The organism is Streptomyces atratus (assembly GCF_040655115.1).
Classification (GTDB): Bacteria; Actinomycetota; Actinomycetes; order Streptomycetales; family Streptomycetaceae; genus Streptomyces; species Streptomyces atratus_D.
This window is the reverse complement of the sequence record NZ_JBFAJH010000021.1, coordinates 1-106,087: the sequence shown is the minus strand read 5'-3', so window position 1 is coordinate 106,087 and position 106,087 is coordinate 1. Positions and strand designations below refer to the sequence as shown.

97 protein-coding genes, 7 pseudogenes and 1 riboswitch are annotated in these 106,087 nt (G+C 69.9%); of the genes and pseudogenes, 47 read left to right on the top strand and 57 right to left on the bottom strand.

Going from position 1 to position 106,087, the window contains the following annotated elements:
* Window positions 1-113: 113 nt before the first annotated feature.
* The 3 genes from AB0I23_RS22905 to AB0I23_RS22895 all read left to right on the top strand — a co-directional run bounded on the left by AB0I23_RS22905 (window position 114) and on the right by AB0I23_RS22895 (window position 5,819).
* The gene (locus AB0I23_RS22905) at window positions 114-1,487 is read left to right on the top strand and encodes an SWIM zinc finger family protein (protein WP_359111783.1); all 1,374 of its coding nucleotides are present in this window, start codon (window positions 114-116) and stop codon (window positions 1,485-1,487) included.
* Window positions 1,484-4,183 (top strand): DUF6493 family protein, encoded by a 2,700-nt coding sequence (locus tag AB0I23_RS22900; RefSeq protein WP_359111781.1) that lies wholly within the window; start codon window positions 1,484-1,486, stop codon window positions 4,181-4,183. Before AB0I23_RS22905 ends, AB0I23_RS22900 begins: the two co-directional genes overlap by 4 nt.
* A 202-nt stretch (window positions 4,184-4,385) precedes the next feature.
* Window positions 4,386-5,819, top strand: a complete 1,434-nt coding sequence (locus AB0I23_RS22895) for a GNAT family N-acetyltransferase (RefSeq protein ID WP_359111791.1) — start codon at window positions 4,386-4,388, stop codon at window positions 5,817-5,819.
* Here the strand turns inward: AB0I23_RS22895 and AB0I23_RS22890 are convergent.
* Window positions 5,755-6,966: a trans-sulfuration enzyme family protein gene (locus AB0I23_RS22890; protein ID WP_359111779.1), complete on the bottom strand. Its 1,212-nt coding sequence runs from the start codon at window positions 6,964-6,966 to the stop codon at window positions 5,755-5,757. The two genes, AB0I23_RS22895 and AB0I23_RS22890, sit on opposite strands and share 65 nt — an antisense overlap.
* A 59-nt stretch (window positions 6,967-7,025) precedes the next feature.
* Between AB0I23_RS22890 and AB0I23_RS22885 the strand changes: the two genes are divergently transcribed.
* Together AB0I23_RS22885 and AB0I23_RS22880 are read left to right on the top strand one after the other, a co-directional pair.
* Window positions 7,026-7,532 (top strand): Lrp/AsnC family transcriptional regulator, encoded by a 507-nt coding sequence (locus AB0I23_RS22885; RefSeq protein WP_359111777.1) that lies wholly within the window; start codon window positions 7,026-7,028, stop codon window positions 7,530-7,532.
* A 121-nt stretch (window positions 7,533-7,653) separates the two neighbouring features.
* The gene (locus AB0I23_RS22880) at window positions 7,654-9,339 is read left to right on the top strand and encodes a DUF885 domain-containing protein (protein WP_359111775.1); all 1,686 of its coding nucleotides are present in this window, start codon (window positions 7,654-7,656) and stop codon (window positions 9,337-9,339) included.
* Window positions 9,340-9,946: 607 nt separating this feature from the next.
* Here AB0I23_RS22880 and AB0I23_RS22875 read toward each other — a convergent pair.
* The gene (locus AB0I23_RS22875) at window positions 9,947-10,441 is read right to left on the bottom strand and encodes a rhodanese-like domain-containing protein (RefSeq protein WP_359111774.1); all 495 of its coding nucleotides are present in this window, start codon (window positions 10,439-10,441) and stop codon (window positions 9,947-9,949) included.
* Between the two features lie 88 nt (window positions 10,442-10,529).
* Here AB0I23_RS22875 and AB0I23_RS22870 point away from each other — a divergent pair, with 88 nt between their 5' ends.
* A complete protein-coding gene (locus AB0I23_RS22870; protein ID WP_359111772.1) occupies window positions 10,530-10,976 on the top strand; it encodes an Lrp/AsnC family transcriptional regulator in 447 nt (148 codons plus the stop codon).
* Here AB0I23_RS22870 and AB0I23_RS22865 read toward each other — a convergent pair.
* From AB0I23_RS22865 to AB0I23_RS22850, 4 genes are all read right to left on the bottom strand, one after another.
* The gene (locus AB0I23_RS22865) at window positions 10,966-14,052 is read right to left on the bottom strand and encodes an SMC family ATPase (RefSeq protein ID WP_359111770.1); all 3,087 of its coding nucleotides are present in this window, start codon (window positions 14,050-14,052) and stop codon (window positions 10,966-10,968) included. The two genes, AB0I23_RS22870 and AB0I23_RS22865, sit on opposite strands and share 11 nt — an antisense overlap.
* Window positions 14,049-15,215 carry an exonuclease SbcCD subunit D gene (locus AB0I23_RS22860; protein WP_359111768.1) on the bottom strand — a complete coding sequence of 389 codons (1,167 nt, stop codon included), beginning with the start codon at window positions 15,213-15,215 and terminating at the stop codon, window positions 14,049-14,051. Before AB0I23_RS22860 ends, AB0I23_RS22865 begins: the two co-directional genes overlap by 4 nt.
* Before the next feature lie 197 nt (window positions 15,216-15,412).
* The gene (locus AB0I23_RS22855; RefSeq protein WP_436846984.1) at window positions 15,413-15,676 is read right to left on the bottom strand and encodes a hypothetical protein; all 264 of its coding nucleotides are present in this window, start codon (window positions 15,674-15,676) and stop codon (window positions 15,413-15,415) included.
* 14 nt (window positions 15,677-15,690) lie between these two features.
* A complete protein-coding gene (locus tag AB0I23_RS22850; RefSeq protein ID WP_359111767.1) occupies window positions 15,691-16,317 on the bottom strand; it encodes a YigZ family protein in 627 nt (208 codons plus the stop codon).
* 59 nt (window positions 16,318-16,376) lie between these two features.
* On the opposite strand from AB0I23_RS22850, the gene AB0I23_RS22845 reads away from it, so the two are divergent.
* The 3 genes from AB0I23_RS22845 to AB0I23_RS22835 all read left to right on the top strand — a co-directional run bounded on the left by AB0I23_RS22845 (window position 16,377) and on the right by AB0I23_RS22835 (window position 18,676).
* A complete protein-coding gene (locus AB0I23_RS22845; protein WP_359111765.1) occupies window positions 16,377-16,802 on the top strand; it encodes a CoA-binding protein in 426 nt (141 codons plus the stop codon).
* Between the two features lie 70 nt (window positions 16,803-16,872).
* Window positions 16,873-17,706 (top strand): aminoglycoside N(3)-acetyltransferase, encoded by an 834-nt coding sequence (locus AB0I23_RS22840; RefSeq protein WP_436846983.1) that lies wholly within the window; start codon window positions 16,873-16,875, stop codon window positions 17,704-17,706.
* Window positions 17,707-17,812: 106 nt separating this feature from the next.
* Complete coding sequence (locus AB0I23_RS22835; RefSeq protein WP_359111764.1) at window positions 17,813-18,676, top strand: alpha/beta fold hydrolase; 864 nt, start codon at window positions 17,813-17,815, stop codon at window positions 18,674-18,676.
* Window positions 18,677-18,763: 87 nt separating this feature from the next.
* On the opposite strand, the gene fxsT is transcribed toward AB0I23_RS22835, so the two are convergent.
* The 7 genes from fxsT to AB0I23_RS22800 all read right to left on the bottom strand — a co-directional run bounded on the left by fxsT (window position 18,764) and on the right by AB0I23_RS22800 (window position 30,019).
* The gene (gene fxsT, locus AB0I23_RS22830; RefSeq protein ID WP_359111763.1) at window positions 18,764-22,723 is read right to left on the bottom strand and encodes an FxSxx-COOH system tetratricopeptide repeat protein; all 3,960 of its coding nucleotides are present in this window, start codon (window positions 22,721-22,723) and stop codon (window positions 18,764-18,766) included.
* Complete coding sequence (locus AB0I23_RS22825; protein WP_359111762.1) at window positions 22,720-24,057, bottom strand: TIR-like protein FxsC; 1,338 nt, start codon at window positions 24,055-24,057, stop codon at window positions 22,720-22,722. The genes fxsT and AB0I23_RS22825 overlap by 4 nt, the downstream gene beginning before the upstream one ends.
* An 840-nt stretch (window positions 24,058-24,897) precedes the next feature.
* Window positions 24,898-27,327 carry an FxsB family cyclophane-forming radical SAM/SPASM peptide maturase gene (locus tag AB0I23_RS22820; RefSeq protein ID WP_359111761.1) on the bottom strand — a complete coding sequence of 810 codons (2,430 nt, stop codon included), beginning with the start codon at window positions 27,325-27,327 and terminating at the stop codon, window positions 24,898-24,900.
* Between the two features lie 22 nt (window positions 27,328-27,349).
* Entirely contained in the window at window positions 27,350-27,544 is a 195-nt protein-coding gene (locus AB0I23_RS22815) for a hypothetical protein (RefSeq protein ID WP_359111760.1), read from the bottom strand.
* Between the two features lie 315 nt (window positions 27,545-27,859).
* Window positions 27,860-28,441: a YbaK/EbsC family protein gene (locus tag AB0I23_RS22810; protein WP_359111759.1), complete on the bottom strand. Its 582-nt coding sequence runs from the start codon at window positions 28,439-28,441 to the stop codon at window positions 27,860-27,862.
* 56 nt (window positions 28,442-28,497) lie between these two features.
* Window positions 28,498-29,070, bottom strand: a complete 573-nt coding sequence (locus AB0I23_RS22805; protein ID WP_037690470.1) for a helix-turn-helix domain-containing protein — start codon at window positions 29,068-29,070, stop codon at window positions 28,498-28,500.
* Between the two features lie 211 nt (window positions 29,071-29,281).
* Window positions 29,282-30,019 (bottom strand): acyltransferase, encoded by a 738-nt coding sequence (locus AB0I23_RS22800; RefSeq protein ID WP_359111758.1) that lies wholly within the window; start codon window positions 30,017-30,019, stop codon window positions 29,282-29,284.
* A gap of 158 nt (window positions 30,020-30,177) precedes the next feature.
* On the opposite strand from AB0I23_RS22800, the gene AB0I23_RS22795 reads away from it, so the two are divergent.
* Complete coding sequence (locus AB0I23_RS22795; protein WP_359111757.1) at window positions 30,178-30,708, top strand: gamma carbonic anhydrase family protein; 531 nt, start codon at window positions 30,178-30,180, stop codon at window positions 30,706-30,708.
* A gap of 43 nt (window positions 30,709-30,751) precedes the next feature.
* Here the strand turns inward: AB0I23_RS22795 and AB0I23_RS22790 are convergent, their stop codons facing one another.
* Complete coding sequence (locus AB0I23_RS22790) at window positions 30,752-31,411, bottom strand: DedA family protein (RefSeq protein ID WP_359111756.1); 660 nt, start codon at window positions 31,409-31,411, stop codon at window positions 30,752-30,754.
* 155 nt (window positions 31,412-31,566) lie between these two features.
* Window positions 31,567-32,004: a DUF4442 domain-containing protein gene (locus tag AB0I23_RS22785; protein ID WP_359111788.1), complete on the bottom strand. Its 438-nt coding sequence runs from the start codon at window positions 32,002-32,004 to the stop codon at window positions 31,567-31,569.
* 167 nt (window positions 32,005-32,171) lie between these two features.
* On the opposite strand from AB0I23_RS22785, the gene AB0I23_RS22780 reads away from it, so the two are divergent.
* Together AB0I23_RS22780 and AB0I23_RS22775 are read left to right on the top strand one after the other, a co-directional pair.
* Complete coding sequence (locus tag AB0I23_RS22780) at window positions 32,172-33,209, top strand: hypothetical protein (RefSeq protein ID WP_359111755.1); 1,038 nt, start codon at window positions 32,172-32,174, stop codon at window positions 33,207-33,209.
* Between the two features lie 63 nt (window positions 33,210-33,272).
* Window positions 33,273-34,577: an MFS transporter gene (locus AB0I23_RS22775; protein ID WP_359111754.1), complete on the top strand. Its 1,305-nt coding sequence runs from the start codon at window positions 33,273-33,275 to the stop codon at window positions 34,575-34,577.
* Here the strand turns inward: AB0I23_RS22775 and AB0I23_RS22770 are convergent.
* The 5 genes from AB0I23_RS22770 to AB0I23_RS22750 all read right to left on the bottom strand — a co-directional run bounded on the left by AB0I23_RS22770 (window position 34,539) and on the right by AB0I23_RS22750 (window position 38,230).
* Window positions 34,539-35,384 (bottom strand): spermidine synthase, encoded by an 846-nt coding sequence (locus tag AB0I23_RS22770; RefSeq protein ID WP_359111753.1) that lies wholly within the window; start codon window positions 35,382-35,384, stop codon window positions 34,539-34,541. The genes AB0I23_RS22775 and AB0I23_RS22770 overlap by 39 nt on opposite strands.
* A 22-nt stretch (window positions 35,385-35,406) precedes the next feature.
* Window positions 35,407-36,252 (bottom strand): patatin-like phospholipase family protein, encoded by an 846-nt coding sequence (locus AB0I23_RS22765; protein ID WP_359111752.1) that lies wholly within the window; start codon window positions 36,250-36,252, stop codon window positions 35,407-35,409.
* Between the two features lie 68 nt (window positions 36,253-36,320).
* Entirely contained in the window at window positions 36,321-37,490 is a 1,170-nt protein-coding gene (gene tuf, locus AB0I23_RS22760) for an elongation factor Tu (RefSeq protein ID WP_359111751.1), read from the bottom strand.
* Between the two features lie 93 nt (window positions 37,491-37,583).
* Window positions 37,584-37,751, bottom strand: coding sequence for a hypothetical protein (locus AB0I23_RS22755; RefSeq protein ID WP_359111749.1), 168 nt, complete (start codon window positions 37,749-37,751; stop codon window positions 37,584-37,586).
* A gap of 83 nt (window positions 37,752-37,834) precedes the next feature.
* Window positions 37,835-38,230, bottom strand: coding sequence for a DNA alkylation repair protein (locus AB0I23_RS22750; protein ID WP_359111748.1), 396 nt, complete (start codon window positions 38,228-38,230; stop codon window positions 37,835-37,837).
* A 49-nt stretch (window positions 38,231-38,279) separates the two neighbouring features.
* Here AB0I23_RS22750 and AB0I23_RS22745 point away from each other — a divergent pair, with 49 nt between their 5' ends.
* On the top strand, window positions 38,280-38,993 hold the full coding sequence (locus AB0I23_RS22745) for a TVP38/TMEM64 family protein (protein WP_359111746.1): 714 nt from the start codon (window positions 38,280-38,282) through the stop codon (window positions 38,991-38,993).
* A 223-nt stretch (window positions 38,994-39,216) separates the two neighbouring features.
* On the top strand, window positions 39,217-40,089 hold the full coding sequence (locus tag AB0I23_RS22740; protein WP_359111745.1) for an undecaprenyl-diphosphate phosphatase: 873 nt from the start codon (window positions 39,217-39,219) through the stop codon (window positions 40,087-40,089).
* Window positions 40,090-40,230: 141 nt separating this feature from the next.
* Here the strand turns inward: AB0I23_RS22740 and AB0I23_RS22735 are convergent, their stop codons facing one another.
* From AB0I23_RS22735 to AB0I23_RS22725, 3 genes are all read right to left on the bottom strand, one after another.
* Window positions 40,231-40,869 (bottom strand): HAD family hydrolase, encoded by a 639-nt coding sequence (locus AB0I23_RS22735; protein ID WP_436846985.1) that lies wholly within the window; start codon window positions 40,867-40,869, stop codon window positions 40,231-40,233.
* 882 nt (window positions 40,870-41,751) lie between these two features.
* Entirely contained in the window at window positions 41,752-42,582 is an 831-nt protein-coding gene (locus tag AB0I23_RS22730; protein ID WP_359111741.1) for an SDR family oxidoreductase, read from the bottom strand.
* Window positions 42,583-42,684: 102 nt separating this feature from the next.
* Entirely contained in the window at window positions 42,685-43,509 is an 825-nt protein-coding gene (locus AB0I23_RS22725; protein ID WP_359111740.1) for a hypothetical protein, read from the bottom strand.
* Between the two features lie 501 nt (window positions 43,510-44,010).
* Here AB0I23_RS22725 and AB0I23_RS22720 point away from each other — a divergent pair.
* From AB0I23_RS22720 to lnt, 3 genes are all read left to right on the top strand, one after another.
* Window positions 44,011-44,874 (top strand): universal stress protein, encoded by an 864-nt coding sequence (locus AB0I23_RS22720; protein ID WP_359111738.1) that lies wholly within the window; start codon window positions 44,011-44,013, stop codon window positions 44,872-44,874.
* Between the two features lie 102 nt (window positions 44,875-44,976).
* On the top strand, window positions 44,977-45,477 hold the full coding sequence (locus AB0I23_RS22715) for a nuclear transport factor 2 family protein (protein WP_359111736.1): 501 nt from the start codon (window positions 44,977-44,979) through the stop codon (window positions 45,475-45,477).
* Between the two features lie 108 nt (window positions 45,478-45,585).
* Window positions 45,586-47,211: an apolipoprotein N-acyltransferase gene (lnt, locus tag AB0I23_RS22710; protein ID WP_359111735.1), complete on the top strand. Its 1,626-nt coding sequence runs from the start codon at window positions 45,586-45,588 to the stop codon at window positions 47,209-47,211.
* Here lnt and AB0I23_RS22705 read toward each other — a convergent pair.
* The 3 genes from AB0I23_RS22705 to AB0I23_RS22695 form a co-directional block, all read right to left on the bottom strand.
* Window positions 47,206-47,553: a hypothetical protein gene (locus AB0I23_RS22705; protein WP_359111733.1), complete on the bottom strand. Its 348-nt coding sequence runs from the start codon at window positions 47,551-47,553 to the stop codon at window positions 47,206-47,208. The two genes, lnt and AB0I23_RS22705, sit on opposite strands and share 6 nt — an antisense overlap.
* Before the next feature lie 93 nt (window positions 47,554-47,646).
* A complete protein-coding gene (locus AB0I23_RS22700; protein WP_359111731.1) occupies window positions 47,647-48,546 on the bottom strand; it encodes a Gfo/Idh/MocA family protein in 900 nt (299 codons plus the stop codon).
* A gap of 179 nt (window positions 48,547-48,725) precedes the next feature.
* Entirely contained in the window at window positions 48,726-49,937 is a 1,212-nt protein-coding gene (locus AB0I23_RS22695; protein ID WP_359111729.1) for an FAD-dependent monooxygenase, read from the bottom strand.
* A gap of 76 nt (window positions 49,938-50,013) precedes the next feature.
* On the opposite strand from AB0I23_RS22695, the gene AB0I23_RS22690 reads away from it, so the two are divergent.
* The 3 genes from AB0I23_RS22690 (at window position 50,014) to AB0I23_RS22680 (ending at window position 51,806) form a co-directional block, all read left to right on the top strand.
* Window positions 50,014-50,712: a TetR/AcrR family transcriptional regulator gene (locus AB0I23_RS22690; protein WP_359111726.1), complete on the top strand. Its 699-nt coding sequence runs from the start codon at window positions 50,014-50,016 to the stop codon at window positions 50,710-50,712.
* Between the two features lie 5 nt (window positions 50,713-50,717).
* A complete protein-coding gene (locus AB0I23_RS22685; RefSeq protein ID WP_359111724.1) occupies window positions 50,718-51,230 on the top strand; it encodes a DinB family protein in 513 nt (170 codons plus the stop codon).
* Between the two features lie 129 nt (window positions 51,231-51,359).
* The gene (locus AB0I23_RS22680; RefSeq protein WP_359111723.1) at window positions 51,360-51,806 is read left to right on the top strand and encodes a hypothetical protein; all 447 of its coding nucleotides are present in this window, start codon (window positions 51,360-51,362) and stop codon (window positions 51,804-51,806) included.
* A 103-nt stretch (window positions 51,807-51,909) separates the two neighbouring features.
* On the opposite strand, the gene AB0I23_RS22675 is transcribed toward AB0I23_RS22680, so the two are convergent.
* The 7 genes from AB0I23_RS22675 to AB0I23_RS22645 all read right to left on the bottom strand — a co-directional run bounded on the left by AB0I23_RS22675 (window position 51,910) and on the right by AB0I23_RS22645 (window position 58,093).
* Window positions 51,910-52,395, bottom strand: coding sequence for a hypothetical protein (locus AB0I23_RS22675; RefSeq protein ID WP_359111722.1), 486 nt, complete (start codon window positions 52,393-52,395; stop codon window positions 51,910-51,912).
* A 222-nt stretch (window positions 52,396-52,617) separates the two neighbouring features.
* Window positions 52,618-53,301, bottom strand: coding sequence for a uracil-DNA glycosylase (locus AB0I23_RS22670; protein ID WP_359111720.1), 684 nt, complete (start codon window positions 53,299-53,301; stop codon window positions 52,618-52,620).
* 77 nt (window positions 53,302-53,378) lie between these two features.
* The gene (locus AB0I23_RS22665; RefSeq protein WP_359111718.1) at window positions 53,379-54,959 is read right to left on the bottom strand and encodes an ABC transporter substrate-binding protein; all 1,581 of its coding nucleotides are present in this window, start codon (window positions 54,957-54,959) and stop codon (window positions 53,379-53,381) included.
* 118 nt (window positions 54,960-55,077) lie between these two features.
* Complete coding sequence (locus tag AB0I23_RS22660) at window positions 55,078-55,833, bottom strand: SDR family oxidoreductase (RefSeq protein ID WP_359111716.1); 756 nt, start codon at window positions 55,831-55,833, stop codon at window positions 55,078-55,080.
* A 20-nt stretch (window positions 55,834-55,853) separates the two neighbouring features.
* Window positions 55,854-56,615 carry a 3-oxoacyl-ACP reductase FabG gene (fabG, locus tag AB0I23_RS22655; protein WP_359111715.1) on the bottom strand — a complete coding sequence of 254 codons (762 nt, stop codon included), beginning with the start codon at window positions 56,613-56,615 and terminating at the stop codon, window positions 55,854-55,856.
* 201 nt (window positions 56,616-56,816) lie between these two features.
* On the bottom strand, window positions 56,817-57,200 hold the full coding sequence (locus AB0I23_RS22650) for a DUF3037 domain-containing protein (RefSeq protein ID WP_359111713.1): 384 nt from the start codon (window positions 57,198-57,200) through the stop codon (window positions 56,817-56,819).
* Window positions 57,197-58,093: a HipA family kinase gene (locus AB0I23_RS22645; RefSeq protein WP_359111711.1), complete on the bottom strand. Its 897-nt coding sequence runs from the start codon at window positions 58,091-58,093 to the stop codon at window positions 57,197-57,199. The genes AB0I23_RS22650 and AB0I23_RS22645 overlap by 4 nt, the downstream gene beginning before the upstream one ends.
* Before the next feature lie 288 nt (window positions 58,094-58,381).
* Here AB0I23_RS22645 and AB0I23_RS22640 point away from each other — a divergent pair, with 288 nt between their 5' ends.
* A complete protein-coding gene (locus AB0I23_RS22640) occupies window positions 58,382-58,624 on the top strand; it encodes a universal stress protein (RefSeq protein ID WP_359111710.1) in 243 nt (80 codons plus the stop codon).
* Window positions 58,564-58,872 (top strand): universal stress protein, encoded by a 309-nt coding sequence (locus AB0I23_RS22635; protein ID WP_359111708.1) that lies wholly within the window; start codon window positions 58,564-58,566, stop codon window positions 58,870-58,872. The genes AB0I23_RS22640 and AB0I23_RS22635 overlap by 61 nt, the downstream gene beginning before the upstream one ends.
* Window positions 58,873-58,988: 116 nt before the next feature.
* Here AB0I23_RS22635 and AB0I23_RS22630 read toward each other — a convergent pair whose 3' ends face one another.
* Entirely contained in the window at window positions 58,989-59,387 is a 399-nt protein-coding gene (locus AB0I23_RS22630; protein ID WP_359111706.1) for a hypothetical protein, read from the bottom strand.
* A gap of 238 nt (window positions 59,388-59,625) precedes the next feature.
* Between AB0I23_RS22630 and AB0I23_RS22625 the strand changes: the two genes are divergently transcribed.
* The 5 genes from AB0I23_RS22625 (at window position 59,626) to AB0I23_RS22605 (ending at window position 62,796) form a co-directional block, all read left to right on the top strand.
* Entirely contained in the window at window positions 59,626-59,763 is a 138-nt protein-coding gene (locus AB0I23_RS22625) for a universal stress protein (RefSeq protein WP_359111704.1), read from the top strand.
* Window positions 59,764-59,767: 4 nt separating this feature from the next.
* Window positions 59,768-59,986 carry a universal stress protein gene (locus AB0I23_RS22620; RefSeq protein WP_359111702.1) on the top strand — a complete coding sequence of 73 codons (219 nt, stop codon included), beginning with the start codon at window positions 59,768-59,770 and terminating at the stop codon, window positions 59,984-59,986.
* Between the two features lie 382 nt (window positions 59,987-60,368).
* Window positions 60,369-61,763: a glucose-6-phosphate dehydrogenase gene (locus AB0I23_RS22615; protein ID WP_359111700.1), complete on the top strand. Its 1,395-nt coding sequence runs from the start codon at window positions 60,369-60,371 to the stop codon at window positions 61,761-61,763.
* A gap of 30 nt (window positions 61,764-61,793) precedes the next feature.
* The gene (locus AB0I23_RS22610; protein ID WP_359111698.1) at window positions 61,794-62,075 is read left to right on the top strand and encodes a hypothetical protein; all 282 of its coding nucleotides are present in this window, start codon (window positions 61,794-61,796) and stop codon (window positions 62,073-62,075) included.
* A 43-nt stretch (window positions 62,076-62,118) separates the two neighbouring features.
* Entirely contained in the window at window positions 62,119-62,796 is a 678-nt protein-coding gene (locus AB0I23_RS22605) for an HAD family hydrolase (RefSeq protein ID WP_359111696.1), read from the top strand.
* Window positions 62,797-62,829: 33 nt separating this feature from the next.
* Here AB0I23_RS22605 and AB0I23_RS22600 read toward each other — a convergent pair.
* A pseudogene (locus tag AB0I23_RS22600) lies at window positions 62,830-63,051 on the bottom strand (uracil-DNA glycosylase); the annotation flags it as partial.
* Between the two features lie 685 nt (window positions 63,052-63,736).
* Between AB0I23_RS22600 and AB0I23_RS22595 the strand changes: the two are divergent.
* The 5 genes from AB0I23_RS22595 (at window position 63,737) to AB0I23_RS22575 (ending at window position 69,658) form a co-directional block, all read left to right on the top strand.
* A complete protein-coding gene (locus tag AB0I23_RS22595; protein ID WP_359111694.1) occupies window positions 63,737-65,539 on the top strand; it encodes a molybdopterin-dependent oxidoreductase in 1,803 nt (600 codons plus the stop codon).
* 229 nt (window positions 65,540-65,768) lie between these two features.
* Complete coding sequence (locus AB0I23_RS22590; protein WP_359111692.1) at window positions 65,769-66,101, top strand: cupin domain-containing protein; 333 nt, start codon at window positions 65,769-65,771, stop codon at window positions 66,099-66,101.
* A 155-nt stretch (window positions 66,102-66,256) separates the two neighbouring features.
* Window positions 66,257-66,946, top strand: coding sequence for a succinate dehydrogenase cytochrome b subunit (locus AB0I23_RS22585; RefSeq protein WP_359111690.1), 690 nt, complete (start codon window positions 66,257-66,259; stop codon window positions 66,944-66,946).
* A gap of 1 nt (window position 66,947) precedes the next feature.
* Window positions 66,948-68,912 (top strand): fumarate reductase/succinate dehydrogenase flavoprotein subunit, encoded by a 1,965-nt coding sequence (locus AB0I23_RS22580; RefSeq protein ID WP_359111687.1) that lies wholly within the window; start codon window positions 66,948-66,950, stop codon window positions 68,910-68,912.
* Entirely contained in the window at window positions 68,909-69,658 is a 750-nt protein-coding gene (locus tag AB0I23_RS22575; RefSeq protein ID WP_359111685.1) for a succinate dehydrogenase/fumarate reductase iron-sulfur subunit, read from the top strand. The genes AB0I23_RS22580 and AB0I23_RS22575 overlap by 4 nt, the downstream gene beginning before the upstream one ends.
* Window positions 69,659-69,779: 121 nt before the next feature.
* Here the strand turns inward: AB0I23_RS22575 and AB0I23_RS22570 are convergent.
* Window positions 69,780-69,959, bottom strand: a pseudogene (locus AB0I23_RS22570) (DUF488 domain-containing protein); the annotation flags it as partial.
* A gap of 188 nt (window positions 69,960-70,147) precedes the next feature.
* Between AB0I23_RS22570 and AB0I23_RS22565 the strand changes: the two are divergent.
* Both AB0I23_RS22565 and AB0I23_RS22560 read left to right on the top strand, forming a co-directional pair.
* Window positions 70,148-70,930 (top strand): uracil-DNA glycosylase, encoded by a 783-nt coding sequence (locus tag AB0I23_RS22565; RefSeq protein WP_359111786.1) that lies wholly within the window; start codon window positions 70,148-70,150, stop codon window positions 70,928-70,930.
* A 154-nt stretch (window positions 70,931-71,084) separates the two neighbouring features.
* Complete coding sequence (locus tag AB0I23_RS22560; RefSeq protein WP_359111683.1) at window positions 71,085-71,909, top strand: SAM-dependent methyltransferase; 825 nt, start codon at window positions 71,085-71,087, stop codon at window positions 71,907-71,909.
* Window positions 71,910-72,481: 572 nt separating this feature from the next.
* Here AB0I23_RS22560 and wrbA read toward each other — a convergent pair.
* Complete coding sequence (wrbA, locus tag AB0I23_RS22555; RefSeq protein WP_436846982.1) at window positions 72,482-73,090, bottom strand: NAD(P)H:quinone oxidoreductase; 609 nt, start codon at window positions 73,088-73,090, stop codon at window positions 72,482-72,484.
* 140 nt (window positions 73,091-73,230) lie between these two features.
* Here wrbA and sigJ point away from each other — a divergent pair.
* The 3 genes and pseudogenes from sigJ to AB0I23_RS22540 form a co-directional block, all read left to right on the top strand.
* Window positions 73,231-74,156 (top strand): annotated as a pseudogene (gene sigJ / locus AB0I23_RS22550) (RNA polymerase sigma factor SigJ); the annotation flags it as partial.
* A 317-nt stretch (window positions 74,157-74,473) separates the two neighbouring features.
* Window positions 74,474-74,542 (top strand): annotated as a pseudogene (locus AB0I23_RS22545) (hypothetical protein); the annotation flags it as partial.
* A 231-nt stretch (window positions 74,543-74,773) separates the two neighbouring features.
* Window positions 74,774-75,220, top strand: a complete 447-nt coding sequence (locus AB0I23_RS22540) for a Rieske (2Fe-2S) protein (protein WP_359111682.1) — start codon at window positions 74,774-74,776, stop codon at window positions 75,218-75,220.
* Window position 75,221: 1 nt separating this feature from the next.
* Here AB0I23_RS22540 and AB0I23_RS22535 read toward each other — a convergent pair.
* Window positions 75,222-75,852: pseudogene (locus tag AB0I23_RS22535) on the bottom strand (cysteine hydrolase family protein).
* Between the two features lie 145 nt (window positions 75,853-75,997).
* Here AB0I23_RS22535 and AB0I23_RS22530 point away from each other — a divergent pair.
* Window positions 75,998-76,468 carry a pyridoxamine 5'-phosphate oxidase family protein gene (locus AB0I23_RS22530; RefSeq protein ID WP_359111681.1) on the top strand — a complete coding sequence of 157 codons (471 nt, stop codon included), beginning with the start codon at window positions 75,998-76,000 and terminating at the stop codon, window positions 76,466-76,468.
* A gap of 46 nt (window positions 76,469-76,514) precedes the next feature.
* Here the strand turns inward: AB0I23_RS22530 and AB0I23_RS22525 are convergent, their stop codons facing one another.
* Window positions 76,515-77,444: a LysR family transcriptional regulator gene (locus AB0I23_RS22525; protein ID WP_359111679.1), complete on the bottom strand. Its 930-nt coding sequence runs from the start codon at window positions 77,442-77,444 to the stop codon at window positions 76,515-76,517.
* Between the two features lie 74 nt (window positions 77,445-77,518).
* Here AB0I23_RS22525 and AB0I23_RS22520 point away from each other — a divergent pair, with 74 nt between their 5' ends.
* Window positions 77,519-78,541: a DMT family transporter gene (locus AB0I23_RS22520; protein ID WP_359111676.1), complete on the top strand. Its 1,023-nt coding sequence runs from the start codon at window positions 77,519-77,521 to the stop codon at window positions 78,539-78,541.
* A 12-nt stretch (window positions 78,542-78,553) separates the two neighbouring features.
* On the opposite strand, the gene AB0I23_RS22515 is transcribed toward AB0I23_RS22520, so the two are convergent.
* Window positions 78,554-79,885, bottom strand: a complete 1,332-nt coding sequence (locus AB0I23_RS22515) for an aminotransferase class I/II-fold pyridoxal phosphate-dependent enzyme (protein WP_359111673.1) — start codon at window positions 79,883-79,885, stop codon at window positions 78,554-78,556.
* A 35-nt stretch (window positions 79,886-79,920) separates the two neighbouring features.
* Here AB0I23_RS22515 and AB0I23_RS22510 point away from each other — a divergent pair, with 35 nt between their 5' ends.
* Complete coding sequence (locus AB0I23_RS22510; RefSeq protein ID WP_359111670.1) at window positions 79,921-80,616, top strand: pyridoxamine 5'-phosphate oxidase family protein; 696 nt, start codon at window positions 79,921-79,923, stop codon at window positions 80,614-80,616.
* Between the two features lie 53 nt (window positions 80,617-80,669).
* On the opposite strand, the gene AB0I23_RS22505 is transcribed toward AB0I23_RS22510, so the two are convergent.
* From AB0I23_RS22505 to AB0I23_RS22495, 3 genes are all read right to left on the bottom strand, one after another.
* The gene (locus tag AB0I23_RS22505) at window positions 80,670-81,626 is read right to left on the bottom strand and encodes a DMT family transporter (RefSeq protein WP_359111668.1); all 957 of its coding nucleotides are present in this window, start codon (window positions 81,624-81,626) and stop codon (window positions 80,670-80,672) included.
* Window positions 81,627-81,786: 160 nt separating this feature from the next.
* Window positions 81,787-82,797 (bottom strand): EamA family transporter, encoded by a 1,011-nt coding sequence (locus AB0I23_RS22500; RefSeq protein WP_359111665.1) that lies wholly within the window; start codon window positions 82,795-82,797, stop codon window positions 81,787-81,789.
* Between the two features lie 141 nt (window positions 82,798-82,938).
* The gene (locus tag AB0I23_RS22495) at window positions 82,939-83,490 is read right to left on the bottom strand and encodes a Clp protease N-terminal domain-containing protein (RefSeq protein WP_359111662.1); all 552 of its coding nucleotides are present in this window, start codon (window positions 83,488-83,490) and stop codon (window positions 82,939-82,941) included.
* A 514-nt stretch (window positions 83,491-84,004) separates the two neighbouring features.
* Here AB0I23_RS22495 and AB0I23_RS22490 point away from each other — a divergent pair.
* Window positions 84,005-84,435 (top strand): annotated as a pseudogene (locus AB0I23_RS22490) (type II toxin-antitoxin system Rv0910 family toxin).
* A gap of 78 nt (window positions 84,436-84,513) precedes the next feature.
* Here AB0I23_RS22490 and AB0I23_RS22485 read toward each other — a convergent pair.
* Window positions 84,514-85,140, bottom strand: coding sequence for a PadR family transcriptional regulator (locus tag AB0I23_RS22485; protein WP_359111660.1), 627 nt, complete (start codon window positions 85,138-85,140; stop codon window positions 84,514-84,516).
* 129 nt (window positions 85,141-85,269) lie between these two features.
* Between AB0I23_RS22485 and AB0I23_RS22480 the strand changes: the two genes are divergently transcribed.
* Both AB0I23_RS22480 and AB0I23_RS22475 read left to right on the top strand, forming a co-directional pair.
* Window positions 85,270-86,091, top strand: coding sequence for a class I SAM-dependent methyltransferase (locus AB0I23_RS22480; protein WP_359111659.1), 822 nt, complete (start codon window positions 85,270-85,272; stop codon window positions 86,089-86,091).
* Window positions 86,092-86,179: 88 nt separating this feature from the next.
* The gene (locus AB0I23_RS22475; protein WP_359111658.1) at window positions 86,180-87,001 is read left to right on the top strand and encodes a PhzF family phenazine biosynthesis protein; all 822 of its coding nucleotides are present in this window, start codon (window positions 86,180-86,182) and stop codon (window positions 86,999-87,001) included.
* A 65-nt stretch (window positions 87,002-87,066) separates the two neighbouring features.
* Here AB0I23_RS22475 and AB0I23_RS22470 read toward each other — a convergent pair whose 3' ends face one another.
* Window positions 87,067-87,846: a CPBP family intramembrane glutamic endopeptidase gene (locus tag AB0I23_RS22470; RefSeq protein WP_359111656.1), complete on the bottom strand. Its 780-nt coding sequence runs from the start codon at window positions 87,844-87,846 to the stop codon at window positions 87,067-87,069.
* A gap of 199 nt (window positions 87,847-88,045) precedes the next feature.
* Between AB0I23_RS22470 and AB0I23_RS22465 the strand changes: the two are divergent.
* Window positions 88,046-89,129: pseudogene (locus AB0I23_RS22465) on the top strand (hypothetical protein).
* A 69-nt stretch (window positions 89,130-89,198) separates the two neighbouring features.
* Here the strand turns inward: AB0I23_RS22465 and AB0I23_RS22460 are convergent.
* Window positions 89,199-90,704, bottom strand: coding sequence for a glutamate-cysteine ligase family protein (locus AB0I23_RS22460; RefSeq protein ID WP_359111654.1), 1,506 nt, complete (start codon window positions 90,702-90,704; stop codon window positions 89,199-89,201).
* A gap of 482 nt (window positions 90,705-91,186) precedes the next feature.
* Between AB0I23_RS22460 and AB0I23_RS22455 the strand changes: the two genes are divergently transcribed.
* Window positions 91,187-91,780 carry a hypothetical protein gene (locus tag AB0I23_RS22455; RefSeq protein ID WP_359111652.1) on the top strand — a complete coding sequence of 198 codons (594 nt, stop codon included), beginning with the start codon at window positions 91,187-91,189 and terminating at the stop codon, window positions 91,778-91,780.
* Between the two features lie 343 nt (window positions 91,781-92,123).
* Window positions 92,124-92,330, top strand: a complete 207-nt coding sequence (locus tag AB0I23_RS22450) for a DUF5999 family protein (protein WP_359111650.1) — start codon at window positions 92,124-92,126, stop codon at window positions 92,328-92,330.
* 87 nt (window positions 92,331-92,417) lie between these two features.
* Here the strand turns inward: AB0I23_RS22450 and gcvP are convergent, their stop codons facing one another.
* A complete protein-coding gene (gene gcvP, locus AB0I23_RS22445) occupies window positions 92,418-95,303 on the bottom strand; it encodes an aminomethyl-transferring glycine dehydrogenase (RefSeq protein ID WP_359111648.1) in 2,886 nt (961 codons plus the stop codon).
* Between the two features lie 194 nt (window positions 95,304-95,497).
* A riboswitch (glycine riboswitch) is annotated at window positions 95,498-95,595 on the bottom strand.
* 101 nt (window positions 95,596-95,696) lie between these two features.
* On the opposite strand from gcvP, the gene AB0I23_RS22440 reads away from it, so the two are divergent.
* On the top strand, window positions 95,697-96,077 hold the full coding sequence (locus AB0I23_RS22440) for a PRC-barrel domain-containing protein (RefSeq protein WP_208857479.1): 381 nt from the start codon (window positions 95,697-95,699) through the stop codon (window positions 96,075-96,077).
* Here AB0I23_RS22440 and AB0I23_RS22435 read toward each other — a convergent pair.
* The 10 genes from AB0I23_RS22435 to AB0I23_RS22390 all read right to left on the bottom strand — a co-directional run bounded on the left by AB0I23_RS22435 (window position 96,002) and on the right by AB0I23_RS22390 (window position 105,903).
* Window positions 96,002-97,453, bottom strand: a complete 1,452-nt coding sequence (locus tag AB0I23_RS22435) for a DNA polymerase IV (protein WP_359111646.1) — start codon at window positions 97,451-97,453, stop codon at window positions 96,002-96,004. The two genes, AB0I23_RS22440 and AB0I23_RS22435, sit on opposite strands and share 76 nt — an antisense overlap.
* Window positions 97,454-97,510: 57 nt before the next feature.
* Window positions 97,511-98,122: a MerR family transcriptional regulator gene (locus tag AB0I23_RS22430; RefSeq protein WP_359111645.1), complete on the bottom strand. Its 612-nt coding sequence runs from the start codon at window positions 98,120-98,122 to the stop codon at window positions 97,511-97,513.
* 168 nt (window positions 98,123-98,290) lie between these two features.
* A complete protein-coding gene (locus tag AB0I23_RS22425) occupies window positions 98,291-98,764 on the bottom strand; it encodes a bifunctional nuclease family protein (protein ID WP_359111644.1) in 474 nt (157 codons plus the stop codon).
* Between the two features lie 53 nt (window positions 98,765-98,817).
* Entirely contained in the window at window positions 98,818-99,561 is a 744-nt protein-coding gene (gene ftsR / locus AB0I23_RS22420; protein ID WP_359111642.1) for a transcriptional regulator FtsR, read from the bottom strand.
* A 17-nt stretch (window positions 99,562-99,578) separates the two neighbouring features.
* The gene (locus AB0I23_RS22415; protein WP_359111640.1) at window positions 99,579-100,352 is read right to left on the bottom strand and encodes an FHA domain-containing protein; all 774 of its coding nucleotides are present in this window, start codon (window positions 100,350-100,352) and stop codon (window positions 99,579-99,581) included.
* Between the two features lie 190 nt (window positions 100,353-100,542).
* Entirely contained in the window at window positions 100,543-101,331 is a 789-nt protein-coding gene (locus AB0I23_RS22410; protein WP_359111638.1) for a DUF881 domain-containing protein, read from the bottom strand.
* Between the two features lie 5 nt (window positions 101,332-101,336).
* Window positions 101,337-101,669: a small basic family protein gene (locus AB0I23_RS22405; RefSeq protein WP_023543062.1), complete on the bottom strand. Its 333-nt coding sequence runs from the start codon at window positions 101,667-101,669 to the stop codon at window positions 101,337-101,339.
* A complete protein-coding gene (locus AB0I23_RS22400; RefSeq protein ID WP_359111636.1) occupies window positions 101,666-102,586 on the bottom strand; it encodes a DUF881 domain-containing protein in 921 nt (306 codons plus the stop codon). Before AB0I23_RS22400 ends, AB0I23_RS22405 begins: the two co-directional genes overlap by 4 nt.
* A gap of 98 nt (window positions 102,587-102,684) precedes the next feature.
* A complete protein-coding gene (locus AB0I23_RS22395) occupies window positions 102,685-105,180 on the bottom strand; it encodes a mannose-1-phosphate guanyltransferase (protein WP_359111634.1) in 2,496 nt (831 codons plus the stop codon).
* 114 nt (window positions 105,181-105,294) lie between these two features.
* A complete protein-coding gene (locus tag AB0I23_RS22390) occupies window positions 105,295-105,903 on the bottom strand; it encodes a CDP-alcohol phosphatidyltransferase family protein (RefSeq protein ID WP_359111632.1) in 609 nt (202 codons plus the stop codon).
* Window positions 105,904-106,087 lie beyond the last annotated feature (184 nt).

Genomic DNA, 106,087 nt, shown 5'->3' with positions numbered 1-106,087 from the left:
CCGGACAGAACAACCGGAGGACAGCCCAGCAGGGCGTCAGTCAGTGGTGGAGCCACGACCACCGGAACCCACTTACGAGTATCAATGTCAGTGGTGGGTTCTACGGTTTTTGCATGACCCGATCCGTACAGGCCTTGGCCTACTCCCGCCCTTCCGTTCTGAAGTCCTCCCAGGCCGGACAGTTGCTCGGCCTGGAGACCGCGGGCGGTCTGACGCCCCGGGGCGCAGAGCCCCATCCTCGGTTCTTCGCCGGCTTTCTCGCCTCGCCGAGGATCGCCGCCCGCGGGCTGCTGGCCGTGGCGGACGTGGCGTCCGCCCGTTACTACCAGCGGACGCTGCCCTCCTCCCTCGACCCGGTGGTGACGGGGAACGGCGACCGGCTGCGCTTCGAGTCGTTCTCCGGCTGCTGCGGGGTCTATGCGCGCCTCGATGTGCTGCAGGACGGTCTGGACGGCGCGGAAACGGGTCACGGCACGACGAACGTAGATGTCAACAACCCCCTGCGGGAGGCGCTTTCGCGGATGGCTGGGGACGATCCGCTGCATCTCCGGGTCGGCCCGGAGGAGATGGCGGTCACCACACTGGACGGTCCGGTCGTGGAGAAGAAGGTGCCGCTGCCCGACCGTTGGCTGCGCGGGTTCGCCGAGGCGCAGGTGGTCTCCGCCGGTTTCGATCTGCGGGCGGAGCTGTCCGCGACGGAGACGGTCCGGTTCCTGCGCGCGCTGCCGCGCTCGTCGGGGAACGCGTCGCGCGGGGCGCAGTGGGTCGTCCCCGCCGGAAAGACGCTGCGGCCGACCACCCGGCCGGTGGCCGGCGCGGTGTGCCTGCCCGGGCCCGAGCGACTGGTGACGCTTCAGCGCGTACTGCGTCACGCGACGGCGTTGCGGGTGTACGGGCCGGTGGCGGACGGCGCCGCGGCCGCGAGTGCCTGGGAGTTGGTGCTTCCGGGAATGCGTCTCACGCTGACGCTGTCGCCCGACGTCTCGCGCGGCTTCTCCGGTGAGGGCGGCGTGCTCGACGCACTGGCCACCGACGATGCGGCGGCCGACGCCGAGCTGGTGTCCGTACTGCTCGCCTGGGAGCCGCGGATCGAACCGGGTGACCTCGCCGAGCAGTCCGGGCTGTCGGTGGAGCGGGTACGCTCCGCCCTTACCCGACTGGGCACAGCGGGCCGGGTCGGTTACGACCTCGCGGACGCCGCGTACTTCCACCGCGAGCTGCCGTACGACGCCGACCGGGCCGAGCGGCACAACCCGCGTCTGGTCGCCGCCCGGCAGCTGGCCGGCTCGGGCGCGGTCGCGCTGGACGGGCAGCTGGCCGCCGTCGCCTCGGGGGAACACCGCTACCAGGTGAGGGAGAAGGACGGAGTGCTGAGCTGTACCTGCCAGTGGTGGGCGGACTACCGGGGGCGGCGGGGCCCGTGCAAGCACGCTCTCGCCGTCCGGATGGTCCGCCGCGGAGCACCGGTTGCCGGGGGTGTGCGATGAAGGAACTGCTCAGCGCCGTGCGTGCAGGGCGCAAGGAAGACGTACCCGGACTGCTCCTGCCGCTGGACCGGGCCGAACGCCGATCGGCGCTGGTGGAGTTGACCGCACTGCGCAAGGAGGCGCGGAGCTGGGAATGGCGCGAACGGGACAAGATCCAGAAGGCCCTGCTGATCGCCGGAGCGGGCTGTCAGTCCGGGGCCGCCGGCTGCGCCACCTGGATCGGTGGCCGGGAACTGCGCGACTGGACCCGCTCCCCCTACCCGCTGGTCCTCGACGTGCTCGCGGACCGTGACCCTGCCTGGCTCGCCGACCTCGCCCATCGGCTGGCCGCGCGGCCCACCGCCACCCGGATCGACCACGAGTTCGTCTCCGAGCTGGTGAAGAGGGCACAGTGCCCCGTGCCCACCACGGAGGGTTTCGTCATCGGTTGGGCGGAGAACGTCTCCACCACGCAGTGGTGGCGGAACGACGCGCGGCCGCTGGTCGACGTACTTCGTGCGGATCCGCATCTCACGGTGATGGTGCCACGGCTCTTCGAGACGACCGAGCTTCCCCCTCAGGTCGTCTGGTACGGCGATCAGGACGCCGAATCCGCCGACAACTGGCCCTCGGTGCTGACCACTCTGGTGGAGGAGGGGCTGCTGCAGCGGTCCGTGCTCGTCAATTGCTGCGTGACCCGGTTGCTCCGCGGCGGAAAGCCCGGCGATCTGCGGTTCTTCCTGGTCGTGCTGCGCCGGCTGGCGCTGACGGAGCAGGAGGAGGCCGAGCGGGTCGCCGACTGGATCGGGATGGCTGCGGACGGCATCTCGACCGTCGCGGGCCATGCGCAGGAGGCGCTGGCCCGGCTGGACGAGCGCGGCAGGCTGACCACGCGTGAGCTCGCCGAGGTCTCGGGTGCGCTGCTGTTCCGGACCGAGAAGAAGCTCGTCAGGGCGCAGCTCGTGCTGCTCGGCAAGGCACTGCGTCGCGACGTGTCGGCGGCCGAGGACCTGCTGCCGGTCGTCGCCGAGGCATTCGGTCACGAGGACATCGGTATCCAGGAGCGGGCGCTGAAGCTGGTGGCGCGATACCTGCCCCCTGTCGGCGACCCCCTGCGCGAGGAACTCGCCATGTCCGCTGAGCTGTTGGGGCCGGCACACCGGGAGGCGGCGGCCGAGGTGTTCGGAGATCTGCTGGACGTCCGGCCACCGGGGGAGCCGTACGAGGAAATGCTGCCGCCGGTTCCCGCTCCACGTCGGGTCGAACCTGCGCCGGAGACGATCGCCGAGCTCGTCGAGGAGGTGGTGGCACTGGTGCGATCCGGATCGAAGGAGCTCACCGCCTTCGAGCGGGCCCTGGACGGCCTGGTCCGCCACGCTCATACGGACCGCTCCGCGCTGGCGGATGCGCTGCGCGACGCGCTGGCGGGTCAGTGGTGGCTCGACGACACGTCGTCCCGTGTCGGGGAAATACTCGGCTCGGACGCGGGCATCGAACTCGTCGTGGCCGTCCTGCTCGAACGGGTGTCGGTGCGGGCCGTTCACGACGGGCGTGCCGGCTGGACCGGGACCGGCACCTGCGTCCATGCCGCGCTCGACGGAGTGCTCCGGGCACGACTGTGGGAGGCCGCCTACTCGGTACTGATCGGCAGGTCGCCGTTCCTTCTGGCCACTCCGACGTGGCACACCGGCTCGCTTGACCCGGCGGCGCTGGTCGACCGGCTGCGTACGTATCGGCGGCTCGGAGTCGAACCCGGGGAGGCCGATTTCGCCCAGGCGCTGCTGCGGGTGCGACGCAGCGGTCGGCGCGAGGCGACGGAGGCGGCGGAGGCGGCCGTCCGGCTCGGCACCGAGCAGGGTGACCGGCTGGCCGCGTGGCTGAAAGCGGACGCACCGGTCGCACCTGTGCGGCAGCACCATCTGGAGAACGAACAGCCGCCTGCGCGCGGCTGGTTGCAGCGATCGACTGCCGGGACGCGACGCGTCCTGTTGGCCACCGCGGAAAACCCGGCCATCCAGCAGGAGTTCCCGCGATCCTTCCACTGGCTGGGCCGCCCGCACTTCCCGGACGGGCGCCTGTGCTACCACTGGGGCGAGGAGCCCGGGTCCTGGCTCGCCACCCTGCCCGAGGACAGCGAGACACTGGCCGCCTGGATGCTGCCCGCCGTCGCCACGTGCACGACAGAGGAGCTACGGGGTGCGGCCTGGCCGCTGCCCCGGCTCGTCGAGCTCGGCGGCCCGGCCGCCGGGGCCATCCATCTGGCCGTGGCGTACGGGCTGGGAGCCCGCCATCCGGAGGACCGGTTGTCGGCGGTCGACGCCCTGCTGGTGCTAGCGGCCCAGGGCAGGCTCGACGCGGCGCGGCTCGGCCGGGAGCTGGCGAATCTCGTCGACCGCGACCTGGTGAAACCCAACCGCGTCGCGGAGTCCGCCCGTACGGCCGCCGCCACAGGCGCATACCGGACGGTGCTCACCGTGCTGGCCGCCGCCCTCCCCCCGCTGCTGGCGTACGAGCAGGCCCCGCGCGGGCTGAGCGACCTGCTGTCCGTGGCCGCCGAATGCGCGGAACGCTGCGGTGCGGTGGCGGCCGAGCCGATACCCGGGCTGGCGGCTCTGGCTGCGCGCGGCGGCTCGTCACAGGTGGTACGTCATGCGGCACGGCTGCAGGCGGCCTGGAGAAAGGGGGCGGAGAGGATGGCCGACGACACCGCGCCGTAACCCACAGCGACGGGTCACGCCCCACCGTGACTCGTCCCGCCCCGCCTTCGAAACGCGCCCGCGCCCGCCGCAGCGACCGCAATCGTCCAAGGCAGCAACCGGCAAACCGGTTGATAAAGGACTAGATCCACACTTAACCGTTCGGTCACAAGGCGTTCGTGATCAGGCAACACCACTCCGTCACAGTGAGCTCATGGCTGATATGACATCCGCGAAGAGTGCCCGCCGCCCGCACCACTGGCGGCGGGACCTGATCGAGCTGGCCGCCCTGTTCACCGCCGTCGCGGTGGCCGACGCGATCGCCAACATGATCGGGCACCAGCCCGACGGACCGTATCTGCTGATCGCCTCGGCCCTGGCCCTCGTGGCGACAGCCGCGTTCCACACCTGGTGGGCACGGCGGCACAGTCACGCCCCGCCACCGACCACCGGCGACCACAGCGTGGACCCGTCCCACCACACGGTCACCGACAACGCGGCGGCCACCGCTGCCGCCGCACTCGTGACCACGCCGACCGCCGCGGGTCCGCCCCTGTCCGACGAGGACACGGTGCTGTGGCGGATGCGTACCACGGTCCGGGACACCCCCGGAAGCCTCGCCGCGCTCTGCATCGCGCTCGCCCGGCACCGGATCGACATCCTCACCCTGCAGACGCACCCGCTGGCACAGGGCACGGTCGACGAGTTCCTGCTGCGCGCCCCCGCCTCGCTCCAGGTCCGGCAGCTGAGCCGGGCGATCTCCGCCGCGGGCGGCAGCTCCACCTGGATCGAGCGGGCCGACGCGCACGACCTGGTGGACGCCCCGACGCGGATCCTGGGCCTCGCCACCCGCACCGCCCTGGACGCCGCTGAACTCCCGCTCGCCCTGCGCCAGTTGCTCGGACGCTGCACCATCCACTCGCTGCCCGCCGTCTCGATCACCAGCCGTGCGACCGGCGACAGCGCACCGGTCGAAGGGATGCTCGAGGAGACAGTGATGCGACTGCGCGACCCATCCGGCGGCGCGATCACCATCGAGCGGCCCTATCTGCCCTTCACCCCGACCGAATTCGCCCGGGCCCGCGCCCTGGTCGAGCTCGACGCCCGGCTGGGCCCCCGCGTCCCGCACAGCGAGCACGTGCTCACGCTCCCCGAGGGCAACGAGATCACCGTCCGCCGCGCGGACCGGAGGGACCTGGCCGCCGCCCGCGCCATGCACGATCGCTGCTCCGAGCAGACACTGCGGCTGCGCTACCACGGTCCGGTCCGCGACGCCGACCGCTACCTGGACCACCTGCTGAGCCCCAGGTTCGGCCGCACCCTGGCCGTCCAGACGGCCTCCGGCCGCCTGGTCGCCCTGGGACACCTCCTCTGGGACGGCGACGAGACCGAGGTGGCCCTTCTCGTCGAGGACGACTGGCAGCGCCGAGGCATCGGCTCGGAGCTCCTCGGCCGTCTGGTGACGCTCGCCATCGAGGCAGGCTGCGAGAGCGTCTACGCCGTCACCCAGGCGTCCAACACCGGCATGGTCGCCGCCATGCGAGCCCTGGAACTCCCCCTCGACTACCAGATCGAGGAGGGCACGCTCGTCATCACCGCCCGGCTGGACGCGACTCCGGTACGTTCCCTGCCGCCGTACGAGCAGGCGGGTCGCTGAGCGCCTGACAGAGGTCGGTCCACAGGTCCTCGACGTCCTCCAGGCCGACCGACATACGCAGCAGCCGGTCCCCGACACCGGAGGCCTGCCGGTCTTCCTCATCCACGATGCGGTGGCTGATGGAGGCCGGATGCTGGATCAGGCTGTCCACACTGCCGAGACTCACCGCGGGAGTGATGAGGCGCACGGCGGAAATCACCCGGTGCGGATCCCCGTACACCTCGAAGGAGACCATCGCTCCGCCCACCGCCGGGTAGTGGACCCTGGCGACGCGCGGGTCGGAGGTCAGCCGACGGGACAGCTCGGCGGCGCTCGCAGAAGCGGCACGCACCCGCACCGGCAGGGTGGACAGACCCCGCAGCAGCAGGTATCCGGCCATCGGATGCAGTACCCCGCCGGTGGCGAAGCGCACCTGCCGCAGCCGGGCCGCGAACTCCTCGTCGCAGGCCACGACCCCGCCCATCACATCGCCATGCCCGCCCAGGTACTTGGTGGCGCTGTGCAGGACGATCCGGGCGCCGTGCTCGGCGGGCCGCTGGAGGACCGGGGTGGCAAAGGTGTTGTCGACGAGCAGCGGCACCGAGCCGCAGGAGTGCGCGAGCGCCCGGATGTCGACCTCGGCGAGCGTCGGATTGGCCGGCGTCTCGACCATCACCAGACCCGTGTCCGGACGGATCGCCTCCGCGATGCCCGCCGGATCGGTCCAGGTGACTTCGGTGCCCAGCAGCCCGGCGCCGAGAAGGTGGTCGCTGCAGCCGTAGAGCGGTCGGACAGCGACCACATGGCGCAGCCCCATGCTCGCGCGAGCCAGCAGAACCGCGGTGAGCGCCGCCATTCCGCTGGCGAACGACACAGCGCTGTCGGTCCCTTCGAGCCGGGCCAGAGCCGTCTCGAACCGGGCCGTGGTCGGGTTGTCGAGCCGGGCGTAGACGGGTGGCCCGTCGAGCCTGGCGCCGGTGGTGGCGAAGGTGTCGATCCGTTCCGCCTCTGCCCTGGAGTCGTACGAGGGGTAGGTGGTGGACAGATCGATCGGCGGGGCGTGCAGACCGAGGGCAGCGAGGTCGTCGCGTCCGGCGTGCACGGCTTCGGTGGCCAGCGCCCTGGACCGGGGTGTCGTCGAGGGCCGCATCATGGCTTCGGTGTCCATGACACCACTCTGAACAGGTGCCGGGCCGTGGCGTCGAAGCACCGTGCTACGTTCGGCGAATGGCCGATTCTGTCGTTCTGGACCCGGTGGACCTGCACATTCTGCGGCTGTTGCAGAACGATGCCCGGACCACGTACCGCGAGCTCGCCGCCGAGGTCGGGGTCGCACCGTCGACCTGTCTGGACCGGGTGACCCGGCTGCGCCGCTCGGGCGTGATTCTCGGCCACCGGCTGCGTCTCGACCCGGCCAGGATCGGCCGCGGCCTGGAGGCGCTGCTCTCGGTGCAGGTCCGACCGCATCGCAGGGAGCTCATCGGCCCGTTCGTCGAACGGATCAGGGTGTTGCCGGAGTCCCGTGCGCTCTTCCATCTGACCGGCCCCGACGACTACCTGGTCCACGTGGCCGTTGCCGACACCGCGGATCTGCAGCGGCTGGTGCTCGACGAGTTCACCTCGCGGCGCGAAGTGGCCCGGGTGGAGACGCGGCTGATATTCCAGCAGTGGGAGTGCGGGCCGCTCCTGCCGCCGGCCACCTCCGTGCCCGGAAGGAGCACGGAGACCGTATGACCCTTTCCAGCCCCGAGCTCGGTGATCTGCGCCCCACCGCGTCGAACCGGAATGGACTGTGTCAGGTCCCTGGGACCTATTGATGGTGACGGGGACCCCCTGGCCGTACGAAGATGTCCGCATGTCAGACACTTCGAGCAGCGCGCTGCCCCGTCAGGTCGCCGACGCCTACGTCGACGCATTCATCGAACTCGACCCCATCTCAGGCACCTACCTCGGTGTCGCGGAAAGCTCGCGGCGACTTCCCGACTTCTCCCCCGCCGGGCAGGACGCTCTTGCCGAGCTCGCCCGCGCCACCCTGGTGAAGCTCGACGCCGCCGAGCAGCTCCCGGGCGCGGACAGCGACGCAGAGCGCCGCTGCGGCCGCCTGCTGCGCGAGCGGCTGAACGCGGAAATCGCTGTCCATGAGGCCGATGAGAGCCTGCGGGCCGTCTCCAACCTGCACTCGCCGGCACACAGCGTCCGTGAGGTGCTGACGGTGACCCCGACCGAGACCGATGAGGACTGGTCGGCGATCGTGGCGCGGCTGGTCGAGGTCCCCGCAGCTCTGGAGGGGTACCGCGCCTCGCTCGCGCTCGGCCTGGAACGGAAGCTCTACGGGGGTCCGCGCGCGACCGCCACCTTCATCGGTCAGCTGACCGAATGGGTCGGACAGGACGGGACAGGGTTCTACCAGGACTTCGTCGCCGCGGGCCCGGACGCGCTGCGCGCGGATCTGGACGACGCGGCCCGGCAGGCCACGGACGCCACGGAGGCGCTGCGCGACTGGATGCGTGATGTGTACGCCCCCGCGGTCGAGGGTGCACCCGACACGGTGGGCCGCGAGCGGTACGCCCGCTGGTCACGCTACTTCAACGGCACCGACCTGGATCTCGACGAGGCGTACGCGTACGGCTGGTCCGAGTATCACCGGCTGCTCGGCGAGATGAAGACCGAGGCCGAGAAGGTGCTGCCCGGGGCCGGCCCCTGGGAGGCGCTGGCCCATCTCGATGTACACGGCAAGCACATCGAGGGTGTCGACGAGGTCCAGGCCTGGCTGCAGGGCCTGATGGACGAGGCGATAGAAGCCCTCGACGGCACACACTTCGAACTCGCCGAGCGCGTACGGAAGGTGGAGTCCCGGATCGCACCGCCCGGCGGCGCCGCGGCCCCGTACTACACGGGTCCGTCCGAGGACTTCTCGCGCCCCGGCCGCACCTGGCTGCCCACCATGGGCGAGACCCGCTTCCCGGTGTACGACCTGGTCTCCACCTGGTACCACGAGGGTGTCCCGGGCCACCACCTGCAGATCGCCCAGTGGGCCCATGTCGCCGACAGCCTCTCCCGCTACCAGGCGACGATCGGCATCGTCAGCGCCAATGCCGAGGGCTGGGCGCTGTACGCGGAGCGGCTCATGGACGAACTGGGCTTCCTGCCCGACGCGGAGCGCCGCCTCGGCTACCTGGACGCGCAGATGATGCGTGCCTGCAGGGTGATCGTGGACATCGGCATGCACGCGGAGATGGAGATCCCGACGGACTCCCCCTTCCACCCCGGTGAGCGGTGGACGCCCGAGCTGGCGCAGGAGTTCTTCGGCAACCACAGCGGCCGGCCCGCGGACTTCGTGGAGAGCGAGCTGACCCGCTACCTGTCCATGCCGGGGCAGGCCATCGGTTACAAGCTGGGCGAGCGTGCCTGGCTGCTGGGCCGGGAGAACGCGCGCAAGGCGCACGGCGACGCCTTCGATGCGAAGGCCTGGCACATGGCCGCCCTGTCGCAGGGGCCGCTGGGCCTGGACGATCTGGTCGACGAGCTGTCGAAGCTCTGACCGGGACGGTTCTCAACACGACGGCGGTCGGGCCCGGTTCGGCACGGTGGGCCCGGCCGCTCCCCCCGCCGCCGGGAGAGAACGGCGCAATGATCACGACAACCAGGTTCCTGTTCTGCTCCGACCCGGTGCGTTCCACGCGCCCCGACACACAGTTCGCCGGGGAAGCGGCAGCGGTACGGGAGTGCGGCGGCCCAGTCGCGCTGCTGGACCATGACGCGCTGCTCGCCGGGGACATCGGGGCGGCCCTCGCCCGGGTGGAACGCGGTTCCGGACCGTACTGCTACCGGGGCTGGATGATTCCGGCGAGCGGTTCGAGGAGCTGGAGCGGGCGCGCCGCCCGGGGTTGCTCGCACGCGGTGACAGTTCCGCGAACAACTCGTACCAGCTCGGCAGTTCATACGCGCGGCGGAAGCATCCGTGACCGAGCGTCTGGCGCCCCGTCGCGGTGAACGGCAGCGCGCCCCGGCGACGTGGCGCTGCCGGCGCTCACGGCGCCGGTGGCCTTGACCGCGTCGGCACCATACTCGTGCCTCACCGCCCGGTATGAACGGCTCGTACGGGCGGAGAACCCCTCGCGGGCACGATGGCCCGCCGCGCTCGCCGGTCAGCAGCCGCAGTCGTCGGAGTCGACCGGCGCGGTGAGCGCGTCCGCGGTGCGCCGCACGCGTCCCTCCCAGGTCTCGAACTCGAAGCCCTCACGGGCCCAGTACTCGAACCCGCCGAGCATCTCCTTGACCCGGTAGCCGAGTCCGGCGAGTGCCAGCGCGGCGCGGGTGGCGCCGTTGCAGCCGGGGCCCCAGCAGTACGTGACCACGGGGACGGCCGGGTCGAGGAGGTCCCGGGCCTGCGCGGCGATGAGCGCGGTGGGCAGGTGAATCGCACCGGGGACGTGCCCCTGCTCCCAGGAGGCAGTGGACCGGGAGTCGAGGACGACGAAGCCGGGGTCTTCGTCGGCCGCGAGCGCGGCGGCGACATCGGAGACGTCGGCATGGAAGGCGAGCGAGGCGCCGAAGTACGCGGCGGCCGCGGCCGGTGAGGCCGGCGGGACGCGGAGGACGGGGTTGGCTGCCGGGGCGGTGAGCTCTGAGGTCATGACCAAAAATCTACGACCAGTGATCCTTTACCGGAAGAAGAGATCCCCGGCACAACTCTTGATCTGCCGGGGATTTCCCTGTTGTCTGCGAGACATGACCGACTATTCCCCGGACGCCATCGACTGGCGCATCCTCGATGTCCTGCAGCGCGAGGGACGGGCGACCTTCGCCGAGCTGGCCCGAGCCGTCGCGATGTCCCCCAGCGCGGTGACGGAGCGGGTTCGCCGCCTCGAGGAGGCGGGAATCATCAGTGGTTACGCCGCCGTGGTGGACCCGGAGGCGCTCGGACTGCCGATTCTCGCCCTCGTGCGGCTGCGTTATCCGAACGGCAACTACAAGCCGTTCCACGATCTTCTCGACGCGACGCCCGAAATCGTGGAAGCCCACCACGTCACCGGCGACGACTGCTTCGTACTGAAGGTCACCACTCGCTCGATGGGCCACCTGGAGGAGGTCGCGGGGAAGATCGGCACGCTCGGGTCCGTCACCACCAGCGTCGTCTACTCCTCACCCCTCCCCCGGCGGCCGATCAGCCGCTGACCCCGCCGGCCGCGCGGTGGAACACCGCCGAACCGTGCCGCTCCTTCACCACTTCGAGCTGGGCGGGAATCCGGCGGCGCAGATCGCCGACGTGACTGACGATGCCGACGCTGCGGTCCCTCTCACGCAGCGAGTCCAGGACATCGAGGACCTCGTCCAGCGTCTGGTCGTCGAGGCTGCCGAACCCCTCGTCGATGAAAAGTGTGTCCAGCCGGACACCTCCCGCCTCGTCGGTGACGACGTCGGCGAGACCCAGGGCCAGAGCGAGGGAGGCAAAGAACGTCTCGCCGCCGGAAAGTGTCGCCGTATCGCGCTCACGCCCGGTCCAGGAGTCGACGACATGCAACCCGAGGCCGGACCGGCGGCCCCCGGTGCGGGCGTCGGAGTGGACGAGCGTGTAGCGGCCCGACGACATCCGCTGCAGCCGTGCGGTGGCGGCGACGGCGACCTGTTCGAGCCGGGCGGCGAGGACGTACGACTCCAGCCGCATCTTCCGCTCGTTGTCCGCGGAGGTGCCTGCGGTGAGCCCGGCCAGCCGGGCCACCCGGTCGTACTCGTCGCGCAGCGGCCCCAAAGTGCGCACGTCCTCCGCCGCGCGGCGGGACAGCCGGCCGAGTTCGGCGCAGCGCTCCCGGGCGGCGGCGAGGGTGGCGGCGGCGTTGCGCAGTCGTCGCTCTGCCGCGTCGTACGCGGCCTGCGCGGCGTCGGGGTCCGCCTCCGGGCGCTCGGCGGCGGCGCGGGTCTCGGACTCGGCGAGCCGTTCGGCGACGGCTGCGGCCTCGGCCTGCCAGACATCGATCCGGTGCTGGATGTCGCGGTGCTCGGCGTCCGTGAGCAGGGTGGCCGCGGCGGCCTCAGGGGTGTCGAACCCGGCCCGGAACGCGGCGTCCGCGAGCCGGCCGTCGGCCGCCTTGCTGCGCTGCGCCGCAAGCTCCTCGGCGCGCACCGCCTCGGCGGCGTCGGCGAGCAGAGCCACCCGGCGCTCCAACAGGGCGGCGTGCGCGGCGACACTGCCGGATTCGCCGCGAGCGTTCGCCAACTCGGCTTGCAGACCTACCTGTTCCCGATCGAGCCCTTCCCGCCGGGAGATCCGGGCGGCGGAGCGACGCTCGGCCTGCTGCCGCGCTTCGAGCCGCCCGGCCTGCTCCCGTTCGGCGGCCGCGAGTGCCTCGCGCGCGGCGTGCATTCCGGAGGCGGTACGGTGCGCAAGGGCATGCCCGGCCGCCAACTCGGCGACGAGCGACTCGAGTTCGACAACGGCGGGATCAGCGGAATGGGGCCCGTCATCGGCGGTCCCGGCGGCTCCACCGTCCGAGGCATCATCGGCAGCGGTCCCCACCACGGGCAGCGCCGCGGCACGCGCCGCCGCGTGCTTCTCCCGTACGACTCCGAGCTCTCGATCCGCCTCCGTACGCGCCTGCTCGGCCCGCCGGTACAGGGCGAGGGCCGTCTCCTCGGTGGCCCGGTCGACATGCCCGTCCGCTGCCCGCGCGGGCTCCGGGTGATCCTCCGACCCGCAGACCGTGCAGGCCTCGCCGTCGACGAGTTCCGCCGCGAGCTCGGCGGCGATGTCGCGCAGCCGCTGCTCGCGCAGCTCGAGCCACCTTTCGTGTGCACCCAGGGCGCACTCGCGGGCCACGGCCAGCCGATCGGCCGCAGCCGTCGCCTCGGCCGCGAGCGCGTCGCGGCGGCGGGCCGCGTCCAGCCGGCGGCGGGCAGGCTCCAGCCGCCCCGCGAGGTGTTCCGCGCGGGTCGCGGACGCCTGTGCCGCCTCGATGCGTTCCCGCAGGTCGCGGCGGGTGGACTCCCAGACCCCCAGCCAGGCTTCCGTTTCCTGGATCAGCTCGTCGTCGGCGCGGGCCTGGCGTTCCAGTTCGGCCCGCTCCATGTCGATCTCTGCGCTGCGTCGCTCGGCGCGACGCGCGGCGTCGAGACCGCCGAGTTCCTGCCGGAGCTTGCGTTCCAGCGTCGCCAACTGCTCGGCACCCGCGTCGACAAGGGTGTCGGGCAGCTGGGCACGGGCGCGCTCACGGGCCAGGTCGGCAGTCCGGTGGGCCCGCTCGGCGTCGTCGCGCACCTCCAGTGCGGGGGCGACGAGTTCAGCCTTGCGCGCCCGTTCGAGCCGCTCGCGCTGCCGGTCGTGGTCGGGGCGGCGGGCTTCGAGTCCGGTGGCGCGGCGGCGCGTCTCCTCGTACCGCTGCTGAAGTCTCGCGAGTTCGCGTGCGGTGTCGAGGTCGCGGCGGGCGAAGGCCTGCCCACTCTCGGCAGCGGAGAGTACGGACCCGGCGATGTCGAGCCGTTCCCGGGCGTTGCTGCGGGCCACCGCAGCCCACTCCAGTACGCCGTCCGCGAGTCCCGGATCACCGGGCCGGGCGTCCGGCAGGGGCAGTTCGCCGGCAGCAGGTCCGGCGGCCTGGGCGATCCGCTGGGCGATCCCGAGGATCTGCTCGTCCCCGGCCTTGACCTGCGTCTCGGTGGTACGGCGCAGTTCGGTGAGCCGTTCCTCGACGGCCGCGAAGCGGCGGGTGTCGAAGAGTCTGCCGAGCAGTTTGCCGCGGGCTTCGGCATCGGCGCGCAGGAAGCGTGCGAAGTCGCCCTGCGGCAGCAGCACCACCTGGCAGAACTGGTCCCGGCTCATCCCGATGAGCTGGGTGATCTCCTCGCCGATCTCCTGGTGCGAGCGGCTGAGCGCCCGCCAGCCGTGCGCGGGATCGTACTCGCGCAGCCAGCTCTGCGCCTTCTCGGTGGTGAAGCCCTCGCCCTTCTTCTTGGGGCGGGGCTGGGCCGGGCGCCGGGTGATCTCCAGGTGTCGTCCGCCGACGGTCAGTTCCAGCCGGACCTCGGTGGGGAGGCCGGCCGGGGCGTGATCGCTGCGCAGTGAGGTGCCGGGGCTCTGGCGGGCTCCGGGCACCGCGCCGTACAGCCCGTAGCAGACGGCGTCGAGGACGGAGGTCTTCCCCGCTCCGGTGGGTCCGTGGAGCAGAAAGAGTCCGGCGGCGGAGAGGGCGTCGAAGTCGACTTCCTGGGTGGCGCCGAACGGGCCGAAGGCGGTGAGGGTGAGCCGGTGGAGTCTCAACGGTTCACCTCGCGCACGCCGTCGTCCACCCGTACGTGGTCGAAGGCGCCGCGCAGCACCGTGCGCTCCTGGTCGTCCGCCCCGTTCCCGCCCCGGACATGCGCCACGAAGTCCTCGGCGATCTGCTGGTCGTCGCGCCCCCGGAGGCGCTGCGCGTACGAGGCGAGCGGGTCCTCAGGGGCTCGCTCGGGTTCGAAGACGAGGCTCAGGGTGTGCGGAAACCTGTCCAGGAGCCGGGCCATCGGCTCGTCCGGACGGACCGGGTCGGTGAGGGTCGCCTCCACCCATGCCTCCTCGTGCCGGGTCAGCGCGGGATCTACGAGCAGGGTGTCGAGGCGGCCGCGGAGGCGGGCGAGCGGGCGGGGCACCGGGCAGTCGATCCGCTCGGCGGTGATCGTCCCGGTGGCTCCGAGATCGATCAGCCACATGGTCTTGCGGTGGGCGACCTCGGAGAAGGAGTACGCGAGGGGTGAGCCGGAGTAGCGCACCCGGTCGGTGACGGCCTGGGAGCCGTGCAGATGGCCGAGCGCCGTGTAGTCGACGCCGTCGAAGACGCCGGCGGGGACGGCGGCCACACCGCCGATGGTGATGTCTCGCTCGCTGTCGCTGGGTTCGCCGCCCGCGACGAAGGCATGGGCGAGCACCACGGAGCGGGTGGATTCCGGCCGGGTGGCGAGGTCGGTGCGGACCCGGTCCATGGCGGCGGTCAGCACCGCTTCGTGTCCGGCCCGCTCCGCCTTGAACACATCCTTGACGAGGGCCGGTTCCAGGTAGGGCAGTCCGTAGAACGCCACATCGCCGTGCTCGTCGCGCAGGACGACGGGGGTGGCGCACTCCGCCGGGTCGGTACGCAGGTGGATGCCGGCCCGTCCGATCAGTCCCGCGCCGACGCCGAGCCGGCGGGCCGAGTCATGGTTCCCGGAGATCATCACCGTGGGTACGCCCGCGGCGGCGAGCCGGTGCAGGGCCCGGTCGAAGAGCTCGACGGCGGAGAGCGGGGGCACGGCTCTGTCGTAGACATCACCCGCGACGACGACGGCATCGACCTCACGCTCACGGACGGTCGCCACCAGATGATCGAGGTAGGCGGCCTGTGCCTCCAGCAGCGAGACCCGGTGGAACGACCGCCCCAGGTGCCAGTCCGATGTGTGCAGAATCCTCAAGACCTGGCTCCGACCTGCATGTATCTCTTCCTTCGCACCCAGCGTCCGCGCCTGCCGTGCCCGGGAGCCGCACCGGACCGGCGCGGGACCGCTCGGTCGGCACCGACCACGCTAACGCCGCTGCGCCCCTGAGCCCTCACGAACCGGCTTCCTCACAGCTCACAGTCTCCCATCGTCGCGCCCCGCCTCCGACGTGTTCAGCGAAGAAGATCGATCCGCGTTCCGACGCCGAGCCGTTCCGCCTGCCGGTACGCGGCCCAGGCGACGGCGAGATCCTGCCGGGGAAGCCCGACGGGGGCGTACACGGATCGCTCCGAGTCAGTGGTACGCCCGGGACGTTCGCCGCGCAGCACCTCCCCGAGGGTGGCATCGGCGGCGTCGGCCGGACGTACTCCGAGAGGCTGAGGGGCGTGGCTCGTTCTCCCCCACCGGATTCCGACGGCGCAGCCCGGCCGTCCCACCTCGCCGAGCGCGTTCAGGCGTCCCCGTACGCCTCGCCGCCCAGCTCCAGCAGCGCCTCGCCCGCCGTCGTATCGGCCAGCCAGCTCCGGAAGTCCTCGACGTCCGCGTCGGGCAGTCCGATCTCGATGATCACCGATTCCTCGTACCGGACCTTCCGCACGGCCCGTCCGGTGGCGCGCAGGTCGTTCTGGAGCTTGCCCGCCCGCTGATGGTCGACAGTGACCGTGGCCAGCCGGAACCGCTGCCGGGTGATCGTGCCGAGTTCGTCGAGCGCCTCGCCGACCGCTCCTCCGTACGCCCGGATGAGCCCTCCGGCGCCGAGCTTCACCCCGCCGTAGTAGCGGGTGACGACGGCGGCGACGTACCGCATCTCCCGGCGCATCAGCATCTGCAGCATGGGGACGCCCGCGGTGCCGCCGGGCTCCCCGTCGTCGCTGGCCTTCTGCACGGAGGCGTCGGCGCCGATCACGTACGCGAAGCAGTTGTGGGTGGCGGTCGGGTGTTCCCTGCGGACGCGTGCGACGAAGTCCTGCGCCTCCTGCTCGGTGGCGGCGGGGGCGAGCGCGCAGATGAAGCGCGATCGGTTGATCTCGGTCTCGTGCACGCCCGCTCGGGCGACTGTCCGGTACTGCTCCTGCATCCGGCCACCCTATGCGCAGGAGCGGGAATGGTCCGCGGTCGCAGTCCGTTGTCCGGATCATGTACGCAGACGCAGCAGAGGCCGAGGCAGAGACGACCCGCAGGATTCTCCGGGACAGGGGTGACACGTGGGCCGTGGTCGGACTGTCCAACAACGAGTCGCGCGCGGCCTATCGCGTCGCCGCGGTCCTCCAGCAATTCGGCAAGCGCGTGGTCCCGGTGCACCCCAAGGCGGAACGGGTGCACGGCGAGAAGGGCTACGCGTCGCTGGCCGACATTCCTTTCCCGGTCGATGTCGTGGACGTCTTCGTCAACGGCGGAGTGGCGGGCGCCGTCGCGGACGAGGCCGTCACGATCGGCGCGAAGGCGGTCTGGTTCCAGCTCGGCGTGATCGACGACGATGCGTACGAACGCACCCGGGCGGCCGGACTCGACATGGTGATGGACCACTGCCCGGCGATTGAAATACCCCTCCTGGACCGATAAGCGGCATATCACTCCTCGGCCGAATGTGCGGGGTATCACACATACCGCTCCACTGGGAGAATGCCCCCTTGTGACTGTCATCAGTGCGCCGAGTGCCGTGAACGTCTCCCACCGCCGAAGCCGGCTGGCCGATCAGCTGTCCCGGCTCGGCGTGGAGCGGAGCGGCGTTCTCCTGGTACATGCGTCGATGCGTGCGGTGGGGGCGGTCAGCGGTGGGGCCGGCGCCGTGATCGGCGCGCTGCGGGACGCGCTCGGCGACGACGGCACCCTGGTCGTCCCGTCGTTCACACCGGAGAACTCCGACACCTCCCCGCAGTACCGCAATCGGGTCCGCGGCCTCACCGGCCACGCCCGGGAGGCGGTCCGCGCGAGCATGCCGCCTTTCGACCCAGCCACCACGGCCGCGCCGTCGATGGGCCGTCTCGCGGAGACCGTACGACTGGCCCCGGGTGCGGCACGCAGCTGCCACCCCCAGACCTCCTTCGCCGCCCTCGGCCCCCTCGCCGGCAAGCTGGTCGCACACCACCGCCCCGACTGCCACCTCGGGGAGGACTCGCCGCTGGCCTGCCTCTACGACGTACGGGCTCAAGTGCTGCTGCTGGGCACCGGTTTCGACTCCTGCACCGCGTTCCACCTCGGCGAGTACCGCGTCCCCACCCCGCCGCGCCGCACCTACCGCTGCGTGGTGACGACCCGGGGCAGACGCCACTGGTGGGAGTACGAGGACGTGGCACTGGACGACAGCGACTTCGCCGCGCTGGGGGCGGAGTTCGAGGGCACGGACAACGGCGCGGCGGTACGCACCGGCCCGGTGGGATCGGCGACCGCCCACCTCTTCCGCTTCGCCGACGCCGCCGATTTCGCGGCCTGCCGGCTTCCGTCGCTGCGGGGGGCGCGGGCGTAGCGGCGCGTCGGCACGGCCGCCAATGGGCAGAAGGACTATGCGCGTATATACCAACGCGCCAGCCTGCGCTCATGCTTGCCGCGTATCGGCCTTACGGGGGCACCGGATGGAGCAACTGATCCACACCGAGGACGGTCGCGCTTTGGCCGTGGAGCACTACGGAAATCCGCACGGCAGGCCGGTCTTCCTGCTCCACGGCACGCCGGGCAGCAGACTCGGTCCGGCCCCGCGCGGCTCCGTGCTGTACCGGCTGGGCATCCATCTCATCACCTACGACCGTCCCGGGTACGGTGCCTCGCACCGATTACCGAGCCGGTCGGTGGCCCATGTTGCCGCAGATGTCACCGCAATCGCGGACGCCCTCGGCATCGGCCGGTTCGCGGTGGTCGGCCGATCCGGTGGGGCACCGCACGCGCTCGCCTGTGCCGCGCTGTTGCCGGAGCGCACGGCGCGCACCGCAGCGCTGGTGGGCCTGGCGCCGCGTGACGCCCAGGGCCTCGACTGGTTCGACGGAATGACCGAATCCAACGTGCGTGAATACATCAACGCCGCAGCGGGCCACCACCAGCTGACAGCCGCCCTGGAGCACCGTTCCGCGTCGATCCGGGCGGACCCGATGGGTTCGGTCGCCGATATGCACCGCGGGCTGCCCGATTCGGACCGCGGGATCGTGTCGGACACCGGGATCAGAGCCATGCTGGTCCGTAACTTCGCCGAGGGTCTGAGAAACTCCGCCGACGGCTGGGTCGACGATGTCATGTCGTTCAGCAAGGACTGGGAGTTCCGTCCTGAGGACATCACTTCACCCGTGCTGCTCTGGCACGGCGAGGACGATGTCTTCGCCCCGGTGCAGCACACCCGGTGGCTGGCGGAGCGCATCCCGGGTGCGGAGCTGGTGGTGGAGCGCGGTGCGGCGCACTTCGGCGCGTTGCGGGTGCTGACGCGCGTGCTCAGCTGGGCCACCGGGTGACCTCGACGGCCGCACCGGCTCCCGGGACGAGCCGGTCCGTACCGTACGGACCGGTCGTCCTCGCGGCTCCTGCCTCCCGCCCCACGCTCACACCGGCTGCGGTTCCAGATCCCGGTTGATGCGCCGCCAGGTGCGGGCTGCCACCGCGATGGGATGGTCCACGCCCAGGTGTTCGACGGCCAGGGACACAACTGCGGCGCGCAACTGCTCGGCCTCGCTCTCCCTGTCCAGCGCGCGCAGAGTGTTCGCCAGGTTGGAGCGGCAGGCCAGCACGTCCGGGTGGTTCGGCCCGTAACGGTCCGACAGCCCTTCGAGGGCCGCCCGTTCCCACCTCTCGGCCAGTTCGGGCCGGTTCAGGTCGCCATAGGCGTTGGCCAGGTTGATCGCGGCGCAGAGGGTGAACGGATGCTGCGCGCCCAAGCTCTCCTCCAGAGCGGCCCGGACCTCCTCGCCCCATTCCGCAGCCTCCCCGGCCGCGCCCATGCCGCGCAGGTAGATGGCGACGTTATTGCGGCAGGCCAGAGTGAACGGGTGCTCGTCCCCGAGCGTGTTGCGGTAACCGTCGAGCGCCTGATGGGCGAGATCGAGCGCCGCCTGCTTGTCACCGAGGGCGGAGAAGTCGGCCGCAAGATTCAGCCCGCAGGCCAGAGCGTCCGGAACCTTCGTTCCGTACCGCTCGCGATAGCGGTTGTACGTCTCCTCCGTCAGCCGCTTCGCCTCGTGCGGCTGGCCGGCCTTGCGGAGCGAGACGGCAAGGCTCTTCGCGGTACGCAGCGCCTCCGGCACATCCGCGTTGATGACCCGCTCGAATGCGGCTTTGACCTCACGCAGGATCTGTACCGAGGACATGTACTCCCCGGTCTCCCGCAGGTCCCGGCCCAGGTGTCCCTTGGTGGTCAGGGTGTAGGGATGGTCCACCCCGAGCAGCGTGCTGCGGCGCTCGACCGTGAGTTCGTCCAGCCTGCGCGCCGCTTCGCTGTCGCCGGTCAGGCGGTAGTCGATGGCCAGGTTGTGGGCGGCGACGAGGGTACGCGGGTGAATGTCCCCGAACGTCTCGCCCATGACGTGATGGATCTTCCGGTCCCGGGCCAGTGCCTCGTCGAACCGGCCGAGTGCCCGGAGGTCGGCGGCCAGGCTGCCGGTGGTGATCAGCAGGCTGGGGTGGTCCTCGCGCAGCAGCCGGGTCTGCCGGGCGAGGGTGTCCTCGTCCATCGTCCGCGCTTCCTGGTAGCGGCCCTGGGCACGGAGGGCGTTGGCCAGTTCGAAGCGGAGATTCAGGGTCTGCAGGTCGTCCTCGCCCAGCTCCTGGGTCCAGGCGGTGTTGAGCTGGGTGCCCAGCACCCGGGCGCTCTCCAGATCCCCTCGCTTGAGGAGGTAGCGGATCCGGTCGACCATGAGCTGCCGGGCCTCCGCCTCGTCACAGTCGGCGATCCCCGACGGGCCGAGGTGCGGCCAGATCAGCTCGAAGGCCGGCCAGCTCTGCGGATCGTTGACCGGGTTGTCCTGGTCCGCTCCCTGCGCGGGGCGGGCCTCCGCCAGGATGCGGTGCACCTCGTGCGCGGCCGTGTCGCGCTCCTCGGCGCTCAGCCCGGCCCGGACGGCGGCCTGGACGAGGCGGTGGATCTGAATGCTGCTGTCCGCCGGGTCGACCTTGGCCAGGGCGAAGCGGTTGAGCGCCTGGATGACCCTGCCCAGCATGTACCGCTCCCGGAGGTCGGGGTCGTACGGCAGCAGGGACCGGAACATCGAGTCGCTGCCGATGAGCGTCATCGAGATCGGCTCGGCGGAGAAGAACGAGCACAGTTCAAGCAGGCGCGCCGCCGCTCGGGACTCCTTGCGCAGCCGGGCGATCGAGATGTTCCAGGTCGCGCCGATCTTCTGCGCGTAGTCCTCGGGCCTGCCGAGCGAGAGCACTTTGGTGCTCTGCTCCTTGAGCTGTTCGACGTAGGCGTCGACCGGGGTCGCTGTCTCGGCGAGCCAGGCTGCAGCCACCTCCACCGCCAGGGGCAGGTCGCCGACTGCTTCGGCCACCCGGTCCGCGTCGCGGGCGGGCAGCTTGCGGACCCTTCGGCAGAGGTGTTCCACGGACTCGGCGCGGGTGAAGACCTCGACCTCCACCGCCTCCACCCGGCTGGATATCGGCTTGTTGCGGCAGGTGGCGAGAATATGACCGTAGAGACCCGAGGAGAGCGGACCGGTCTCGTCCGGAAAGAGTGCGAGCGCCTGATCGAGATCCTCGACATTGTCGAAGACCAGCAGCCAGCGGGCGTACGGCGCTCCACTGCGCAGGGCGTTCAGCGCCGCCCTGGCCGCTTCGGCGACCACTTCACCGGCCCGCAGGTCCATCCGCTCGGCCAGTTCCGCCAGTGACGACACCACCCGGTCGGGCTGCTCGGCCTCGACCCACCACACCAGGTCGTAGTCGGCCCGGAAACGGTGCGCGTACTCCCGCGCCACCTGCGTCTTGCCGACGCCGCCGAGCCCGTACAGGACCTGCGGCAGATGCTGGTTCGAGCGGCCGCCGCCGCGTAATTGGTCGCGCAGCCGTTCCAGGACCGAGCCGCGTCCGGTGAACCAGGCGTGCCGGGGCCGCACGTTCCACACCCCGGGGACGGCTCCGGGAAACCGTGGCCCGCCGGGCGCGACCGGGAGGCCGTCGGCGGATTCGGCCCGGTCCAGGGCGGTGAGCACCGCAGTGGCCGCTTCGCGTTCGTCCAGCCGGGCCACATCGACGATGCCCCGGCTGTTGAGCGGAAGCGTCAGCCGTACGTCACTGATCCGGACCGGGACGAGCTGGCGTCGGCTGTCCGAGGGGTCGAAGCCCAGGACCGACTCCCACAGGCTCCGGGCAAGGCTCGAACTCTGGTACGCCTGGGAGACGACCGGGACGATCCGGTAGGCGCCGGCCGACGCCCACTCCGCTTCGGTCCACGCCGTATGGGGGGTACGGACGTCGACGGGCATGACATTGAACCCGGCGCGGAGCAGGACGGCTTCCAGCCAGTCCGCCCACATCTGGTCCTCCGCCGCATAGGTGAGGACGATGTTCGACGGCGGCACCGGCCTGCGGCGGGTGTAGGCCGACACATAGGCCAGCCGTTCCGCCTCGTCGATGGGCGGCAATGTGTTCACCCGCCCCTCGGTGAGCACCGAGGTGAGCCGCTCGCAGGCGGTGAGCATGGAGCTGGTGACGTTGGGGGCGTCCCCGAAGGTGGCCAGGATCTCCTCGTACGCGTAGAAGGGCCGGTAGGGGATCTCCACCGTTCCCCAGTAGTTGGCGAGTTCCTCTTTGCCGAGTCCGCTGGGGAAGCCGGGAAAACTGTCCTTCGCCAGTGCCCGTCCGGCGTCGGCCTTCTCCTTCTCCCCGTCGTCGATCCGCATCGGCACGGGAAGGATGCGGATGTGCTTGTCGTGGAATCGTTCCTCGATGTCGCGGGCCACGGCGGACGCGCCCTCGATGCTCTGGTCGCTCAGGGTGAAACAGACCACGAGCACCCGAGGCATCTGAACGGTGCAGATGTCGGCGATATCACTGAGGCCGGTCCGACTGTCGATCAAGGTGAAGTCGTAGTGCTTCTGCATGTCGGCGCGCATGGCATCGAAGAACTGGCCACCACCGTAACGCTCGTAGAAATCATCCCAGTCCATCCTGCCGACGGTCGACGAATAGTCCCGGTTGCGACGGCCGGCGGAAAGGAAGTCAAGACTTCCACCGTGCTGGAATGCCCAGTTGAGCGAGGTCGCGTGCGGTCTGACCCGGGCGTATTCACGGTGCCAGTCCGGATCACGCGGCGCGGGCCTGCGGGCCTCCTCCTGGTATTCGGTGATCAGATTGATCAGCCCGGGCGTGGCGGCCAGCTCGGAAAGATCGAGAAAGGGGTGGAAGAACCGGTGCAGCCCGGGCGCTTCGAGATCCCAGTCGACAGCCAGGACACGACAGCCGTTCGCCGCGAGGATCCAGGCGGTATTGGCAAGTGCCATGGTGCGGCCGGTACCGCCCTTGTACGAGTAGAAGGTGACGACGGTCCCTTCACGGTTCTCGGTCATTCGATGGTTTCCTCCCCCTCGGAGGCTTCGCCGTCGTCGGCGCCGCCCTTGTCATGGACCTTGCCGTGAACAGGTGGAACGGAATCACTCGAGCCATAACCGACGCCCTCCACCAGGAGCCTGGGGATCCGGCCGCCCTCACCCGGCGGAGGGAAGGTCTCCGCGTGGGCCGCGTAATGCCGTTCGGCGGCCTTCACCGCGCCGGGCAGTTCCTGGCTGAACGCCTCAAGCGTGGGAACACCTCCGCTGTGGGAGCGGTGGCCGCTCTCCTGTTCGGAACGCGGTTCAAGCACCTCTTCGGTCACGGCACGCAGTGCGGATTCGCGACGGCCGGAGTCGGGATCGTCACGGTTCCAGGGCACCATGACGCTGATCCAGGGGCGCCCGGCCTCACCCAACCGCCGCACCAGCTCCCTGCGGCGGGGCGCGTCGAGGGCCCAGCGATCCAGGAGGAGCAGCCCGGGAGCCGTCGGGCGGTCGCTCCCCAGCAGCCGTTCCGCCTCGGTCTCGAAGTCCCCCACCCTTACCTGGTAGTCGAGATTGCGAACGAGGTCGACGACGTGGTCGGCCAGCGGCCTCGACGACTTGGGATGGTAGGGGTTCCAGTCACGCTGGGCCGACCCGTAGCAGTCGGGGGCGCGGTCCGCCGGCAGATCGGAATGGGAGCAGGCAAGGACCGAGATCTCCATCTGCCGTGCCCGCCCCGGTGGCCCGAATGCACTGGGCACGGAGGCGTAGTCCTGGTGGGGATCACCCTCGGGCATCCGGGTCTGTTCCGCCACCTTGACTATGCGTTTGGCCAGGAGATAGACGGCGCGTTCGTACTGGTCGCGCAGATAGCGCAGCTTGATCAGTCCGTAGAACCCCTCGTCGGCGTAATCGTCACCGAAGGTCGCATGGTTGAACTGGAGCCGCTCGGCAGGTTGCGGCAGTTGGCGCGGCGGTACGGGGACCCAGAGCGCCGGTACGATTCCGGACATCTGACTGCCATTGCTCCGCGCCGCCTGGTTATGGACCGCACGGCTGGAGAATGCGTACCACTCACGTCCGCACTGTTCACTCAGGAAATAGCGTGGCGAGTAGAGCGGCACGAAGACCCTGCAGTACGCAAGGGATTCGGAGAGCCGCTCCTGCCATCCTTCGCCCGGCTGCATCTGTTGATCCAGAAAACCTGCGGGCACCCCGGCGGGCAGCGACGTCAGTTGCAGAACATGGGCGCACAGGTCCCGGTAGAACCGCTCGACCCAGAGATTCGGGTCCTTGTCCTTTGGATCGTTCCTGGGCGTATGGGCGTAACTGAGAAAGAAGTACGGTCTTGGCTCAGCTCCCCTCACCCCCGCTCCCTCAAGATCCAACGTCTCCCCCGGTCCGCTTGTAGGACCTCAGTCTAGGAAGTATCGAATCATCGGCGGAACAGCACTGACCCTGGATATTCAGCGGGAATTGGATGATCTGACGCCCCGATAGCAAAAAGGTGCCGTTGACCTGCAAGGATGCGGCCGTCCAGGACGTATCCGCTGCGGAAGTCAATGCGCCTTTCTGGTGGTTGCGCGTACAGGGTGGGACCGTCGGCTGTCGGTGGCGACTGATGGGAAGAGGCTGATCGGGCATGCCGGGGGGTGCTGCTGCGCCGGTGCGCGGATCGTACGGGGCTCACGCAGGCGCTGGCGGAGTGTTCCCGTCCAGCGGCAGTTCGCCCAGGAGCTGAACAACAGCAGCGAGGTCACAAACCCCGACCCCAGAAAGACTATCCACCCGATCAACCAGGCACCAGCGCTGTACTGCTCCCTCTTGTCTACTGGGGAAGGTCGCACTTCTTCTGTCTCCACGGATTCACCTTCCGCCGAGAACGGCGCGTCACAGGGGCGGCCGGCCGCCCCTGTGACGCATGACGTTGCGTCGGACTCATTGCTCGTCGACCAGGCCTGCTGGCCTTGCAGGGAGCCGAAGTCGCCGCCTGGTGCTGTCCAGTTGGTCGTGGCGTTCGCCTTCGTCCAGGTGGCGGTCGCCTCGTCGAAGTCCTTGTTCAGACCGTGGATGTCGAAGGCGGCACCGTTTCGTGGCGCTGGTCGTGGTGGCACTCCAGAGCCTGACGTCCGCGCCCAGCAGCCGGGCGCTCGACGGCAGGGCCGGGACCGGGAACTTCAGCAGCGCACGCGTGACGCCGGGTGCGGTCAGGGGTGCGTGGCATGCGCCGGATTGCGCGCCTCCCAGTCGGCGCGGTGTCGTGCGGCGGAAAGTCTCGCCTCCGCCGAAGCGGCGGGCGAGACGTACTCCGCCGACCACTTCTCGACCGTGCGGGCCATCCCGGCGACGAAGCGGTCGCCGAGCGGTGTCAGGAGGCCGGACCCGGCAAGCACCTCGACGGCGCCGACGGTCTGCTCCCGCCACCGGGCGAACCGGGCGTCGGCCGTGCGCGCCGCCTGTCCCTGCGTGGTCAGTCTCCTTACGCGCCAGAAGTCCGTCACCGCAATATGCGCGTACGCCCCCTGGAGCAGACCGTCCAGCGGTCGAGGATCGTCGCGCCAGGGGGCGTAGAACAACCGACGGTCGCCAACGGGCTCATACAGGTCGAAGCTGTCCAGGACCGCTCCCAGCTTGACGTGCTGGAACTCGTGGACGATCAGCAGGGCCAGCAGATCGGGCGTACCGGGCCGCGCCGCCGCAACCGCTCCGAACGCCTCCTTGGAGGCGGCACTGACATCGCTGCCGTCCGGCGCGTGCAGAGGGGTGAGGACCCGGAGTCCTGCGGACACGCCTGGTGCGTAACCAGGCAGTTCGCGCTGGATCAGTGACCAGGCCTCGGCCAGGTCCTCCGCCCACATCTTCGCCTCGCCCACGGAGAGCCGATCGGAGACCGGCCATTGGTGGCTGTCGCGCAAGGGGTCCGTGTCCTCCAGAGCGACGGACCAGCCGGGCCGTTCCACGATCCGGACGGGCTGCCAGTGCGGGGTGAGGCCGTCCATGCCTTCGTCCCAGCCGACGCGCATCTCGCGGCCGACCGCCCGGACCGTGAAGCCCTCCGGGTCCGCCGTCACCTCGGCGACGGATGCCTCGTGGGGGAGGATCACCGAACCGAGGCTCGGAAGCCGAAGCAGCCCGCCCCGTACGGGCACCGCGACCGTGTCGCCCTGGCGCGCCCGCATCGCACCGACCGCTGCGATCTCCGCGAGGCCGGACGCGACGGTCTGCGGAGCCCGGCCCTCCAGAATGCGCAGGGCCCAGGGCCGCGTGTACGGGTGAGCCACCACCGCGTCCAGCGCCTCGGGCGCTCTGACGTCCAGGTCGACCATCAGCTGCCATGCTGCCCTGGCTGTCCGGTCGGTCCGCGGGGCGCGCTCGCTCACCGCGGCCAGCAGGTCCCAGTTGAGCTCCAACTGGGCGGCGGCCAGCCGACTCACCGTCTCCGCGCTACCGAAACCAGAGGCCAGTTCGTCCAGTTGGACGGAATCGAGGGGCTCGGCACGACTCCCCGACGAGGTGGAAGCCGAGGCCTCCCGGTCGCGGATGTTCGTGATCAGTTCCATCAGATCGGGGCAGAACACGGATGGGTTGTCGAAGCCGCTGCCGGTCCGGTAGCGGTGGGCATAGAGGCCGCCGCCACAGGAGTTGACGACCGGACAGGCGCGGCACTCCTTGCTCAGCTGCTGGAGGCCTTGTTGCCTGGCGAGCATGCCGGGATGGCGGAGCACGTCGTCGAGCGTGTTGGCGACGACATCCATGCCTGTGGCGGGCGCGGTGTCGTAGGCCGTCTTCAGGCTGTCCGCCTGCTCGAACGTGCCGTCGGTCTCGATGACGACGAGATCAGCCGGTGCCAGGCCGAGGGACTCGGTGAGGCTGCTCTCGCCCCGCAGGGTGCGCAGAACGGAGTCGAAGATCCGTACAGGGACCGGCCGGCCTGCTGCGTCCCAGCGTCGGTGGACGGCGAGCAGCCAGTCCGCGTAGGGCGTTGCCGAGTCCCCGGGGCGGAGCGGTGGCACGTCCCACGTCGCGTGTGGCAGAAGGAAGTCGATCCGTGGCGGGCCGAGGGCGACCAGTGCGTCGTAGACGGCGATCGGGTCGTTGCGCACATCGATGGTGCAGAGCAGGCCGGCGAATAACCGCCGGTAGGCGGGCCGGTTGAGCAGTTCGACGGCACGCAGCACCTGGGGGTGACTGCTGCGACCGTCGGCGTAGCGGCGGTGGCGGTCGTTGGAGGCCTTGTCGCCGTCCAGCGACACACCGACCTTGATGCCGAGCTCGGCGAACAGCTCGCAGAAGTTCTCGTCGAGCAACACACCGTTGGTGTGGATGCGCAGATCGAGTGCGCTGACGCCGTCCAGTGCGCGGGAGAGCTCGTCGGCCGCGCGGCGCAGTCGGTCCGGGCCGGCCAGCAGCGGCTCCCCGCCGTGCAGTACCACGTGGACGGTCGGCAGTCGGTGGGCCCGGGCGTGCTCGGCGATCCGGTCCGCCACCCTGACCAAGGTGTCCTCGGACACCACCTTGGGCCGGCCGCGCCAACTCGTGTCCGCATGTTCGTACACATAGCAGTGGTCGCACGCGAGATCACAGCGACTGTGCATCTTGAGTACGAATTGGCTCAGTGAGGGCGACGGCCGGTCCATGGCGAAATTCTGTCCCGGCTACTCAGACCGACGACTGAAAGGCCGCGATCACCAATGGGCTCGCCCCGGCGTCGGTCGACAGCAGCCGACTGAGCGATGCGGGCAGGGTCCCGCCGCTCTGGACGGCCGCCCGCTTGGCGAGCGGCACCCGAGGCACGGCCGGAAGCCGCGGGGTGAGTCCCGGCCTGACGGCCGCCGAGACGAGTGTAGTGTTCATTTAAACCTCTCATGTCGATGGAGACCCATCGGCGACACGCATGTCACTGATGGGTGCAGATCTCCATTCCCCACTGCCGGGGTAAATATGATTAAACATGGGCAAATGGCGCATTGATATGCGTGCACGCATGTCTCCGGCACTCAAACTCCCCGCTGGACTCCCGGGTTTCGGCCGAGAACGCATCGCACCCTTTCGAGCTAGCGGTCGGCCACCGTTCAGCCCACAAGGACCCGGACATGGCACACGACTCGACCAAGCCTCCCGCAGAGCGCGGGCCGGGTCAGCCGGTTGGGGCCAAAACATTGAACCAAATCACCGAAGGTCTTCGGGCCCGGTCACCCGGACGCCGAGCCCCTCGACGAGTACCGCGTTCGGCAGCGACGCCAGGGCCTTGCCCGGGACGATCAGCTTGCCGCGGCGGCTGCCGCTGCCGATCAGGACCCATTCCTGGTCGACCACCGCGGGATCGAGCAGCAGGGGCCATTCGTCCGGGAGCCCGATCGGAGTGATGCCCCCGTACTCCATACCGGTCTCTCCGACTGCCGTGTCCATGGGGGCGAAGGAGGCCTTGCGGGCGCCGAGGTGCTTGCGGACCGCCCCGTTCACGTCGACGCGGGTGCGCGAGAGGACGACGCAGGCAGCCAGGGTGACGTCGCCACCGCGCTTGCCCGCCACCACGACACAGTTGGCCGAGCTGTCGAGCAGCTCGGCTCCGTGGTGTTCGACGAAGGCGGCCGTGTCCGCGATCGCCGGGTCCGTGTCGACGTGGAGGATCCGGTCGGCGGGGACGTCACCCCATCCCTCGCTCACCGCCTTGGCGACCGGCGGGGTGAGGAGGCCGAGGCGGTCGACGGCGGGGCCTGCGTTCTCGAAGGAGCCGATGGGTGCGCGCATGGACGCAATTTAACAAGGCCTGCGCGAGGTCCGGTTGGCCGTCTCAGCCGGTGAACTCAGCGCGCCGGAGGGATGGAGACCGCCATGGTGAGCTCGGTGGGCTCGGCGCCGTCGTTGCGGTAGGCGTGCGGGTGATGCGCCTCGAAGGTGGCGGAGGTGCCTGCGGGTACGGAGTGTGCCTCGCCGTCGACGACCAGGGTGAGTACGCCCGTGGTGACATGCAGGAGTTCGACGGTGCCTTCGGGATGCGGGTCGGAGGCGCTGCCCTCGCCGGGCATCAGCCGCCAGGACCAGAGTTCGAGGGGACCCCTGGCCTCCGTACCGACGAGGAGAGTCGTGGAGCTGCCCGCATCGGTGGACCACATGCGCACCGCCTGGCTCTCGGGCACCAGCCGCACATGGGAGCCCTGCTCGTAGTCGAGCAGGGTGGTGATGCTGACGCCCAGCGCGTCGGCAAGCTTGACTGTGGTGCCGACGCTCGGGTTGGTGCGCGCCTGCTCAATCTGGATGATCATGCCTCGGCTGACGCCCGCCCGGGCGGCGAGGGCGTCCAGGGTGAAACCGCGTTCGCCGCGCCAGCGCTTGAGGTTGCGCGCGAGCGACTGCGTGAGCTGGTCGAGGTCAGACACGTTCCGTCCAATATTCTGGATGTCAGAGTCGAAAATACTGCACTACGGTGTGGTGCACCCACTCGTTCATCGCACTGTACTGCGAGGCATGCCATGACAGCACTGTTCGCCCTGGCCACCAGCCTGCTGTGGGGACTGGCCGGGCGGACTCGCACCAGGCGCGTCCGGCGGATCAGGCCGGACCCCACTCGCTGATTCCAAACGAAAGGCCCTAGCTGTCTCCCAGTTCCGCGACGGCCAGCAGCTGCTCGGGCGTCACGCCCGCCGGGATCGGCACCGGGGCGGGTGTGCGCAGGGGTGGCTGCCAGCCCTTCTCCGGGTCCCAGCTGCGTACGACGCGTGCGGGCGCACCGGCCACGACCGCGTGGTCGGGCACCTCGCCACGTACCACCGCGCCCGCCGCGACCACCACGTTGCGCCCGAGCCTGGCTCCCGGCAGGACCACCGCACCCGTGCCTATCCAGCAGCCGGGTCCAACGGTGACCGGCTCCATGCGCGGCCACTGCCGGCCGACCGGCTCGTGCGGATCGTCGTAGCTGTGGTTCGTCGACGTGATGTAGACGTACGGTCCGCAGTACGTGTTCGACCCGATGGCCACCGTGGTGTCGGCCACGACGTGGCTGCCGCGGCCGAGCACCACCCCGTCCCCCAGGATCAGGATGGGTTCGGAGCCGAGATCCAGGTCCGGCATGAGTCCGGCGGTCAGGGTGACCTGTTCACCGATGATGCAGTGGTCGCCGAGCTCGATCCACGGCTCCCCGAAGACCGTGCCCTGAGGAAACGCCAGCCGGGTCCCCTCGCCGATACGGCCGAACCGCAGCCCGCCCGGGTGTTCCGCGGTGATCGCGCCGGCCTCCTGTACCGCACGCCAGCCGCGGTGGACGGCTCGGGACAGGAGGCGCCGTCGCCAGGCGGTGAGGGAGGAGAACGTGTTGCTGTTCTTGGGCACTCGCTCACCGTAGTCGGCGCGCCCGGGCCGGTCACCGCGGCTCCTTGTGATGTTCACCCCACTCACCGGCGGCCGGACGGCCGTCGCATACGGTTCCCCTGGCGCGAACGGACAACCGCGAACGGGCAACCGCGACCGGACACACGGAGGAACAGGCGATGGCAGAGCAGGCGTTGATCACGGGCATGGGCGGGCGGGAGCCGGACATCGACGCGGACGCGTTCACCGCGCCGACGTCGGTCGTGATCGGCGAGGTGACCCTGGCCGCGGGCTCCAGCGTCTGGTACCAGGCGGTGCTGCGGGCCGACTGCGCTCCCATCGCCATCGGCGCCGGCAGCAACATCCAGGACAACTGCAGTGTCCACGCCGACCCCGGGTTCCCCGTCACGGTCGGCGAGCGCGTCTCGGTCGGACACAACGCCGTACTGCACGGCTGTACCGTCGAGGACGACGTCCTCGTGGGCATGGGGGCCACGGTCCTCAACGGTGCGCACATCGGTGCGGGTTCACTGATCGCGGCCCAGGCGCTGGTTCCGCAGGGGATGCGGGTGCCGCCGGGCTCGCTCGTCGCCGGAGTGCCCGCCAAGGTCAAGCGGGAGCTGACGGAGGAGGAACTCGAGGGCATCACGTTCAATGCCGTCGGATACGTGGAGCTGGCCAAGGCGCACCGTAAGGCGCACGAGGGCTGAGTGACGGCCGAGCGGTCGGCCCGGTGAGCCGGGCCGAGGGGGCTCAGTCCGCTGCCGGTACGGTCCCCGCCTCGGCCACGGCACGTTCGGCGGACTGTGCCGCCGCCTTCTTGGCCCGGCTCTTGAGGACCAGCATCGAGGTCATTCCGATCAGCACGGCGACCACCAGGCCGAGCCAGGAGAAGCGCTTGAGCCAGGCCTCGGCGACGACTCCGACCGAGTAGACGACGGCCGTGGTGCCGCCCGCCCAGACGATGCCGCCGAGCACATTGGCGATCAGGAACTTCCAGTACGGCATGCGCAGGACGCCGGCCAGCGGTCCGGCGAAGATACGCAGCAGCGCGACGAAGCGGCCGAAGAACACCGCCCACATGCCCCACTTCTGGAACGACCGCTCCGCCATGGCGATCTGGTCCTCGCCGAAGTGCTTGGGGAACTTCCCGCCGAGCCGGGCGAGGAGCGGCCGGCCGCCCTTGTGGCCGATGGCGTATCCGATCGAGTCCCCGATGATCGCCCCGGCGGAGGCGCAGGCGCCGAGGATCACCGGGTTGATGCCGCTGTGTCCGGCGGCCAGCAGCGCCGCGCTGACGAGGACGATCTCGCCCGGCAGCGGAATGCCCAGGCTCTCCAGACCGATGACGACGCCCACCAGGACGTACACGCTGACCGCGGGGACTGTCTCCAGCCACTCCTGGATGTGCAACGCCGGTTCCTCCCGTGCTGATGTGCCGTCGTCCGCCGGGCAACTCCTCGGCGCACGGCGGGCAGCCTACCTGTCCTGCCATCTGCCCGGACAGCACGATGGGCCGCCCCGCACCCTCGATGGGGTGGGACGGCTCGACTGGGGCGGGAGACCCCTCAGGCGTTCGGGCGGAGCGTCCACACGACGGTCATCTCACCGGTGACAGCGCCGTCCGCACGCCGGATCTCGATGGCGACGGGGAATTCGGGCCGCTTGCCCGCGTCGAGTTCGGCGACGACCTCCGCCACCGGTCGGCCGAGGGTCGCGGTCGCGGTGACGACGCCCATCGCGAGCTTCTTGTAGCCGATCTCCGCCTTCACGGCGAGCGGGACGGCGCGGGACATCTGGTCGCCGAAGGCGGCGATGACGATCGCGCCGCTGGCCGACTCCGCGAGCGTGAACATCGCTCCGGCGTGCGGTCCGCCGACGTGGTTGTGGTAGTCGGCCTGGTCCGGCATCCGGACGACCGCGCGCTCCGAAGTCGCTTCGAGGAACTCGAGGTTGAGGCTCCTGGCCATCGGAACCGTCGCGAGGAGCATGTCTCCGACTGTCATCTGTTCAGTGCTCATGGAGCGAAGGTTACTCATGGGTAGGGGTGTTTGGCCATCCCCGGATCGCGCCTGCGCGATCCCCCTCGGCATCCGCGTGACCACCGCCTTGACCGGTCCTTCGCGGGGGCGGGCGTAGTCGACGGGCCACCGTCCCTCTATGGTTACTCGCCATGTGGCCAGGACAGCAGCCGCCCGGGGGCGAGCAGAACCCGCAGGACCAGAATCAGAACCCGTATCAGCAGCCGGGGTACCAGCAGCCGAATCCCTATCAGCAGCCGGGATATCAACAGCATGGCCAGCCGGGGCAGCAGCCCGGATACCCGCAGCCGAACCCGTACCAGCAGCCCACAGTGCCGCAGTACGCGGTCTCGGGCCCGCCCGGTGCACCGCAGCCCGGGGGCGACGACAAGAAGAAGACGACCGTCGTCGCGATCGTCGCAGCCACCGCCGTGGTCGTGGCCGCCGTGGTCACCGGCGTCGTGGTGATGAACAAGGACGACAAGGGCGGCAGCGACGTCGCCGGCGGCGGGCCGTCGTCGCCCGCGAAGCCGTCCGCCGACACGTCCTCCGCGGTGCCGAACCCGCGGACCACCGACGGAGACGCCAAGCCTCTCGTCGCCGGCTGGAAGGTCGTCACCAACCCCAAGTGGGGCACCCAGTTCGACGTACCCGGTGACTGGGAGGTCGGGTCGCCCGGGACGTTCTCGTACTTCGAGGACGACAAGAAGGGCGACGGCTCGCCACTCATCGGCTTCTCCGCGCCGGCGTACTTCCAGAAGAAGTGGTGCGTCGACGACGACGACAAGAACGGCACCAAGGAGGAGTACAGCCTGGCCAGTGCGGGCACCCGCGGCGCCGAGGGCGCCACGGACGCCGACGCCAACGCCCACAGCGAGGCCGGGACCTGGGCATGGGCCGCCTACGCGCAGCACATGCCGCAGAAGACCATCAAGTTCACCAAGGCGAGGAAGTACACCACCCAGTCGGGTCTGACCGGCAGCCTCGTGACGGCCACCGCCCCGAACGTCACCAAGAAGAAGAAGTGCGACTCCGACGGCAAGACATTCGCCTTCACCTTCAAGAACAAGAACGGTGACTTCTCCTCCTGGGTCCTCTACGGTGCCGACTCCGTCAAGGACGAGCTCCCGGACGCCACGATCATGAAGATCCTCAGCACGGTGCGGCTGACCGATGTCACCGGCTCCTGACATGTTCCACCTGCTCCGGTAAAGCATTTGGCAGGGCGGGGGCCCGGCAGCGATAGTTCCTCGGTGACTCCTGTCGGCATCCCCCGTCCCCGTATACGCCGCCCTGCCTGGGCCGGCCGCAACTACAGTCTGCTGACCGCCGCCGCGATCATCACCGGCCTGGGTACCCACGGTGCGTTGATCGCGGCGGCGTTCGCCGTTCTGCAGTCCGGTGGCGACGGCGGCGATGTCGGCCTGGTGGCAGCCGCCCGTACCGCGCCGCTGGTGCTGTTCCTGCTCATCGGCGGCGCCATCGCGGACCGGGTGCCGCGCCACCGGGTGATGGTGGCGGCGAACGCGCTCAACTGTGTCTCGCAGGCCGCGTTCGCCTGGCTGGTCCTGGCCGGCGACCCGAAGCTGTGGCAGATGATGGTGCTCACCGCGTTGTGCGGCACCGGGCAGGCGTTCTTCAACCCGGCGGCCGAGGGCATGCTGATGTCCAGTGTCAGCGGCGAGCAGGCCGGCCGCGCCTTCGCACTCTTCCGGATGTCGATGCACGGGGCCGCCATCGGTGGTGCGGCGCTCGGCGGCGCCATGATCGCGGCAATGAACCCGGGCTGGGTGCTGGCCGTCGACGCGGCGGCCTTCGCGGTGGCCGGTGCGCTGCGCGCCTTCCTGGATGTCGCCCACATCCCGGCGCGGGAGCCGGGCGGCGGGCTCCTGTCCGATCTGCGCGAGGGCTGGCAGGAGTTCATCGGCCGTCCCTGGCTGTGGTCGATCGTGGTGCAGTTCTCGGTGGTGGTCGCCGTGGTCGGTGCCACCGAGTCGGTGTACGGGCCACTGGTCGCCCGGGACGAGTTCGGCGGCGCCCGTCCCTGGGGATTCGCGCTCGCCGCGTTCGGGGTCGGCACGCTGTGCGGGGCGCTGCTGATGATGCGCTGGAAACCCCGGCGGCTCCTGCTCGCCGGGACGCTCTGCGTCTTCCCGCTGGCCCTGCCGTCGGCGGCGCTGGCGGTGCCGGTGCCGGTGGCCGGGCTCAGCGCGGTGATGTTCGTCAGCGGCGTGACCATCGAGGTGTTCGGCGTCTCCTGGATGACGGCCCTGCATCAGGAGATCCCGGAGGAGAAGTTGTCGCGGGTATCGGCGTACGACTGGTTCGGATCGGTGGCGATGCTGCCACTGGCCACCGCGGTCGCCGGTCCGGTGGAGGACCTGGTCGGGCGTGGTCAGGCCTTGTGGGGCTGCGCGGCGCTGGTCGTGCTCTGCACGGGGGCCGTGCTGTTCGTACCCGACGTACGCAACCTCACCCGCCGGGCCGCGACCGTCGAAGTCGTGTCCGGGAAGACGCCGTCAGCCGATACCGAAGGCACCCTCGGGCGGCTCGGGTGAGGCGACGGCGTCGGCGTCCCGGACCGGCCGCGCCGCGCCGATGAGCCGGGCCAGCGCGTCGCCGTGCTCGACCCGGGCGGGGAAGACGTCGGCGGCGCAGCGACGGGCCAGGGCCGCGGTGTCGAGGGGGCTGCGGGAGGCGACCAGGACGTGGTTCCCGAAGCGCCGGCCGCGCAGCACCGCCGGTTCTGCGATCAGTGCGAGCTCCTCGAAGACGGCGGCGCAGTTGGCCAGTTGCGAGCGGAGGAATGCGAAAGGTGCGCCGTCGGCGAGGTTGGCGGCATAGATGCCGTCGTCCCGCAGCGCCCTCCCGGCCGCCTGCGCGTACTCGACGGAGGTGAGGTGCGCGGGCACGCGCGATCCGCCGAACACGTCCGCGATCAGGACGTCTACGGTGCCGGGCGGCGTCTGTTCCAGCAGCCTGCGGGCGTCGGTGCCGTGCACGGTGATACCGCTGTCGTCGGGGAGTGGCAACTGCTCGGCGACCAGGGCGAGCAGGCCCAGGTCGGCCTCGGCGACGACCTGCCGGGACCCCGGCCGGGTCGCGGTGACATAGCGGGGCAGGGTGAGGGCGCCGCCGCCGAGGTGGAGTACGTCGAGGGGGGCGTCCGGTTCCGCGGCACAGTCCAGGACATGGGCGAGCCGTCGGGCGTACTCGAACTCCAGGTGGACCGGATCATCGAGGTCGACATACGACTGGGGTGCGCCGTCGACCGTGAGCAGCCAGGCCCGGTCCCGGTCCACGTCGGGGAGGAGTCTGGCGGTGCCCTGGTCCACGTCTCGGATCACGGGTATCGGCTCGTTCACTCCCCCATTGTGGGGTGCCGGTTCAGCTGCCGACGACCGCGGCGACCGCTTCGGCGTGCGCCGCGGACTGTGCGAGTCCGGCGCGGGCGGCGGCCGCCCGGCGGCTCGGGTCGAGGGGGTTGCGGCCGAATGCCTTCTTGGCGGCCGCGTCCGGGGTGATGACCGCGACCCGGGCACCCTTCGCTTCGAGGTCGGTGGCCTGGGACCGGGGGGAGATGATCACCTTGTTGCCACTGGCCGTCGGCGCGATGACGACGACGCGCTCATACCCTGCGGCCAGATGGGCGTTGGCCGGGGAGTACACCCCGCCGTCGATCCAGCCCTGTCCGTCGATGGTGGCGACCGGCCAGACCGCGGGGACGGCGCAGCTGGCGGTGACGGCGTCGGCGAGCGGGATACCGCTGTCCTTGTCGAAGACGTGGAGTTCACCCGTGTCCGCGCGGACGGCGGTGATCCGCAGCTGCCGCTCGGGCCAGTCGGGCGACAGAAGCCGGCCCGCGATCAGCTCCTGCCGTTCGGCCGCGGTGATTGCGGTCCGGGTCTCCTTCGCCATCCGGGCCAGCTTCTGCCCGTACGCCTCCGGGGTACGGGAGGTCAGCACCGCCCGGGCGTAGCGCATGAGGGTGGCGGTGCCGAGCTTCCCGCCGAGCTCGCCCTGCGGATCGGCCAGCTGACGTGCGTACAGTTCCGGGAGGCCGAGCAGTCCGGAAGCGAGCTGAGCGCCGACGAGGGCCCCGGCGGAGCTTCCGATGACGAGATCCGCGGTGGACAGGTCCACGCCCGCCTCGGCGAGCCCGTGCAGGATTCCGGTCTCCCAGGCGCCGCCGGTGCCGCCGCCTGCTCCGAGTACCAGTGCAATGTCTGCCATGCCGTCAGTCTCGCGCATGACGCCGGGTCCGCTTCCCGTGGGGTCGGGAGGCGGACCCGGCGCCCGGATCAGAGCAGGCCGGTGACGGTGCCCGCGCCGACCGTGCGGCCGCCCTCGCGGATCGCGAAGCCGAGCCCGGCCTCCAGCGGGGTGTCGCGGCCCAGTTCGACGGTCATGGTGACCGTGTCGCCGGGGCGCGCCACCGCCGCTTCGCCGAGGTCGATGTCCCCGACGACGTCCGCGGTACGGATGTAGAACTGCGGCCGGTAGCCGGTGGTGACCGGCGTGGTCCGGCCGCCTTCCCGCGCCGACAGGACGTACACCTGCGCGGTGAAACGGCGGCTCGGCGTCACGCTGCCGGGCGCCGCCACCACGTGGCCGCGGCGGACCCGGTCGCGCTCCACCCCGCGTACGAGCAGCGCCACGTTGTCACCGGCCTGCGCGGACTCCATCGGCTTGCCGAAGGTCTCCAGGCCGGTGACGACCGTCTCGATGTCCGCGCCGAGCACGGAGACCCGGTCGCCGACACGGACGGTGCCGCGCTCGACGGCTCCGGTGACGACCGTGCCCCGGCCGGTGATGGTCAGGACGTTCTCCACCGGCAACAGGAACGGCGCGTCGGTGTAGCGCACCGGCATCGGTACGTACGTGTCGACGGCGTCCAGCAACGCCTCGACGGACGCGGTCCAGCGCGGGTCGCCGGCCAGCGCCTTCAGGCCCGAGACGCGGACGACGGGGACGGTGTCGCCGCCGTAGCCGTGTGCGGAGAGCAGCTCGCGGACCTCCAGCTCGACCAGGTCGGTCAGCTCCGGGTCGCCCGCGTCGGCCTTGTTGAGGGCGACGACGATGTGGTCGACGCCGACCTGACGGGCGAGCAGGACGTGCTCGGCGGTCTGCGGCATGATCCCGTCGAGCGCGGACACGACGAGGATCGCGCCATCGAGCTGCGCTGCGCCGGTGACCATGTTCTTGACGTAGTCGGCGTGGCCGGGCATGTCGACATGCGCGTAGTGCCGGGTGTCGGTCTCGTATTCGACGTGCGCGATGTTGATGGTGATGCCGCGCTGCGCCTCCTCCGGCGCCCGGTCGATGCGGTCGAACGGGACGAACGTGCCGGTGCCGCGGTCGCTGAGGACCTTGGTGATGGCGGCGGTCAGGGTGGTCTTGCCGTGGTCGACGTGGCCCATGGTGCCGATGTTGAGGTGCGGCTTGGTGCGCACGTATGCCGTCTTGGGCATGGCTCATTCCTTGGAAACTCGAAGCTGAGAGAGAAGACCCCAGGGCCCCGCCGACCCTCCCCTTACGGGGTCCGCCGGACTGTCGGGGGAGGGTCAGCTTCGGGCGCCGCCGATGGGCGCCGCGGCAGCGGTGAACGCTGCTGCGTCGACTGCGGCTGCTGCCGCGGTGATCGCGGTGACAGCAAGGAAGGAAGGGATGACGGCAGCCTTCGGCGCGTCCGCGACTGCGGACTGCGCTGCGAGGAAGGCGTACCGGAACATGGGTCCGATCATGGCCCACGGCCGCGGCCCCGTCGAATGGTTTTCCGCCGGGCCCGGGAAGGGGGTTCGGCGCCGACCGTGCCTCAGAGGTGCTTCATGGCCTCGCGTACGGACAGCGGCGAGAGCCGGTCCCGGGCGCTGTCGACGAAGTCCCGTACGGCACGCGGATCGGTCTTGGCGTACTCGCGCAGACACCAGCCGATCGCCTTGCGGACGAAGGAGTCGGGGTGGTCCGCCCGGCGCAGGCAGTAGCCGAAGAGCCGTTCGGTGTCGGTGGCGTCCAGGACCGTGCGTGACAGGGCCCGGCGCTGCGGGGTGGGGATGCCGAGGAACGGGGCGACGTGCTTCATGTGCGCGGCGGCGGAGGCGTCCCGCCCGGGATCGGCGGCCGTGGGGTGGAGGATCGTCAGACGCGCCGGCACGGTGTCGGTGAGCTCGCTGGACGGCACGCCGGGAGCGGCTTCGGCTGCGGGGCTCATACGGTGCACATTACGGCGATCACCAGCAGATGTCGGTTACTCTCCCCGAATGCTCGACCCCGTCCCCACCGCTCCGCCCGCCCCCGGCCTCGCCGTGCGCTGTACGAGGGCCCTGCTCTCGCCCTGGTCCCGGTTCTCGCTGCTCGTGACCGTGCTGCTGGCCGCCGCGGCGACCATGCTGCTCCTCGATCCCCAACGCCTCCTGGCCCATGGCCGGCCGGCGGAGCTGAGCGGCGGCGGCGCAGCGGTCCTGCTGTTCGGCCTCGCGTACGGCGTGTCCACCGTGGCGTTCGTGCCGCGGCCGCTCCTCAACGTCGCCGCGGGTGCGCTGTTCGGGTCGCAGGCCGGTCTGGCCGCCGCCCTGGCGGGCACGGTGCTCGGCGCGGGCATCTCGTTCGGGCTGGGCAGGGTGCTGGGGCAGGACGCGCTCCGGACGCTGGTCCGCGGGCGCTGGCTGAAGGCGGCGGACGGACAGCTGAGCCGGCACGGCTTCCGTTCGATGCTGGCGCTGCGGCTCTTCCCGGGGGTGCCGTTCGCCGCCGCCAACTACTGCGCCGCGGTCTCACGGATGGGGTATCCGCCGTTCCTGGTGGCCACCGGTCTCGGCTCGATCCCGAACACCGCGGCGTACGTCGTCGCGGGCAGCGAGGCCTCGTCCCCGACGTCGCCCGCGTTCCTGGCGGCGATGGGGTTCATCGTGCTGACGGGCGTCGGCGCGACCGTCGTCGCCTGGCGCAAGCGGCACCGCCTCGCCTCGGACTGAGCCCGTCCGCGGTCCGGTGCCCCTCTGACACCGCTGGGGGTCGGCGATGGGTGCGGGGGCAGTCGTACCCCTGTTCACCCAAGGGCGATACGCTGCCCGCGCACCACAGACGATCACCGGGCCCGAGGTGGCCCGTCGCCCATATGACCGCAATCCGCACACTGTCGACGGCCCTGGAGGCCGTCGTCCGATGCACGATCACTTCCGGGATGGCCAAAGCCCCATGAGCTGGTTCGAATCGTTCGTCCTGGGCCTCGTTCAGGGACTGACCGAGTTCCTGCCGATCTCCTCCAGCGCGCATCTGCGGCTCACCGCGGCGTTCGCCGGCTGGCACGACCCGGGTGCGGCGTTCACCGCCATCACCCAGATCGGCACGGAGGCCGCGGTCCTCATCTACTTCCGGAAGGACATCGTCCGGATCATCTCGGCCTGGTTCCGCTCGCTGACCAACCGGTCGATGCGCAGCGACCACGACGCGCAGATGGGCTGGCTCGTCATCGTCGGCTCCATCCCGATCGGCGTCCTCGGCGTGACTTTCAAGGACCAGATCGAGGGCCCGTTCCGCGACCTGCGGCTCATCGCCACCACCCTGATCGTGATGGGCATCGTCCTCGGCATCGCCGACCGCCTCGCCGCCCGCGACGAGGTCGGCGGCAAGCACCGGGCGATCAGGGAGCGCAAGTCCCTCAAGGAACTCGGTGTCAAGGACGGACTGATCTTCGGCTTCTGCCAGGCAATGGCCCTGATTCCCGGTGTCTCCCGCTCGGGCGCCACGATCAGCGGTGGTCTGCTGATGGGCTACACCCGCGAGGCCGCGGCCCGCTACTCGTTCCTGCTGGCGATCCCGGCAGTGCTCGCCTCGGGTGTCTTCGAACTGAAGGACGCGGGCGAGGGGCACATATCCTGGGGGCCGACGATCTTCGCGACGTTCATCGCCTTCGGTGTCGGATACGCGGTCATCGCCTGGTTCATGAAGTTCATCACGACCAAGAGCTTCATGCCGTTCGTCATCTACCGCGTGCTGCTGGGCCTGGTGCTGTTCGCCCTGGTGGCAGCCGGTGTGCTGAGCCCGCACGCGGGTGAGTCGGCGGGCTAAGGGCTGTCGCATCGGCACTCCGGTCGGCGGGGGCCAGCAGCGAGGCGGCCTCCGGCCGCTCGGCTCCGGTGCTGGACCGCAGGGCGCGGGCCGGCTCGCCGATGAGGTCGGGGGCGGCGCGGGCGAGCCTGTTCGGTTGCATCATTCGTTGATGATGCCGGTCAGCTCGGTGAGCGAGTTGATGGACCAGTCCGCCATAGTGCGGACGTCGGGGTCGTCGGCCCACCAATTCCCCCACGGCCCGCGGCGAAGGTGAGCGGGCCGCAGCCCGGCGGACTTGGCGGGGAACACGTCGTTGGCCGGGTGGTCGCCTACATACACCGTCTCCTGAGCGGCGGCCCCGGACTCCTGGAGCACCTGCTGGAAGAAGGCCTCTTCCGGTTTCGCGACACCCCACTCCGCCGAGGTGACCACCAGGTCTGCGGGCAGGTCGAGGGCCCGCAGCAAGGCGCCGGCCTTCTCCGACTGGTTCCCCGCGACGATGACGCGGACCCCGAGCCTGCGGAGTCCCGCCAGGGTCGGCCGAACATCCGGGTAGAGGTCCGTCTCGTCGAGGTGCTCGCCCCGGCCGGCGGCTTCGCGCGCGCGGTACTCGGCGGCGATGTCGATGCCGGGGCGGAGGATCCTCAACGCGTCGGCGTTGTCGCGGCCTTGGGTGACGACGGCCCCGACGAGGGCACTGACGGTATGCCGTGGGACGTCGAGCCAGTCCGCCCAGGACGCCCAGTAGCGGTCGTCCCGGGTGAGCGTTTCTCCGATGTCGAAGACAATGGTCTCAATCACCGTGCCGAGCCTACGCGGGGTCGTTCGTCAAACCGGCCTCATGGCCTGTTCGCATGTCCCCACCCCCCATCGGGCCCTCCTCCGTGCACTCCATCGCGGCTGCGAATGTGGCGATCCGCCTTGTGGGAACGCCCGGGTGGACGTCTGTTGCCGGAGGGTGCCGCGGAGCATGAGCGGCAGCCGGAGGAGTGGGCGGCCACTGTTCGGACCGATCTGGTTCTGGCGGCGTGAGCTGCAGCTGACGGTCAGCGCCGCCCGTTCACGATCCGGCTCGTGGCGTGGGTGAGGAGACAGGGCGAGGGTAGTAGCCGCTGGAGATGGCGGCAGAAAGCGGCCGTGCTGCCCCTGTGGCCGGGTGCAGGCCCTTCGACCAGAAACTGGGAGTCGTGCACCAAGTCCCCTGGCCCCGGCGCGGCGTTGAAGGGCCGGCCGGTCGAGTTCACCGCAGTGACGTACGAGGAGTCATGCCCGTGGACATGAAGGTGCCCCTCTCCCGCTCAAGGGGGAAAGGGGCATTTTTCATTCGGTTTCGGCGGGAGGCAGGTCGGGGGGCGCTACGAACAGACCCGCGTATTGAGGCCGCGGCGGCTCGACGCGGCCGAGTGTGCCCCCATCCGCAGCACTGTCGTCCACGCGCCGCTGTACCTGGCGCGGCGGGTTTTCAGCCATCAAGTCTCCTGTACATGGATGTTGCAGTGAGGGCGCCGAGGCCGAGGAGGCCGTTGCCGGTGCGCGGGGCCGGTGCATCCGCACCATCCTGGCGGCACACCAGCGCATCCGGATCATCCGGCGGGGCCTGCAGAGAGTATCCCTCAGGACAGGTCCGGCCATCGGTGCCGCCCCCTCGACTGCCCCGCGGCCGATGGGGTGGTCCAGGGGTCAGTGTTCCTGGGCCGTCGGGCGCACCATGATCTCGTTGACCGCCGCGTGCGGCGGCTGAGTGACCATGAAGGCGATGGCCCGGGCGATGTCCTCGGCGTCGAGCCAGGTGCTCTGCGGCAGATCACGCGCGGCCGCGAACCCGGCGCCGGTCGACATCTCCGTCGTGGTCATCCCCGGCTCGACGAGACCTACCCGGACACCGCGCCCCGTGACCTCCTGGCGCAGGGCCTCGCTGAATGCTCCGACCGCGTGTTTCGTCGCCGAATAGACGCTGTTGTTCTTACGGGCCACCCGGCCCGCGACCGAGCTGACGTTCACCAGGTCGGCGACCCGGCGCGGGCCGTCAGCGGCCGCGCGCAGCAGGTGCGGCAGCGCTGCCTGCGACATGTGCAGGACGGCCTTGAGATTGAGGTCGACCATCCGATCCCATTCCTCGGGGTCGCCTTCCTCCACGGCGCCGATTGCCACGTATCCGGCGTTGTTCACCAGCACGTCCAGCCGTGCGAACCGGTCCGCGGCGTCCTCCACGGCGCGACGGGCCTGTGTCGCCCCGCGGAGGTCGGCTGTGAGGGCGACGCACGAGCCGCCCCGGTCCCGGATCGCGGTGGCCAGTTCCTCCAGCCGGTCGGCTCGACGGGCGACCAGCGCGAGGGCCGCGCCACGCCGGGCCAGTGCCAGGGCGGTGGCCGCCCCGATGCCGCTGGAGGCGCCGGTCACCAGCGCCACGCAACCGGACAGCGCTGCGTCGGCCGGTTCGGCCGCGCCGGTGACCACCGCTCCGCCGGCCGCGGCCCCGGCATTCCCACCGTTCGCATCCGTCGCGCTCATGATCACCTCTCGCGGTCAGCCCGGGCCCGTTGCCCTTTCCGCAGCTTGCATCACGGGCTGCGGATCCGCCTCCTCACCGCCCGGCTGCCGGCACCGCCGTCGTCAGTAGGCGATGACCGCCCACACCAGTGCCCCGCCCACGGCGGCCGCATAACACCCCACGGCGGCGCGGACGACGGTACGACGGGTGCGGGCGCTCCACGAGGTTCTGTCCAGCGCTCCGGCCAGCAGGGGCAGCACCAGGATCGCGTGCAGACTCACTCCGTGCAGTGGCTTCACCGATGCCGTGGAGTCGTAACCGGCCAGCTGATGGCCGGTGCGTGTCAGATAGACGCCACGGGCGATCATTGCCGCTCCGGACAGCAGCCCGACGACCAGGATCGCGAAACCGGCCCGAAGGGCGAGCGCCATGCCCGTCGGTCCGTCCGGGCGCCGGAGGAACGAGGCAACCGCGAGGGTGGTGAGGATGACGACCAGCGCTCCCCCGCCGACGGCCAGCGTCATGGAGACCGCTGTGTCGAAGGGGGTCTCCATGTTGAAGTGGGACGGTACGCCGCGCCACGCCTGGAGCGTGATGCCGCCGACCTCCAGCACGCAGTCGACGGCGAACAGCGCGAGCAGCACGGTACGCGTACGGGGGCGTACGCGCAGGTAGGACGCCACCCAGCAGAGCGCGATGAGCGTCAGTCCGAACGAGACCCCGAAGGTGACGGGCTTGCGCCAGGACACCGAGCCGTCCCAGGAGCCGCCGTCGACGGCGAAGACGATCAGATGCAGCAGCCCGGATACGACGAGGAGCGCGCCGGTCGCATAGCAGAGGCGCTCCACCGGGCGCCCGTTCCGCCGCACGGGCGCGGTCGGCAATGAGCCGGCTGCGCCACTGCGCACCGGCTCTGTCGTGGTGGCCACTGCGGGCTGGTTCTCCATGACCGGAGCATCCCCCGGGGGGCGCCCGGCGTCGTCGTCCATCCGGAGGCACCTGTTGTACGCCCCGCGAAGTACCGGTCGTCGTGCAGCGGTTGACGGTCGAGGAGGACCACGAGTACGGCAGCGTCCCGCACCCCGACCCGTGCCTCGCCGAGCAGACCGAGGGGCTCGCCGCGGCCCTGTGAGGCCGCCGGGCCCGCGGGCCGGACGCGCAACCGGCCGCGCGTCGTGCCGGTGCCCGCCCCGGCCGCCGCGGAGCAAGCCCGGCCGGCGACCGGAACCGCCACGCGGGCTCCTGCCGCAGCGCCGGAGAGCGACCGGGCCGTAGCGTACGGAACAGGTCCCGGCGTGGTGCGGGACCGGCCGCCCACCCGGCACCGGGAAGCTGCCGGTCCCCAACCCGCCGGGCCCACACCGGGCAAAAAAGGGCCGAAAGTCCCTGCCGGATGCTGCGTTGGCGTACCAGCCTGGGACATGCACCGCCGGACTCTGGAGGACTCCATGACCACCACCGAGCTTCCCGTGATCGCCGCCGTCGACGGCTCGTCGCACAGCTACGAGGCCCTCGACTGGGCCGCTCGCGAAGCCGTCCGGCGAGGACTTCCGCTGACGATCGTGCATGCCCGGATCCCCACCCGGCGTACCGTCCAGGAGGCGCAGCAGCGCACGGCCGAGGAGCTGCTCACCGAGTCCGTACGACGGGTGTCGGTGATCGCTCCGGACCTGCACCCGTCGATCCTCACCCCGCTCGACTTCCCCGTGGCCACGCTGACCGCGCTCAGCGGGAACGCGTCGCTGCTGGTGCTGGGCTCCCGCGGTCTGGGCGGATTCCGGTCCCTGCTGATCGGCTCGAACAGTCTGGCGACGGCCTCGATGGCCACGTGCCCGGTCGTCGTCATCCACGGCGCTCGGGGGGACGAGGACGCGGTGGACCCGGCGGAGACGTTCCCGGACGTCGTTGCGGGAGTGGCTGCCGACGAGAGCAGCGAGGCGGTGCTGGACTTCGCGTTCGAGGCGGCAGCCACCCGGCCCGGCGCGCGGCTGCGGATCGTGCACGGCTGGACGATGGTCTCGTCGATGCTCTCCGGCGGGCCCGTCTTCGACCGGGACGCCGCGGCGGGCGCCGCCGAGCGGACCCTCGCGGAGCTCACCGCAGGCCGCCGCGAGAAGTACCCGCAGGTCGAACTCGTGCAGGAGCCGGTGCACGGCTCCGCGTCACGCACCCTGGTCACGGCGTCGGCGACCGCCGCGCTCACCGTGATCGGGCGGCGCAAGGGTGGCGAGGCGCTCGGGTTCGGGCTGTCCCCGGTCGCGCAGACGACTCTCACGCACGCACTCGGGCCGGTGGCCGTGGTCCCCTGCTGAGGCACGCACAGGGCCGGGCTCCGGGTGTCCGGATCAGGACCTGACCGCCGCCGCGCGCGCACGGCCCTTGGCCTCGGCGGTCGGCGGGCACACACTGACCGGATGACGCAGCGCGTGGCTCTCGCGACCGTGATGGACCAGCTGTCCATCGATGCAGTGATCACCGGCTATGCGGTGGCAGTGGACGACAGCGCCTGGCACGACTACGGGGAGCTGTTCACCCCGGACGGCCGCGCGGACTACCGCAGCGCGGGCGGCATCGAGGGGACCGCCGCCGAGGTCGCGCAGTGGCTCGCGGAAACCATGCGCCTCTTCCCCGTACGACAGCATCTGGTCGTCAACCGCCGGCTCGACCTCCAGGACCTGGGCGGCTACCCCGGCGACCGGGCCGAGGTGCAGGCCGACTATCTGAACCCGATGCGGCTGCGGAGCGCTCCGGACGACGGTGCCACCGGGGCCGCGGACGCCACCACCGCACCGAACTTCGTCTCAGGTGGCCGGTACGCGTTCGGGCTGGTGCGTACGGAGATCGGCTGGCGGATCCGCAGCGTCGTCGTCCATGAGAAGTGGCGCAGCCTCACCGGGGAGCTCGCCCCGGGCTGATCCGCGCCTCGGGCTCCGTTCCCCCTCTGGCCGCGGCTGTTCCGCTCCCCCCACACTGGGAAAGAAGGAGGGTGACACTGCTCACCGGGCAGGACGAGGAGGCGCGGTATGCGGATTCCGGCCGTTCGGCGTGAGCAGGGGGAGCGGTTGCTCCGGTCGCCCTGGTGGCGCGGTGGTGCTGCGCTGCTCGCGGGGGCACTGCCCGCGCTCGCCTTTCCCGCCCCGGCTCTGTGGTGGTTCGCGTATGTCGCGCTGGTGCCGTGGCTGCTGCTGATCCGGTCGGCCGGTACGGGCCGGCGGGCCGCGCTCGACGGCTGGCTCGGCGGTACGGGCTACCTGCTCGCGGTGCACAACTGGCTGCTGCCGAGCCTGCACGTGTTCCTCGTGGTCCTGGCGGCGCTCCTCGGTCTGCTCTGGGCGCCGTGGGGACTGCTGGTCTCCCGGCTGCTGGGCGGATCCCCGTCCGCAGCGCGAGTCGCCGCGGCCCTGATCGTGGTCCCGTCCGGCTGGCTGATGATCGAACTGGCCCGCTCCTGGGATGCGCTCGGCGGCCCCTGGGGGCTGCTCGGCGCAAGCCAGTGGCAGGTACCCGTGGCACTCCGGGTGGCATCGGTCGGAGGGGTGTGGCTGGTGAGCCTCCTGGTGGTGGCGGTGAACACCGCGGTCACCCTGCTGCTCGTGACGTCCGCCGCCCGGACGGCCGCGGCGGTCGGCATCGTGGTGGGCGCGCTGGCAGTGGGCGCGATATGGAGGTGGGCGCCGCAGCCGGAGCCCGCGGGAGCGGCCCGGATCGCCGTCGTACAACCGGGTGTCGTCGAAGGGCCGAACAGCGTGGAGCTGCGTTTCGCACGCAGCGAGCAGCTGACCCGCACGCTGGTGGGCCGGCAGCTCGAACTGGTCGTCTGGGGCGAGAGCAGCGTCGGCGAGGATCTGTCGCGGCGCCCGGATCTCGCAGCCAGGATCGCGAAGCTGTCACGCGAGGTCGGCGCGGATGTGCTGGTCAATATGGATGCCCGGCAGACCGGCGCCTCGGGCCGGACGGGGATCTTCAAGAGTGCGGTGCTGGTGGGGCCGGACGGCCCGACCGGGGATCGCTACGACAAGATGCGTCTGGTGCCGTTCGGAGAGTACATTCCGGCTCGTTCGATGCTCGGCTGGGTGACGTCGCTGGGCAAGGCGGCGGGCGAGGACCGGCTGCGCGGGACCCGGCAGGTGGTGATGTCCGTTCCCGAGCCAACGTCCCCGGTGTATTCCTCCCGATCCCGGGCCGGAGCGGAGCAGCTGCGCATAGGTCCGCTGATCTGCTTCGAGTCGGCGTTCCCCGACATGAGCAGGCGGCTTGCCAGGGACGGGGCGCAGGTGCTGATCGCCCAGTCGTCGACGTCCACGTTCCAGCACAGCTGGGCACCGGCCCAGCATGCCTCGCTGGGCGCCCTTCGGGCGGCGGAGAGCGGCCGCCCGATGGTGCACGCCACGCTCACCGGCATCAGTACGGTGTACGACGCGCAGGGGCGTCGCATCGGCACCTCTCTCGGTACGGACACCAGCGCGGCCGCCGTGTTCGACGTACCGCTGGCCACCGGCACCACGCTCTATGTCCGGCTGGGCAACTGGCCGGCGCAGGGTGCGCTCGGGGTGCTGGCGGCGTTCTGCGCCTATGAGGGTGCGCGGTCCCTCCGGCGGCGGACCTCGGCGGAGCCGGTCGGTGCGGCCGCTCCGGCGGGCCGGCTATGACGGGGCGTTGACGGAGACGATGTGCCCCTGTGCGTCGACGGTGAGGGCAACCCGCTCGACCTTGTTCGTCACGGCCAGCGCCACCCACACGGCGCCCCACAGAAAGCAGCTGAACACCATGAGCAGAGCGTGCAGCACGTGGTTCAGCGGCTGCCCGCGGACCATGACGACCTGCGTCTCGGCGCGAGACTCCACCCGCCAGCCGCTCGCGATCCGCTGATTGACCGCCCAGTCCAGGATCAGGGCGCGCTGAGCCGTATCGGGTGGCCGTCCGTCCGCCGAGTAGTAGCCGGGCGGCGGCTGGAGAGCACCCCACCCCCGTGGCTCGTCGTGGGGCTTCACCAGGTCACCTCCACGGGCCGGCGGTCCATCCCCCCCAGCCTGCATCCGGCCCGTGCGGGACGCATCCGGACCCGCCCTGACCAGCGGTTTCCGCTACGCGCAGTCCAGGTCCCGCAAAATGCGCTCGCACAGCTCGTGCGTCTCCAGCGCGTCCCGTGCGCTCAGCGGCTTCCCTGCGCGCACGGCGTCCAGGAAGGAAAGCACGCACTGCTCGATGCCGCGCTGGCGGGCCACCGGCACCCAGTCACCACGCCGCCGCAGACTCGGCTGTCCCCTGTGGTCGATCACCTCGGCGAGGTTGACGACCTCACGCTTGGAGTCCTGCCCGGAGACCTCGAGCCGCTCCTCCGTCGAGCCGCTGAGCCGGTTCATCGCGCCGATGGCGGTGAATCCGTCGCCGGACAGTTGCAGCACGACGTGGTGCATCAGGCCTTCGCGGATCCGCGCTGTGACGACGGTGTGCTCGACCGGCCCCGGCACCAGGAAGCGCAAGGTGTCGACGACATGGATGAAGTCGTCGAGCACCATGGCGCGCGGTTCCTCGGGCAGGCCCACCCGGTTCTTCTGCATGAGGATCAGCTCGCGCGGGTGCTCGATGCACTGCGCATAGCCCGGGGCGAACCGCCGGTTGAAGCCGACGGCCAGGCTGACGCCGCGTTCTTCGGCACGGTTGACCAGCCGCTCGGAATCGGCGAGTTCGTAGGCGAGCGGCTTGTCCACGTACGTGGCCACACCGGCCCGGAGCAGGCGGTCGGTGATCTCCGGGTGCACGGAGGTCGGGGCGTGGACGAAGGCGGCGTCCAGGCCCTGGGCGATCAGCGAGTCGAGCTCGGTGTGGCACTGCTCCGGCGGGATCCGGTGGGACGCGGCGACCGCGGCGAGGGTGGCGGAAGTACGGGTCTGCAGATGCAGTTCGACCCCGGGCAGGGAGGTGAGGACCGGCAGATACGCCTTCTGCGCGATGTCGCCGAGCCCGATGCAGCCGACCTTCACTGGGGTCTCCCTCTGACTAGTGCCGTGACCGGCAATGTTTGCCCGGAAGGAGCGTCGTCCGGTGCGTGCGATCGCAAGGCGGCCGGAAGTCCTTGTAGCGGAGCTACCAGGGCTTTTGGCCAACGCGGCGAGCGTGCGTGCTGGGCGGCGCGACGGGGCAAAGCTTGCCGGGAGGGGCACTAGCGCTGTGTCATATGCATGCCCTTCGCCCGGGCAGCATACGTGTGCTGCGGCGGCTGCCAGTCCGCGATGCCGTCGAAGGTACGCAGCACCAGGGCAGGTCCGAGCCGGGACACGGCGGACATCAGCGTGTCACGCACCGCGACGGCCGGGGTGCTGGTCAGGCGCATCAGGCGGGCCACCTGGGCGGCCTTGCGGACAATGGCGCCCGTCCGGGGGACCCGGTCCGCGCTGTACGCGGCGAGCGCCGTCCCGAGGTCGGCGTCGGGCGCCGCGTGGTGGGAAAGCACGATTCCGTCCTCGATGGCCTGATTGCCGCCCTGCCCGAGACTGGGTGTCATGGCGTGGGCGCAGTCGCCGACCAGGACGGTCCGGCCCCGGTGGAACGCGGGCAGCGGGTCGATCAGATGGTGCACATCGTTGCGGAGCACCTGGTCGGGTTCGACGGCGGCGATGATCCCGGGGATCGGGTCGTGCCACGCGCCGAAGCGACGCAGCAGCTCGGCCTTCTCGCCGTCGGCGGCCCGGGCTCCGGCAGGGGCGACCGCGGCCGCGTACGCGTAGATCCGGCCGTCCTTGAGCGGTTGGGTGCCCCAGAGGGCGCCGCGGCCCCAGGTCTCGTGCGGGGCGAAGGGCTGCTCGGGCGTGGGGACGACGACGCGCCACGTGGTGAAGCCGGCGTACGACGGCCCGGGGTGATCAGGGAAGAGCTGTGTGCGTACGGCCGAGTTGATGCCGTCGGCTGCGATGACGAGGTCGGCCTCGAGGTCCGCGGTGGGCGTCCTGACCACGGCGCGGGCGCCGCCCGCAGTGCCCGGGTTCACGAGTTCCGCCGTCGTTCCGGTACGGATCACGGATGCGGGCAGCTCGGCCGCGAAGGCGTCGATCAGGGTCGCGCGGTGCAGCAGGACGATCGCTCCGCCGAACCGCTCGGTCGCCGCCGCGCTGTCCGTCCGGGAGATCCAGCGGCCGCTCGGACTGCGCATACCGCCGTCGCCCTGCCAGGCGGCCAGGGACCTCATCCGGTCGCCGAGGCCGAGGACGTCCAGGGCGCGCTGCGCGTTGGGGGCCAGGCTGATGCCTGCGCCGACGGGCTCCAGCGAAGCGGCCCGCTCCAGGACGGTGACCTGCCAGCCGCGCCGACAGAGGGCCACGGCAGCGGTGAGGCCGCCGACTCCGCCGCCGATGACGACCGCACGGGGCTTGTCCATGACTCCTCCTCGGAACTACACCTGTAGTAACGGAACCAACGTACTACAGGTGTAGTCGCAGCGGTAGGTTGATCCCATGGCCACCAGCACCACACACACCGGCGGCGCCTCCCGGGCGGATCTGATCGCCGATGCCGCCCTGGCGCTTCTCGCCGAGCGCGGGATGCGAGGGCTCACCCACCGGGCGGTCGACGAACGCGCCGGACTCCCCCAGGGCTCGACGTCCAATTACGCGCGCACCCGGCAGGCTCTCCTGGAGGCGACGGTGCGGCGCCTGGCGGAGCGTGAGGCGCGGGTCCTGGCTCCGGGCGAAATCCCGATGCCCGCGGCCGGGGGCGGGGGCGGACCGGAAGACGAACAGGACGCCGGGGCCGGGCCGCCCCACGACGTCACCGCGCTCGTCGGCAGCCTCGCGACGGCCCTGCACCGATACCTGACCCGCCACCCCCACCTGCTCATCTGCCGCTACGAACTCGCCCTGGAGGCCACCCGGCGGCCGGAGCTCCGGACGTTCTACGACGCGACGGGCGGACAGTTCCGCGAACCCCTGGTGGCGCTGATGACGGCAGCCGGTTCGGCCGAGCCCGAGCGGCACGCCCTCTCCCTGGTGGCCTGGTGCGAAGGGCTGATGTTCTCGTGCGCCGCAGGGTCGTACCACCGGTCTGTGCCGACCGAGGAAGAGCTGCGTACCGGCTTCGCCGAACTGCTGCGCGGCATGCTGACACCCCCCGGCGAACAAACATCTGGTCAGGTCGTGATCACTGGGAAAGAATGAGCGGCATGACCGCAGACGAACGTTCCGAACCCGCCATCACCGCCGCCGAACGCCCGATGCTCGAGGGCTGGCTCGACTATCACCGTGACACGCTCGCGCTGAAATGTGGGGGGCTCGCCGACGCCCGGCTGCGGGAGGAGTCCGTACCGCCGTCGCGGCTCAGCCTGCTCGGGCTGGTACGGCACATGGCGGAGGTGGAGCGCCATTGGTTCCGCAACGTCATGGCCGGCGAGGACACGAAGTCGCTGTACTGCACCGACGAGGACCAGGACGGCGACTTCCATCCCACCGAGGCGGACACCTGGGAGGAGGCCGGGGTCACCTGGCGGGCGGAGATCGAAGCGGCCCGGGAGATCGCCGCGAAACACGGGCTCGACGATCTGTCCGTCGGCCGCAGCCGCAAGGGCGAGCAGTTCAACCTGCGATGGATCTACACCCACATGATCGAGGAGTACGCGCGGCACAACGGCCACGCCGATCTGGTCCGGGAGCGGATCGACGGCGCGACCGGCGACTGACCCACATTCCACGCCGCCCGGCGGGCAGACGCCGCCGGCTGGGGCGTTGCGCTGACCGGGGTCACTCGTGAGGGCCAATCATCACCGGCCCACTCCCCGGCGCCCTGCCCGCACGTCAGAGTTGGCCAGGTGCAGCGAACCAGTATCACCGTGAAGCTCCTCGTCGGCGTGGCAGTCACTGCCGTCACCGGCTGTGTGTCCGTGGAGCCCCGGCCGGGCATTGCCCCCCGGCCCGAGACCAGCAGGCCCGTCCAGGACCTGGCGCCCCAGATCGTCGGGCCCCCGGTCCGGGACACCCTGGAGACTGTCCCCGGCCCGAAACCGTCCCGGAAGACGCCCGACCGGCCGCCGAAGGCGCCGTCGGACACCCGACGCACTGCGCCACACCCCCCTCAGCAGCGGGGGCACGCCGGCGTGCCCCGGCCACGTCATGCTCCGCCCGCGGTCGTGCGGGTGCCGAAGCCGCCGGCCGCCCCCGTCACCGGGGCGAACGTCTGCGCGCTCGGCCGGGACTACGGGGGATGGTCCGCGGGCAGCCCCGAGTCCCGGATCTGCGAGGACACCTACGGCCACTGAATGCCCTGGGGGTCACGGGATCCCACCGGGATCCGTGACCGACGCGGATCGTTGCGGCCCGCCGCCGGCGGACAGGCCGCAACGATCCGCGACAGACCCCGGCTCACAGCTCCCGAAGCCGCCGCTCCAACCGGCCGATCGCCGCGCGCACCCCTCCCCCGTACCCGTCGTCCACCCCGTCGACCGCGAGAACCTCGGACGCCTTGCGGGCCCGGTCCAGATGGACCCGGGCCGCGTCGGGGCGCTGGAGCTTCACATAGTCCGCCGCGAGGTTGATGTGGAGCGAGGGGTAGAAGGCCCGTACCACGAGCGAGTCCCGGTGTTCCGCCACGCGCCCGCCGGAGAGCCCCTCGGCGGCGTTCAACGCCCGCAGGTCCCACGCCAGTTCGTCGCCGGGATCGTCCTGCGTGTCGGCCATGTAGTGCGCGAGGGTACAGCGGTGCAGGGCGTCACCGTCCTCACCGATCTCCGCCCAGATCACCCCGAAGCGGTTACGGGCCTCTTCCCGGTCGCCGCCGTGAAGCAGCATGATCGCCTGGCCGATCCTGGTCATGACGGCATCCGTCGACGCCTCCTGCTGCTCCATCACCGCGGTCTCCCTCGCATATGTCCAGCCGTTCCCGGTTCACCCCGGCCGACGTCGATCGGGCCCGGTGGAGCCCGTTCCATTCCGGTCACGGCGACGCTAGCGGCTGGCACCGGCAATCCCGCTCAGGCTCGGGCTAGGACCTCTTTTTCGGGTCGGGCGCGGCCAGGACGTGATCCGACGGAGACCCTGGAAGCCCCGGCCTGTCGGGCGGCTCCGGGCGGATCAGCCCAGGTCGGGGATGCGCCAGTCGATGGCCTGGTGTCCCTGCGCCGCGACCGCCTCGTTGATCTGTGTGAACGGACGGGAGCCGAAGAACTTCTTCGCCGACAGCGGTGACGGGTGTGCGCCCTTCACCACCACATGGCGCTCCTCGTCGATCAGCGGGAGCTTCTTCTGGGCGTAGTTGCCCCAGAGCACGAAGACCGCCGGATCGGGCCGTGTGGACACCGCGTGGATCACCGCGTCCGTGAACTTCTCCCAGCCCTTGCCCTTGTGCGAGTTGGCCTCGCCGGCGCGGACCGTCAGCACCGCGTTGAGCAGCAGGACGCCCTGCTCGGCCCACGGCATCAGATACCCGTTGTCCGGGACCGGCAGGCCGAGCTCCTCCTTCATCTCCTTGTAGATGTTCCGCAAGGAGGGCGGTGTCCTGACGCCGGGCCGCACGGAGAAGCACAGCCCGTGCCCCTGCCCTTCGCCGTGGTACGGGTCCTGGCCGAGGACCAGGACCTTCACCTTGTCGTACGGAGTGGCTTCCAGGGCCGCGAAGACCTGCTCGCGGGGCGGGTAGACCGGCCCCTTGGCCCGCTCCTCCTCGACGAACTCGGTGAGCTCCTTGAAGTACGGCTTCTGCAGCTCTTCGCCGAGGACGCCGCGCCAGGACTCGGGCAGCAAGTCGGTGTCGGTCACTTCAACAACCTCCGGTACGCGATTGGTTCTTGACCACAGAACCTACCGGGGGCCACTGACAACCGGCCCGGCGAGCCCTACCAACTGGCCTTGCGGTACAGCTCCCACATCTGCATGACCGTCTGCGGGTCCAGGGCACGCTCACCGCCACCGATGTCCTCGCCCGCCGCGACATAGAGCTTGCCCTGCCACAGAGGCAGCAGCCGGACGTCGCCGACCAGGATGTTCTGAGCCTGCTCGAACTGCTTGCTGACCGCGCCCCGGTCGCTCTCCTGACGGGTCTGCGGCAGCAGGTGATCGGTGATCTCGGTCTTGTTGTACGGCATCCCGGTGACACTCTCCTTGCCCACGAAGGGGGCGATGAAGTTGTCCGGGTCCGGGAAGTCCGGGAACCAGCCACGGCCGAAGACCGGGTACTGACCCTTGGTGAAGCCCTCCTGGAACTTCTTCCACGGCAGGCCCTTCAGCGTGATCTTGAACAGACCGGACGCCTCCAGCTGACGCTTCAGCTCACCGAACTCGGTTTCCGTCGACGAGCCGTACCGGTCGGTGGTGTACCAGAACGTCATCGCGACGGGCTCGGTGATGCCCGCCTTGACCAGGATCCGCTTCGCCTTGTCCCTGCTCGGGTCGCCGAAGCTGTCGAAGAAACTGGTGGTGTGACCGGCGATGCCCTTGGGGACCATGGAGTACAGCGGCTCGGCGGTGCCCTGGTAGACCTTGGCGACGAGCGCGTCCCGGTCGACGAGCTGCGCGATGGCCCGGCGGACGGCCGGGTTCCCGGCAGCCGGGTCCTTGGGGTTGAAGACCAGGAAGCGGATGTCGGCGCCGACGGTCTCGATCAGCTCCAGCTTGTTGTCCTCGTCCCTGTTGCCCTCGAGGTTCACCACCTCCTCGGCGGTGAGGCCGCGGTAGGTGGCGTCGATCTCGTTCCTCTTCAGCGCGTCGACCATGGGGGCGGACCCCTCGAAGTACCGGATGGTCACGGCATTGTTCTTGCGGTTGGCGAAGCCCTTGTAGCCCTGGTTCTTCACCAGCTCGGCCCGGTCCCCCGGCTTGTAGCTGTCCAGGAGGTAGGGGCCCGATCCGGTGACCTTGCCGTCCTCGCGGATCTTGTCCTTCGGGTAGTCGCTGGGCGCCACGAGGGACATCGCGGGGGTGGCAAGAATGAACGGGAACGTGGCGTCCGGTCTGTTCAGGTGGAAGACGACGGTGTCGTCACCCTTGGTCTCGACCCGGTCGAGCGAGCCGAGCATGCCCAGGGGGCCGCCCTTGAACTTGATGGTCGTGATCCGGTCGATGGAGTACTTCACAGCCTCGGCGTCGAGCTTGTCCCCGTTGGAGAACGTCAGGCCCTTCTTGAGCCTGCAGCGGTAGGCCGTGCTGGTCCGGTCCGTGAACGCGCAGGAGTCCGCGGCGTCGGGCTCCGGGCTCGTACTGCCGGTGGGGAAGCTCACCAGGGTCTGGAAGACGTTACGCATCAGTTCCCACGAGTTGTCCCATGCCGCCGCCGGATCGAGAGTGGAGGGCTCACTCGTGGTACCGACGACTATCTTCTGCTCCGTCTCCGAACCATCGTCGGAAAGCAGACCGCAGCCGGCCAGCAGAGAAAGGGAAGCAAGGGCTGCAGCGGCCTGCAGCCTGGCCCGGTAGAACACGTGCACGCTCCTCGATCGGCCATGGGTCGGCAGACCATACCGCAGCGCCCCGTCGGGTCAATCCACCGGTCCGACGGGGCACTTGAGTCAATCGGGGCCAAACCAGTGCAGGCTGTGCTCAGCCCACACCCGCATTCAGGAAGATGCCTCCGTCGACCACCAGCGTCTGTCCGGTGATCCAGTCGGACTGGCTCGACGTGAGGAACGCGGCGGCTCCGCCGATGTCCTCGGGGACACCGAGCCGGCCGAGCGGATAGGCGGCTGCCGCCTCCGCCTCGCGCCCCTCGTACAGCGCCTCGGCGAACTTGGTCCTGACCACGGCCGGAGCGATCGAGTTGACCCGGACGACCGGGGCGAACTCGTGCGCCAACTGCAGGGTCAGATTGACCATGGCGGCCTTACTCATGCCGTACGCGCCGACGAAGGGCGAGGCGGAGATACCGGCGACCGAAGCGATGTTGACGATCGCCCCGCCGTTCTCCTTCTGCCAGGCCTTCCAGGTCTGCTGGGCGAAGCCGAGCGCCGAGATCACATTGGTCTCGTAGACTTTGCGCGCGACATTGAGGTCGAGCTCCGCGATCGGGCCGAACACCGGGTTCGTACCGGCGTTGTTGACCAGGAAGTCCACTCGGCCGAACGCCTCCATGGTGCGCTCGACCGCCGCCGCCCGGTGCGCCTCGTCGTGCGCCTTGCCTGCGACGGCGATGACCCGGTCGGAGCCCAGCTTCTCGACAGCCTCCTTGAGGGCTTCCTCGCCTCGCCCGGTGATGCACACCCGGTCGCCGCGGGCGACGAGCGCCTCCGCGATTCCGTAACCGATCCCCCGGCTCGCGCCCGTGATGAGCGCGACCTTTCCGCTGTCCTGCACAGTCATGATGTCCGTTGCCCTTCGGGTCAGTTGAGCGGTCCGCCGGCGACGTACATGACCTGGCCGGAAACGAAGCCCGCGTCGTCGCCGGTGAAGAAGGCGATGGCGTTGGCGATGTCCTCCGGGCGGCCGACGCGCTGCACGGGGATCTGGGCGGCGGCGGCGGCCTGGAACTCCTCGAAGCCCATGCCGACCCGGGCCGCGGTCTGCGCGGTCATCTCCGTGACGACGAAGCCGGGGGCGACGGCGTTGGCGGTGATGCCGAACTTGCCGAGCTCCTTGGCGAGGGTCTTGGTGAAGCCCTGCAGGCCGGCCTTGACGGCGGAGTAGTTCGCCTGACCGCGGTTGCCGAGCGCCGAGGACGACGACAGCGAGACGATACGTCCGAACCTGGCGTCCACCATGTGCTTCTGGACGGCCTTGGCCATCAGGAACGCGCCCTTGAGGTGCACGTTCATCACGGTGTCCCAGTCGGACTCGCTCATCTTGAAGAGCAGGTTGTCGCGGAGCACGCCCGCGTTGTTGACGAGAATCGTCGGCGCACCGAGCTCGGCGGCGACCCGCGCCACGGCGGCCTCCACCTGGGCGCCGTCCGACACGTCGCAGCCGACGGCGAGGGCGGTGCCCCCGGCGGCGGTGATCTTCTCGACGGTGTCCTTGCAGGCCGCCTCGTCGAGGTCGAGTACGGCGACGGCGCGGCCCTCGGCCGCAAGGCGTACCGCGGTGGCGGCGCCAATGCCTCGCGCCGCTCCCGTCACGATGGCGACACGCTGCTCGGTGGTGGACATGCTTGGTTCTCCTCGCCCTTGGATCGCGGCTCAGCGGACGTCAGGAATTCCCGATAACTGAGCAACCGCTTAGTACCTTCAGCAGACGAGACGCTAGAAGCCCTGGCACTCGGTGTCAACGGCCCACGGGCGCAGCTGTGCATGTCACACCGGACGGCGCCGCGACCGCGGGGTCCGCACGCGCCGCCGCCGGTGGCCGGATCAGCGCACCAGCAGGTCGAGCAGCCGCTCGATCTCGGCCTCCGGATCGGCGGTGAGGCCGCTGTGCACAGCGCTTGGCTGGACCACCGTGGAGCGTGGGGCGATCAGCCAGCGAAAGCGCCGCCCGGCGTCGTCGCCGGCGGCCTGGCCGGCCGCGTCGCCGCCGCAGCAGACGCCCTCGACGGCCCGCAGCGCCGCCCGGACCCCGACCACGTCGGCGTTCGGGTCGAGCGCCTTCAGCTTGTTCTCGTCGAGATGGGTGCGGGCCGCCACGAAGGACTTGGCGCGGCAGTACACCAGCACGCCCGCGTTGAAGCACTCACCGCGCTCGACGCGGGGCACGACGCGCAGCAGCGCGTACTCGAAGACATCGCGCTTGCTCACTGGCTGTCGTCCTTGCTGCTCTGCGCCTCGTCGGCCCGCTCCGCCGCCGCCTTCCCGGCACGGTTCTTCGTGGGGTGCGGCCACGGAGTGAGGTGCTCGGTAAGCCACCCCGGTGCCCGGGACGGCGTCGTCCTCGTGGGCGCGTCCATCGAGATCCGTTCATGAATGGTGGTGGCGCGCGCCAGCAGCGGCTCCACGTAGGCGCGGCGCAGCGCGTCCGTCGTGTCGAAACCGGGCTCGTCGACCAGCCACTCGTCGGGCACCTCGGCGGTCACCTCGGTCAGCAACTGCTCGGTGACGAGCGGCGCCAGCTCGGCGGCCGCCGCGGCGATGTCCGGGCCGAAGGGCGCGAGCACATGGTCGGAGGCGTTGTACGGCTTGGCCGCGGACGCCTGCGCACCCGGCCAGTTGTGGTGCCAGATCATCGTGGCACCGTGGTCGATGAGCCAGGCGTCCCCGTGCCAGACCAGCATGTTGGGATTCCGCCACGACCGGTCGACATTGTTGATCAACGCATCGAACCACACGATCTTCCCGGCCTCTGCCGGGTCCACCTGGTAGGCGAGCGGATCGAACCCGATCGAACCGGGCAGATAGTCCATGCCGAGATTCAGCCCGCCGCTCGCCTTGAGCAGTTCCTGCACCTCTTGATCCGGCTCTGCGAGCCCGATGACCGGATCGAGCTGGATGGTGACGAGTTCCGGGACCCGCAGCCCCAGCCGTCGGCCGAGTTGCCCGCAAATGACCTCCGCGACCAGGGTCTTGCGGCCCTGCCCGGCGCCGGTGAACTTCATGACATACGTCCCGAGATCGTCGGCCTCGACGATGCCCGGGAGCGAGCCGCCCTCACGCAGCGGCGTGACGTAGCGGGTCGCTGTGACTTCGGTGAGCATTTTCCCAGGCTATACGGCTCAGATCCCTGGAGTTCAACGGACCGAGGTCAGGGCCGTACAGCCTGCGGAATCACCTGATCCCTCGTCCCCTGACGTTGAGCAGGACCGATGAGGTTCAGTGGCTGTCATACGGTGGTGGTCAGCGCCGTGTGACGCCGCCGCGCCGCCTTGCCGGGGTCGGAATCGGAACCGGTAGCGGAGGAAGGGATGGGGTACCCGTTACCCGACGCTGATCGGGCTGCTGCCCAACAGGCCGGCCGCCGTCGGCTGCCTCGGAGGGATTATTCGATGACCGATACTCCCGCGCACGTCCCGGCCGGTCCGATCGTGGTCGGTACGGACGGCTCCCCACACGCCCGGCAGGCCGTCCTCTTCGCGCTCCGCGAAGCACAGTTGCGCGACACCAGCCTGCGCGCGGTCTGCGTCTACGGCTACGCCCCGGCTCGCTACACGGCTATGGACGGATGGCCGTGCCGGAGGGCGACGGCAGCCTGTACGAAGAAATCCACGATGTGGCCCGGCAGGCGGTGACCGACACGGTCAGCGAACTGCGGGAGCAGCTCGGCGGCGCCAGCGTGGAGGTGGAGATCGTCACGGAGGCGGGACACCCGGCGCAGGTTCTGTTGGACGCGAGCGAGGATGCCTGCCCGCTGGTGGCCGGCAGCCGCGGTTCGGGCACCTGGGGGCGCCTCGCGCTCGGGTCGACCAGCACCGAGGTCGTGCACCACGCTCACCTGCCCGTCGTCGTGCCGGCCGGCTCCAGCGGCGGAGTCTCCTGACGCGTGCGGGAAACCGCGGCGGACCGGGCATGCCGCCTGTTCATTCGCTGTGGCCCCGCGCCGATCCTCGCGTATGCTCGCCCGACTGCGCCGTGGCGTCGGTCTGGCACCGGTGATCAACTGCGGTCTTCATTGCTGCTGTCGGTGATCGCTCGGAACAGCTCGCGAGCCCGCTCGCAGAACTGCTCGACATCCGTGATGTCCGGCTCGTCACCGTCCGCCAGCATCCGGGCCTGGAGCTGCTCAGAGCGCAGCCCGGCGTAGTGGGCCCGCACCTCCGCAGTCACCGGCTGGACCGCAATGTGCAGGTGCTTGCGCGCGTCAGGGCCATGCGACCACATGCAGACGTAGGTCTGCTCAGGTCGGCACAACGTCTCCACGACACGAGCGGTATCGCGCAGCAAGGGGTCGAGTTCCGCCGCTGCCGTGTCGTCGAGCTCCGCGACGGCCACGACATGGTCCCGCGGGCCGACGATCAAGGTGCCAAGATTCATAGGCCCGACGACGTGGTTCACCACCCAAGCAGCGGTTTCGTGCAAGACGCCCCCGGGCAACTCCCGGCGTCCGGTCAGAAGGTCACACCCAAGACACCCCGTCACATCCACGCGCACCAGCCTATGCAGAGCACGCCGCAGCGATGATGTCGTCGACGGCCAACTTGGTTGATGAGTCTGCTTGTTGGCCTGCGCACGTGATGAAGCTCCTGGTAGACGGGTTCACGACCAAGATCGCCCGTGTTGGCGGGAGCTTCGTATGCCCCCGCTCGTGGTCGGCACCCGCGGTTCGGGCGTGTGGGGACGCCTCGCGCTCGGATCGACCAGCACCGAGGTCGTGCACCACGCTCACCTGCCCGTCGTCGTGCCGGCCGCCTCCCCCAGCGCCCCCTCCTGATGCGATGATGCCGCCCGGCCGGCACGCCCCGGCCGGTCCGATCGTGGTCGGCACGGACGGCTCGCCGCCCGCCAAGCAGGCCGTGATCTTCGCTCTGCGCGAGGCACAACTGCGCGGCACCGCTGTGCGGGCGATGACGCTGGTGTGTGAGCAGCGCGGTCGTGAGCAGGGTGCCGCGCTGGTTCCGCAGGATCTGGTAGCGGCGGCTTTTTCTGGGGGATGAGGACGGCGACCTGCCGGCCGCGGCTGCGGCCCGCTGGACGTAGTCGACGACGGGGTGCACCAAGGAGCGGTGGGGGCTGTCGACGATGTCCAGGCCGCTCGCACAGTGCTTCATCCACCTGGCCTCCCAAGGTGCCCGCGAAGTGATAAGTCGACGACGCCCCACCTGGTGCCGTCGGACGCGACTGCACCGCAGTCGCCGGATGCGCCCGCGCCGATATCCCTGCGCTGTCCCGCGCGATGGGCGGTCGCCCATTTTTCTTGCCGACAGGCGGGTTGGGGCGGGGCGCACGACAATCAGGGCAGGTACGAGGTGATCCGCCACGCTGCGGATTGCCTTCTTCCCGGATGAGGAGGCGGGGCATGACGGACGCGGTTCAGTCGTGACCGGGCAGCAGCGTACGGCGGACGTACTGGTGGTCTTCGGGATCACCGGGGATCTGGCGCGGAAGATGACGTTCCGGGCGCTGTACCGGTTGGAACGGCGCGGCTTGCTGGACTGTCCGATCGTCGCGGTAGCCGCCGACGAGCTGTCTGCTGACCAGTTGGTCCAGCGCGCCCGGAAGGCGATCAGCGGCGCCGGGGAGCAGCTTGAGGACGCCGTGTTCGATCGGCTGGCCGGTCGGCTGTCGTACCTGGCGGGCGATGTCACCGACGGCGCGCTGTACGAGCGGCTCGGCGAGCGGCTGTCCGATCACCGGCGCCCGTTGTACTACCTAGAGGTGCCGCCCTCGCTGTTCGGGCCGATCGTCGAGCGGCTTGCGTCCGCCGGGTTGACCGAGGGCGCGCGGGTGGCGGTGGAGAAGCCTTTCGGGCACGACCTGGCCTCCGCCCGGCAGCTCAACGCCCTGCTGCGCGAGGTGCTGGCCGAGGATCAGATCCTGCGGGTGGATCATTTCCTGGGCAAGGAACCGGTCATCGAGCTGGAATATCTGCGGTTCGCCAACCTGGCGCTGGCGAACCTGTGGGACCGGGGCAGCATCTGCTGCGCGCAGATCACGATGGCCGAGAATTTCGGGGTGGAGGACCGGGGCAGTTTCTACGACCCGGTCGGGGCGCTGCGCGATGTGGTGCAGAACCATCTGCTGCAGGTGCTCGCCCTGGTCGCGATGGACCCCCCGGTCGGGACGGGCGCGGATGACCTGCGGGACAAGAAGGCCGAGGTGTTCCGCGCGATGCCGGCCGCCGACCCGCACCACTACGTGCGTGGCCAGTACGCGGGCTACCAGGATGTGCCGGGGGTGGCGCAAGGATCGGTGACGGAGACGTTCGCCGCGCTGCGCCTGGAGATCGACAACTGGCGGTGGGCGGGTGTGCCGGTCTTCCTGCGCGCCGGGAAGGAACTCCCCGAACAGGTCACCGAGGTGCGGCTGTTCCTGCATCGCACGCCCCGGTTGGCGTTCTTGCCGGACCCGAGGCAGGTCGAGCCCAATCAGATCGTGCTGCGCATCGATCCCGACCCGGGACTGCGGCTGCAACTGGCAGCGCTGGACGGCCACTCATGGCGCATGGTGCCGTTGGACACCTCGTTCGCCCGGGAGCTGGGCGAGCCGCCAGACCCCTACGAGCGGCTGCTCCACGCCGCCCTCACAGGCGACCATCAGTTGTTCGCCCGCGAGGACAGCGTGGAGGAAACGTGGCGGATCGTGCAGCCGCTGCTGGACGCACCACCGGAGGTGCTGCCGTACCGGAAGGGGTCGTGGGGGCCGGCCGAGGCCGATGCGCTGGTGCGCGGCCACCCGCGCTGGCAGCAGCCCTGGCTGGCGCAACGCGGCTGACCGAAGGGTCCATCCCCGCCGCACCGCAAGGTGTGGCGGCGGGGCAGCGTCGTCCGGTCCTGGCTGCTGGATCTCGCCGCGGCCGCACTGCGCCAGTCGCCGGACCTGGAGGACTTCGCCGGGCGCGTCTCGGACTCCGGGGAGGGCCGGTGGACCACCATCGCGGCGATCGACGAGGGCGTCCCGGCTCCGGTGGCGACCGCGGCCCTGTACTCCCGGTTCGCCTCACGCCACCTCGATGAGTTCACCGACAAGACGCTGTCCGCGATGCGCAAGCAGTTCGGCGGGCACGACGAGAAAACGTCCATCTGACCGTGGCGGCACCTGTGAGGAACGGGCGAGGAGGACCAGCGGCATGGCACGACCGATCACGGTGCTGTTCGACATCGACGAGACGCTGGTGCACACCGGCGGATCCGGGGCCCGCAGCTGGGCGTGGGCCTTCGACCAACTCCACGCAGTCTCCGCCGACATCGGCGAACACAGCTCCGCCGGGGAGACCGACCCGCAGGTCGGCACCGCGACCTTCAAGGCGGTGCTGGGCCGCGACCCCGGCCCCGACGAGATGACCCGGCTCTACGGCCAATACCTGTGGCACCTGTCCGAGGACATCTGGACCTCGCCCGGCTACCGGGTACTCGACGGCGTCGAAGAGACCCTGCGGCGGCTGATGGCGGCGGGGGTGATCCTCGGCGTGGTGTCCGGGGCGATGGAAGGCGCCGCCCGCACCAAGATGGAGCCGGGCAAGCTGGGCCGCTACTTCGTCTTCGGCGCCTACGGCTCCGACTCCCCGGACCGCACCGAGGTCACCCGCCTCGCGATCGCCAAGGCCGCCCGCCTGCACAACCGGGACCTGGGCAAGCAGGACGTCTACGTCGTCGGCGACACCCCACACGACATCGAAGCCGCCCACGCAGCCGGTGCCACCGCGATCGGAGTCGCCAGCGGCCACTACCACGCCGACGAACTGCGGGCAGCCGCGCCCGACCATGTGCTGCACTCCCTGGCCGGCCCCTTCCCCGGCCTGAGCTGACCGCCCACGGCACGGCCCGTTCTCACGCAGGAACTACAGCCCGGCCGTCTCGGCGGCTGCGCCGAGTGCCGCACGCAGCATCACCGGGGTGAGACGGCCGGTGAAGACGTTGTGCTGGCTGACGTGGTAGCAGCCGAACCGGTTCACCGGCGGCCCCGCGTCAGCGGCTCGCCGGACGGCCCGCGCGCCATGGCCGAATAGGGGGCGGGGCCGGGTCACCCAGCCGGCGGCCTCCACGGCAGGCAGCACGGCCCGCCGGCACGGCGTTCGCGAACCGCCACGACTCACCCGGGCCGCGACCGGCACGCCCTAACATGGCTGCCATGCGAGACTCGTCACAGCTGCGGGTCTCTGCCGCACATTCTCCTGCCGGAATCGGGCGTGGTGGTCCGGATCCGGCAGATGGACCGGCTGGCATGCGATGCAGACCGGCGTAGCGCTCGTCGCACACCTCGGCAGGTCGCCGGAGCGCAGCGCACACAAGGAGGCCCCCTTTGGGGATCCACGCCTGACCCAGCACCGTCCGGCGACCAACCCCTGGGTCAGGACGCTGACAGCGGCACTGCGGCCGCCTCGGCGTACCGCCTCGCGTCACTCGTGTTGAACGTGTTCGACCTTGAAAGATCATGGCCGCACGACCGGATCGTCGCTGCGGACTTCCCGGCCACCAGCAGATCCTTGGACGCGACCGGCGGTGCCTGGGATCCGTACCGCTTGATGGATGCCTCGGGCTCGGTCGTGGAACCGGTGAGCGTGTACTTCACAGGACGGCGACACACGTATGTCGTGGGGAGCCGGTGTGCTGTGTGTTGCGCGTGCGGGCGTCTGCCGGAGGTGGTCAGATGGATCGGTCCGCCCATATTCCGGTGGGCTCGGTCACTGCAGCCTCCCGACCGGTCCAAAGCCATGGGGTTTGGCAGTCCTTGCAGCGTAACGGGAGGTGGACGGCATACCGGATGACGAGCACGTGACGGGTGACGGTGCGCTGCCGCACGCGTCGGGTGCCTCCTCCCAGATCCCCGGAGGTTTCCGCGCGAACCTGACACGAGGTGACGACGTCGTCGACGCGGCGACCTGGGCGGGCTCTATTCCGGCGGCCGGCGGGGTCGCTCCGCGGGTGCGCTTGGGCAGCAGGTGGTTCAACCTGCTGTGGCTGCTCCCGATCGGCTTCGTGGGGTTGCTGGGGTGCGTCGCCGCGGCGAAGGGACTGCGGGGCATGCCGTCGGTGCAGCGGTTCATCGCCGAGTATCCCGGCACCGATCCGCGCGCTGATCGCGACGGCGCCTACCTGGGCGTTCCGTCATGGGCACGGTGGTCGCACTTCTTCAACCTGTTCTTCATGCTGTTCACCCTGCGATCGGGCCTGCAGATCCTGGCCGATCATCCGCGCCTGTACTGGACCCGGCACAGCACCCCGGGGCGGGAATGGTTCCGGATGCAAAAGCCCGTCTCCGCTGACCCGCTGTGGACCGCGAAGCAGGACTCGATCGGCCTGCCCCGCGGGGTCGGCCTCCCCGGGATCCGGCACTCGATCGGTCTGGCCCGGTGGTGGCACCTGGGGGTGAACACGCTGTGGCTGCTCAATGGTCTCGTCTTCTACGTGCTGCTGTTCGTCACCGCGCAGTGGAAACGCCTGGTCCCCACCACCTGGAGCGTCTTCCCCAACGCCGCTTCTGTGGCCATCCAGTACTTGTCGCTGGACTGGCCGCGGGAGAGCGGCTGGGTGGTGTACAACGGGCTGCAACTGCTGGCCTACTTCGTCACGGTCTTCGTCGCGGCCCCCCTGGCGTTGATCACCGGGCTGGGTATGTCACCGGCGCTGTCGACCCGCTTCAAGCGCATCAGCCGGGTGCTGAGCATCCAGACCGCCCGGTCTGTGCACTTCCTGGTCTTCACCTGGTTCGTGCTGTTCATCGTGGTCCACGTGAGTCTGGTCTTCACGACTGGGCTCCTGGTCAACCTCAACCACATCGACAGCGGCCGCAACGACAGCAGCCGGCTCGGCTTGTGGATCTTCCTCGGCTGGATGGCGGTGGTCGTCGCCGCCTGGGTCGCGGCCACACCGCTGACCCTGCGCCATCCCCGGGTCGTGCAGCGCCTCGGGTATGCCCTCATCGGTCCGGCTCAGCGCCTGTTCGAACACGTCGATGTCTCCCCCGGCGAGTACACCGAGAAAGACATCTCCCCCTATTTCTGGCACAACGGCCGCTACCCAGACTCTGCCGAGTACAAGGCCCTGCAGGCAGGCGGTTTCGCCGACTACCGGCTGCGCATCGGCGGCCTGGTCGCCCACCCGGCCGAGCTGTCCCTCGACGACCTGAGGAAACTGCCCGCGCACGAGCAGATCACCCAGCACTTCTGCATCCAGGGCTGGTCCGGTGTCGCCGAATGGGGCGGCGTGTCCATGGCCACGATCCTCGACCTGGTCACGCCCGACCCGCACGCCAGGTGGGTGGTGTTCTACTCCCTGGGAGAAGGCTCCGACGGTGGCACCTACTACGACGCCCACCCCATCGAACACATGCGCAGCAAGCTCGCCATGCTCGCCTACGACATGAACGACCAACCTCTGTCATTCGGCCACGGCGCGCCGCTACGGCTGCGCAACGAGCTCGAACTCGGCTTCAAACAAGTCAAATGGATCAAGGAGATCGAGTTCGTCGCCGACTTCTCCGACATCGGCAGCGGCTTTGGCGGATACAACCAGGACCACGAATTCTTCGGCTACCGGCAGTCCCTGTAACGTCCGGACACACGGTCGGCACGTGAGACTGTCGGCGGTGACGAGCAGCTCGTCGGCGAGCCGCGGTAGTCTGCTGCGGCCCGCAGGCGCCGAGCAGGCCCGGACCGGCCTACGCGGGAGCCTCCCGCCCCCGGGGAGACACGGGACCAAACCGGTGAGGCCCGTTGCCACGTGGCCCGCCCGGGCCACCCCGAGTTGCCCTGGCTCATCGAAGCGGGAGACTGGTGGGATGCAGAAAACCTCCCTGGAAGCGCTGGCCCGTCAACAGCTGGAGTTGGCAGCCGCCGCGGGTGGTGGTCACACCGCGGACACCGTCTATGGCGGCCACGAGAAGGTTCTGCGTCAGACGGTCATCGGCATGACCGAAGGCGCCAGTCTCGCCGAGCACGAGAACCCGGGCGAGGCGACGGTGCAGGTCTTGCACGGGCGCGTGCGACTGTCGGCAGGCGAGCTGTCATGGGAGGGCCGCACGGGAGACCTGCTCATCGTTCCTGACTCCCGCCACAGCCTCGAGGCGCTCGAGGACTCCGCCGTCCTGCTGACGGTAGCCAAGCTGCCCTGACCTGCATCCCGCGCCACGGCCACGTCGCCGGCGTGCATCCACCGCACGGCGTGGATCGCCCAGATGGCTCGTGTGTCCGAGCCCTGTGAGCAGCGTCGCCTGAAACCATGTGCGGGTGACGACGGCCCATCCCCCTGACGACGGCTCGCCACCGCGTGCCGGCTTCGCGCTCGACCGTGGCGCTCAAGGCGGCCATGGCGATCTCCGGCTTGATCATGGTGCTGTTTCTCCTGGTCCACATGTACGGCGACCTCAAGGTCTTCTCCGGCCGTGCTGCCTTTGACGACTACGCCCGCTACCTGCGGACGATGGGTGAACCGTTCCTCCCCTACTCCGGCGCCCTGTGGATCATCCGGGTGGTGCTGCTCGCGAGCGTGTTGGTTCACATCTATGCGGCGATGACGCTGTGGAGACGCGCCCGCAGGGCGACCGCGGGCCGCGGTGGCTGGCGTTACCAGAGCACCCGGGGCCGTGGCGGTGTCCAGCGCACCTACGCGTCGTTCACTATGCGCTGGGGCGGGGTGACCGTGGCGCTGTTCGTCATCTATCACCTGCTGCAGCTGACCACGAACACGATCCATCCCGGAGGGGCCTCACCGAGCCCGTTTGAGCGGACCGTCAACGGTTTCGGGATCTGGTGGGTGGTCCTCAGGTACGCGATCGCGCTGACCGCACTCGGGTTCCACCTGCGGCACGGCTTCTGGAGCGCCTTTGCCACCTTGGGCGCCAACACCAGTGTCCGGCGACGCCTGCATCTCAACGTCGCGGCCACCGCGGTCGCACTCGTGATCACGATCGGGTTCCTGGTCGTGCCGTTCTCGGTCCTGTTCGGATGGGTTGGCTAGCGTGAACACCGGAGAAACCGTCCCGCCCGCGGACTACTACACCGTTGGGGATCCGGTCGCGGACGAGAAGGCGCCGTCGGGCCCGATCGAGGAGCGCTGGGACGCCCGCAGGTTCAACGCCAAGCTGGTCAACCCGGCGAACCGCCGCAAGCTCTCGGTCATCATCATCGGCACCGGCCTCGCCGGAAGCTCGGCCGCTGCCACGCTCGGCGAGGCCGGCTACCAGGTCACGACCTTCTGCTACCAGGACAGCCCCCGCCGCGCGCACAGTATCGCGGCGCAGGGCGGCATTAACGCGGCGAAGAACTACCGCAATGACGGTGACAGCATCCACCGGTTGTTCTACGACACCGTCAAGGGCGGGGACTTCCGCTCGCGCGAGTCCAACGTCTACCGCCTCGCCCAGCTCAGCGTCGACATCATCGACCAATGCGTCGCCCAGGGCATTCCGTTCGCCCGCGAGTACGGCGGGCTGCTGGACAACCGCTCGTTCGGAGGCGTGCAGGTCTCGCGTACCTTCTACGCCCGCGGCCAGACGGGTCAGCAACTACTGCTCGGCGCGTACCAGGCACTCGAGCGGCAGGTCACAGCCGGCACCGTGCAGGTGTACTCGCGCCACGAGATGCTCGACGTGATCACCGTCGACGGCAGGGCGCGCGGCGTGGTCGTGCGCGATATGACAACGGGACAGATCGAGACCCATTTCGCCGACGCGGTCGTGCTCGCGTCCGGCGGCTACAGCAACGTCTTCTTCCTGTCCACCAACGCGATGGGCTGCAACGTCACCGCGACATGGCGCGCCCACCGCAAGGGCGCCCTGTTCGCCAACCCGTGCTTCACACAGATCCACCCGACCTGCATCCCGGCCAGCGGCGGACACCAGTCCAAGCTGACGCTGATGAGCGAGTCGCTGCGCAACGACGGCCGGATCTGGGTACCGAAGAAGCGCGGCGAGGACCGCGACCCGCGCGACATCCCGGAGCAGGACCGCGACTACTACCTCGAGCGGAGGTATCCCGCGTTCGGCAACCTCGTACCGCGTGACGTCGCCTCCCGCGCGGCCAAGATCGTATGCGACCAAAGCCACGGCGTTGGTCCCGGCGGGTTCGGCGTCTACCTCGACCTCACCGACGCGATCGAACGGACGGGCCGCCCCGCCGTCGAGGCGAAGTACGGCAACCTGTTCGACATCTACCAGCAGATCACCGACGAGGACCCGTACCGGGTGCCGATGCGGATCTACCCGGCCATGCACTACACGATGGGCGGCCTGTGGGTCGACTACGACCTGCAGAGCACGATTGCGGGCCTGTTCGTCATCGGCGAGGCCAACTTCTCCGACCACGGCGCCAACCGGCTCGGCGCGAGCGCGCTGATGCAGGGACTCGCGGACGGCTACTTCGTCCTTCCCAACACGATCAGCGACTACCTGGCCGCGGGGCCCTTCGAGAAGCTCGACGCATCGCACCCCGCCGCACAGGACGCGGTCCAGGCCGTACGCGACCGGATCGACACCCTGCTGTCGATCAACGGCGAGCGCACGGTGGACTCCTTCCACAAGGAGCTCGGCAGCATCCTGTGGGACCACTGCGGCATGGAGCGTACGAAGGAGGGCCTGACCCATGCCCTCCACAGGGTGCGCGCCCTCAAGTCGGAGTTCTGGCAGGGCGTCAAGGTCACCGGCACGAACGAGGAACTGAACCAGACGTTGGAGTGTGCCGGGCGAGTGGCGGACTTCTTCGAGCTGGGCGAGCTGATGTGCATCGACGCTTTGCACCGGGAGGAGTCATGCGGAGCCCACTTCCGGGCCGAGAGCCAGACCGCCGAGGGCGAGGCACTGCGCGACGATGACCGCTTCGCGTATGTCGCCGCCTGGGAATTCTGCGGCGACGCCGGCACCCCCGTGCTTCGCAAGGAACACCTCGAGTACGACTACGTCGAGATGAAGCAGCGGAGCTACACGTGAACATCACGGTGCGGGTGTGGCGCCAAAAGGGCACGCACCACAAGGGAAGCATGGTCACGTACGACGTCGAGGACGTCTCGCCGGACATGTCGTTCCTGGAGATGCTCGATGCGCTGAACGAAAGGCTCACGCTGGAGGGCGCAGACCCGATCGCGTTCGACAGCGACTGCCGCGAGGGCATCTGCGGCACGTGCGGTCTGGTCATCAACGGCATCGCGCACGGACCCAAAGCACTCATCACGACCTGCCAACTGCACATGCGCAGCTTCAACGACGGTGACGTGATCGACGTCGAGCCCTGGCGCGCCGAGCCGTTCACGGTGGTCAAGGACCTCGTCGTCGACCGTGGCGCGTTCGACCGGATCATCCAGGCGGGCGGCTTCATCAGCGCCCCGACCGGCGCCGCACCCGACGCGCACGCCGTGCCCGTGCCGAAGGCCCACGCCGACGCGGCGTTCGACGCGGCGACCTGCATCGGCTGCGGAGCGTGCGTCGCGGCCTGTCCCAACGGCTCGGCGGCGCTGTTCCTCGGCGCGAAGATCACCCACTTGGGTCTGCTCCCGCAGGGCCAGCCCGAGCGGGACTCGCGCGCGCTCGCCATGATCGACCAGCACGACGCGGAAGGGTTCGGCGGCTGCACGCAGATCGGCGAATGCACCGCGGTGTGCCCCAAAGACATCCACTTGGACGTGATCTCGCGGTACCACCGGGACGTCCTCGCCGCGCTGGTCCACCGTGACACTTGACCGACCGATTGTCGGCGGTTCCGCCACGGTGATCATGCGTCACGCAGGCGCTCGGCGGCTGCCGGTGACCGGCGTCCTTCAGCTCGGACAGGTAGCGGCGGCGGAACTCGGCGAAGCGGCTGGGCTCGTGGCCGTACCAGCGGCGCAGTTCGGTCGAGGGGGCGACATCGCGCAAACACTCGTCCAGGTGCACCTCGTCCTTGCGCACGCCCCGTGGCCAGACACGGTCGACAAGGGCCCGCGTGCCGTCTTTGGGCGAGGTCTCCTCGTAGACTCGGCACCAGGTGATCTGCTCGGCCATGACGGGCACCTTCCAGATCGATCGGTCAGCCCGGCCCGCAACCGTGGGCGGCCGGCGCCTGCCCCACGCAGGGGTTTTTCCGACTTACTCACTTTATCGGGGGCGCCCTTCACGATGGATCGTCCGGGGCGAGCCGGCCGGGGCCGTCACGCGACCGTTCAACAGACGGTGCGAGGAGGAGCATGAGCATGCACGGCAGCCGCCCAACGCCGCAGACCCGCAGCTTCCCGTTGGTGACGGCTCCCCGACTGGATTCAATGCGCGAACTGGACCAGACGGTGAGCACCTGCCGTGCCTGCCCGCGGTTGGTGGCCTGGAGGGAGGAGGCCGCACGCGTCAAGCGCAGGGCCTTCCGGGACTGGGAGTACTGGGCCAGGCCCGTGCCCGGCTTCGGCCCACCGGACGCACCGCTGGCGATCATCGGACTGGCTCCGGCCGCGCACGGCGGCAATCGCACCGGACGCATCTTCACCGGTGACCCGTCCGGCGATGCACTCTATGCCGCCCTGTACGACCTCGGTCTCGCCTCCCAGCCAGTGGCCACGCACCGCGACGACGGGATGGAGCTGTACGGCGTACGGATCACGCTTCCGGTGCACTGCGCGCCGCCCGCCAACCGCCCCAGCACCGCTGAGCGCGAGACCTGCCGGCCATGGCTCGCCCGGGAGCTCGAACTCCTGCGCCCGACCTTGCGCGCGATCGTGGTGCTCGGCGGCTTCGCCTGGCAGGCGCTGCTCCCGGTACTCACCGACACCGGGTGGCAGGTGCCCCGTCCGCGCTCGGCCTTCGGACACGGCGCACACGCGCAGCTCACCGATACCCGAAGTGAACGGGTGTTGCACCTGATCGGGGGCTACCACCCGAGCCAGCGCAACATGTCCACCCGCACATTGACCCCCGCCATGCTCCGCGACGTGCTGCATCGCGGTGCGGACATCGCCGACGTGCCGGTCCACCGTTCTCGTGCGTGAACAGCCAATCCTCGTTCCGCAGGCAGGACCCGCAGCGCCCCAAGTCACGCTCGGGGCAGCTGATCGCGCAGACGACTTGCCACCTTGGGGCATAACTCGTTTATGTAGGCTGCGCGTTGACATTGAAGTGAGCTTGACTCCAAGAGGAGACCCCGTGGCCGAGCAGTCGACGTCTTCCGATGTGTCCCAGCAGCGTGACAGGATCAACACCAGGCAGCCGCATACGGCTCGGATCTGGAACTACTGGCTGGGCGGCAAGGATCACTACCCGGTGGACCAAGAGGCCGGCGACCAGATCCGCGAGCTGCACCCGGGCATCGGCGACTACGCCCAGGCGGATCGGCTGTTCCTCGGGCGCGCGGTGCGGTACCTGGTCGCCGAATGCGGGATCCGGCAGTTCCTCGACATAGGTACCGGCCTGCCGACGGCCGACAACACCCACGAGGTCGCCCAACGGCTGGCCCCGGAATCCCGCATCGTCTACGTCGACAACGACCCGCTGGTGCTCGCCCACGCGCGTGCCCTGCTCACCAGCACACCCGAGGGGAAGACCGACTACCTCGACGAGGACCTGCGCAACGTCGACGTCATCTTGGAACACGCGGCGAAGACCCTGGATTTCAGTGAGCCTGTCGCACTCATCCTCCTCGGCGTGGTCATTTTCCTTGAGGACGACGCGGAGGCGTACGGCATCGTCAGCCGCCTGATGGATGCACTGCCGTCCGGGAGCCACCTGGTCCTCTCCCACACCATCACGGATCCGGCGATGCCCGATGTGGACGCGGCAGTGGCGTTCTGGAACGAGCACGGCACCCCTAAGCTCACCCAGCGCACTCCTGGCCAGGTCACTCGGTTCTTCGAAGGCCTGGAGCTCCTCGACCCCGGAGTGGTGTCCTGCAGCCGCTGGCGCCCTGAGACGGATACCACAGGCATGCCGGACGAGGTAGCGATGTTCAGCGGAGTCGCACGCAAGCCTTGACCTCGCCGTTTCGGTTCGGGCTGGTCCGCATGCTGACCGAAACGCGCAAGTGCCTTCCTGAGCTGGGACGGTGAACCTTGTCCAGGGGTTTGATCGTCGCCAGCGGAAGGCACTGCACTTTCCACGTGCAGGTGCGACACGAGGTCGCGTGTGTTGAGTGGGTGCTCTTGGAGAGGGGGCGGCGATGTCGCCGACGACAGGGCAGCCTCGGGTCCGTGTCCGATGGCCCATCCCCGCCCGGACGTGCGTCGCTGGTAACGGCGGCGTGCGAGGCTCCGGGGAGAAGCCCAAGTGCCGCTGTTCCACCCGGTGGCAACAGGCAAGGGGAAGACCGGGCGGGCGAACACCCGTGAATCCTCGATGCCGTCTCGTGAAGGAAAGCCCTGCCGGTGGGATGCGGCAACAGGGTGCAAGGCGGGCCGCTGAGATGCGGCAGGCGCCGGCTGAAAGACCCTCAAAGATTCATCCGCGCTGGTCAGAGGCGACTGAAGCTGCATCGCTGCAGGTCAGCGCGACATGGTAGACAACTTCATCACGTAGGTACCGAGATCGTCGGCCTCGACGATGCTGGTTCAGGCGGCGCGGCCGGTCTTGAGGGAGGCCGCAGTGTCGACGACGCGGCGGGCCTGGTGGCGGGCCGCCTGCAGGGCCACCTCACCGGGCGGGCCGTCGGCGGCCACGTGGGAAGTGCCGTAGGGGTTGCCTGACTGGAACTGGATGGGGTCGGTGTAGCCGGGGGGCACGATGATGCCGCCCCAGTGGCAAAACGTGTTCGCCAGCGCCAGGAGGGTGGATTCCTGCCCGCCGTGGGCGGTGTTGGAGGCGGTGAAGGCCGAGTACACCTTGTCCGCGAGCTTGCCGTGGAACCACAGGGGGCCCGTGGTGTCGATGAACGCCCTGAGCTGGCTGGCCGGGTTGCCGAAGCGGGTGGGGGTGCCGAACAGCACCGCGTCGGCCCATTCCAGGTCGTCGTGGCCGGCTTCGGGAACGTCGGTGGTGTCCTTCAGGTGGCGGGCCCACTCCGGCCTGGCGCTGACCGCCTCCGGGGGAGCCGTTTCAGCAACCTTGCGCAGCCGCACGTGGGCGCCGGCCTCCTCCGCGCCCTCGACGGCTGCTTGCGCCAAGGTATGTATGGTGCCGGTGGAGCTGTAGTAGATGATCGCGACGTTCACGGGTTCCATGATCGGTTTCCTTCCTGTACGGGCCTGATCGGTACGACGGGACAGCCCTGCGAGATGTGAGGCGACGTGCCACCTCACAATTCGATGTCACGGTTCGTCGTCAAGGGTGAGGCAGAGCGTCCGAGGGAGCCGGTGACACCATGACCAACCCATCCGAGCCGCGACACGACCGGCCCGATCCGGGCCTGAGCGCGATCGTGAGCGAACGGCGTCAGCTGACCAACCTGGCGTACCGGCTGCTGGGCTCCCTGGCCGATGCCGAGGATGTCGTACAGGAGACCTACGCCCGCTGGTACGCCATGTCCCCACAGCAGCAGGAAGCCATCGGCTCCCCGGCGCCTGGCTGACGACCGTCGCCAGCCGTATCTGCCTCGATCTGCTCGGCTCGGCACGGGCCAGGCGCGAGCGTTACGTGGGCGAATGGATCCCGGAGCCGCTGCCCGACCGTACGGAGTGGATCGGCGGGCGGCCGGGCGCCGGCATCGTCGACCCGGCCGACCGGGTCACCCTCGACGAGTCGGTCACCATGGCCTTCCTCGTCGTGCTCGAGGCGATGACCCCGGCCGAACGCGTCGCGTTCATCCTGCACGACGTCTTCCGCTACCCCTTCGCCGAAGTGGCCGAGATCGTCGGCCGGACACCGGCGGCGTGCCGCCAGCTGGCCTCTTCGGCCCGCCGACGCATTCGCGCGTCGCAGCCTGACGCGGCCCCGGCAGCCCAGCGCGCCGGCACCGTCAGAGCCTTCAAGCAGGCTTGGGAGGCCAAGGACATCGACGCCCTCATCAGCTTGCTGGCCCCCGACGCCACGGCCACCGGCGACGGCGGCGGACTCGTCACAGCCGCGCTCCACCCGGTCGAAGGCGCCGAGCAGATCGCACGCTTCTTCGCTGACCGGCCCGTTTCGGCGCTCGGCGTGACACTCGTGGAGTGCACGGTCAACGGTCAGCCGGGTCTGGTGGCTCAACTGGACGGCGTCACCGTATCGGTGATGGGGTTCGACGTCACGGGCAACCGAATCAATCGCATCTGGGCCGTACTCAACCCCGACAAGCTCCGCTCCTGGACGACGGACCGACTGCCCGCGAAGATGGCGCGAAGGCTGTCCCGCAGTTGCTCCGAGGAGACGGAGCAAGTCGCCCTCCGTCGGCGCACGGACGACGTCCCGGGCCTGTCCGTCCTCAAGGAACATCGGCCGAAGGGCACGTCGCAGACGCAGCTGACCTGGGCGTTCACCGCGGTGACGCCATCCGATGAGACCAGTCCCACGAAGCTGAAGGCAACGATCCGCGTCATGCCAACCGGGCGGCCGGCTGGGATGCCACCGATACCGAGACGCAGAGCGCGGTCCGGAGGCGGACCCGGAAAACGTACGAGCGCAATTCGCTGCTGGCCGAGGCGCACCGGCTGACGTGGCCGCTCATGCTGGTGCACGGACTCGCCGACGGCAATGTGGCCGTCGCCCACATGCTGCGGTTCTCCGCCGCGCTGCTGGCGACGGGACGACCGCACACGGTGCTGCCGCTCTTCCAGGTCGAGCCACCTGGTCACCCAGGAGGAGACGGCCGTCCATCTGTTGCTCCTGGAGCGGGTCTTTCTGAGGAAAACCCTCGGTCGTTGAACACGGGACATCGATCGCGCGTATCCCCGGTCGAAGCCATGAACACCGCGGAAGGGAATGCCAGCATGAGCACATCGCAGGAGCACGAGGTCCGTCCCGGACGTCGCACCGTCGTCGCAGCCGCCGGTGCCGTCGGAGTGGCCGCCGTACTCACCGCGTGCGGCGCCTCGAAGGACTCGGGCGGTTCGGCCGCCGTCGAACAGGCCGGTGCCGACGGTGCTGCGGGCGTCCTGGCGAAGACCGCCGACATCCCGGAGGGCGGCGGGAAGGTCTTCGCCGACAAGGGTGTCGTCGTCACGCAGCCGAAGGCCGGGGAGTTCAAGGCGTTCTCGTCGAAGTGCACGCATCAGGGGTGCGCGGTGTCGAGCGTCTCGGGCGGCACCATCAACTGCCCGTGTCACGGCAGCAAGTTCGACGCCGTGACGGGCAGTGTGTCGGCGGGGCCTGCCACCGAACCGCTGCCCGCCGCGTCGATCAAGGTCGAGGGCGACTCGATCACGCTCTCCTCGTAGGTCAGGACCTGGCTCCCCGGGGGTTCTGCCAGCAGCCCCGCACGTCCTGCGTGACGGTGACGGTGGCGACGAGGGCGAGCGTGTGACGGATCATCGCGGGGGTGCAGTCGGCGGGCACCCCCGCGATGGCGTCGGACGGCACGACCGCCATGTACCCGAGATTCACCGCGTCGAAGACGGCGTTGGGGATGGCGACATCGACTGAGACGCCGGTGACGACGAAGGTGCGGCAGCGCGTCCACATCGGTGCCGGCAATGGGCGAGAGGCCGTGCAGCCTGCGTACGACGATGTCCTCGTCGGCCACCTCGATGGGCGCGGCGATCCGGACCGCCGTGGTGCCGGAGTGCTGCTGCACGGGCAGGCGCCCGGCGGCCCGGAAGAGGCGGACGTTGTGGTTGGCACCGCGCCCGTCGGGGCGCCGTTCGGCGACCGCGTGCAGCACCTGGACACCGGCCTCGTGGGCGGTGGCGACCAGCCGGGCGACATGGTGGAGAGCGCCGGATCCGCGTGCCTCCTCGGCGAGTTCGGGCAGTGCGCTGTCGGGGCCCACGACGCCCTGCCGGAACTCGACCGTCAGGAGAACGGTGGTGGCCGGATCGAGCTGCTCGGCGAGCTGCTCCCTGGACGGCACGGCGGCCCCTCTCGGTGGCTCCTGGTGTCTGCAGGCGGTCTCTCTGCTGACGGCTGGGCGCGCGAGGCTGACGGCCATTACGCCAGGAGGGAAGAGGAGATCCATGCTTTCTGACACCTAGTCAGCCATCTGGAAGGGGCACTCCATGGTCGTCGTTCAGCGACTGGGCCGTCGGATCATGATGACGGACACGGAACGCAGCACCTACCTCACAGAGCAGCGCACCTGCCGGGTCGCCACCGTCTCCGCCGACGGTCGCCCGCACATCGGCGCTCTCTGGTTCACCTGGGACGGCGCCTCTCTCCGGCTGCACTCGATCACCCGGTCCCTGCGCTGGTCCCAGCTGCGCCACGACCCGAGGATCGCGGTGGTCGTCGACGGCGGGGCGGAGTACGGAGAACTGCGTGGCGTGGAGCTCTCGGGCGAGGCGGTCTTCGTCGGCAAGGCCCCTCGCGCCGGCGAGGCGTGCCCCGAACTGAAGGTCCCGGAACGGCTGTTCGCGGCGAAGTACTTCGGGATGGACGTGATGCCGCAGGACGGGCGGCACGCGTGGCTGCGGCTCGCCCCGGAGGCGATCACTTCCTGGGACTTCCGGAAGCTGGCGGACCCGGCTTGATTCCCGCCGCCGATGCCCTCGTCGGCACCGCCCCGCCGCCACGAGGTCAGGCCGCACCCGGCCCGTTCAACGGAGCGTCGAACTCCCGGCCCGCCGCACGCAGGGCCGCAACCGCCGCCCTGATCGACGGGCGGCGGTCCGCGTCCGCCCGCCACGCCGCGTGGACGTGCCGTCTCATCCTCTGCCGAACGGGCACGAGCCGCACCCCGTCCGGCACCGCCCCCCGCCCCAGCCGGGGTGCCACGCAGACCCCCACCCCAACAGCGATCAGCGCGAGCTGGGTGTGGTGTTCGCCCGCGAGATGAGCGATGCGCGGCTCGATGCCCTTGGAGCGCAGCGTGAACATCAGCCAGTCGTGACAGAACTCCCCCTCCGGCCAGGAGATCCAGTCGTCGTCGGCGAAGTCCTCCAGATCCACTTCCGTCCGGTCCGCGAGCGGGTGACCGGCCGGCATCGCGATGTCCGGTGCGTCGTCGAGCAGTTCGGCCATGGCCAGACCGCCGGGGACCGGCAGCCGCTTGTTGCTCCAGTCGAGCACCACCGCCAGATCGATGTCGCCGCGCATCACGGCACGGATGCCGGCTTCCGGCTCCAACTCGGTGGTGCGTACCTTCAGTTCGGGGTGGTCCGCGCGCAGCGCGGCAAGCGTCGCCGGGAACAGTCCGCGCGCCGCGGTCGGAAAGGCGCCGATCCGGACCTCGCCGACCACCTCTCCGCGCTGGGCCTCGATATCGGACTGGGCCAGCTCGACCTGGGTCAGGATCCGCGCGGCGTGGTCGGCGAGCAACCGCCCCGCGTCGGTGAGCCGGACCCCGCGGCCGTTCCTGGCGAGGAGTTGCTGCCCCACTTCGCGCTCCAGTTTGGCCAGCTGCTGGGAGACGGCCGATGTGGTGACATGCAGGCCCGCCGCCGCGCCGCTCACCGAACCGAAGCGGGCGAGGGCGTCCAGGGTACGCAGACGCTCCAGGTTCAACATGTAAGCAATGCTACGCGAAGACTGACACAAAGACTCACTTGTCCTACGGGGTTGAATTCGTCATCGTTGTCCTCATGACCGCCCCCACCGCGACCGCCGCCCCCGCCCGGGCGACCGGTGTTCCCGTCCCCTCCTCCGCCCGCCGCCCCGCACTTGACTGGCGGATTCGCTTCGCGGCGCTCTCACTCATCTGGGGATTCAGCTTTCTCCTGATCAAGGTCGGCACCGAGGCGTACGCCCCGTTCCAGGTCACGCTCGGCCGGCTGCTGTCGGGGACGGCGGTGCTGGCCGTCGCCATGGTGGTGCGCCGTGAGCGGCTGCCGCGCACCGCCCGCACCTGGGGTCATCTCGCCGTCGCCGCGTTCTTCCTCAACGCGCTGCCTTTCTCGCTCTTCGCCTACTCCGAACTGACCATCCCGTCGACGCTGGCCGGCATCTGCAACGCCACGTCGCCACTGTGGGGCATGGCGCTGTCCCTCGTCGCACTCTCCGAGGACCGGCCGACCCGCCGCCGCGTAGCGGGACTCGGCCTCGGCTTCCTCGGTGTGCTGACGGTGCTGGGCGCCTGGCAGGGCTTCTCCGGGCTGGACTTCAGCGGCACAGCGATGGCGCTCCTCGCCTCCCTCAGCTACCCGATCGGCTGGATCTACGTCCGCAGGACCCTGGCCGGCAGCGGATCGTCCGCCCTCGCCCTGACCGGCAGCCAGCTCTTCCTCGGTACCGTGCAGATCGCACTGGTCACCCCGCTGTTCACGTCGGTCCCGGACGGCTTCCCCCTGCTGCCGACACTCGCCGTCGTCTCGCTGGGGGCGCTCGGAACGGGCCTCGCGGTGCTGATGCAGTACAGCCTGGTCGAAGAGGTCGGACCGACGACCGCGCAGATGGTCACGTACTTCATTCCGGTCATCGCCACCGCGGCCGGGGTCGCCCTGCTCGGCGAACAGCTGACCTGGAACACCCCGGTCGGCGCCCTCATCGTCCTGGCGGGCGCCGCCCTCACCCAGAGCAGAGCCCGTAAGCCCAACCCCCGGCCGCTCTCCCCGACTCATCGGACCACCGCACCCGAGCCCGAGCCGCTCGCCCCGTCGGACCACTGATCACCACGCGGCTCAGCCGTAATTCAGCGGGCGGAGCGGCCCCGCCGCTGCCGCCACCGCGTCCGCCAGCGGCTCGATGTCGGCCGCGGTGATCGGTGACACGGTGAGCCGGATCCCCTGAGGTGCCGAAACCCGGAACCGCGCCCCGGGTGCCACCACCCAGCCCGCGCCCAGCAGCCGGGCGACGGTCCCGGTCTCGTCGCTCACCGGCACCCACACATTCATGCCGCTGCGGCCGTGCGCGTCGACACCGCGCTCTCCCAGCGCCCGAACGAGCGCATCCCGCCGCTCCCCGTACGACCGGGCGACCGCGCCGGTGTCCACGGCACCCGAGGTCAGCAGGTGCGCCACCGCCCGCTGCAGGAGCCTGCTGACCCAGCCGGGCCCCAGCCCCTGCCGCCCCAGGACCCGGTCGACCGTGACCGGGTCCCCGGTCAGCACGGCAACCCGCAGATCGGGCCCGTACGCCTTGGCGACCGACCGCACGAATGCCCACCGGTCCGTGACACCCGCCAGCGGATGCAGCGGCAGATCGACGATGGCATGCCCGTGATCGTCCTCGATCAGCAGCACCCCGCGGTGACCGGCGAGAACGCGGCGCAGTTCCTCGGCGCGCGCCGCCCCGACAGCGGCACCTGTCGGGTTCTGCGCGCGGTCGGTCACCACGAGCGCACGGGCACCTGCGCTCAGCGCCCCTTCGACGGCGTCGGGCAGGGGTCCCTCGTCGTCCACGGGGATCGGCACGGGGCGCAGACCCAGCGCCGGTACGAGATCGAGCAGGGAGCCCCAGCCGGGGTCCTCGACAGCGACCGCGTCACCGGGCTTGAGGTGGGCGACCAGCACCCGCTCGATCGCGTCCAGGGAACCGGAAGTGACCGCCACGGGCCCGGCCGGCACCCCGTCGGCGTCGAGGGCGGCCCGTGCCAGAGCGGCGAACTCCGGGTCCACCGGAACCTCTCCGTACATCCCCGGCCGCTCCGCATACGCCCGCGTGGCCGCCGCGAACGCCTCGTCCAGCGGGGGCAGCAACGCCGGATCAGGGTTCCCCTCCCCCAGATCGCGCGCCCCGGGCGGCGCCTCGACCCGGAGCGAGCCACGCGCCGTACTGGCGGGGCGCGGACGCACCCGACTCCCCCGGCGGCCGGCCGTCTCGATCACCCCACGCTCGCGAAGGGTGCGGTAGGCAGCCGCCACCGTATTCGGATTGACCTCCAGCCGGGCAGCCAACTCCCGCATGGGCGGCAGCACTTGCCCGGGCGCGAGCTCGCCCGATCCGACTGCCCGCTCGACACTCGCGGCAATCTCCGACGCACGCCGTCCGACGATCCGATATTCTTCTAGCACAAACATGATTATGCACTAGTGCAATGGAGTTGGCCATGTCGGACAGCGCACCGCAGCAGAACACGGGCCCGGAGGCGGCGGCCCCGTACGAACCGACCGAGCGGACCGTCCCGACCCGTTCCCCGAAGCGGGCCTCGTACGACCGGGCGCTGGTCCACTCGATACTCGACGAGGCCTACCTCTGTCATCTCGGCTTCGTCCGCGACGGCGCACCGGTCGTCCTGCCCACGCTCTTCGGCCGGATCGGCGAACGGCTGTACGTACACGGCTCGACCGGCTCGCGGCCGCTTCGGCAGGCGAGCGAGACCGACCCCGGCCTGCCCGTCTGCCTCACGGTGACGCATGTCGACGGGCTGGTGCTGGCCCGCTCCGCCTTCCACCACTCGATCAACTACCGCTCCGTGGTGGTCCACGGCATCGCCCGTACGGTGACCGACCCGGATGAGCGGCGTACCGCGCTCGACGCGATCGTCGACCACGTCGTCCCGGGCCGGACCGCGGACTCCCGCCCGGCGAACGCCAAGGAGCTCGCCGCGACGGCCGTGATCCGGCTGGACCTCGACGAGGTGTCCGCGAAGGTGCGCACCGGCGGCCCGAACGACGAGCCGGACGATCTCGCACTGCCGCACTGGGCGGGTGTCGTGCCGCTGGCCCGCGGCTACCGCGCACCGCAGCCGTCGGACGACCTCGATCCGGCCATCGCGGTGCCCGACTATCTGACCGTTCTCTGATGCCCCCCGGAGGGTGGGCCCGTCACCGGTGGCGGGCCCACCCTCCGGCGCAGTCAGGCGGGAACGGCCGCCCGGCGGCGGGCGCTCGCCGCACTGCGCGTCTCGGCGACGGCGAGCCCCGCCACCGCCGTGAGCAGCAGCAGCGTGCCGACGACCGTGGCCGCGGTGAGCTGCTCCCGCAGCACGACAACGGCGATGACCGCGGCGCTCACCGGTTCGAGCAGCATGATCACGGACACCGTCGCCGCCCGCACCACCGCAGCGCCCGCGAAGTAGAGCGCATAGGCGAGCGCGGTCGGGACGGCCGCCACGTAGACGAGCAGCCAGACCACTTGGGTGGCGTCCGCCGTGTGGGGCACAAGCCCTTCGGCAGCCGCCATCGGCAGCAGCCCGAGCGCCCCGATCCCGAAGGCCCACGCACTGGTGGCGAGCGGGTCGGAGCCACCGCCGTCGCGGCCGAGCCACCGGGTCAGCAAGGTGATCGCGGCGTATCCGGAGGCAGAGAGCAGCGCCAGTGCGACGCCGGCAGGGCGCACCGTACCGCCCTCGCCGCCGAGCACCAGCACGGTGAGCCCGGCGAGCGCGCCCAGCACTGCGGCGAGCCCTCCGCCGCCGAGCCGCTCCCCCATGGTCAGCCGCGCGCCGACGGCGATGAGTACCGGCCCGGCCCCGAGAGTGACGACGGTCCCGACCGCGAGACCGGTCGCCTCGACGGCCGCGAAGTACGCGCTCTGGAACAGGGTGAGGCCGACGCCGGTCCCGACGATGCGCAACAGACGGCGCCGCCGTGACTCGGCCGGGACGGCTGCGCGTCGCGGCCGCAGAACGAGCGCGGCAAGCAGCAGCACGAGACCGCCGAGGCAGCGCCAGAACGAGAGGGCGAGAGGACCGAGATCGCTGACCCGGAAGATCAGCGAGGCGGCAGCCCCCGCGGTCCCCCAGGCCACCCCGGCGACGATCAGATAGAACAGGCTCCGCCCGACGGGCAGGCCGGAAGCAGGATTCGGCACGTGCACTTCTCCTGAAGAAGACAGCTGGTGGTCGCGCTCGGCTCGGCACGCGGGCAGCGACGATCCGCCCGGGGACTTCCCGAGCCCGGTCTTCGTCAGGAGTGGCGGCCCGCGCTAGGCGGCGGGCGGCGGAAGCACGGTGAGATGCATGATCGGCACCTTACGTGGCGGCACGGCCGGCGGACAACTCACCCTCGACGGCATCCCGGTCCACGGCCCCGCCGGAACCCGACGCGACGGGTCCGGCAGGCGCCTTAGGGGTCGACGACTGGGCGATGAACGCACCGATCAGCACCATGGCACCGCCGATGAGCTGCGGCGCGGCGAGGTGTTCCCCGAGCAGCACCCAGGCGAGCACGGTGGCGATGACCGCCTCCAGACAGGCCACGACACCCGCCACCGCAGGAGACAGCAGCCGCACCGAGATCACGCCGGTGACATAGGCGATCACGGTGGCGAGCAGCACGATCCAGACGAGCAGCAGCCAGGCGGGAACCTCCGTGCCGCTCATGCCGGTGCTGCCGCCGAGGACCGACCAGTCCATGCTCCAGGGCCGCGCCACCACCGTGAGGACGGCCGCACCGATCAGCAGTCCGTACGCGATGACGCCGACCGGATGCGGAGGCTCCGCGCCCGCCGCCCTGCCCCCGCTCCCCGGGTCGGAGAGGACGAAATAGCCGACCTGGCAGCAGGCGGCACCGAGGGCGAGCAGCAGCCCGATGGCATCGAAGCTCAGCCCGGACCACACCTCGACCACGCAGGCGAGACCGCCGACCGCGAGAACGACGCCGACCGCGGCGGCCCGGGTGACGGGACGGCGCTGCACGAACCGGACCCAGCCGAGGACGAGCGCGGGCGCCAGATATTCGACGAGCAGCGCGACACCGACGGGGATACGGGAGATCGCGGCGAAGTAGCAGGCCTGGACGCCCGCGACGGCAAGCAACCCGAAGCCCAGGAGCAGCACGGGACGGCTGCGTACAAGATCCCGGTGGCGCCACGCCACAGGCAGCATGACGAGGGCGGCGCCCGCCACTCGCAGCCACACCACATGGAGCGGGTCGAGCCCTGCCTCGATCAGCGGCTTGGCCGCCACCCCGGAACCACCGAATGCGAACGCCGAGGCCAGGGCTAGTCCCAGGCCGGCGCTTCTCCCCTGAGACGCGTGCATCGGCACATCATGGCAGCTGCCGTCATGAGCGTCACCCCCGGTGACCACTGTCACGCGTAACACTCCGATACCGCTGCGGCCCATGACCGGCGCACGCCCGCATCAGCTGTCCGATCCGGGCGCCCTGGCGGCGAGAAGCCGTCAGTCCCTGCCGGGCACCTCGACGATCCGGCCGGCGAGCCGCACCGCATCGACACCCGCCCGCTCCAGCACCTCGACGGCCCGGCACTCCGGGTCGGCAGCGAGCGCCGCGAGCAGATCGAGCCCGCCGGCCCGCGCGTTCCCTCGCAGCTTCGCGCGCTCCCTCGCGCCGGCCATCGCCGACAGAGCCGAGGGCGACCAGCCCTCCACTCCCGCATCCCTTACCTCGGCAGCCACCTCCGTGACGACCGGAATCGCGCCGGAGTCCTCCACGGTGCCCTGCCAGCGAAGTCCGTAACCGATGGAGCGCTGCACGAGGTAGCCGAGCACCTTCGCGAGCTGCGGTCCGCCCTCGAAGGCGGTGCGGACCTCGGGATCCGACTCGATGAGGGAATGCAGCAGATGAGCCGTGTCGATCTGCCGGTCTCCGTCACGCAGGGCGCGCCTGCGCGCACCCGTCACCACCGAGGCCAGCTCCACGGTGAGTCCGGCTCCGAGATCAGCACGGTTCGGTGCGGGCTGCTGAGGAATCCGCGGCATCCGATTTTGCACACCTCTCACCCCATCAGTCCCGGGACGCTCGAGCATCCCCGGAGGGGCCCATTTACGCATCCCACCGAAGTTGGGGACACCAGAGCGGCTCCTCCTCCTTACGGATGAGATCGCGCCATTCGTTGATCCGGTTGCCGGAAACGGCGCGCGCCGCCTTGCCCTGCGCTCGTCGATCAACCGCGGCCTGCCCGTACACGTCCCTCTCGCCGCACCATGTGTACGGCGGCCGGCAGGGAGCCTCAGAAGTGAGCCGGCTGGTCATCCCGTCTGCGATCGACGGACGGGAGTACGTCCACCCGGTCCACACGCCCTGTGACGCTCTGCCTGCCGACCTGTTCCGGGCGGCGTCCCGCTGCCACGACGACGGCCCGCGCCCGTGCGCCTCCGACCGGTCGACGCGACGCTGATCCGGCGGACGAAGCAGCAACACACCTGACAGTTCATCAGTATTGAATGTTCCCGCCACTGTCGCTACGTTCCGCGACACCGCAACCCGACGAGAAGGGGTGGTCGCATGGCCGAAGTCAGTGCCGAAGCACGTATCGAAGTGCCGGCCGAGAAGGTCTGGGCCCAACTGACGGACTTCACCGCGTACGGCCGGTGGAACGCCACTCACACCAGCTTCCCCATGGGCGGCCCGGCCACACTCGAACTCGCGACCACCTACGAGGAGAACATGAAGCTCACGGGCTTCCCCGCCGAGGTGACCTGGACCGTGGCGGAACTGGAGACCGCCCGGCTGCTGACCACCAAGGGCAAGGGGCCGATGGGCGCAATCTCGCGATGCGCTACTCACTGACACCCGACGGCGATGCCACCACGGTCCGGATCGACGGAGAGTTCACCGGAGCCGCGGCCTCCCTGATGGCGCGCGAGCTCAAGGACTCGGCGACAGCCGCACTCGTGGAGTCGCTGCGCAAGGTGGGCGGCCTGGTCGCCGCCTGACCACCACCGGACGGACGAAGGGCCCCACGGCTCAGCCACAGGGCCCTCGCACCACACCCGCCGGAACCATCCCTCGGGTCAGTGCTCGTCGGCAAGGATCAGATAGAGCTTCTTCCGGGCGTCGTTGATCACCGACAGCGCCTTCTGGCGCTGGTCGGCCGAGCCGGTCTTCCAGACCTGACCGAACGCCTCCATCAGGCCGAAGCCGGCCTGTCGGATCTCATTGACGCTCTCCCAGTCGACCCCGCGCCCGGCCTCTTCCCAGGGCGCCTCGGGCCCGGATTCCGCCTCGGTGCGGCCGGTGTCGGTGAGCGTGAACAACTTCTTGCCACCCTCACTCTCGCTGACGATCAGCCCCTCGTCCTCCAGCAGCTGGAGGGTCGGGTAGACCGAGCCGGGGCTCGGCCGCCAGGCTCCGCCGGTGCGCTCGCCGATCTCCTGGATCATCTCGTACCCGTGCATCGGCCGGCCCTTCAGCAACGCCAGGATCGAGGCACGTACGTCACCACGCCGCGCCCTTCCCCGGCCGGCACCGCGACCGCGCCCCCCACCGAAGGGGCCGCCACCGAAAGGACCGCCGCCGAACGGCGGGCCGAACTGCCCGAAGGCGGCACGGCGCCCCTCAAAGTCGCCCCCACCGTGATGACCGGGCCCGCAGTGCCCATGTCCGTGCCCATGCTCATGCTCATGTCCATGTGAACGCATCGCTACGCTCCTTCCATCGTTGATCCGTCGCGATGCGTCAACGATATATCGGAACCTGTCGTACGACAATCCCTTCGTCAGGACCTTGCATACTTGCCCCGAGACGGCACAGGACGAAGGCGATGCGACGTGACTGCACCTGGCTCCGAGCAGGGGCATGGCCTGGACCACGGCTATCTGCTCGACAACCGGCAATCCGAGGCGGGCATCCGCTTCAGCGCTCTCGCCGAACTCTTCGACCCGGTGACCTTCCGGCATGTCGACCGGCTCGGGATCACCGCGGGCATGCGGTGCTGGGAGGTCGGAGCCGGTGGCCCCTCCGTTCCCGCAGGACTGGCCGCACGGGTCGGTCCGACCGGAGTGGTGGTCGCTACAGACGTCGACGTGTCGTGGGCGCAGGGCGCCGCGGACGATGTCGTCGAGGTGCTGCGCCACGATGTCGCCGCCGATCCCCCGCCTCCCGGCGGCTTCGACCTGGTGCATGCCCGGCTGGTCCTGGTGCACGTCACCGACCGCGCCGAGGCGCTGCGCCGCATGATCCAGGCGCTGCACCCCGGTGGTGTGCTCCTCCTGGAGGACGCCGACCCCGGGTTGCAGCCGCTGCTGTGCCCCGACGAGTCGGGCCCTGAACAGCGCCTCGCCAACCGCCTGCGGTCAGGCTTCCGCGAACTCATGGCAACCCGCGGTGCAGACCTCGCCTACGGCCGGACCCTGCCCCGACTGCTGCGCGAAGCGGGACTGGACGATGTGCAGGCCGACGCGTACTTCCCGATCACCTCACCGGCCTGCACCGTCCTTGAGGCCGCCACCGTGCGGCAGATCCGCGACCGACTCGTGGCGTCGGGTCTCGCCACAGACGAGGAGATCGACCGGCACCTGACGAACGTCGCCACCGGACGCCTCGATCTGGCCACCGCTCCGCTCGTCTCCGCGTGGGGACGCCGACCGTAACGCCCTGGGGAGAGTCACTCGGTATCGCGGGCCGGCAACCTGCGATTGGCCTTGGCCCGCCACGTACCCCGACCTCTACGGTCGTCCCATGAGGATTCGCATCGTCGACGCGTTCACCGACCGCCCCTTCACCGGCAACCCCGCAGCCGTCCTGCTCCTGGACTCCGAGGCATTCCCCGAAGCCGACCGCCTCCAGGAGATCGCCCTGGAGATGAACCTTTCCGAGACCGCCTTCGCTCATCCCCTGCCGCCGGGTGGTCCGGCCGACTGGGCACTGCGCTGGTTCACCCCGGCCACCGAGGTCGACATGTGCGGGCACGCCACGCTCGCCACCGCCCACATCCTGCACACCACCGGAACGGCGAGCGGCACGGTGCGCTTCGCGGCGCGGTGCGGGATCCTCACCGCCACCGCGCACCCGGACGGTTCGCTCACGCTCGACTTCCCCACGGCCCCGCTGACCCCCGCCACCGCCCCGTCCGGGCTGGCCGCCGCCCTGGGCGCCGAGCCCCTGTCCGTGCTGGACACCGGCGAACACACCGGCGACCTCCTCGTGGAACTGGCCGACGAAACCTCCGTGCGCGAACTGACGCCGGATTTCGCCGCGCTGGCCTCATGCTCCCGGCGCGGCATCATCGCCACGGCCCCCGCCGAGGACGCGGCCCGCGGTTACGACTTCGTGTCCCGGGGCTTCTTCCCCCGGGTCGGCATCGACGAGGACCCGGTCACCGGCAGCGCCCACACCGCACTGGCCCCCTTCTGGTCCGCCCGGCTCGGCCGTGACGAACTGACCGGTCTGCAGGCTTCCGCGCGGACGGGCCTCGTCCACACCGCACTGCGCGGCGACCGCACCCTGCTGACGGGCAACGCGGTGACGGTCCTCGACGGCGAACTGTTGACGACGTTCTGACAGACGGGAAGGGCGTACGGGCTGCTGCGCACGGGTGCGATCCCGTGCGTCCTCTCCCGCGCCCCTCACGGAGTGGGCAGCCACGCCACCTGTCCGGCCAGAAGCGCGTACCCGACGAACGCCCCGATGTCGAGCAACGCATGCGCCACGACCAGGGGCCCGACGCGCCCCCAACGCCGGTACAGCAGCACGAAGACGACACCCATCACCATGTTGCCGATGAACCCGCCGATCCCCTGATAGAGGTGGTACGAGCCGCGCAGCACCGAACTCGCCACCAGGGCGGCCATCGGCGTCCACTCCAACTGCCCCAGTCTGCGCAGCAGATACCCGACGACGATCACTTCCTCCAGCACGGCGTTCTGGAGTGCGGAGAGGATCAGTACCGGGAACTTCCACCACACGTCGGGCAGCGACTCCGGAACCACCGTGAGGTTGAAACCGGCGGCTCGCGCCACCAGATAGAAGGCCAGCCCGGCACTGCCGATTCCCGCCGCGATCACTGTGCCGCGCCCCAGGTCCGACCCCGGTCTGGTCCGGTCGAAGCCGATGACCCGCAGGCCCGTGCCCTCCCTGATCAACAGATGCGCCACCAGCGCCACGGGAACCAGGGCCGTGGCGATATCGAAGAGCTGCCAGGCGAGATCGAGCCATGGCCGCCCCGGGGCGTATGAACTGTTGAGCGTCGCGGCCTGGTCCTTCAAACCACCCGGTTTCGTCAGCGATCCGACAAAGCTGATCAGGGCAGACACGCCGCTGGCACCCAGCGAGAGAGCCAGCACCAGCACCGTTTCGGACCGCAGGATCCGCCGTGACACGGCCTCTTGGGGACAAGAATCAGCCACGCACCCCTCCGTCACCTGTACACCTGCCTTCAGTTGTGCATTCGCATCTCATCCCGCTCCCCGTCCCGCTGGGGTGTCGAATGCGGGTACGAAGATCATGCGCGACCGGCTGCGGGACGACCACCATTGGTGAGGGTGTGGTCCCCCTTTTCCTTGCTCATCCTCAAGGAGGGGCACCACCGACATGGGACGTCACAGCTTGCCCGACGACTACGCGCCGGATCGCAGCGGGGACGGCCCTCCGCCGCGCCGTCGCCGTGCCGTCGTCATCGCCACCATGCTCGTCCTCGCCGTGGCTGCGGGTACGGCAGTCGCGGTGCAGGGTGGCGTGCTGTCGTTCTCGAAGTCGTGCGAGGACTCCGCGATACGGCTCTCCGTGATGGCCTCGCCCGACATCGCCCCCGCCGTACGTACCGTCGCCGACAAGGCACGCACGGACGAAACAAAGTCCGACGGGCACTGCCTCCACATCCAGGTCGTCGCCCGTGATTCCTGCAAGTTCGCCGACGCGCTCTCCGCCGGCACCCGCACCTCGGACTATCAGAACTGGCTGCCCGACTCCGACCTCCGGCTGGACCGCGCCCAGGGCTCCGGCGACGGCGTCCCGATCACCCCTGGCGACTCCATCGCCTCCTCCCCGGTGCCCCTCGCCCTGGTCCCGTCCGCGGGAAAGACCCTCGGCTGGTCGAAAAAGAAGTATTCCTGGGCGGAATTGATGACCGCGGCCATGGAGTCGGACAAGGTACGCCTCGGCGCCGCCAATCCAGAACGACGAGATCGGTCTCTGGGAGTTCGCCACCACACTCGACGGCACCAAGGACTACCGCCGGCTGGTGCCGACCGCCCGGCTCGGTGACCCGGCGAAGGGCGGCGGCACACATCGCGAGAAGCTCGCTGCCGCGTTCGCCGCGCTTCAGCCGGTGCCGGACGGTGCGACAGGTCTGTACGACACCACGCCGGCCGCCTACGAGGAGGCGCAGTCGACGTATGTGAAGGGCGATTTCAACGCCGTCGTGATCCTCACCGACGGTTCGAACCAGGACGACAACCCCATCTCCCGCAGCGGACCGATCACGGAGCTCAAGCGGATCGCCGACCCTGAGCGCCCGGTACCGCTCCTCGCCATCGCGGTCGGCCCCGAGGCCGACCGCGATGAGGTGGACGAGATAGCCGGGGTGACCGGTGGCGGCGGGTATCAGGTCAACGACCCTGCCGAGATCCGGGCGGTGATTCTGCAGGCAGTGATGACGGCCGGGCAGGCCGGCCGCGCCGCCCAGGAATGAGCCGTACCCGGGCGGGCACCGGCCGGGAACGGCAGACACCGGGCGCGCTGCGGCCCACCACCCACCGGACTACGCGGCGGGAAGTCCCACCGGCCAGCTGTGCACCGGTTCGCCGGTGTGCATCAACTCGGCGTACCGGCGGGTGGTGGCCGCGAGCGCCGTGTCCCGGCCGAGCCCTGCGTCCAGCCCCCGGTGATACGTGTCCGCCTGCCAGGACGCTCCGTTCACCCGCCGTTTGCAGCGCTCCTCGATGACCCCGAGGTAGTGGTCGCGGTCCGCGGGCTCGATGTTCCAGGCATCGAGCCCCGCCGCGGCGAGCGGCAGCAGTTCGTCCCGTACGAGCTTGACGGCCGCCACCCGCGTCAGCCCGCCCGACCGCCCCGGCCGGGGCCAGACCAGCTCGGCGTCGATGCCTCGGCGGCAGGCGGTGTCGAAGTTCTCGGCCGCCGCGGCGAACGGCATCCTGGTCCACACCGGACGGGACCCCTCGGCGAGCGCCCGCACCAGGCCGTAGTAGAACGCGGCGTTGGCGATCACGTCGGTGACGGTCGGACCGGCGGGCAGGACACGGTTCTCGACCCGGAGATGGGGGACGCCGTCGGTCAGCCCGTACACCGGCCGGTTCCAGCGGTAGACCGTACCATTGTGCAGCACGAGCTCCTGGAGCCCTGGCACCTCGCCTTCGTCGAGCACCCGCAGCGGATCCTCCTCGTCGCAGATCGGGAGCAGCGGCGGGAAGTAGCGCAGGTTCTCCTCGAAGAGCTCGTACCCCGAGCTGATCCACCGCTCGCCGAACCATGTCCTCGGGCGCACCCCCTGGTTCTGCAGTTCGGGCGGCCTGGTGTCGGTGGCCTGCTGGAAGAGGGGTGGCCGCGACTCCCGCCACAGCTCCCTGCCGAACAGAAAGGGCGAGTTGGCGCCGAGAGCGATCTGGACGGCGGCGACGGCCTGAGCGGCGTTCCACACGTCCGCGAATCGCGCCGGGGTCACCTGCAGATGCAGCTGGACCGATGTACAAGCCGCTTCCGGTGTGATCGAGGTGGAGGTGCAGACCAATCGCTCCACGCCTTCGATATCGAGAGCGAAATCCTCACCGCGCGCCGCCACTATCTGATCATTGAGCAGCGTGTAGCGGTCCACGTCCGAGAGGTTCGCCGCGACCAGGTCCGCGCGGCCGAGGGTCGGCAGCATTCCGATCATCATGATCCCGGCAGCGACCTCGCCGGCCTTCCGGTGCGCATATCCGAGACCGGTCCTGAGCTCCTCGGCCAGCTGATCGAAAACGCGCCCGTCCAGGTGATGCGGAACTATGTTCACTTCCAGATTGAACATCCCGAGTTCGGTCTGGAAATCACGGCTCGCGATCCGCCCGAGCACCTCGGCATTCATCATCCGGGGCAGGCCGTCCGAACCCGCCAGATTGAGCTCGATCTCCATGCCCATGAGGTTGCGGGGGCGGTCGAACCTCTGCTCCGCCAGGAGCCTCCCCAGTCCCTCCAGACACAGGTGGAGTTTCCTCCGGTACCTCTGCCGATCGGACAGGTCAAAGGCGCCCGCCACGACCTTCTCCCCCATCGAAGAGTCCCTCCGCAAGTGGGCAGCCCGCGGCCCAGGCCGCTCGCGTCACGATCGATAATGCCCAGGGGAAGTGATCCATAACGCCCCCATGGACAGCGCGGACCCACTAATCTGATGGAGGCCGTCCCGGCACATTCCGACGGCATGGAGCACGGTGCAGTTTCCGTCGGTCGGCGGGTGGTGAAAACGCCGATGTGATTCGGCCTACCACGGCCGCGGAAAAACACCAGGCGGTAGCTGCGCGGCTCGCCCCGAATCAGCAGAATCTCCGCATAATAAAGTCTCGATACCGCCTTGCCGGCAATACCTGCGACGGCTAGTGGAAACACCGCGTGAACACGTGTCGTATAAACTCCGCGGACGAGGCAGAGAGTTGACGCACCGGCCCAGTCACCGGCCTCCTCTGGCCCCGCACGCCGACAGCGCCGTCTGCACCCGCCCACGCACCACCGTGTCTCCGAAGTGAGAGGCGACCCACTATGCCGCTGCATGTTCCCCCGGCTCCCGTGCCTGCCCTGCGCAGCGTCCTCACGGCACTCGGTTCACCCACCGCAGTCCTCGAGGCCCGCACCCCGGCTCTCCGGTCCGTCCAGGGACCTCTGAGCCCCGAACTCCCGCTCCCCGTCCATGTGCTGGACCGGATCGGCCCGAGCGGGCTCGCGCCACGCACCCGGCTGACCGGGTGGCGATTCCTGATCCGCAGCTCGGAGCGGGCCGTCGCCGCGGCCGACACCATGCTCACCCCGGACGGCTGGGCCTTCTCGCACTTCTTCGAGGGCCCCTACATCGCCTCGACCGAACTCGCCGTGCGTCAGATGGAGGCGGTGACACCGCACTACCAGCCCCGCCTGCTGTCGATCCCGGAGCTCTACATGCTGACGCTCTGGCTGCACGAGGACATCGAGACCGACCCGTCCGGTGGCGACCTCGCCCCCACCGATCTTCTCGTACCGCTGGCTCCCGCCCCACCGGGCATCGTGGCACACCGCCCGCACCGGGTCGCCGATCTGCTCCCCGTGATGACCCTGCGCATCACTCCCGGCCCCGGCCCCCTGCTCGGTTCACCGGCCTGACCCCGTCCCGCCTCCGGCACGCCGTACTGTGCCCCGTCGCCGTTTCCGGTGGCGGGGCACAGTGCTGCGGGACACGCCGGACACGGGACCGCACGGGCGTCCCTGGTCCCATCCGGACTAGTCCGGTCCGGCCACCCCGAACCACCCGAAGGGGCAGTGCAGTTGTGGTGAACCGTCCGGCCGGGTGATGCGTCATGAGAGTAGGAGCAGCGCTGCCGCGAAATCCCTGCGGATTGGCGCCCGTAGGGCAACACTGGAACCGGACCGATTGATACGGGGGGCGGCCATGAACACCTCATCAAGCCGCAGGACACTCACTACAACGCAGCGAAAGAACCCAGCCATGTGCCAGCACAAGCCACCCTGCCCGACCGCCGAATCAGCCGACCGGGAAGCCGCACGCCTGATGGCACACCACCCGGAACAGGGCTGGAGCCTGCTGTGCAACGGCGTCCTGCTCTTCGAGGACACCGGTGAACTGCTCCCGGACGGGCAGATCATCGCTCCGCACCGGCCGCTGGACGCCGGCCGGGTGATGAAGGCCGCCTGACCGCGGCCTGTAAGAAACGGGGGCCGGCCCGGAGAAGATCTCCGAACCGGCCCCGACGCATGTCCGCGTCACACCCGAACAGGTGAGTCAGTTGTCGTACTCGTCCAGCGGCGGGCAGGAGCAGACGAGGTTACGGTCGCCGAACGCACCGTCGATCCGGCGCACCGGCGGCCAGTACTTGTCGGCGGCCGAGACTCCGGCCGGGAAAACGGCCGTCTCACGGCTGTACGCGTGCGTCCACTCCCCGCCGAGCATGGCAGCGGTGTGCGGGGCGTTGGTCAGCGGGTTGTCGTCCGTGCTCCACTCGCCGGAGGCCACCTTCTCGACCTCGCCGCGGATGGCAATCATCGTGTCGCAGAACCGGTCGAGCTCGGCGAGGTTCTCGCTCTCGGTCGGCTCGATCATCAGCGTGCCCGCCACCGGGAACGACATGGTCGGCGAGTGGAAGCCGTAGTCGATCAGACGCTTGGCGATGTCGTCGACACTGACCCCGGTCGCCTTGGAGATCGGCCGCAGATCGACGATGCACTCGTGCGCGACCAGACCGGCCGGGCCGGTGTACAGGATCGGGTAGTGCGGTTCCAGACGCTTGGCGATGTAGTTGGCCGCGAGTACGGCGACCTGCGTCGCGCGCTTGAGGCCCTCCCCGCCCATCAGGCGTACGTACGCCCAGGAGATCGGGAGAATGCCGGCCGAGCCCCACGGCGCGGCCGAGATCGGTCCGACACCGGTCTCGGGGCCTGCGGAGGGCTGCAGCGGATGGTTCGGGAGGTACGGCGCCAGGTGGGCGCGCACGCCGACCGGGCCGACACCGGGGCCACCGCCGCCATGCGGGATGCAGAAGGTCTTGTGCAGGTTCAGGTGCGAGACGTCGCCACCGAACCGGCCGGGCCTGGCGAGGCCGACGAGTGCGTTGAGGTTGGCGCCGTCGACGTACACCTGACCGCCCGCGTCGTGCACCTCGGCGCAGATGCCGGCGACGTGCTCCTCGAACACACCGTGCGTCGACGGGTACGTGATCATGAGCACGGCGAGCTCGTCACGGTGCTTCTCGATCTTGGCGCGGAGGTCCTCGACGTCGACCTCGCCGTCGTCAGCGGTCTTCACCACGACGACCTTCATGCCCGCCATCACGGCGCTCGCGGCGTTGGTGCCGTGCGCGGAGGACGGAATGAGGCAGACGGTCCGCTGCTCGTCGCCGTTGGCCCGGTGGTACGCCCGCACGGCCAGCAGACCCGCGAACTCGCCCTGCGAGCCGGCGTTCGGCTGGATGGAGACCGCGTCGTACCCGGTGACCTCGGCGAGGCGCTCCTCCAGCTCACGGATCAGCGTGAGGTAGCCCGCCGCCTGCTCGGCCGGCGCGAACGGGTGCAGCGCGCCGAACTCGGGCCAGGTGATCGACTCCATCTCGGTGGTCGCGTTCAGCTTCATGGTGCAGGAGCCGAGCGGGATCATGCCGCGGTCCAGCGCGTAGTCACGGTCGGCGAGCTTGCGCAGGTAGCGCAGCATCGCGGTCTCGGAGCGGTGCTGGTGGAAGACCGGGTGGGTGAGGATCTCGTCGGTGCGCAGCAGGGACTCGGGCAGCGCGTCGGCGGCAGCGGCGTCCAGCGCCTCGATATCACCGTCGGCGCCGAAGGCGGCCCAGACGGCGGCGAGCTGCGCACGGGTGGTGGTCTCGTCACAGGCGAGGGAGACCCGGTCGGCATCGACAAGACGCAGGTTGACCCCGCGGTCGCGGGCATCGGCCACGACATCCGCCGCCTTGCCGGGGACACGCACGGTGAGCGTGTCGAAGTAGGCGCCGGTCTCCACGGCGACCCCGGCCGCGCGCAGGCCATCGGCCAGGATCGTGGCGTAGCGGTGGGTGCGCTGCGCGATCGTCCGCAACCCGTCGGGGCCGTGGTAGACCGCGTACATCCCGGCCATCACGGCGAGCAGCACCTGCGCGGTGCAGATGTTGCTGGTGGCCTTCTCACGACGGATGTGCTGCTCGCGGGTCTGCAGCGCGAGGCGGTAGGCCTTGTTGCCGTCCGCATCGACGGAGACACCGACGAGGCGGCCGGGCAGGCTGCGGGCGAACTTCTCGCGTACGGCCATGAAGCCGGCGTGCGGTCCGCCGAAGCCCATCGGAACACCGAAGCGCTGCGTGGTGCCGACGGCGATGTCCGCGCCGAGGTCGCCGGGCGAGGTCAGCAGGGTCAGGGCGAGCAGATCGGCGGCGACGGTGACGATCGCGCCGAGCTCGTGGGCCTGCTCGATGACGGGCTTGATGTCGCGGACAGCACCGGAGGCACCCGGGTACTGCAGCAGCACACCGAAGACACCGCGCTCGGCGATCTCGGCGGGGATGCCCGCGGCGAGATCGGCGACGACGACCTCGACACCGGTCGGCTCGGCGCGGGTCTCGATCACGGCGATGGTCTGGGGCAGGGTGTCGGAGTCGACCAGGAAGACACCGTTCCTGACCTTGCCGACGCGTCGGGCGAGCGCCATGGCCTCGGCGGCGGCGGTGCCCTCGTCGAGCAGCGAGGCACCGGAGGTGGGCAGCCCGGTCAGCTCGGCGACCATCGTCTGGAAGTTGAGGAGCGCCTCCAGGCGGCCCTGCGAGATCTCCGGCTGGTAGGGCGTGTAGGCCGTGTACCAGGCGGGGTTCTCCATGACGTTGCGGAGGATCACCGGCGGGGTGAACGTGCCGTAGTAGCCGAGCCCGATCATCGGCGCGAGCACCTGGTTGCGGTCGGCCAGGGTACGCAGCTCCGCGAGGACCTCGGCCTCCGTACGGGCCGACGGCAGCTGCAGCGCCTCAGTGCTCTTGATCACATCGGGCACTGCGGCCGCGGTGAGGTCGTCGAGGGAGCCGTAACCGACCTGGGCGAGCATCTTCGCCTGCGCCTCGGCATCGGGGCCGATGTGGCGCTGCTCGAAGGGGATGCCCTGCTCCAGCTGGGAGAGCGGAGTGCGACGGGGGGTCATGGTGGAGGCCTCCTGGTCTGTCACGACCTGCGAGGGGCACCACGGCGCGGGTGCCCGGACGGCCTCCCCCTCTGTCATCTCAACCTGAGAGCTTCACCGGTGCACCCTCAGGCGTACCGGCTTTCACCGTCGGTGAGGGAGGGATCCGTTCCGGCTGCTGCCGTCACGAAACCCGCCCTGCTTTCCAGAGTGACCTCGTCCGTGCGGTACGGGGGCCTGAGAGATTCCGGGGAGGATTTGCTCCTTCGGCGCCTGCCGGATGTGCTCCGGAAGACTCTCCCGCACGGGGTCAGCAGCCATCACCAGCCTACCAGCGGGGCTCGCGCCGGAATTCTCAAGTGGCCGAGAGCCCGAATCTGCACTTTCGTAGTGCCTGTGGAGTAGCCGCGACCAATGGGAGGGACCGTGCAGACCGACATCGATCCGCGCAACCTGATCGGGCGCAAGGCATTCGACCGCAAGGGCACCAAGATCGGGACTGTGGACGAGGTGTACCTCGACGACGCGACCGGCATACCCGAGTGGGCAGCCGTGCGTACCGGACTGTTCAGCAGGGACGCCTTCGTGCCGCTGGAACCGAGCGAATTCGTCGACGACGTGCTCCGGGTCCCCTTCGACCGTGCGCTGATCAAGGACGCGCCCGACTTCGGCGTCGGCCGCCATCTCTCGCCGGAACAGGAGCTTCAGCTCTACCGGCACTACGGTCTGGACTCACCGCCCGACGAGCCGGGCCCGGACCGGGACTTCGGCAGGCTGGCCGGCCAGGACGAGTAGTCCACCGGATCACGCACCAACGGGAGCGGATCGGCCGGCTGCAGCTCCGGGTCGTCGACACGGAACGTCCGCACCCGGCCGGGCGTTGATTCGGGTTCCTCGAACCGCACGGTCACCCGGCCCACCCCGCTGCCCTGCACCCAGCCGTGGCCGTAGGTGTGATGGCATACGTCCTGCCCGGCGGGCCAGCGCCGGGCCGCGAGCTGTTCGGCGGTCTCCTGCTCCTGTGCCCCGCCCGTCGACTCGTCCCCGTGCTCGCCCTCGCCCGGTTCCTCACCGGGGCCCTCGGGCGCGGTCCGCTCACCTGCCGCCTGGGCGAAGAGGTCCTCCTGCGTGTAGTCGGCGAGCCCTGTGACGCCCACCCCGAGCAGCCGCACCCCTCCGGTGGTGTCCACAGCCTCCAGGAGCCGCGCAGCGGCCTCTCTGACCACTGTGGGGTCGTCCGTCGGCCCTCGAAGCGTCTCGGAGCGCGTGAGCGTCGAGAAGTCGTATCTGCGCACCTTCAGCACCACGGTGCGTCCCGAGCGCTCCGCGGCCCGCAGCCGCTGGACACAGCGGTCCGCCAGGCGCTCGACTTCCGTCCTGACCCGGACCCGGTCGTGCAGATCCATGTCGAAGGTGTCCTCGACCGACACCGACTTGGCGTCGCGCTCGGCCACGACGGGGCGGTCGTCGTACCCGAGTGCCATGCGATGCAGCGCGACGCCGTGCGCCTTCCCCAACAGCCGTACAAGCTCCGCCTCGCCCGCCGTGGCCAGATCGTCCACCGTGGTCATCCCGGCCCGGCGCAGATGGTCCCCGGTGGCGGGTCCCACGCCGGGTAGGATCCGTACGGACATGGGCGCGAGCAGTTCCCGTTCGGTGCCCGGCTCGATGACCAGCAGCCCGTTCGGTTTCGCCTCCTCGGAAGCGATCTTGGCCAGCATTTTGGAGCCCGCGAGGCCGACCGAGCCGGTGAGTCCGGTGACGGCTCTGATGGCTCCCCGCAGCTGCTCACCGACGGCCCGCGCCGACGCGGTGTCGTCGGCCGTCCCACCGGCCTCCAGATCGACGAACGCCTCGTCCAGGCTGAGCGGCTCCACCAGCGGCGAGAGCTGCCCCAGCAGCCCCATCACCTGGTCGCTCACCGTCCGGTACAAGGTGAAGCGGGGCACCAGATAGGCGGCATTGGGCGCCAGCCGCCGGGCCTGCGCGGTCGGCATCGCGGAGTGCACCCCGAAGCGCCGCGCCTCGTAGGAGGCGGTGGCGACGACCCCGCGCGGTCCCAGCCCGCCGACCACGACCGGTTTGCCGCGCAGGCTCGGTTTCGCCGCCTGCTCGGCAGAGGCGTAGAAGGCATCCATGTCGAGATGCAGGATGGTGGGCGCGGCTCTCACATCAACCGATGCTGCCCTACGGCACTGACAATCGCCGCGCCCCCGCTCCGCGGCCCGTCAGACGGCGCGGTTGCGCCGCCGTGCGAGCTCGTCAGTGGGGTTGTTGCCGATCAGCGTCTCCCCCGTGTCCACCCGCTCACCATGCAGCTGAGACAGCGCGACGTCGACATCCCGCCACACCACGCCGACGGCGATGCCGAAGACCCCCTGGCCCCCCTGGAGCAGATCCACGACCTCGTCGGGCGAGGAGCACTCGTAGACGGTCGCGCCGTCGCTCATGAGCGTCATCCGCTCAAGATCCTGGAACCCCCGGGCCCGCAGATGCTGGACCGTGGTGCGGATGTTCTGCAGAGCGACGCCCGTGTCGAGGAAGCGCTTCACGATCTTCAGCAGGACGACGTCCCTGAAGCTGTAGAGGCGCTGCGTGCCCGATCCGTAGGCCGGCCGCACGCTGGGCTCGACGAGCCCCGTGCGCGCCCAGTAGTCGAGCTGTCGATAGGTGATCCCCGCTGCCGCGCACGCCGTCGGCCCGCGATAGCCGATGTCGCCGACCGCAACCGCCCCGCCCCCCGCCGCCGGTTGAACCGGTTGCCTGATGGTGTGGCCGGCTGTACTTCCGTGCTGCCGGTACGGCCCACCCGCCCCCGTACCGTCGCCGCTGTTTCTCACGCCGACCTCCGTCCTTGACCTGCCATCTCGAAGGTAGGCAGTCGCTCGGGGCGCGTCAACGATCGCCACACTCGGCACGCCGAGTGATAATCACCCTGAGGGTGGTTTGCCGTGTCCCGTTCCCGGGAAAGGCTTGTCGAATGCGCTGACGGCGACCCTGCTGGACGGTCACTGGCTGTTCGTACCGAAGTCCTCCGGCGAGATCTGGTCGAGGAACTCCCGGAACTTCTCGACCTCGTCCTCCTGCTCGTCAGGGATGGAGATCCCCGCGTCGTCGAGCACCCCGTCACTGCCATAGATCGGCGTGCCGGTGCGCAGGGCAAGCGCTATGGCGTCGGACGGCCGCGCGCTCACCTCGACCCCGTCGGCGAAGACCAGCTCCGCGTAGAAGACCCCTTCCCTGAGGTCCGTGATGCGGACCTCGGTGAGCTCCTGGCCGAGGGCCTCGAGCACATCCTTGAAGAGATCATGGGTCAGCGGCCTGGCCGGAGCCATGCCCTGCTGGGCAAAGGCGATCGCGGTCGCCTCACCAGGACCGATCCAAATGGGGAGATACCGGTCGCCTCCCACTTCACGCAGGAGCACGATCGGTTGGTTGGAGGGCATTTCCACCCGGACACCCACAACGTCGAGCTCGTTCACACAGCAACCCTAGGACGTGCTCGGCAGGTTTGGGTAGTCGGGCTCCCCCGTGATCATTGGAGCCGGATCCGCAGAGCGGCCTGCACAAGGGCCGAATGAAGCCGTACGGAGAGCTCCGCAAGCTCCTTCGTTTTGGCCTCCGCATGGGCTCTGGTCTGCGGATTCCGGTGCCGGCGCAAGGGCGAGACCACCTGCTCGATCAGCCCGGCCTCGCGTTCCGCAGCCCCGCGCATCGCTCGCAGATGACGCGGCTCCAGACCGAATCGACCCAGATCCGCCACAAGTTTGGCGATGGTCACCGTTTCGGCGTCGTAGCCGCCCTCCGCCGTCGGAGCGATGAGGCCGTACGACTCCCACTCCTCGAGCTCGCTCTCGGTGACCTCGGCGGCAACCAGGAGCTCCATGCGGCCGATCCGGGCCGCGGCGGCCCGCCAGGACTCGCCGTCCCAGGAACCGTCGGTCAGGTCCCGCGGGCCACCCGCGGCCGGCAGGGACGCCTGCTCGCCGCGCGCGAGGGCGTCCAGGTGCTCGCGGATGACCTTGAGCGGGAGGTAGTGGTCCCGCTGCATCCGCAGCACCTGCGCCAGCCGCTCGACGTCGCCGGGGCGGAATTTGCGGTAACCGGAGGGAGTCCGCTGCGGCTCGACAAGCCCCTCGGCCTCCAGGAAGCGGATCTTGGAGATGGTGACTTCGGGAAATTCGTCCCGCAGTTGCAGAAGCACCGTGCCGATGCTCATGGCCCGGTCGTCCGCGGCGGCGGTGCCGTGACCGGCACCGCCCGTCGGTGTTCTCAGCATGGACCTTCCCTGACGGGTCAGATGCCCCGCTGGCTTGCGTAGAAGACCAGCCGGTACTTCCCGATCTGCACTTCGTCGCCGTTGGACAGCGCGACGGAGTCGATGCGCTCACGATTGACGTACGTGCCGTTGAGGCTGCCGACATCCCCGACCGTGAAGCTGCCGTCGGGGCTCCGGCGGAACTCCACATGACGGCGTGAGACCGTCACGTCATCGAGGAAGATGTCGCTCTGCGGGTGGCGGCCGGCCGTGGTCAGCTCGCTGTCCAGCAGGAAACGGCTGCCGGAGTTCGGACCGCGGCGCACCACCAGGAGCGCCGAGCCGAGCGGCAGGGCGTCGACGGCGGCCTGGGCCTCCGGCGAGAGGGAGGGCACGGGCGTCTGGCCCGTCGCCTCCGCCTCGTACGCCTCAAGACCGGAGATGGAGATGGTCGACGTCGTCTCCGAAGGGCGCTCCGCAGACGCGCCTCCCCTCAGCGGCGCACCACAGTTGGAACAGAAACGACTGGCCTCGGCGTTGCGATGGCCGCACCTCGTACAGACTGGCATGGACCCAAACCCTCCACCCGTACTTGAGGTTGATGGTTCTCCGAAACCTATGCGGCCCGGACCGGCAGGGTCAACAGACGACGCGCCGGTTCCACCCGAAATGTCACCACCCGGACCCGACACCTCGTCACGGAAGAGCGGGCGATCGGTGCCCTGCTCCTCGGCCTGGCCATGGCGCGGTGCGCGATGACGGGCCGCGTCATCGCGGGCGCTCTTGCCGAACAACTTCGCAAACAACTTCACGGGCGATTCCCCTTGACCGAAACAGACCCGCCCGTGGGGCAGGACGAACCCTGAATGAACACACCTGCCGACCCGGACATCTTCACAACGTCCGTATCCACTCGACAGTTTCCACCACGCGCCACCATTACGATGCGGCGACCCCCCGCAACCTCTTGCCCGTGTCCTTCGAGCCCCGTGTCCGGCGCCCTCACTGGGATGACGACCGAGCGTAGTCAGGCTGCTCCGCAGGTCGCAAGGCGTCCACGACGATGTCGTCCGCCTGCGCCACATGCACGGTCGCCTGCTCCTTCTCCAGCGTCTGCACGACACCACCGGGGATGTTCAGCGCCGGTTCCAGATCCTGCGGTTTACCGATCACCTTGAAGACGTACGGCGCGGAGATTGGCCGGTCGTCGACCTTGATGGCGCCGCCGTCGCCGGAGAAGTATGTATTGGCCACCACCCTCACCCCGTTGACCTCGATCGCCTCCGCTCCGGCTGCACGCAGCTCCTGGAGGGCGTCGAGCAGCATGTCCGCCTGCACGGCGTCCCCCGGATCGTTGATCGTGAGTGTGATCCCGGGCCCGTGTGCCGCCACGGTGCCCGCGAGGACACCGAGTTGCCGTTCTTTCTCCACTGTCTGCTTACGGGCCTCCTCGGCCTGGTCCGAGCTGTTCTCCAGCTCCGTACGCTGACCGTCCAGACGCTGCTTCTCATCCTCAAGACGCTGCGTACGGTCATCGAGTTCATCGAGAATGCGGACCAGATCCTCCTGGCGGGCACCGCGCAGTGCGCTGTTGTCACTGTTCGACCGCACCTGGATCGCCAGACCCAGCCCCAGGACGAACAGCAGCAGCGCCACGATGAGTTGCGCCCGGGTGACCCGCGGCGGCCACAGCCCCGCGATCAGCCGCTGGCGCCCGGTTTGCTGCTCGGGCACGTCGACCTGCTGCTCGCCGGTGCGCTCCTGGTCACGGGGAAGCTCTTCGTTGCTCATCGGCGTCAGGCCCGGAAGACGTGCCGGCGGATCGCCGCGGCGTTGGAGAAGATGCGGATACCGAAGACGACGACGACACCGGTGGAGAGCTGCGCTCCGACACCGAGCTTGTCACCCAGGAACACGATCAGTGCGGCTACGACGACGTTCGAGAGGAACGACACCACGAAGACCTTGTCGACGAAGATGCCGTCGAGCATGGCCCTCAGACCACCGAAGACTGCATCGAGAGCAGCCACGACAGCAATCGGGAGATAGGGCTCGACCACCGCCGGCACCTCGGGACGGACCAACAGTCCGACCACGACTCCCACGACGAGGCCCAGTACGGCGATCACGATGTGCCCTTCCCTGTGTCTGCCGCACCACTGCCGGTGTCTGCGGCCTTCGGCTCTGCTGTTCGTACGATGAGGCTGGGCGCAGCCGGGAGGCGCACCTCGTCCTCGACGGACATGCTGGTCCGGATGTCGAAGGTGTCCTTCAGCGCCCGCAGGTACTGGCCGTCGGCACTGTCCTCGAACGCGGTGCTGAGCCGCTTCCCGTCCCCCACCGCAAGCACCGTGTACGGCGGCACGAGCGGTCTGTTGTCGACCAGTATGGCGTCGCCCGCGGCGCGGATCGCCGACAGGGCCGTCAGCCGCTGCCCGTTGATGGCGATGGCCTCCGCACCGGACTGCCAGAGGCCGTTGACGACCCGTTGCATGTCCCGGTCGCGCACCCGCCCCGTGTCGGCGAAACCGCTGGTCTCACGCGGTCCGCCACCGCCCTGATCGGTGCCCTTGGCATCGTCGACGACGAGCTTCACACCGGGTCCCTTGACGGCGGTCGCCCCGGAGAGCAGCGCCACGAGCTGTCCCTGGTCCCCGCCATGCTTTTCCAACGCTTTACGTTGCCGCTCGCCGACGTCGTCACGGGCTTTGTCGACCTGGGACTCCAGCTTGTCGGCCGCCGAAGTCTCCGTGTCGATACGTTCGATGAGTTCCTCGCGCTCCTTGGCGAGGACCGGCGCCGATAGGCGCGCCTCCGCAGCACCCAGGGTGACGACGAGAGCGGCCAGCACAAGCCCCGCGGCGAGGCCCAGCTTCGCCTTCAACGTCCGGGGCATGGCCGCACTCCCGTCGGCCTTGCGCTCGGCCGTGGCCTCGGCGTAGCCGTCGTCGAGGCTGTGGTCCATCACATTGGTCAGCAGCGACATGGACGCGTCAGGGCGCGCGGGCGGCGAGGCGGTACTCCGATCGGGGGGCTGCTGCGACATGCCGCACATCGTCGCACGTCGCAGCAGCTACCGCCGAATGGCCCCACCCGTGCGCCGGGAGGCGTCCGCACGACACCTCCCGGTGCCCCGGCGGCAGGTCACTGACCTGCGCTGTCCACGACCGCGGACCATTCGTCGAGCAGCGCCTGCGCCGAGGCGTCGTCAGGGCCCTCCGCCCACAAATGGGTGACGGCCTCGGCCGGGGCGGGAAGCACCATCACCCAGCGCCCGTCCGCCTCGACGACCCGCACGCCATCAGTGGTGTCGACGTCACGGTCCCCGGCGGCTTCCACCACGCGACGCATGACCAGTCCCTTGACGGCCCAGGGCGTTGCCAGATCGCGGCGCAGCACGTGAGCGAGGGGAATCCGGGCATCGATCTGGCTGAGCGTGAGCTGCGTCCGCGCGACGAGCCCGAGAAGCCGTACGAAGGCTGCCGAACCGTCGAAGACGCTGCTGAATTCGGGGACGATGAAACCGCCCCGCCCATCTCCTCCGAAGATGGTGCCCTCCTCACGTCCCACGCGCGTCAGGTCGTCCGGCGACGTCGTCGTCCATTCCACCTGTGTGCCGTGGTACGCGGCGACCTGCTCGGCGACCCGTGTCGTGGTCACCGGCAACGCCACCCGGCCGCTGCGCCGCTCGGCGGCCACCAGGTCGAGCAGGACCAGAAGTGCCCGATCGTCCTCGACGATGCGGCCCCGCTCGTCGACCAGGGAGAGCCGCTCCCCGACCGGGTCGAACCGCACCCCGAACGCGGCCCGTGCGGAGGACACGATCTCCCCGAGCCGCACGAGGCCGGAGCGCCGGGCGTCGGCGGACTCGGTGGGCCGCGATTCGTCGAGCCCGGGATTGATGGTCAGCGCGTCCACACCGAGGCGCCCGAGCAGACTGGGCAGAACAAGTCCGGCACTGCCGTTGGATGCATCGACGACGACCTTGAGACCGGCGGCGGAGATCCCTGTGGTGTCCACATTGCGCAGCAGTGCACCGGTGTAGGAGTCGAAGACGCTGGACGGAAAGTGCAGATCACCGATCTCCCCCGGGAAGGCCCGGCGGTACTCCTGGCGGGCGTATACCCGGTCCAGCTTCCGCTGACCCGCCTGGGAGAGGTCCGCTCCTCGCTCGTCGATGAACATGATGTCCACCGAGTCCGGCACGCCGGGCGACGTACGGATCATGATCCCGCCCGCACTGCCCCGAGCGGTCTGCTGACGCGCGACCGGAAGCGGCACGTTCTCCAGGTCCCGTACGTCGATGGCGCTGGCCTGCAACGCCGAGATCACGGCCCTCTTCAGCGCACGGGCGCCACGGGAGTGGTCACGGGCGGTGGTGACGGTCGAACCCTTCTTCAGGGTGGTGGCGTACGCGCCGGCGAGCCTGACGGCGAGCTCCGGCGTGATCTCCACGTTCAGGATTCCTGAGACACCTCTGGCGCCGAAGAGGTGTGCCTGCCCCCGCGACTCCCAGATCACCGAGGTGTTGACGAAGGCGCCGGCCTCGATGGTCTTGAAGGGGTAGACCCGGACATTGCCCTGAATGATCGATTCCTCACCGACCAGACACTCGTCCCCGATGACCGCACCGTCCTCGATGCGGGCCGCCCGCATGATGTCGGTGTTCTTGCCGATCACGCAGCCGCGCAAATTGCAGTGCTGTCCGATGTAGACGTTGTCGTGGATCACCGCCCGGTGCAGGAACGCCCCGGTCTTGACGACGACGTTCGAACCGACGACCGTGTGCTCGCGGATCTCGACACCGGCCTCGATCTTCGCGTAGTCCCCGATATACACGGGTCCGCGGAGCACCGCGTCAGGATGTACCTCGGCGCCTTCCGCGACCCACACACCGGGCGAGATCTCGAAGCCGTCGATCTCCACGTCGACCTTGCGCTCCAGAACGTCGGCCTGGGCCTTCACATAGCTCTCGTGCGTGCCCACGTCCTCCCAGTAGCCCTCGGCGACATAGCCGTAGATGGGCTTGCCTTCCTTCATGAGCTGCGGAAAGACATCTCCGGACCAGTCCACCGAGACGTCGGCCTGGACGTAGTCGAAGACCTCGGGTTCCATGACATAGATGCCCGTGTTGACGGTGTCCGAGAAGACCTGGCCCCAGGTGGGCTTCTCCAGGAATCGCTCGACCTGGCCCGACTCGTCGACAATCGTGATGCCGAATTCCAATGGGTTCGGAACCCGGGTCAGGCACACCGTGACGAGCCCGCCCTTTTCCTTGTGGAAGGCGATGAGGTCGGTGAGGTCGAAGTCCGTGAGCGCATCGCCGGAAATGACGAGAAAGGTGTCGTCCTTGAGCGCTTCCTCGGCGTTCTTTACGCTGCCGGCTGTCCCGAGAGGTTTCTCCTCGTTGGCATAGGTGAGCTCCATCCCGAGCTCTTCGCCGTCGCCGAAGTAATTCTTGACGAGAGAGGCGAGAAACTGGACCGTCACGACGGTCTCATTGAGCCCATGCCGTTTCAGCAGCCGCAGCACATGCTCCATGATCGGCCGATTGGCGACGGGCAGGAGCGGCTTGGGCATGCTGGAAGTCATGGGGCGAAGGCGTGTGCCTTCGCCGCCAGCCATCACGACGGCCTTCATGTCGGAAACGTCCTCCTCGAAGAGACGACGGTCTAGCCGACTTCGCCCGTCAGGGCAACATCTCAGAGTTCAGCCGCGGGCCGGCCACACTGCGCGGCACCGCATCAAACGAGCTCAATCGGCTACTGCATCCGCCTTGACGAGCCGGCGGACCTGAACCACGTAGAGGATCCCTGCCCACCAATAGAGCGTTGTACCCCATCCTGCGAACGCCCATCCGAAAACAGCGGCCAGCGATCCCAGCCAACCACTTGCGTCGCTGAGCAGCAACAAGGGGAAGGCGTACATCAGGTTGAACGTAGCCGCCTTCCCCAGGAAGTTCACCTGGGGCGGCGGATAGCCGTGGCGCCGGAGGATTCCGACCATCACGAGAAGCATCAGTTCACGGGCCAGGAGTGCCGCCGTGAGCCAGAGCGGAAGGATCTCCCGCCAGGTCAGTCCGACGAGGGTCGAAAGGATGTAGAGGCGATCAGCAGCCGGGTCCAGGAACCGCCCGAGGTTACTGATCTGGTTCCATCGGCGGGCGAGTTTACCGTCGAGGTAGTCGCTGATGCCGCTGAGCATCAGCACGAGCAGCGCCCAGCCATCGCTCTTGGGCCCGCCGAACTCCGGGCGAAGAATCAGCCACAGGAAGAGCGGTACCCCGACGAGGCGCGCCATGCTGAGGATGTTGGGGATGGTGAGGACCCGGTCCGTCTGAACCCGAGTCTCCTGGACCTCCACCCGGGAGCCTCCTGTGAATGTGCCAATGATGCCCCCTGACCTTACCCTCAGCCCTCACTGGCACATGCACGGGGGTGACAAGGAGCCCCGTGAACGCAGAAAAGCCCCGCACCAGAGGTGCGGGGCTTTCCCGGAATAATTGTTCGGCGGCGTCCTACTCTCCCACAGGGTCCCCCCTGCAGTA

Excerpts from the sequence above, each read along its gene's own strand:
- AB0I23_RS22540 (WP_359111682.1), top strand. The coding sequence starts at position 74,774 with ATGAGCACATCGCAGGAGCACGAGGTCCGTCCCGGACGTCGCACCGTC.
- AB0I23_RS22715 (WP_359111736.1), top strand. The coding sequence starts at position 44,977 with ATGACGCAGCGCGTGGCTCTCGCGACCGTGATGGACCAGCTGTCCATC.
- AB0I23_RS22440 (WP_208857479.1), top strand. The coding sequence starts at position 95,697 with ATGGGAGGGACCGTGCAGACCGACATCGATCCGCGCAACCTGATCGGG.
- AB0I23_RS22460 (WP_359111654.1), bottom strand. The coding sequence starts at position 90,704 with ATGGGGGAGAAGGTCGTGGCGGGCGCCTTTGACCTGTCCGATCGGCAG.
- AB0I23_RS22450 (WP_359111650.1), top strand. The coding sequence starts at position 92,124 with ATGTGCCAGCACAAGCCACCCTGCCCGACCGCCGAATCAGCCGACCGG.
- AB0I23_RS22850 (WP_359111767.1), bottom strand. The coding sequence starts at position 16,317 with ATGCAGGAGCAGTACCGGACAGTCGCCCGAGCGGGCGTGCACGAGACC.
- AB0I23_RS22885 (WP_359111777.1), top strand. The coding sequence starts at position 7,026 with ATGGCCGATTCTGTCGTTCTGGACCCGGTGGACCTGCACATTCTGCGG.
- AB0I23_RS22400 (WP_359111636.1), bottom strand. The coding sequence starts at position 102,586 with ATGTCGCAGCAGCCCCCCGATCGGAGTACCGCCTCGCCGCCCGCGCGC.
- fabG (WP_359111715.1), bottom strand. The coding sequence starts at position 56,615 with ATGTCCACCACCGAGCAGCGTGTCGCCATCGTGACGGGAGCGGCGCGA.
- AB0I23_RS22690 (WP_359111726.1), top strand. The coding sequence starts at position 50,014 with ATGGCCACCAGCACCACACACACCGGCGGCGCCTCCCGGGCGGATCTG.
- gcvP (WP_359111648.1), bottom strand. The coding sequence starts at position 95,303 with ATGACCCCCCGTCGCACTCCGCTCTCCCAGCTGGAGCAGGGCATCCCC.
- AB0I23_RS22870 (WP_359111772.1), top strand. The coding sequence starts at position 10,530 with ATGACCGACTATTCCCCGGACGCCATCGACTGGCGCATCCTCGATGTC.
- AB0I23_RS22510 (WP_359111670.1), top strand. The coding sequence starts at position 79,921 with ATGTCGGACAGCGCACCGCAGCAGAACACGGGCCCGGAGGCGGCGGCC.
- AB0I23_RS22730 (WP_359111741.1), bottom strand. The coding sequence starts at position 42,582 with ATGAGCGCGACGGATGCGAACGGTGGGAATGCCGGGGCCGCGGCCGGC.
- AB0I23_RS22780 (WP_359111755.1), top strand. The coding sequence starts at position 32,172 with ATGTGGCCAGGACAGCAGCCGCCCGGGGGCGAGCAGAACCCGCAGGAC.
- AB0I23_RS22620 (WP_359111702.1), top strand. The coding sequence starts at position 59,768 with ATGATGCCGCCCGGCCGGCACGCCCCGGCCGGTCCGATCGTGGTCGGC.
- fxsT (WP_359111763.1), bottom strand. The coding sequence starts at position 22,723 with ATGACCGAGAACCGTGAAGGGACCGTCGTCACCTTCTACTCGTACAAG.
- tuf (WP_359111751.1), bottom strand. The coding sequence starts at position 37,490 with ATGCCCAAGACGGCATACGTGCGCACCAAGCCGCACCTCAACATCGGC.
- AB0I23_RS22880 (WP_359111775.1), top strand. The coding sequence starts at position 7,654 with ATGTCAGACACTTCGAGCAGCGCGCTGCCCCGTCAGGTCGCCGACGCC.
- AB0I23_RS22755 (WP_359111749.1), bottom strand. The coding sequence starts at position 37,751 with ATGTTCCGGTACGCCTTCCTCGCAGCGCAGTCCGCAGTCGCGGACGCG.
- AB0I23_RS22455 (WP_359111652.1), top strand. The coding sequence starts at position 91,187 with ATGCCGCTGCATGTTCCCCCGGCTCCCGTGCCTGCCCTGCGCAGCGTC.
- AB0I23_RS22720 (WP_359111738.1), top strand. The coding sequence starts at position 44,011 with ATGACCACCACCGAGCTTCCCGTGATCGCCGCCGTCGACGGCTCGTCG.
- AB0I23_RS22525 (WP_359111679.1), bottom strand. The coding sequence starts at position 77,444 with ATGTTGAACCTGGAGCGTCTGCGTACCCTGGACGCCCTCGCCCGCTTC.
- AB0I23_RS22625 (WP_359111704.1), top strand. The coding sequence starts at position 59,626 with ATGCCCCCGCTCGTGGTCGGCACCCGCGGTTCGGGCGTGTGGGGACGC.
- wrbA (WP_436846982.1), bottom strand. The coding sequence starts at position 73,090 with ATGGAACCCGTGAACGTCGCGATCATCTACTACAGCTCCACCGGCACC.
- AB0I23_RS22520 (WP_359111676.1), top strand. The coding sequence starts at position 77,519 with ATGACCGCCCCCACCGCGACCGCCGCCCCCGCCCGGGCGACCGGTGTT.
- AB0I23_RS22835 (WP_359111764.1), top strand. The coding sequence starts at position 17,813 with ATGGAGCAACTGATCCACACCGAGGACGGTCGCGCTTTGGCCGTGGAG.
- AB0I23_RS22845 (WP_359111765.1), top strand. The coding sequence starts at position 16,377 with ATGTACGCAGACGCAGCAGAGGCCGAGGCAGAGACGACCCGCAGGATT.
- AB0I23_RS22905 (WP_359111783.1), top strand. The coding sequence starts at position 114 with ATGACCCGATCCGTACAGGCCTTGGCCTACTCCCGCCCTTCCGTTCTG.
- AB0I23_RS22530 (WP_359111681.1), top strand. The coding sequence starts at position 75,998 with ATGGTCGTCGTTCAGCGACTGGGCCGTCGGATCATGATGACGGACACG.
- AB0I23_RS22645 (WP_359111711.1), bottom strand. The coding sequence starts at position 58,093 with ATGCTCACCGAAGTCACAGCGACCCGCTACGTCACGCCGCTGCGTGAG.
- AB0I23_RS22410 (WP_359111638.1), bottom strand. The coding sequence starts at position 101,331 with ATGAGCAACGAAGAGCTTCCCCGTGACCAGGAGCGCACCGGCGAGCAG.
- ftsR (WP_359111642.1), bottom strand. The coding sequence starts at position 99,561 with ATGCTGAGAACACCGACGGGCGGTGCCGGTCACGGCACCGCCGCCGCG.
- AB0I23_RS22750 (WP_359111748.1), bottom strand. The coding sequence starts at position 38,230 with ATGAGCCCCGCAGCCGAAGCCGCTCCCGGCGTGCCGTCCAGCGAGCTC.
- AB0I23_RS22685 (WP_359111724.1), top strand. The coding sequence starts at position 50,718 with ATGACCGCAGACGAACGTTCCGAACCCGCCATCACCGCCGCCGAACGC.
- AB0I23_RS22725 (WP_359111740.1), bottom strand. The coding sequence starts at position 43,509 with ATGGAGAACCAGCCCGCAGTGGCCACCACGACAGAGCCGGTGCGCAGT.
- AB0I23_RS22785 (WP_359111788.1), bottom strand. The coding sequence starts at position 32,004 with ATGACAGTCGGAGACATGCTCCTCGCGACGGTTCCGATGGCCAGGAGC.
- AB0I23_RS22895 (WP_359111791.1), top strand. The coding sequence starts at position 4,386 with ATGACATCCGCGAAGAGTGCCCGCCGCCCGCACCACTGGCGGCGGGAC.
- AB0I23_RS22810 (WP_359111759.1), bottom strand. The coding sequence starts at position 28,441 with ATGCGCGCACCCATCGGCTCCTTCGAGAACGCAGGCCCCGCCGTCGAC.
- AB0I23_RS22660 (WP_359111716.1), bottom strand. The coding sequence starts at position 55,833 with ATGACTGTGCAGGACAGCGGAAAGGTCGCGCTCATCACGGGCGCGAGC.
- AB0I23_RS22475 (WP_359111658.1), top strand. The coding sequence starts at position 86,180 with ATGAGGATTCGCATCGTCGACGCGTTCACCGACCGCCCCTTCACCGGC.
- AB0I23_RS22565 (WP_359111786.1), top strand. The coding sequence starts at position 70,148 with ATGCACGGCAGCCGCCCAACGCCGCAGACCCGCAGCTTCCCGTTGGTG.
- AB0I23_RS22745 (WP_359111746.1), top strand. The coding sequence starts at position 38,280 with ATGCTCGACCCCGTCCCCACCGCTCCGCCCGCCCCCGGCCTCGCCGTG.
- AB0I23_RS22740 (WP_359111745.1), top strand. The coding sequence starts at position 39,217 with ATGAGCTGGTTCGAATCGTTCGTCCTGGGCCTCGTTCAGGGACTGACC.
- AB0I23_RS22590 (WP_359111692.1), top strand. The coding sequence starts at position 65,769 with ATGCAGAAAACCTCCCTGGAAGCGCTGGCCCGTCAACAGCTGGAGTTG.
- AB0I23_RS22695 (WP_359111729.1), bottom strand. The coding sequence starts at position 49,937 with ATGGACAAGCCCCGTGCGGTCGTCATCGGCGGCGGAGTCGGCGGCCTC.
- AB0I23_RS22815 (WP_359111760.1), bottom strand. The coding sequence starts at position 27,544 with ATGAACACTACACTCGTCTCGGCGGCCGTCAGGCCGGGACTCACCCCG.
- lnt (WP_359111735.1), top strand. The coding sequence starts at position 45,586 with ATGCGGATTCCGGCCGTTCGGCGTGAGCAGGGGGAGCGGTTGCTCCGG.
- AB0I23_RS22890 (WP_359111779.1), bottom strand. The coding sequence starts at position 6,966 with ATGGACACCGAAGCCATGATGCGGCCCTCGACGACACCCCGGTCCAGG.
- AB0I23_RS22640 (WP_359111710.1), top strand. The coding sequence starts at position 58,382 with ATGACCGATACTCCCGCGCACGTCCCGGCCGGTCCGATCGTGGTCGGT.
- AB0I23_RS22765 (WP_359111752.1), bottom strand. The coding sequence starts at position 36,252 with ATGGCAGACATTGCACTGGTACTCGGAGCAGGCGGCGGCACCGGCGGC.
- AB0I23_RS22820 (WP_359111761.1), bottom strand. The coding sequence starts at position 27,327 with ATGGACCGGCCGTCGCCCTCACTGAGCCAATTCGTACTCAAGATGCAC.
- AB0I23_RS22485 (WP_359111660.1), bottom strand. The coding sequence starts at position 85,140 with ATGCGTTCACATGGACATGAGCATGAGCATGGGCACGGACATGGGCAC.
- AB0I23_RS22605 (WP_359111696.1), top strand. The coding sequence starts at position 62,119 with ATGGCACGACCGATCACGGTGCTGTTCGACATCGACGAGACGCTGGTG.
- AB0I23_RS22395 (WP_359111634.1), bottom strand. The coding sequence starts at position 105,180 with ATGAAGGCCGTCGTGATGGCTGGCGGCGAAGGCACACGCCTTCGCCCC.
- AB0I23_RS22900 (WP_359111781.1), top strand. The coding sequence starts at position 1,484 with ATGAAGGAACTGCTCAGCGCCGTGCGTGCAGGGCGCAAGGAAGACGTA.
- AB0I23_RS22500 (WP_359111665.1), bottom strand. The coding sequence starts at position 82,797 with ATGCACGCGTCTCAGGGGAGAAGCGCCGGCCTGGGACTAGCCCTGGCC.
- AB0I23_RS22795 (WP_359111757.1), top strand. The coding sequence starts at position 30,178 with ATGGCAGAGCAGGCGTTGATCACGGGCATGGGCGGGCGGGAGCCGGAC.